Here is a 113,980-nt window from a genome sequence, read left to right on the forward strand (position 1 = left end):
CGCGGACCGGTCCCGGAGTTCGTCGAGCCGGTACGTGCCCTGCACGAGCGGATGCACCGGAGCTGACCGCGTCGGCGCGGACCGCCGGGAGCGCGGTGTCGCGGGAACGGTGTGGTCAGGGGCGCGGTCTGGGGCGCTGGCGGGCCTCGTCCCAGGCGGGGTGGGCGGCGAAGTGGTTGTCGTAGCGTTGCTGGACCTCCAGGAGGCTCTCGGGCGGCAGTTCGCCCTTGCGGACGCGGTCGAGGTGGCGGAAGTAGTCGAAGCGCTCGACGCCCGGGGTGATGACGACGAGCAGGTCCGCCCGCTCCCCGGGGGCGGCCGCGAAGGCGTGGCGAGTGCCCGGGGGCACGACGACCAGGTCGCCCCGCTCGGCGGCGACCACGTCGTCGCCGGAGAGCAACAGCGCCGTGCCGTCGAGGACGTAGAACATCTCCGCCGAATTGTCGTGGTGGTGGGGGCGGGCCCCGTCGGCCCCCTCACCGAGCGTGATGCGCATGCCGGACAGCGCCCCGCCCGTGGCATCGCTGTCGGCGAGGAGACGCATGACGGCCGAGCCTCCCTCCCCGATGACCTCGGCACCGGCCTCACGAATGACGACGGTCTCGTCGAAACGCGGCACGAACAGTGACACGGGATTCCCCCTTCTCGTGGTGGTCGTTCATCCAGAACTCCCGGGCCTCCTCTCCGCATTCCACGAAAGCGCTCACTCGTTCGAGCGACAGGCTTTCCGGTCAACCTCACCCACCGTACGGAACCTGCCCACCCTTGATCACTCTGGGTCATCACCCTCTCGCGGTGCACGATCCGGCCGGCCCCCGGCCGTGCGCCCACGACCGGACCCTTGTCCCGCCCCGGATCCGCGCCGCACGATGCGGGAACACACCCGTCGCCACCTCAGGAGACCCCCGTGAGCACCACCCCCACGCCCGCACCCCGTTCCCCGAGCCCCACGACTCCCACGGCCGGAGTTCCGAGATGCTGCCGGCCCTCCGCCACCACCGCGTCACCGTCCGCCTGCGCACCGCCTGCCTGCTCGGCGCGATCGGCCCGGGGCAGAGCCCCGAAGTGGTTCCGGCCCTGCGGGCGCCGGCGACCCGCGAGCAGGACCCCGAATGCCTGGCCGTCGCCGTGCGCGCGCTCGATCCGGAGCCCGCGCCCGGCCACGGCCCTGGCTCGCGCTCCGGCGTCCGGCACGGTCACGGTCCGGGGGTGCTCAGGTGTGGAGGGCGCTCTTGGTCTGCCACTGTTCCCACGTCAGGTTCCAGTCGGCGAGGCCGTTGCCGGGGCCGCCGAGGGGGGTGGTGGCCTCCGCGCCCTTCACGGTGAGGAGGTCTCCCAGGAGGCTGTTGTCGAAGAGCCACTTGGCGTTCTCGTCGGCCATGCCCACGCAGCCGGCGGTACCGTTGCGGACGCCGAAGTCGGCCGAGGCCCAGGGCGCGGCGTGCACGTAGCCGCCGGTGTCGGTGAAGCGCATGGCCCAGTGCACGGTCTTGTCGTACTGCTTCGGGCCGCCCACGGAGGCAGAGGTCATACGGACCGTCTCCTCCCGGGTTTCGAGGGCGAACACCCCCGGCCGCGAGGCCCGACCGCTGACGGGTTCGCCGCCCGTCATCGGGAACTCCTTCAGTTGTTTGCCGTCGCGGGTGACGGTCAGGGTGTGGGTGTCGAGGTCGGCGACGAGGCGTTGGTCGCGGCCGATGGTGAAGGTGCGGTCCACGGTGCGGGTGAAGTGCCCGTCGCCGGGGTCGACGATGGTGAGGTCGCCCTTCACGGTGACCTTGGTGCCGGGCTTCCAGTACTCCTTGGGGCGCCAGTCCAGGCGGTCCGCGCCGCCGGGCACGGTGGTCAGCCAACCCCAGGAGCCCTCGGTGCCGTTGTCGGTGGTCACCTTGAGCGCCTTCTCGACGGCCGCCTTGTTCTTGACGGGGTGGTCGAAGAGGAGCGAGACGGGGTGGCCCACCCCGACCGTCTTGCCGGCCCCGGGGGTCAGGTCGAAGTCCAGCACCGGACCGGTCGTGATCTTGGCGGGCGGGGGCGGGGAGGCGGGGGCGGCGGCCGCCTTGGCGTCGGAGCCGCCGGGGGCCTCGGCCCCGTCCCCCGTCGTCCCCCCACCGCCGCAGGCGGACAGGGCGCCGCCGACGACGAACGCGAGGCCGGCGGCCAGGACGGCGCGACGGCGGGGCGTGGCCGGTCGGACGTGCGGGGGGTGTGCGGTCATCGTCGTTCTCTTCTCGTCTCTGCGCGGCGGCCGGGAGATGCCGGCCGCCTGGGAAGAGCCGAGGAAGAGATCGAGGGTTTCGCCCGTTTCATGACCGTTTGGCAATGGGTTGGTATATAAGCTGCCCGTCAGCCGCGCGCGGGCGCGGGCTTCGCGAGCCGGTCAGCAGCGGGCGGTCCAGGTGTGCGAGCCGCCTTGGTCGTTGGCGCCCGCGAGGTAGCCGACCTCCTGACCGGGGGCCAGGCACAGGGTGACCCGGCCCAGCAACTTGCGGCCCTCGTACACCTTGACGTGGTCCTTGACCCCCGGGCCGGAGATCCCGTGGTTGGCCCAGGAGGAGTCCGCCTTGAACATGTCGCCCTCCCACCAGTGGTCGTCGCCCAGGTGCTCGATCTTCATGCCGTTGAAGTTCGCGTCGCTCCAGACGCAGAAGGCGCCGCTGCGGCAGTCGGCGGCCTCGGCGGAGGTGGTGCCGGTGAGGATCGTGCCCAGGGAGAGGACGACGGCGGTCAGGAGGCTGGTGACGCGCTTCACGGTGGGGGCCTTTCTGCGGCGGGAAGGAGAGAGGAGGATGGACGGGCGGCGGGTGGTCAGGAGGGGCCGACGGCGGCCGACGGGGTCGACAGCAGGTCTCGGGCCTCGCGGTACGCGCGGGCGCGCAGCGCGGCGTGGGCCTCGATCTCGGGCCGGTGGCGGGCGACGGCCTCGGCGTGTGCCGCGGCCGGGTCCCGGCCGGTCCCGGTCACGGCCTGCGCGTCGAGGTTGTTGACGACGACCGAGGCTCGGAACCAGGCGGCCTCGTCGCCGTAGAGCCGGCGTTGGGCGCCCGCCAGGCAGCCGTCGGTGTGGGCGCGGACGGTCTGTCCGCCGGCCAGGGTGAGGGAGAGTTCGGCGGGTCCGGCGCCGAACAGGGCCCAGGTGACCCGCGCGTCCTCGGGCGGGGCGGCGGCGGCGGCGGAGGGGCGGGCGACGGGTGGGGTGAGGCCGCGTTCGCGCAGGCAGGCGTCGGTGAGGCGGACGGTGGCGGCGCGGATGGTCGCGTCGACCGGGTCCGGGCCGCTCGGTCCGGCCGGTCCGGCCGCCGGCGCACAGCCGAGGAGGCCGGCCGCGAGCACCATCAGGGCCGTGAGCGGTGCCGTGCGCCGGAGCGCGCGGGAAACGGGACGTGGGGTCACGGGACCTGTTGTGTAGTCCATCCGGTGGGCTCGCGGCCGGCCGGGGACACGGGTGTTCACCCGACCGGCCGCACGGATTCACCGCATGAACGTTCCCGCACGCCCTGCCCCGGTCACAGGTCGAGGCGGGGGAGCCGGCGGGCCAGGCCGGCCGGCAGCCACCAATTGGCGCGGCCCATCAGGAACATCGAGGCCGGCACGAGCACGAGGCGCACCACGGTCGCGTCGAGGACCACGCTCACCGCCAGTCCCAGGGCGAGCATCTTCACCACCGGGGTCGGGGAGGTGGTGAAGGCGAGGAAGACGGCGGTCATGACGACGGCCGCGCTCGTGATGACCCGTCCGGTCAGGGCCAGGCCGGTGCTGACGGCGCGGACCGTGTCGGCGCCCGCGTGCCGGGCCTCGGCGATCCGGGACAGCAGGAAGATCTCGTAGTCCATGGAGAGCCCGAAGACGATCGCGAACATCATCATCGGCACCCACGACTCGATCGGCACCGGCCCGTCGAGCCCGAGGAGTCCGCTCCCCCACCCCCACGAGAAGACGGCCACGAGCACCCCGTACGAGGCGGCCGTGGTCAGCAGGTTGAGGGCGACGGCCTTGAGCGGTATCACCAGGCTGCGGAAGACGACCGTGAGGAGGAGGAACGCGGCGAGGAGCACGACGCCGATGAGGACGGGCAGTCGGGCGGTGACGGTGTCGCGGAATTCGAGCTGTCCGGCGGTGCTGCCGGTCAGGTGGGCGACGGCCCCGGTGCCGGCGAGGGCCTCGGGCAGGGTGTGCTCGGTCAGGGTGTCACGGAGGGCAGCGGTCGCGGCGTCCGCGGGGCCGGTGGTGGGGAGCACCGTCGTGACGAGGGCGAGGCCGTCGGGGGTGGTGGTGGGCGGGGCGACGTGCGCCACGTGGGGCGCGCCGGCCAGGGCCGCGGCCAGGTCGTGGGCGACGCGGTCGGTGGGGGTGCGGGCGTGGGCGAGGTCGACGACCACGGTCAGGGGACCGTTGGCGCCGGGGCCGAAGCCGGGCCCGGGGGCGGCGGCGATCCGGTCGTGGGCGGTGCGGCCGGGGCTGCCGAGCGGGTCGGCGCCGGCGTCGACGTGCCCGAGCCGCAGGGAGAGGACGGGGACGGCGCACACCGCGAGGAGGGCGAGGCCGGCGAGCAGGTGGACGAGCGGGCGGCGGGCGACGCGGGCCGCGTGCCGGTGCCATCCGTCGTGGTCGCCGGAGCTCTCGGCGACCAGCCGGCGGCGCACTCGCGCCCCGTCCACCCGACGCCCGACCAGCGCGAGCGCGGCGGGCACGAGGGTGAGGGCGGACGCGGCCGTCACGAGCAGGGCCAGCGCGGCGGCGAGGCCGATGCGACCGATCAGGGTCAGGCCGGAGACGTAGAGGGCGAGCAGGGCGACGGCGACCGTGACGGCGGCCACGAGCACGGCCCTGCCACCGGTCCCGACGGTGCGGGCGACGGCCTCGCGCGGCTCGTGGCCGTCGATGAGGTCCTGGCGGAAGCGGGTGACGAGGAAGAGGGCGTAGTCCACGCCGACGCCGAGGCCGATCATCGTGGCGAGGGTGGGCGCGGAGGTCGCGAGCGTGATCACCCCGGCGGTGATGCCGACGACTCCCATGCCCACGCCCACCGCGATCAGGGCCGTGACCAGCGGCAGGAGGGCCCCGAGGACGCTGCCGAAGGCGAGCAGGAGGACGAGGAGGGCGGCGGCGAGGCCGACGGCCTCGGCGGTGTGCCCGGCGGGTGGGGTGCGGACCACGTCCTGGAGGTCGCCGCCGTAGCCGACCTCCAGGCCGGCGGCGCGGGCGGGCGCGGTGGCCCGGTCGAGGTCGGCGGTGTAGCCGTGGCCCAGGGCCCGGGTGCTCCGGTCGAAGGAGAGGGCGACGAGGCCGGTGGCGCCGTCGGCGGCGGTCCGGAGGGGGGCGACGGCGGTGACGTGGGGGAGGTCGGCGAGGCGGTCGCGGGTCTCGGCGAGGGCCCGGTCCCGGTCGTGCGCGTCGAGCCGGCCGCGCGGGGCGTGCAGGACGACGGTGCCGCCGGGGGCCGCGAGCTCGGGGGCGGACCTGGCGAGGAGGGCGGCGCCGGCGGCGGTGTCGCCGCCGGGCAGGGAGACCTCGTCGCTGTAGTCGGCGCCGAGGGCGATTCGGCCCGCGCCGGCGGCGAGGAGCACGAGCAGCCAGACGAGGACCACGGTGCCGGCGCGGCGGGCGCAGAGCGCGCCGAGCCGGTGCAGGACCCCGGGCGGACGGGGTGGAGCCCCGATCGGCGCGGAGGCGGGCGGCACGGGGGCGGGCGGCACGGGGGCGGGCGGCGGGGGGACGGGCGGCGGGGGGACGGGCTGCGGGGCGGGCATGGGGAACCTCCGGGGGCGGGCGGGTCGGGGGTGTCGGGGAGGGGTCGGGGGTGTGGCCGCCACATTCTGCGCCGAAACTGTCACTCATGACAATTGGCATCTATGACAGAATCGGGCGAAGCTGTCAGCGGTGTCAATTGACAGCGGTGACAGTCGGGGGTGAGGGTGATCCCCATGGCAACGACCAGCGACCCCGCCCCCGGGCTGCGCGAACGCAAGAAGGACGCCACCCGGCGCGCGCTGCGCGCGGCCGGCGCGCGCCTCTTCGCCGAGCGCGGATTCACCGGCACCACCATCGGTGACATCGCCGCCGAGGCCGAGGTCTCCGAACGCACCTTCTTCCGCTACTTCGACTCCAAGGAGGACCTCCTCCTCCCCGACGGGCGCGAGCTGTACGCCCGCATCGAGGAGTCCTTCCTCGCCCGGCCCGCCGACGAACACCCCCTCGACGCGGCCTGCGCCGCCCTCCTCGACGCCGCCGCCCACTTCGCCGGCGGCAGCCTCACCGCCCTCACCCACCCCCTCGGCGAGGTCCGGGACCTGGCGCGGGCGGCGCTGGTGCGCCAGTTCCAGGAGTTCGAGGAGCGGCTCGGCGACCTCGTCCTCGACCGGCTCCCGGCGGACGAGCCCGACCGCGACCTGCGCGCCGTGCTCATCGCCAACTGCGCGCTGTCGGCGGCGCGCGCCGTCCTGCGCACCCTGCGCGCCCGGCGCGAGGCCGGCGTGGAACCCGAGCCGGGCGTGCTCCTGCCGCGCGCCTTCGAGATGCTCGGCACGCTGGCCGGGGAGGGCCGATGAGGCTCCCGCGCGGTCGGCGCGCGGCGGTGGCGGGCGGCTGCGCCCTGGTGCTCCTCGCGGGCACGGCGGTGGTGGTGGACACCCTGGTCGGGGATCGGATCGAGGAACGGGTCACGGCGGCCGCCGACTGCCGGCTCGACGCCCGACGGGTCACGGTCGACCTCGGGCGGGCCGCCGGGCTGCGGGCCCTGACCGGGGACCTCGGCGAGGTCCGGGTGCGCGCGGAGGGCGTGCGCCGGGGCGGAACGCCGGTGGACGTGGACGCGACCCTGCGCGGGGTCACCTCCGACGGGCGCACGAGCGGCGGCACGGGACGCGCCACGGTCGGCTACGCGGCCCTCGCCGACCGGCTGCCGCCGGAGGCCCGGGGGATGCGCCTGGGCGGTGACGGCGAACGCCTGACTCTGACGGGGACCACGGGCGCCCTGGGGCTGCCGGTCACGGTGACGGCGGCCGTGAGCACCGCCCCGCACGCCGTCACCGTGACCCCGGAACAGGTCACGGTGCTGGGCCGGACCCTGTCCGTGTCCGCCGTCTCCGCGCTGCGCGACCTGCCCGGCGTCGGCGACCTCGCCGCCCGCCTGGCCCCGCACACCACCGACCTCACGGACCTGCCCGCCGGGGTCGAGATGGCGGGGGCGCACGCGGGAGCGAACGGACTGACCCTGGACCTGCGTCTCACCCCGGAACTCGGCGGGCCCGCGCACACCGGCCCGGGCGGGAAGGACGAGGACGCGGCCGACCCCGGCTCCGACTGCCGCCGCACCGCCTGACGCACCCGCTCACCCCCGACCGGGGCCGACGGGAGCCGGTCGGGGGTTCAGCGGGCCGCGCGCCACTCCCGCGTCACCTCGCGCAGCACGTGCCGCGCGTTCTCCGACATCCCCCGGTTGCGCCCCCGGTACCAGGGCAACGCGACCGCCGCCTGCGCCAGGGTCCGGGCCCGACCGCGCCGCCACGTCGCCCCGTCCACGCCGAGCGCGCCCCGGAACACGCCGCGCGCGGACGCCGGCAGCAGGTTCCACGCGGGGAACAGGTCGCAGGCCGGATCGCCGACGCCCGCGCACCCGAAGTCGATCACGGAGGTCAGCCGGCCGTCCTCCGACACCAGCAGGTTCCCCGGCATCAGGTCGGCGTGCAGCCACACCGGCGCGAAACCCCCGGCCGCCGCCTCCAATCCGTCCTCCCACACCTCCGTCAGGAGTTCGACGTCCACGTTCTCCTCGGGCAGCCCGGCGAGCGCGGCCAGCGCCTCCCGCACCTCCGCGTCCTGGTCCGCCAAGGGCCCGCCCCGGTGCGCGCGGGGCCCGTCGACGGGGGTCACGGCGCGCATCGCGGCGACGAATCCCGCCAGGTCACGCGCCAGGTCCTCGGGCCGCTCCAACGCGCCCGCGACGGGATGGACCCCCTCGCGCCAGCGGTAGACGCCCCACGTGGCGGGGTGTTCCGCCGAGGGCGCGACGACGGCCAAGGGCTCCGGCACGGGCACCGGCAGCAGGGGCGCCAGGCGCGGCAGCAGCAGTTCGTCCCGTGCCACGTCCGAGGTGCCCTCCACCGTGAACGGGATCCGGATGGAGAGGGCGTCGCCGAGCCGGTACACGGCGTTGACGGTGCCGTCGGAACGCAGTCGGCGCACCGGCAGCCCGGCCCAGGCCGGGAGGGCGGCGGCCACCAGCTCGCGCACGCGCTCCTCTGCGGGGCCGTCCGGCAGCCCGGATCCGCGGTCCGGCGCGGCGGGCGCGGGGACGGGAACGGGGGCGGGGTCGAGGTCGGGGAGGGGTGCGGGGACGGTCGGGCGCGGCTGCTCGGACGTGGTCACGAGGAGTCATTCGACCGACCGCCCGGTATCGCGTCAACCCGTTTTCCCCCTCGTCGCACCCCTCCCCCGCATCCCCTCGTCCGCGCCCCTCGTCCGCGTCCCTCGCCCCACCTCCGCCGGCGCTCGCCACGGGCGCACCGCTCCGGGGGCGCGCGCTCGCCGGCGGTGTTCTGCTGTAACCCGGCGGCGCCCGGCCGGCGCCCGCCGTGCGCGAGCGACCGAAAGGACCCACCCATGAGCAAGCCCCTCGTCGTCGTCACCGGTGCGGGCTCCGGCATCGGTGCCGAGACCGCCCGCGTGCTGTCCGGGCGCGGGCACCCGCTGCTGCTGCTCGGCCGCCGCGAGGACCGCCTGACCGCCCTGGACCTGCCCGACGCGCTGTGCCGCGCCGTGGACGTGACCGACCGCGACGCGTTCACGGCGGCCGTGCGCGCCGGCGAGGACCGGTTCGGGCCGGTGGACTGCCTGGTCAACAACGCGGGCGCGATGCTCCTGGGGCGGGTCGTGGACCAGGACCCGGCCGAGTGGGACCGGATGATCGACCTCAACGTGAAGGGCGTCCTGTACGGGATCAAGGCCGTGCTGCCGGGCATGGTGGAGCGCGGCGGCGGCACCATCGTCAACATCAGCTCCATCGCCGGCCGCAAGACCTTCCCCGACCACGTGGCGTACGTGGGCACGAAGTTCGCGGTGCACGCCCTCTCGGAGAACCTGCGCGAGGAGGTGGCCGGCGCCGGTGTGCGCGTGGTGACGATCGCGCCGGGGGCGACGGAGACGGAACTGCTGTCGCACACCACCGACGAGGGCATCAAGGCCGGGTACGAGGAGTGGAAGAAGTCGGCGGGCGGCGCCCTCGATCCGCGGGTGGTGGCCGAGGCCGTCGCGTACGCGTACGGGCAGCCCGCGAACGTCACGATCCGCGAGATCGTACTCGCCGCGACCGGCCAGGAAGGCTGACCCTGCCCCGTCCGTGACCTGCGGGAACAGGCCAACGCGCCCCGCGCACGCCCCCGTGGGCCGGCGCGGGTACCACCCCTCCGGGTCGTTTGCGGGGGTTCGCGGGGTGTGCCAGCGTGGAGGAGGCCCAAGGGGATGGGCGGGGTGGGGAACTCCCGAGTACTCCCGAAGAAGGGCATCTCATGAGGCGCTGTGCGAGGGTGGCCGCCGTGGCGGCCGCCGGACTGATCCTGACGGCGGGCGGCACGTCCGCGGCCTTCGCGGACCCGAGCGACGACCCGTCCTCGGCCGCGGCCGAGTTGTGCACGGACCTGAGCGAACTCGGTTCGGACTCGGCGGCGTTGCGCGCGCTGAACCCGGCGAGCGCCACGAAGGACCAGGTCAAGGAGGCGTACAAGGACGTCCAGGACAGCTGGAAGAACGTCGCGGAGTCCACGGCGACCTGGGACACGGCCAAGAAGGACGCCGTCAAGAAGGCCGCCGACGCGCTGGTCAAGGCGTACAAGGACCTCCCCGGCGACACCACCGGCACGGACGCCCTGCGGCAGCTCAGCCCGCACACCGCCGGCCTGGAGTCCGCCGTCACCACCGCCCGGACCGGCCTGACCTGCCCCTCCTGACCCGCCCGCGCCGACCGGCGCCCGGCTCTCGCGCGTGCCCCACGCCCCTCGCGTGGGGCACGCGCCACGCGTGACACCCCACGGCATCGCGCCCGACCGCGACTCTGGAGCCGGCCCTGGAGCCGGCGCCGGCCCCGGCTTCGGGGTCAGCGGCCGTCGGCCGTCCAGTCCAGCCGGGTCGGATCCCCCGGCCGGACCGTGTACACGCTGTGCCCGCCCGGGCCGAAGCGGCCCAGATCCGTGCGGAGCCCGACCTCGGCGGGCGCGGTGCCCGCCGGACGGTCGGTGACGTCGAGCAGCAGCCCGTCCAACGGCCCGCCGACCAGTTCGAGATAGCGGCGGCCCGGTCTCGGACCGGGGTCGGGATCGTCGTGGTCGCGTCCGTAGACCCTGCCGCGCAACAGGCGTTCGTCGTCAGCGTTCATGCGCCCCAGGTTCCCACCCACCACCGACAACGCCCCGAAACGGTCCCGGCACCGGCGCCCCCGCGCGCGTCGAACGCTGCACGGGCGGGATCCCGGAGGCGTTCTCCGCCGCGTACGGCGAGGCGCTGCCGCCGGAACCCGGATGGCGGGAGCGGGCCCCGCCGCTCGACCCGCGCTAGCACCTGAGCGCCCTCGCCCGCTTCGGCCCCTGCCGGACCACGTCACCGCGATCCGCGCGGTACCGGACCGCCACGCCACCCGCCGTACCCCCGCCCCACCCCGTTTGCCTAAAGGGTGTAGGCAAACGCATACTGGTCGAAGGAAACAGGTCCAGGTGTGAGGAGCGGGATTCGTGGTGCGGGTGGGGTTGACCCCTGAGCGGCTCGTGCGGGCCGCGGGCGAGATGGCCGACGAGATCGGGTTCGAGCACGTGACCCTGTCCGCCCTCGCCCGGCGCTTCGGGGTGAAACCCGCGAGCCTGTACGCGCACGTCCGCAACTCCGAGGACCTCAAGGTCCGCGTCGCCCTCGCCGCCCTGGAGGAGCTGGCCGACGAGGCCGCCGAGGCGGTGGCCGGGCGGGCCGGGCGGGACGCCCTGGTCGCGTTCGCCGAGGCGTACCGCACCTACGCCCGCCGCCGGCCCGGCTGCTTCACCGCCGCCCGCCACCCGCTGCCGCCGGAGGTCGCGGCGGCGAGCGCCGGGGTTCGGCACTCCCGGATGAGCCGGGCCCTGCTGCGGGCCTACGGCCTCGGCGAACCGGACGAGACGCACGCGGTCCGACTCCTCGGCGCCTTCTTCAACGGGTTCGTCACCCTGGAGGCCGCCGGCGGGTTCGCGCACAGCGCACCCTCCGGCGAGGAGAGTTGGCAGGCGATCCTCACCGCCCTCGACCACCTGCTGCGCACCTGGCCCGAGACCACCCCGGACTGAGACACCCCCACACCCCCACGCCCCCGCGACGCCAAGCGACACGACACGACACGAGACGAGCGCACCGCCATGCCCCTCCCTCCCCTCACCGAGGTCCCCCTCACCCCCGAACTCGTGCGCGGCGCGGCCGAGTTGGAGCGCACCCCGCGCGGCCTGCTGCCGCACCGACTGCCGGCCGCGGCCCGCGCCCGCTGCACGGACGGGCAGCTCGCGATGGCCGAGGCCCAGCCCTCGGGCGTCCGACTCGCCCTGCGCACCACCGCCCGCGTCCTCGAACTCGACGTGGTCGCGGGCAAGCGGGTCTACGTCGGCGCCCCGCCGCGCCCGGACGGGGTGTACGAGCTGGTCCTGGACGGGCGGGTGATCGACTCCGGCGGGGTGCCGGACGGCGACGCCCTCGTGATCGACATGGGCCGGGGCACGACCGAGACCCGGCCCGGACCCGTGCGCACCCTGCGGTTCGCGGGCCTGCCCGCCGGCCCCAAGGACCTCGAACTGTGGCTGCCGCACGACGAGACCACCCACCTGGTGGCCCTGCGCGCCGACGCCCCCGTCACCCCGACCCCGACGGACGGGCGTCGGGTCTGGGCGCACCACGGCAGTTCGATCAGCCACGGTTCGAACGCCGACCGGCCGACCGGCACCTGGCCGGCGGTCGCGGCGGCGCGCGGCGGGGTGGAGCTGGTTAACCTGGGCTTCGGCGGCGGGGCGCTGCTCGACCCGTTCACGGCGCGGGCCCTGCGGGACACCCCGGCGGACCTGATCAGCGTCAAGATCGGGATTAACGTGGTCAACGCGGACCTGATGCGGGCGCGGGCCTTCGGGCCGGCGGTCGAGGGCTTCCTCGACACGATCCGCGAGGGCCGTCCGACGACGCCGCTGCTCGTCGTCACCCCGGTGCTGTGCCCGATGCACGAGGAGGTGCCGGGGCCGAGCCTGCCGGACTTCGCGGCGATGGCCGAGGGCCGGGTGCGGTTCGTGGCGGGCGGCGACCGGGCCGAGGTCGCGAGCGGGAAGCTGAGCCTCGGGGTGATCCGGGCCGAGTTGGCGCGGATCGTGGCGCGTCGGGCGGCGGAGGACCCGTACCTGTGGCTGCTCGACGGGCGGGAGTTGTTCGGCGAGGCCGATCACGAGGAGTTCCCGCTGCCGGACGGGCTGCACCCGACGCCGGCCGCGCACCTGCGCATGGGCGAGCGCTTCGCCGCACACGCCTTCGCCCCGGGCGGCCCCTTCGCACCGTCACCGGCCCCGGCCCCGACTGCACCCGCGTCCTGACGGGAACGGGCCGAAGCCGGGGCCGGTCGCGCGTGGTTCAGCGGGTGCCGGTGGGTACGGCGGCGGGTTCGTCCCCCGACCTGCCGGACCTGCCGGGCCTGCCCGACCCGTCCCGGTCGGTGTCACCGCCCGGCCGGTTGAGGTCGAGATCGCGGGTCTCGCGCATGCCGACGTACACGACCAGCGAGACGGCCGCGCAGCCCGCGACGTACCAGGAGTAGCCCGCCTCGACGCCCGCGTTCTTGAACCACAGGGCCACGTACTCGGCGGTCCCGCCGAACAGCGCGTTGGCGATCGCGTACGGCAGGGCGACGCCGAGGGCCCGGATCCCGGTCGGGAACAGTTCGGCCTTCACGCACGCGTTGATCGAGGTGTAGCCGGTGACGACGAACAGGGCGATCAGGGTCAGTGCGAGCGCCGGCCAGAAGGATCCGGCGTGCCGCAGCAGGGCCATCAACGGCACCGTCAGCAGGGTGGAACCGACGGCGAAACCGATCAGCAGCGGTCGCCGCCCGATCCGGTCCGAGAGGTGGCCGGCCAAGGGCTGGATCGCGGCGAAGACGATCAGGGCGCAGAAGGAGACGAGGGTCGCGGTCTGTTTGTCCAGGCCGGCGCTGTTCGACAGGTAGCGGGTGAGGTACGAGGTGTACGTGTAGTAGGCGACCGTGCCGCCCATGGTGAGGGCGATGACGAGGAACGCCTCCCGCTTGTACGCCCACAGCGCCTTCAGGGTGCCCTTGGCCTCGCCGGCGGCGGCCGGGGCGGTGTCGGCGGACTCCTCGTACACGGCGGTCTCGGTCATGGAGCGGCGCAGCCAGAAGACGACGGCCGCGCCAAGCGCGCCGAGCGCGAACGGGATCCGCCAGCCCCAGGCGTGCAGGTCGGCCTCGGAGAGGGTGAGCTGGAGGAGGATCAACAGGCCCAGACCGAGGATCTGGCCGGCCGTCATCGACACGTACTGGAAGCTGGAGGCGAAGCCCCGGCGGCGCGGGTCGGAGACCTCGGTGAGGTAGGTGGCGCCGGCCGCGTACTCGCCGCCGACCGACAGCCCTTGGAGGAGGCGGGCGACGAGGAGGACGGCCGCGCCGCCGTAGCCGGCCACGGCGTGGGTGGGGGCGACGGCGATGAGCAGGGCGGAGGCCGACATCAGGGTGACCGAGAGGGTCAGGGCCGTCTTGCGGCCGCGCCGGTCGGCGACCCGGCCGAGAAGCCAGCCGCCGACCGGGCGCATGAAGAAGCCGACGGCGAAGATGCCGGCGGTGTTCATGAGCTGGGCCGTGGGGTCGCCTTGGGGGAAGAAGGCGCCGGCGAAGTAGACGGCGAAGCTCGCGTAGACGAACCAGTCGAACCACTCGACGAGGTTCCCGGCCGAGCCGAGGAGGATTCTCTTCCACTGCTGTCGTTCCATGGGATCGCACCTTGCGCCCTCGCCCTCGAAGGGGACAAGAGAGCCGCTGGTAACGATCACGGGTACTTGCGGTCTTTGCGTTCACGCACGCGGGCGCACGCCGGCCGGATCCGATCGGTCCCGCACGCCGGCGCGGGGAGGGGCACGGGAAGGGCACGGGGAGTGCGCGCGCCGCGCGGCGCATCGTGTGCGCTCCGCCGTGCGCTCGACCGCTCGGGGGACTCCGGCGGCCCGGACGGGCGGGTCTCTGCTGGGATCGGGGCGCGTCCGGCGGTCCGTCCGGGCGCTGAGGACGAAAGGCGGCGACGGCCTTGACGCACGGTCAGCACGAGTACGAGCGGGTGATCTGCCCACCCGCGGCGGCGACCCTCGGCACCGATCGACACCGCTCCGGGGACGCCCCGATCCTGGAGCTGCGACCGGACCAGGTGTTCATGATGGGTGACAATCGGACTCTTCCGCCGATGCCCGACGAGCCCACCCTCGCCGACTACTTCCGGCTGCGGCTCGCCCTCGACCCGTACTCCTCCCAGCACATGCTGCACAGCGCGCAGCGCGCCCGAGAGCAGGGCATGGGGGACGCCGTGATCCTGGCCTGCCTGCTCCACGACATCTCCGTCGCGGGCCTGATCCGCAGCCAACACGGCCACTGGGGCGCGCAGTTGGTGGCCCCGTACGTGGACGAGGAGGTGGCCTGGGCGATCCGGCAGCACGAGGTGCTGCGGTTCTTCCCCGACGAATCCGTCGGCTACGGCTACCCCCAGGCATACGCCGGCTTCTTCGGCAGCGAGTACGTGCCCCCGCGACACACCCGCCGCGCCTACGAGGAGGCCCGCCGACACCGCTGGTACATGTCGGCCCGGATGGTCACGATCAACGACACCTACGCGTTCGACCAGGAGGACGAGATCAAGTTCGAGGAGTTCGAGGACGTGGTGGGGCGCGGCTTCCGGCAGCCCGCCCAGGGCCTCGGTTTCGACGGGTCCCCCGTGGCGCACATGTGGCGGACCATGATCTGGCCCAACAACTTCCTGTGACGGGCCTCGACACCCTGCCGACCTGATGGTTTCACGCCGGTTCGACAGGGACGATCGGGCCAGGGAACCCCGGCACCGGCCGACATGACACAGCAGGCCGATACGGCACCTCCCGCCGATCCGCCCCGCGAATCAACCCTCTTCGCACCCACCCGGCCGGCCTCCCCGGACCGCGTCCACCGGCTGCCGACGGCCCCACCGACCCGCACCCGGGCGGACGCCGATGCCGATGCCGATGCCGACGGCGCCGAAGCCGAAGGCGGCGGCGGCGTCACGGGCGAGCCGACGGCCCGGCACTGTGCGCAGCACGCGGACGGCGCGGGGCTCGTCGTGGTCGGCGTGGTCGAGGCGACCACACCCGCCCTCATCACCCACGCCCACGCCCACGCCCACGGCAAGGGTCCGGGCCCAATCACGGCAAACGGCGGACGGGCCTTCGTGCAGAGCCAGCGCAGTGGCCGAATCGGACACCCCGAGACCTCCGGCGGCCCGTCCACCATGCGCTACCCAAACGTGGTCGACACCCCGGGGCAGGCGGACCCGTCGACGACATAGCCCCCCCGGGAGCCGACGCGGGAGGAGACCACGCGCACGATCGCCGAGCGACCCCGGATCGCAACGCGGTGGGCACGGACTTCGCGGGCCTGGAGGTGCACGCGGCCGACGGCCGCCGCCCATTGCACCGGTTCCCCTTCCCCGACACCGACTTGCGCACCGACGCGAGGGGCGGGACGGTCGACAACCGGGTCCGGCTCACCGTCACGGTGATGCGAGCCGTGGCCCGGGAGATCGGCCCGGAACGGGTCGGGGCGCGGATCGCGCCCGGGGCGACGCCAACGGCATCGACGAGGGCGAGACGACGGCCCCGATCCGCCGTGCGCCACCGCCGGCACTCGCCGAACTCGGCAACGAGGCCGCCCACGCCTCCCTGCGCCCCTCTACCTGCACATGGTCCACACCGACGCCCGCCCGACCCCGTTCGCCGTGCTGCGCGAACCGTGGCCGGCGACATTCATCGCGAACCCGCAGCCCACCCGCGAGGACCACGCCCCGGACGGGGACGCGGACCTGGCCCGGGACGAGAGGCCGGCCCGGCCGGTGCCGACCCGATCTCGTCGGCGCGCGGGTTCCCGGCCGACCTCGATCGCGTGGGGCGGCTGCGCGCGCGGGAGGCGCCGCTGAATCCGATCCGTCCGGAGCTGCCGCTCTGCACGCGCGGCGCCGAGGGCTGCACCGACCACCCGGACCGGCCCGGCCGGATCCCGGAACCGGAAAACTGCCCGTCGCCTGTGCCACGCCGGCGCGAGCCGTCGCCCGCGCGGGACAGGACGTCACAGGTCAGAGGTCAGGGGTCAGGGGTCAGAGGTCGAACTCGTGCGGCGGCAGGTCGAGCGCGAAGCACGCCTCCCGGACCACCGCCTGCTCCGTCTTGTCGAAGTCCCCGTCGGCGCCGCCGATGACGATGCCGATCTGCACGACGGCGCGGGCCTCGGCGGGCTTCTTGCGGGCCTTGCCGATCTCCTGCATCACGACGACCTTGCCGAACTCGAAGTCGGCGACGAGACGGTCGAGGTTCTCGTCGAACCGGCGCTGGAGGTCGGCCGCGTCGAAGTTGCGCAGCACCTCGTTGCTCGCGATGAGCTGCGCGACACGCCGTCGTTCGGAGGGGTCCACGGTCCCGTCGGCCGCTGCGACCAGCGCGCACATCGCCATCGAGGCGTCCCGGAAAGCGCCCGAGGTGAGCTCGTTCTTCTTCGCCACCAACTGCGTCTGGAAGGTCGACGCGGAATCCTTGATGCGGTCCCAGAAGGCCATGTCCGTCTCCATCTCCCATCAACTTCTACAACACTGTAGAAACTAGCAGACGGAGCGAGACCGCCACGGAACGGGGACGAGGCGAGGACGAGAGCCCAGGATTGGGACGGGGCGGCAGGGCGGGCACTCGGGCGGAGCCCGGGTCGGAGAGGAGTTGCGCGTCGGATCGCGTGAACGGGCCACGCGAACCGACTGTGTGAACCGACCGCCCGAACCGGCCGTGTGAACGGGCTGTTGCGGGCGTGCGAAACCCTCTCCGCCCACCCCGACGTCCCCCGCGCCCCATGGGGTACGTTGGCCGGCGTGCCCCGACCCGAACCCAGCCCCGAGGCCATCGAGGTCGGCCGAACGATCCGCGCCTGCCGCCGCCGCGCCGGCGTGTCCATGCAGACGTTGGCCGCCCGCGCCGGACTCTCCCAGCCCTTCCTGAGCCAGTTGGAACGCGGCCTGACCACGCCCAGCCTCAGCTCCGTGTACCGGATCGCGGAGGCCCTCGGGGTCACGCCCGGCACCTTCCTGCGCCCTCCGTCCACGGCCGGCGACACCATCGCGCACGCGACCGACCCCCAGGTGATCCGGGTCACCGAGACCGCCGGCCAGTCGGCCCGGGTGCTGATCCCGGGCGGGCGCAGCTCGCTGATGGAGGCATACGAGCACCACTTCGAGCCGGGGCTCGGCGAACGCGGCTGGTTCCGGCACCCGGGCGAGGACTTCGTGTACGTGCTCGAAGGCGCGGTGTGGCTGGAGGTGGAGGGCGAGGAACCCCTGTTGCTGCGGGCCGGCCAGAGCGCACACCACCAAGGGGACCTGCCGCACCGCTGCCGATCGGCCGACGAGACGGTCACGGCCCGCACCCTGCTGGTCACGGCCGCACCCTGACCCCTCAGGCCGGTGGGGCCTCCCGTCCCAAGGTGTCCGGGAAGGCGGGTTCCGGACGGTAGGGGGCGGCGGGGTGGGCGGTCGGGGCCTCGTGCAAACGGCCCGCCCGGTGGAGGGCCGGGCGGCGGTCCGGTCGGCGAAGACGAACCGCCCGGCCGCGATCGGCGGCGCGGTAGGGCTGCACTGTCCGCGCTCGCGCGCCGAACCCGTCCTGCGCCAAGCGACCCCGTACACCTCGGCCTTGCCCTCCGGCACCCGCAGGACGGTCGTGGCGTGTGTCGCCACCGTCCGCATCAGCTCCGGGGTCGGTTCCAGGCAGCCGCGGCGCCGCGTGAGAAGGAGGTCGAGCCCCCCACCATGGCGAGCGGGGGCACGACGATCCCCGCGAGGAGCCCCGGATCGCTCTGCCCGAACAGTGAGACGTCCGACGAGGACCGGTACAACCCGATCGCGATCGCGCCGCACAGCAGGAGCACGCCCTCGGGGTGCGTGCTCTCCAGGCGGAAGCGGACCACCTCGGTGTCCGGGAGCGCGAGGGCGGTTTCCGCCGCGGTCGCCGCGTCCGCCGCGGGTAGCCGTCTCCGCCGTGCTCGTCGTGTCCGCTGCGGTCGTCGTGTCCGCCGCCGTCGCCGTGCCCGCCGTGGTCCCCGCGCCCGCACCCCCTGCCGCTCCCGCGCCGGCCGCCGGGTCCCCGTCGGGGGCGGTGGGCACGTCGGCCGCCGCGGGCCGGGCCCCGGCGTCCTCGGCCGGGCACCAGCGCAACAACGGGACGAGGGCGAGCGGCACCCCCGTCGAATCGGGCTCTTCGCGCACCACCCGGTAGAACGGCACCGGCGCCGATCCGATCCCGAACGGAGCGCGCGCGGTGGCCGCGTACGCCAAGACCGCGCCAAGGGCGAACGAAGCGGCGGCGGTTCCGGCCTCACGTCCCGGGGCCTGTTCGGGGGCCGTGAACCCGGCCGTGCCGAGCACGGTGCCGGTGTGCGTGAGCGAGGTCCCGCCGTGTTCGAGGGCCTTGGCGAGGCCGAAGTCGATGACGCGGGGGCCGTCGGTCGGCGGGCATGAGGACGTTGGACGGCTTCAGGTCCCGGTGGGCGAGGCCCAGCGCGTGCACGTCGGCCGGGGTCGCGGCGAGGTGGGCCGCGGGGATCCGCAGCTCACGCTCGTTCAGGGGGCAGCGTTCGGCGATGAGCCGGCCGAGGTCGGGGGCGGGCACGTGGTCGCTCGCGTCCCAGGGGCGGGTCGCGGCGGGATCGGCGGTCACGACGGCCACGGTGTGGAACCGTCCGACCCGTCGCGCCGCGTCGACCTCGCGGGCGAAGCGCACCCGAAAGACCGGGTCCGCACTCGACTCGGCCGCACCACCTCGATCGCGCCCCTGCGCCCGGCCCGGGACCGCCCGAGATACACCCGCCCCGTGCCGCCCTCGCCCAGGACACCGAGAAGGGCGAACGGGCTTACGGCCTACGGATCCTCCGGGCCGAGGGGTGTGAGTGGGGCGGGTGGGACCGACGGGATCAGCCGGACCGACGGGATCGGCGAGATCGACGGGGCCGACGGATCCCGGTCCGGTAATCCGCCCGGTGCCCGGTCCCGTAACCCGCCCGATACCCGTCCGGCGTCTCGTCCGCCCCATGCCACTCGTGCGGCTCGCGCGCCCCTCGTGTGCCTCGTGCGTCATGCCGTCACCTCGCCGGTCTCGGCCGCCGCCTCGGTGCCGGCCACCTTCGCTCGTGCCGGTCTCCTCGCCCCCCTCCACGGGCGCCGCTCATTCCTCCCTGCGGGCCCGCATCGCCGTGCGGATCGCGAGCGCCTTTCGGCTGCCCAGCAGGTCCAGCACCGCTTCCACCCGGGTCGCGGACTCCGCCTCCAGCACCTCGGCGGCCTCCGCCGGGGGAAGTCGGTCCACGCGCTCCGCCAGTTCCTCGGCCGCCGACTCCGCGCGGGGCGCGGGCAGTTCGGGTCGGGGCGGGGACGCGTCGAGTTCGGGGCGGGCCGGGGCCCGCTCCACGGCCGGGACGGGTGGGGCCTCCGGGACGGGCGTGGCCACCGGGGCGGGTGCGAGGGCCGGGGGGAAGGTGCGGCCCGGGGGCCATACCGTGCCGTGCCGGAGCACGGAGAGCATCACGCACAGGAAGGGGGCCCAGGGGCCCGAGAACCACAGCGGCGCCGCTCCCGACACGGCCAGGCCGAAGGCCGACCCGTCCTCGGCGACGGGCATCGCCACCACGTTCGCCAGCGGGTACTGCTCGATGCCGGAGCCGTAGAAGCCGACCAGCCGGAGGTCGGACAGGATCAACCGCACCTCGCCCTCGTACCGCCACTGGGCCGCCGCCTCGCGTTCGGCCTCCTTGCGGCGCTTGCGCTCGTACTGCGTCCCCAGCACCATGCCGGCCGCGATGAAGATCTTGCTGCCCTGGAAGGTGTACTCGGTGGCGTCGTAGGCGACGGTGGTGCCGTAGTGCGCCTGCACGTGCACCCGCACGTCCGCGTACACCTGCTCGCCCGGGTACGGGCTCAGGTCCGAGGGGATCGGGATCGGGCGCTCGCCGGCCAGCACGTGCGCGATCAGTCGCCTGGTGACCGCCTCCGGTCCCTGGCCCTCGTTCGGGTCCCGCTTCTTGCGCCACGGCATGGTGTCCCCGCCCCTCCCGCACGTGTCCGCGTGGTGCCGGAGCGTCATCGTAGCGGCGGCGGGGCGGGCCGGCACAGACCGCCGGATCAGGGGGTGAGGCGGTCCGGGAAGGCGAAGGTGTAGCCGTGGTCGGCGAACCAGGGCAGGGCCTCGTTGAGGGCGGCCACGGTCTCGGAACGGTCCCCGCCGCCGTCGTGGAAGAGGACGGTGGGGTGGGCGCGGAGCTGTTCCACCGTGTCCAGCACGGACCGGGTGCCCGGACGGCTCCAGTCGCGGGGGTCCACGCTCCAGCCGAGGGGACGCATGCCGGCCGCGGCGGCGATCCGGCGGCTGTCGGGGGTGAAGGCGCCGCCGGGCGCACGGTAGTAGTCGACGGGTGCGCCGGGCGCGGCGTTCTCGATCATGGCCTTGCCGTCGAGGATCTCGCGGCGCTGGTAGTCCACGGGCTTGTGGTCCATGGTCTCGTCGTGGCTGACGGTGTGGTCGCACAGCCGGTGCCCGTCGGCGACGACGGCGCGCACGAGGTCGGGGTACTTGGCGGCGTTGGTGCCGATCATGCAGAAGGTGGCGTGCACGTGGTCGCGACGGAGCACGTCCAGGACGCGCGGGGTCCACACGGGGTCGGGGCCGTCGTCGATGGTGATCGCCACGGCCCGGTCCCCGCCCTGCGCGGCGCGGGCGATGCCCTCGGGCACCCCGGTGATCCCCTGCCCGGGCGGCCCGGCGGGGGCGACACCGGTCACGGGGCCGGCGGCGGGGCCGGACACGGCGGCGGAACCGGACACGGGGCCGGGGTCGGCGGCGAGCGCGATGCCCGTGCCGCCGAGCGCGAGCAGCGGCGCGAGCACGGCCGTCGCCACGACGGCACGGCTACGGGTACGGGGGTGGGGGCGGGGGCGGGGGCGGCGGGGGGTGTGCGCGGGCATGGGTCTGCTGTCCTTCGGGTGGACGGGGCCTCGTCGCGACGACGGGCGGGGCAGGGTCGCGGCGCGCCCGCCGGTCCCCGTTCGCCGGTGCGGACGGCGGAGGGGGCGGGCGGGCAGCGCACGCGCCGGGACGACGTCGGCCCGACGCACCGCGACCCTTCGAGGGTGCGCCCGCCCGACCCGACGCCACCTCCCCCGAAAGCACGAGCCACACGGTGCGCCTCCTCACACCACACGGAGCGACACCGCGAAGCCCGGCGGGTGCCGGGTGGGGCGGGACGGGTGCGGGGCGGGGCGGGTGCCGGGCGAGGCCAGGTAGGTGCCGGGGGGAACGGGGCTGGGCCGGGCTGGACCAGGCGGAGCCGGGATGGGCCGGGCGGGTACCGGGTGGGGCGGGCGGGTGCCGGGTGGGGCGGGCGGGTGCCGGGTGGGGCGGGCGGGTGCCGGGTGGGGCGGGCGGGTGCCGGGTGGGGCGGGATGTGGGACCGGGCGGAACCGGGCCGGGCCGGGCGTGTGAGGCCGGGTGGGGCCTGGTGGGCGGGGGGCGGGCGCCCGGCGGGGGCTGGCGAGTGCCCGGCGGACCCTGGCGAGTAGCGGGCGGGCCTTGGCGAGTGCCCGGGGCGGGGCCTGGCGGGTGCCGGGCGGGCCCTCGCAGGTGCCGACGATGACCCCGACGGGCAGCAATGAGGGCGTGGGCGCAAGTGAGGGCGCGGGGAGGACCGGGGCAGCGCGAGGGGCGTGTCACCGCTGCCGGCAGGGCCCCGAGAGGGTACGGCGGGCGGTGAAGGCGCGGACCGGATCGCGGGTGATCGAGGTGACCACGCAACGCGGCGGACCCTCGCCGGGGTCACGGCGCGGATGCGGCTCGCGGAGGCGGCTCGCGGACGGGCGACGGCTGTTCGTGAAAGCGGGGCGCCGTACACACCGCACCGCGTCCGACGACGCCCGTCGCCCTGCGCTGTTCGCCCCGTCGCCAGAGGAACGACGCCGGGCGCCGAACCGTATCCGATGGCACCCTCCCTGCACCGGATGGCGCTGCGGACCACGGCGTCCACGCCGGCCGGCGGACTGCCGGTACGCGAGCCGGCGCCCGCGTCGGAATCAACGGGCCAGGCGGCATTGACACCGCCGGACGTGAACAGCCGCTCGCCGTCACTCCCCTGGCCGCTGGGGAAGCCGCGCCGGGTGTTGGCGGCGTCTGTGGAACTGTCGGCGGCGTCGAGCCCCTCACCGGCGGCAACGCCGAGCCTGCCCACACCGACTCGCCCCCGGGGTTGGAAACCACATCGGAGCGGACCCGGGACCGGAAGCGAGGTAGGGCGCGGGATCGGGGTGAGGGCCGAGGTCGGGGTCAGGGCCGGGGCAGACTCGGGGTTGGGGTCTCGGGCTCGGGGTTCCGGATCACAGCCGGGCGCGGGCTCGAAATCGCGATGAGGTCTCGGGCTCGGGTGCGAGCTCGGGCTCGGGCTCGGGCTCGGGGGGTCAGGGCTCGGGCTCGGGGGTCGGGCTCGGGGTCGGGGGTCGGGCTCGGGGTCGGCCCTGGCGGCACCGTGGACGGTGGGCGGAGCGGGAGACACCGGGGCAGCCGTGGCCGGTCGGGAGCGCGCCGGTCCACGGGGACTTGCGGGGGGGGCGACGTACTCCTGACGGACGACCGGGTCCTGTTCGTGGTCCGGCCGTGGCGTGGGTCGGGACGATGTGGTGCGACGGGCCGTCGTGGCGGTGGCGGAGCGGGAACGGCGGAACGGGGGCGGGCGGGCGGCCACTCGGGGTGGGAGTTCGTGGTGGCGTGGCGGGTGGTGGACGCTGTCGAATCGGGGCGCGCGCTCGATCTGACGGCTCTGTGGGCAAGTGGCAGGCGGGTTCGCGCGGGTCGCCGCTGCCGGGACTGTGGCGGAGTGGTCGGTGCGTGAGGTGCGTCGGTTGTATGTGTTGCCGCCCCGGCCTCGGGCTCGGGGGACGGCTCCGGCCGTGGCCGGATCTCGCCCCTTGCCGTCCTCGTGGACGGGTGTTTCCCTGGCCGGCATACGACGGAACAACGCATGAACCGAGGAGCACGTATGGAACCGGAACCCGTGGAGTGGCGGAAGTCCTCGTTCTCCGGGGCCGACGAGGGGCGGACCTCGCTGGAGGCGGGGCTGTCGGGTGACAAGGTCGTGTTGCGGGAGGGTGAGGAGCCGGAGGTGGTCATGACGACCAGCCGCGCCAAGTTCGCCGCGTTCGTGCAGGGCGTCAAGGCGGGGGAGTTCGACCACCTCGTGCAGTGACCCGCGCGCGAACCGGACCGCACGAGGGACCCGCCGGAGACTGTCAAAGGGATGCCCGGCGGCGGCCGGGGGCCTTGGGTCGGGTGAGCGCCCGAGTGCGGGTGGGTACGTGGTCGGAGTGGCCGCCTGACGGCAGCGGGCAGGTCAACAGCGTTTCCCGGCGGCGGCCAGGAGGGAGACCCGGGCCGGGGCCGTCGCCGCCTGCGGGCTCGTTCCTGGTCGGAGTGGCCGCCTGACGGCAGCGGGCAGGTCAACAGCGTTTCCCGGCGGCGGCCAGGAGGGAGACCCGGGCCGGGGCCGTCGCCGTCTGCGGGCTCGTTCGTGGTCGGAGTGGGGGCTTGGTGATGGCGGGTAGGTGAAAGGGGTTTTCCGGTGGTGTTGCGGGACCAGCCTGGGGTGCGGGCCGGAGCGGGTGGGGGGCGGGGTGGTTTCTGTGGTCGGCGGGGCCGCCGGCGTCATCGGGGTTCCCGGGGCTTGGGGCCACCCAACAGGCGCAAGGGGTAGGGGCGTTGTGGGGCCGTCGGGGTGCGTCGCGTGTGGGGTGTGTGCCGACGTGAGGGGTGGGATGGGTGCGGTTTGATGCACGGGGCTGCGCCGCCCGGTGTCGGTCCTCGGGGCATCCGGTCCGTCACGGCGGCGGGGCGTGTCGGCGGAATGGGGCGGTGGCGCGAGGGGCCTTGTGGGCATCGCCGCGTCGTGCTCTGCTGCTGAGAGGGGGACCGAGCGCACGGGGGGGTACTGTGGCGCAATTCCGGAGAGCATGCGGCGAGTGCGGCTTCACCACGGGATGGACCACCGAGTCGTCCTCCGCGAGCCAACTGCTACGCCATTACGCCGAACACCACCGCTACGTCGATCCGGGTGGGCTCGTGCAGGTCCGACAAGGGGATTCGCACGAGGACGGGAACCCGTTCACCGGCGCGAAGCCGCGAGGGAGTGGGGCCGGAGGGTGTTGTGCCGGTGCCGCCGTTCTCGTCGTGCTGTTCTTCCTGTTCGTCATCGTCTCGTTGGTGAACGAACAGGGCGGAGGCTGACCGTCGTGAACGGCCGGGCAGTCGGCGGCGCACGCGTGCGCCTGCTCGGTGACGGCGGGGGCGAGGCCGGGCGTCGTGGCGGGCGTCGCGCCGGTCCGGTGTACGCGCGGTCTTCGCCGGTGCGGGTCGGGGCAGCGCGGTCTTCGTCGGCTTGAGGGCTGGGGGTCAGGGACGGCGGGGGTTTCGCGGGATGCGTCGCCGGCCCTGTTTATGATCGGCTCCATGGCACTCGAATGGGAACAGATCATCGTCGACTCCGCCGATCCCGTCGCCCTCGGGCGCTGGTGGGTCGAGGCTCTCGGCTGGGTCGTGGTCGACGAAATCGACGGGACCATCGAGATCCGGCCCGAGCCGGACCGGATGCCGGGCCTGCTGTTCGTGCCCGTCCCCGAGGGGAAGACGGCGAAGAACCGGCTCCACCCCGACTTCCGCCCCGACGACCAGGAGGCCGAGGTGGCCCGGCTGCTGGCCCTCGGTGCTCGGCGCACCGAGGGTTTCGACGAGGACCAGCACTGGGTGACCCTCCTCGACCCCGAGGGCAACGAGTTCTGCGTCCTGGGAGAGCGGAAGAGCTGAGCTGGACGTCACGGCGGCCCTGCGTCGCCGGCGGCGCCCCGCATCCGACCGCGCTGCGGGGCCGGTTGATCGTGTGGAGGGGTGGCCCGGGCACCACGTCCTCTCTCTGTTCAACGGTCCGTCCGGTGGGGCGGGGGGTGCCTCTATGGGGTTCGTCAAGAGAATCGGGCTGTGTGCGGGAGGTGTCGGCGGGCAGTAGGGCGGGGTGCCGGTTCTGCTGTGGGGCAGTGTCAGGAGCCTGTTCGCCCCTGACCTGATGGGTGCTCTGCCGGACGTGTCCGTGGAAGGCGCCTCGGTCGAGGACTGGCAGGCCGTGTTCGACCTGGTCAGGTCGAGCGGATGGACGTGGGAGTACCTGGAGGGCGGCGTCGCGGCTCCGCTGCTTTTTGCGGAGGAAGTGGCGGCGCGGGCCGCTGATGCGGAGACGGTCGATCCTCGGGTCTCGCCGGTCCCGGACGTGTTGGCGATTCTTCGTCCGATGTCTGCCGTCGAGATCGACTTCGACGTCGGCCTCCGTGAACGGCAGGGCCAAGAGGGAGCGGACGTCCTGTGTCGGCCCTGGCCGCGGTGGGGCGTCGGCTCGGCAAGCGGGTGGTCATGACGACCGAAGGCGACTACGGAACCCGGTGCTCGGGGTTGGATCCCGCGGCCGACCGTGTGGTGCTGGTGGCGGACTCGCAGCTCAGCTGACCGCCTCGGCCGGGCGGGACTCGGGGAAGGTCCCGTCGCTGGGCACGGCGAACAGCACGTCGGTCCGGCGTCCGGCCAGGCGGAGGAGCGCATGGGTGGGCCGTTTGCCCTGGCCGGTCTTCTTCTCGTGGTAGGCGCAGGATGGTTGCTCGCCGAGCGAGGCGAACGCGGCCGGGAGGAGCGGCCGTTTCAGCTGCTTGTGCCCGGCAAGAGGGTTGCTCGCCCCGTATGGAGGACGCGGAACTGCGGGTCACGGGGGCCAAGGCCGGTGTAGGAGGCGAGGGGGCGGCGGTCGGGAACGTGCTCGCGTTGCCGACGTCGATCGGTGTCCGGGCGCCGGTCCGCGTTCCGATGCCGGGCATGGGCGTGAGGATCTTGGACAGCGGGTGCTCTTCCAGCGGTTCCTGGATCCGCTTCTCCGAGAGCCTTCGCCGGTCGAGGACGGCCCGTGGCGAGCCGGCCGGGCTCGGCGCGGCCGCCTTGGTGCCCGGGACGACCGCGGTCTGTTCGTCGAGCGAGTTGAGGACGTCCGCGACGAGGCGCTCGACCATGCGCGGGGTCAGGGGCCGGGCCGCGCCGAGAGGACGACGGCGTGCGGTCCTGCGCAGGCCGGCCGGAGAATCGAACCGTTCCGGCAGGGCCCGCGTCGCTGGATGGTCCGGGCGCGGCCCGAGCACGCGTTCCGGGTGCGGGTGGATCCGGGTGAGCAGGGCGCGCGGGCGGTTGGCGATGCGGGTTGCCTCGCCGGCGCGCCGTCGTCGAAGCCGACCGTCATCTCCGGCTCGGCGACGGTCTCGTCGGTGGGCTCGATGCCGCGCAGGGTGTGCGGCATGGTGCGGGCGGTGTACGCGATGACGAAGGTGTCGCGGACATCGGTCCTGGCCTCGCCGGGGTGGATCGGCGGTCCGGCGCATCGTCGGACCGGGCGGGTAGGCGACGCGGCATCCGGCGTTCCGCGCGACCGCCGGCGGCGGGGCGCCGATGGAGGGGGGACGGTCAACCACGACCGGGGCGGTGCCGTGCCGTGCTGTGCTGTGCTGTGCTGTGCTGTGCTGTGAGCTTGTCCGGCACGGCCCGCGGCTTGGGCTCGCCGTTCGGCGGCCGCTTGTCGAGGACCCGCTTGCCGGACCGGCTCACGGCGGTTCCGCGGCGCTCGCCCTTGCCGACGTCCAGGCCCGGGAAGGCGTCCACATCGCCGGTGTCGATCACGCCGATCCCGCACGAGGCCGCGCTGTCCCGGTCTCGTTGGCGTGGCAGCAGTCGCCGGCATCCACGTTGCGAAGAGCCTCCCAGCACGCCGGTGGTCCTGCCGGCCCGGTGACACCCCCCCCGGATCACGCGCACCGCAGGGGGGGAACGGTCATGCCGGGCCCGGATGTCGGGAGCCCTGTTGTGGAGCCGCGAAAGAGGCAACGGGGGTGGGTGGCCGGGGTGATCGTGGGCTCGGGGGCGGGCGGGCTTCCGGCGGGAGCGGGCTTTCCTTCGTGGGCTTGGGATCGGTCGTGGTCGCCGGGGTGAGTGCCACGGACAGGGGCGAGCCCCTTGGCGGCGGCTCGCCCAGGGCGGTTTGTGGCCGGTGGCGTTCCCGGCCTCGGCGTCGCCGCGTGAGTCCCCGGGCGAGCGAAGGTTCCGGCGGCCGGACGCCGACCGGGCGCCCGTCACCTCGGTGGCGACCGGTCCCGGGGACCTGGCCGGCTCGTGGCGGGTGCGTGCGCGCGGGTCGTCGCGGATCCCCTCCCGATGATGCGGCGAGCCGCGCGGGAAGGCCCGGTCACGACGAGGGCTCCTCTTGCCGGATCGAGCCGGCGCCGGTGCCCGATTCCCGGGGCGGGGTGATGTGTCGGCGGGTCGGGGACCGGGTCGGGGCGCGTGTTCGGGGGACTGGTCGGGTCCCGGGTCGGGCCTCCGGAGCCCGTGGGTCCGAACCCGGCGTGCCCCGGTGGGCGTTCGCGCCGGGGCGATGGTTTTCTTCTCAACTTCCCTCGTCGGGGCCGGCCGTGGGCCGTTCGGGGGGCGTGCGGGGCCCCGACCCGCGGGGATCCGGGTCTCGTCGTCCGGCGCCTCCGTGGGCCGCCCCGGAGCGGGTGTTCACGCCGGTCACGGCCCGGTGCCGCCCCCGTGACCCGCGCCGGCCCGACCCGTGCCCGATGCGCCCCTTCGATCCTCTCCCGCACTCCCCGTCCGCCCTGTCTCCGGTCGCACGAACTCCCCTACTCACAGGACTTGTTGACGTCTCGTCCGGAACCGCGTCCGCAAGGCCGAACGGGGGGCGCGCGGCGGAGACGTACGCAGCTCACGCGCCCCGCCCCGGATGCGCCGGGGCACTTCCATCGGCCCGTTATCCCCGATCGCCCCGCTGGTACACACAGCTCACATCGACCATCGAGGCTCGGAGGGCTCGTGGATCTGGGGTTGGACGGACGGGTGGCGCTGGTGACCGGCGCGACCTCGGGCATCGGCCGGGCGGTCGCCCTGCTGCTGGCGGCCGAGGGGGCACGGGTCGCCGTGACCCACCACACCCGCAAGGGAGCGGGCGAGGGGCTGGTGGCCGAGATCGAGGCCGCCGGCGGCCGGGCCCTGTCCCTGCCCTTCGACCTGCTCGACCCCGTGTCCGCCGAAGCCGCCGTCGAGCAGGTCACGGACCTGTGGGGCGGGGTGGACGTGCTCGTCAACAACGCCGTCCCCTGGCCCGATTCCGCTCCCGGCCCCGGTGTCGACCGTTTCGAGACCCTCGATCCGGCCGACTGGCGGCGCATGGTGCGCGGGGTCGTCGAGGGCACGTTCCACCTCACCCAGCAGGTCGTCCCGCACATGCGGCGCTCCGGGTGGGGACGGATCGTGAGCGTGTCCAGCGTGCAGGCCGAGGGCGCGTTCGTGCGCACCACGCTGGAGGAGGACGGCATCGCGCTCGTCCACGCCTACGCCGCCGCGAAGGCCGCGCTGCACGGGCTGACCCGCAGCCTGTCCTGGGAACTGGGCCCGTACGGGGTGCTGATCAACGCCGTGCTGCCGGGGCCCGTGCCCGGGGAGCGGGCGGCGTCCCTGCCCCCGGGTGAACTGGAGCGGATCGTGGCCCCGGTGGCCACCCGTCGTGCCTCGGAGCCGGTGGACGTGGCCGCCGCCGTCGCCTGGCTGGTGTCGGCGCGCAACGCCAACACCACCGGGGAGCTCGTGCGTGTGGCGGGTGGCCTGTGAGCGCCCCCGAGCGAGCCCGCGACCGCGCCGCCGGCGACGGCGGTCTCGACCGTGCGACCGGCGCACCCCGGTGCGCGGGCTGCGGCGGGCACACCGGCGCGGGCCCCGGCGCGGACCGGCTCGTCGTGGACCTCGGCGGTCGCGCCCTCTCCCTCGGCGTGCTGCCCGCCGCCGGCGGCGGCGAAGGCGCCGGGCCCGGCCCCGAGGCCGCGCTCGCCCTGCTCGACCAGGCCCGCGACACCTTCGTCACGGCCGGTCTGGCCGCCCTGCGCGAACGCGAGGACCGCGACGGGGACTGGGTGCAGGTCGGCCTGGAGCGCGCCCCCGACCCGGCCGGTCGCGCCCTGCGCGCCGCCGAACTGGCCGCGTTCGCCCGCACCCTGCTCGCCGAGGGCACGGCCGCGGACTTCTTCTTCATGCACAAGCCCCCCGGCCTGCGCGTGCGGTTCCAGGCCCCGCCCGGGGAACGCAGGGCCCTGCTGGCCGCCGTCGCGGCCTGGGCCGCCCCGCGCCCCGCCCTGTTCACGGTGTACGAGCCGGAGGCGCACCTGTTCGGCGGGCCGGTGTCCATGACCTACGTGCACGAGGTGTTCCGCGCCGACTGCCTGGCCTGGCTCGACGTGCACGCCCACCGCACCGGCCCCGAGCCCGTCGCGCCGTGGGCGGTGTCCCTGCTGATGCTGCGGGACCTGCTCGACGCGCTCGAAATCGTCGGCTGGGAGGACCGCGACGTCTTCGACCGGGTCCGGCACGAGACCGGGCGCCGCCTGCCCGCCGAGGCGCGGGCCCTGGAGCCGCACGCCCGGGCGGCGGCCGGCGCGGCCGGCTGGTGGGCCCGGCCGCAGGAACTGCTCGACCGGATGCCGCCGTGGGCGGTGCGCGTGGTGGAGGACCACCGGAGCGCGGTGCGGGACATCGGCGCGCGCTGGCGCGCCGGCTACTTCGAGACCGCCGAGGCACGCATCGGGCCCCGCCGGGCCGCGGCCCTGTGCACCGTCTTCCACTGGAACCGGGCCGCCCTGCCGCCCACCACCCAGGCCCTGCTGGCGGAGGCGCTGGCCGACGCGCACGACGCGGCCGACGGCACCCCCGTCTCGGGCCGGCGCCGCACAACCGCACCGGCGGCGGCACCGGCGACCGCACCGGCGGCGACGGCGGTGACGGCCGCGCGCGCGGCGGTCCCGGCCGACGGCGGACGGGGGTCGGCGTGAGCACCGGCGAACAGGCACTCGTCCGGCTCGCGGGCCTGCCCGTCGGCCTGTGGACGGCCGGCGGCGCCCCCGAACTGTTCGCGACGGCGCACGCCCTGGGCCTGCGGCGCGCGGCGCACACCACCCGCGCACGGGCCCTGGCCGCGCTGATCAGCGACACCCTCGTGCCCCATCCCGCGTTCTCCGGGGCCGAACGCCGCACCCTGATCGAGCTGCGCCGGGCCCTGGCCGCCGGCCGTCCCCCGACCCCGCCGGTCCTGGCGGCGGCCCGGACGCTGCTGGCCGCGCCCACCACCCGGATCACCCTGGTCGACGCCCTGGCCCGGGCCCGGCGGGAACTGGCCGAGACCCTGGCCGAGGGCGCGGCGATCGCCGAGGCCGAGGCCGCGTACGAACGCGCCGTCACGGCGGAGGCCGCCCGCACCGCCGACCTGGGCTGGCGCACCCTGCGCACCGCCGGACCCGGCGCGGCGGAACTCCTCGCCGAGGACCCCGACCTCGTCGCCGACGTGCTCGCACGCCTGGCCCGGGGCGAACGGTGGACGGACAAACGCCTGCGGACCCGCGCCGACCACCTGTGGCGCCTGCTGGGCCGGGCGTGCGTGAAGACCACCCCGCGCTCCTGGCTCGGGCACCTCGCGGTACTGCCCGTCGCCGAGGGGGCCGGGGACGGCGGCGCCGACAGCGTCGGAGGGCTGCTCTCCGTCGACGTGCGCGCCGGGGCGCACGCGGTGCACCGGATGCAGAACGTGCACGCGACCGCCGGCGCCGATGCCGGCGCCGATACCGACGGCACGGTCCGGCTCTCCACGACCGGGCTCTGCCGGCGCGGGCCCGACCGCGTCGCCTGCTGGACGGTGCACCCCACCGACCCGAGCCGGCTGCACGCCGTCGGCCTGCGCGCCACCCCGCTGCTGAACGCCGTCCTCGACCTGCTCGACACCGGTCCGCGCACCCGTGCCGAGGTGCTCGACACCCTGCTGCCGGCCGGCACGGCCGCGAACCGGCGCGCCGTCCTCGCCGAGTTCCTGACCCACCTGGTGGGCCTGGGCCTGCTCCAGGAACGTTCGGTGCCCCGCCAGACCCTCACCGCCTGGCCCCCGCCCGCGGACGCGTTCACGGACACGTTCACGGACGGGTTCACCGACGTGTACCGGCACGCCCGCGGCCGGATCGACGCGGTCGCCGCCCAGCGGATCCGCGCCGCCCTCGGCACGGCCCGCCGCCTGGCCGCGCTGCGCCCCGCCACGCCCCCGGCCCCACACCCCGTGCTGGCCCTCGTGGACGAGGTGCCCCGGCCCGTGCCCGAACTCCTCGCCGCGTTCCTCGACGCCCGGCCCGACTGGACCCCGCCGCCCGCGGCCGCGCCCCGCTGGCCGCTGCCCGCGCCGGGCGCAGCCGGGGGCGCGTACGGCAGGCTCCTCGACCTGGTACGCGCCCACGCGCTCCGCAGGCCCGAGGAACCCTTCCGGGTCGACGCCGAACTCCTCGACGCCCTCGGCGCCGACCCCGGCACCGGCACCGGCGCGGGCCCCGTCGACTGTCTGCTGCACCCGCTGCCCGTGCGCGCCCCCGGCGACCCGGCGGCCGTCCTGGAGGGCACCGGGCCCGCCGCCCGCCTCGACGCGCGCTTCGCGCCCGCGCTGCGCCGTCTGCACGGGCACGCGCCCGGCGTGGACGCGCACCGCGCGCTCCTCGCCCGCACCGAACCGCACGCCGACGGCCGGTTCGTGGAGGTGCTCGTGCCCCCGCTGCGGGACCGCGCCGCCAACGCCGTGCGCCGCCCCCGCTACACGGGCCTGTGGACCGGCGACGGGGACCCCGCCGCCTACCACGACGAGGACGACGCGCTGCCCGGCGGCTCGGAGCGGATCCCACTGCACCGGATCACGGTCCGCCGCGACGCCGACGACCGGATCGTGGTCGAGGGCCCCGACGGACGCACCCTGTGGCCGGTGCACCACGCGACCCGCGCCGCGCTCCCCCCGTGGGACGTGGTGCTGGCCCTGCTGACCTCCTCCCCCAACCCGCTGCCCGTGCGCGGACTCGGCTTCGGCGGACTCGCGAACGCCCTGCCCGAACTCGACCGGCTGCCGCGGATCGTCGCCGACGACACCCTCGTGCTCGGCCGCGCCGGCTGGCGGGTCCCGCAGGACGAGACCCCGGATCCGCTCGCGCCCTGGCCCGAGAAGCTGCGGGCGGTGGCCGCGTGGACGCGCCGCCGGGGCCTGCCCCGGTTCGTGTTCGCCACCGCCGTCGGCGGGCGCCGGCCCGTGCCCGTGGACCTCGCGAGCCTGCCCGGGGTACGCCAACTGGAGCGGCTGGCCCGCGCCGTCGCCCCCGACCCCCTCTACCTGGAGGAGATGCTCCCGGCACCGGACGACGCCCTCGTCCGGGACACCGCGCCGGGCACGCCCACCGCCGCCGGAGCGGCCCCCGACCGGCTGATCGCGCAACTCCTGCTGCGCTTCACCGGCTCCGAACCGGTCGCGCGCCCCGGCGCGCAACGGTCCGCGCACGCCTCCTCCACCCCGCCGCGCCCCGACGCGACCTCGCGCGGCCCCCGAGACCCCGTCGACAGCCGTCAGGCGCCGACGGTCTGAGGGAGACCCTCCCTCGTCCTTTCAGTCACCACAGGTGCGAACAGAAGGAGAAAACATGCCCCCCATTGTCGAACTCGACGACCTCGACGCCCTCATCGAGGACCTGGGCACCCAGGTCGCCGAACTCGACCTCCCCGAGGCGCCGGAAAACGCCCAGACGCTCTCGGTGGTGTTCTGCACCTACACGCAGTGTCTGACGAAGGACTGCGGCTGATCACGCCGCCCGTCCGCGACACTCACTGAGGCGGACAGGGCGGCACGGCCGGACCGGGAACTGCGCCCCGGTCCGGCCGGACCACCCCCGCCCCCGCCCCCGTGCCCCGTGCCCCCGTGCCTCCGTGCCCCCGGTGCCCCCGATGCCCCCGATGCCCCGGCGGCCGGCCGGGCCGAACCGCCCACCCGCCCGCCCCCGTCCGTGCGGAGGACCGTCGCCGTGTCCCGAACCCCCACCGCGTCGCCCCCGCTCCCCCACCGGCCGCACGCGGACACCGAGGCCCGCACGCGGGTCGAGGCCGCCGTCCGGACCGTCCTCACCCACTGGCTCGACGCTCCCCCGCCGACGACCGGCACGCCCGCCGACGCCGCCGACCCCACCGACCGGCCCGCGGCGCCCGGCGCCGGCCCGGCCCCCGTCGTACTCGCGCTGCTGCTGCCCGAGTCCGACCGCGACCTGGTCGCGGAGAGCCTGCGCACCTGGCTGCGCCGGCTGCCCGCCCCACCACCCCGGCACGCCGGGGCGCTCACCGACGGCCTCGCCGCCCGCCTGGCCGGCCTGCGCCTCGCCGCGCGCCGCGCCCCCGCCCTCGGCCCCCTCGCCGACCGGCTCGACGCGGCCCTCGACACGGCCGCCCGCGCCGGCCACTGGTCGGGGTCCAGGCGCGTGTTCACCGACTACGACCTGATCGGCGGACCCGCCGGCGTGCTCCTCGCCCGCGCCGTGGCCCCGCCCGCGAGGCCCGCGACGCCCGACCCGCCCCGTGATCCCGTCACCGCGCACCTGCTGCGGCTGTGCGCCCGCCCCGACCTCGCCGACCTGCGGCTCACCGGGCACGCCGACCACCCCCTCAACGGATGGTGCCACGGGCGGATCAACACCGGCCTCGGGCACGGGGTCGCGGGCGTGGTCGCCGCGCTGGCGAGCGTGGTCCACCGGACCCCCGACGACACCGAGGCCGCGGGGGCGCTGGCCCGGGCCGCCGGCTGGTTGGCCGCCCGGGCCGAACCCGGGCCCGACGGGGCAGGACCCGACGGGGCCGGGCCGATCACGTGGCCCATCGCCGACGGCACGCCGCCGGCCCGCTCCGGACGCCGGGCGTGGTGCTACGGGACCCCCGGCATCGCGTGGGCCCTGCGCGACGCGGCGGACGCCCTCGCGCACGCGGGCCTGCCCGTCCCCGGTCTGCGCGAGCTCGCGGACACGGCGTTCGCCTCCGTGGCCCGTGACCCGGACCCCGCCAGCCGCTTCCCGGTGATCGAAGACGGCGCCGACGGCGCGCACCTGACCGTGTGCCACGGCGCGGCCGGAGTCCTCGGCCTGGCCGACGCCTTCACGCGCGCCGCCCCCGCCCCCGACACCCCGCCGGGGCCCGCGTCCGCCCTGCGCGACCGGCTGCGGGCCCACCTCCTCGACCACCTCGACGCGCTCGTGACCCTCGGCCGCCGCGACCTCACCCTCCCCACGGGCGCCGCCGGCGCCCTGACCGTCCTGGCCACCTCCCTGAACGCCGACCGCACCCCCCTCCCCCTCCTCGCCCTGCGCTGAACACCCGCGTCGAAGGGATCGTCTCGCCGGCGGCGGAGTTGACGTCCGGGGAACACTCGGGTTTTCTGCCGGCATGTCCGATCTTCGCTTCCTCCGGCCTGCCTGCGACGCCGCTCTCGCGGACTGGCAGCACGTCCACAACGTGATCATCCCCACCCACGTCCTGTCCCTGGACGAGGTACGGGAACGTGCCGAGCGCCACCACCTGGAGATCGCGTATCTCGACGACGCCCTCGTCGGCTGCAGCACGGTGCGGCCACCGACGGACGCCACCATCACGGCGACAGTGATCGCCCGCGTGCTCGCCGCTCACCGCGGACAGGGATTCGGCGAATCCCTCTACTCGCGCGGGCTCCACCGGGCGCGGGAGCTGGGTGCCGATGTGATCGAGACCGTTGTCCTGGCGTCGAACGAGGACGGTCTGCGGTTCGCGCGGAGGCACGGGTTCGTCGAGACCGAGCGGTACCTGCTGCCGGGGGACACCATCCCGTGGATCGACCTGCGGCTTTCCTGACCTCCGGTCCGAACCGGTGATCCACCGCGTACCTCCGGCCCCTCATCGGGGTGGTCGGTGTTCGGCGCGTGGGGTGTGGCGGCGGCGGTGTGGGAGGCGGTGGTGTCGGCCAGGTCGGTGGGGGTTCCGGTGATGAGGAGCCGGCCACCGTGGCGGCCGCCGTCGGGGCCCATGTCGACGACGTGGTCGGCGGCGGCGATCACGTCACGGTCGTGTTCGACGACGAGGACGGTGTTGCCCCGGTCGCGGGGCTCCCTCAGGAGGGCGGTCATGCGGCCGACGTCGCGGGGGTGCAGGCCGGTGGAGGGCTCGTCGAAGACGTACGTCATGCCGGAGAGGGCGGAGCCGAGGAAGCGGACCGTCTTGAGGCGTTGTGCCTCACCGCCGGAGAGGCGAGCGCCGCCTCGTTCAGGCGCGCGCCGGCGCAGGTGGGGCAGGCGCCCTGGACGGTGAACTCCTCGACCGCCCTGCGGGTGCGAGCCGAGAGCGCGGAGAGGTCCCGGCCCAGGTAGAGGCGGGTGAACCGGTCGATCAGGCCCTCGTCGGAGGCGCCGGCGGCCTCGGCCTCGGCCTCACCGTGCAGGAGCCGGTGCCACGCGGACTCGGTCTAGTCCTTGAGGGGAGTGTCGAGGTCGAAGCGGCCGGTGCGGGTGATCAGGTTCCACTGGACCAGGTTGTTCTCGCGGACGCCCTCGATGACGATCTCGCCGTTGGCGTCCTGCACGGTGGCTCCTGCCGGGTGGGTGGCAAACGGTGGGCTGTGGGCTGTGTCGGGGTGCCGGTGACCGGCCGCCCCCGCCGGGGAGGCGGGGTCGTCACGCCGGGGCGGCGCCGGTGGTGGGCATGGAGAAGAGGCCGAAGCGGTTGCCCCGCGGGTCGATCACGCGGCTGTAGACCAGACCGTCCGGGTTGCCGTCGGGGCCGTGCTCGATGGTCGCGCCCAGCTCGGCGGCGCGCGCGGTGACGGCCGGCACGTCCTCGACGAGGAAGTCGGGCATCAGGTAGTCGACCCCGTCCGGGCCGAGGTCGTACATGCCGCCCGAGGGCCACCGGTTCCCGGTGAACACGTTGCTGTACGGCTTGCCGCCCGCGCTCTCGTCGGGTTCGATCCGCCACCCGAACGCCTTCGACCAGAACTCCGTCGTGGCCCGCGCGTCGGTGGTGCCGATCTCGAACCAGGCGTACGCGCCGGGCTTCGGCGCCATCGCGACCTCGGCCATCTGCTCCCGCCCGGCCGCCGCGAACTCCTCCAACCGCTCCGGGGCCGCGCCGTGGCGGAAGATCGAGAAGACGTTGCCGCGCGGGTCGGCGAGCCGCGCGAACACGGTCACGTCGGACACCGCGGTCGCCGGCACGATCACGCGCGCCCCCAGCGCCTCCAGACCGGCCTGGTCACCGGGGACGTCGGCCGAGACGATCGAGACGTTCATCGCCTCCTCCCGCGCTCCGGCCCGCTCGTGGACGGCGCCCATGGGGTACGGCATCCCCGGCGCCATGATCCGCGTGTACGTGGACCCGTCCACCGACGAGTCGGGATCGACGGCGAAGGTCCAGCCCAGCAGTTGCCCGTAGAACGCGCGGACGGCCGGCCCGTCGGCGGTGGCGATCTCGAACCAGACGACGTTCCCGGGATCCATGTGACCCATGACAGCTCTCTCCCAGCGCACAGTGAGGGGGGGTGTCCGGACCCGGGGCCAGAAGAAGCCGCTCGCCTCCGGACGACACCGACCATAGAGAGCCAACAGGTCACCGAACGTCCTGTTGGTCCCGCATGCTGGTGGACATGCGCGACCCCTCCGCCCGCCTCCTGCGGCTGCTGTCCCTCCTCCAGGCACCCCGCGAGTGGCCCGGCCCCGAACTCGCCGAACGCCTCGACGTCACCCCCCGCACCATCCGCCGCGACATCGACCGCCTCCGCGACCTCGGCTACCCCGTCCAGGCCACGCAGGGAAACCTCGGCGGCTACCGCCTGGTCGCCGGCGCCGCCATGCCCCCGCTCCTCCTCGACGACGACGAGGCCCTCGCCATCGCCGTCGGCCTGCGCGCCGCCACCACCGCCCCCATCACCGGCATCGCCGACAGCTCGCTGCGCGCCCAGGCCAAACTCGAACAGGTCCTTCCCGACCGGCTCCGCCGCCGCCTCACCGCCTTCGCCCACGGCGCCGCCACACCCGCGCTCCCCGACGGCCCCACCACCGACCCCGAGGTCCTCGCCGGCCTCGCCGCCGCCTGCCGCAACGGGGAGAAGACCCGCTTCGTCCACCGCCGCGCGGACGGCACCGACAGCCGCCGCCTGGTCGAGCCGAGGCAACTGGTCGCCATGGGCCGCCGCTGGTACCTCCTCGCGTGGGACGAGGACCGGGCCGACTGGCGCGCCTTCCGCCTCGACCGCGTCCGCTCCCCCACGCCCACCGGGACCCGCGTCCCACCGCGGCCGCTGCCCGAGGGGATCACGGACGCCGCCGAGCTCGTGGCCCGCGCCGTCACCGGACCCGCCACCACCCACGCGGAGCTGCTGCTGCGTCTCCCGGCCGACCGCGCCCGGGACCTCCTCCCCGCCGGCGAGGGCCCGCCCGTCCCCGTCGACGCGGACACCTGCCGCCTGACCATCGGCCCCGACTCCCCGCGCTACCTCGCCCTCCGCGTCATCAGTCTCCCCCTCCCCTGCACCCTCCTCGGCCCCGACGAGGTCGTCCGCGAACTCCGCGCGCTCACCACCCGCGCCACCGCCGCCGTCGCCTCCCCCGAAGCCGCGGGAGGATCGTGAGGACGCTCGGCCGAAATGGGCCAACGGCACATGCACCTGTCACAGTCCGGCAACATCCGTGTCAACACGCTGCCCGAACATCGATCATGACCCGATGCGTACACACACGATCACGGTCGGCATCGCCGCGTTAGGCATGCTCGCGCTCACCGGCTGCACGGCTGCCGACACCGCTGCCGACGTCCCCACCCGCTCCTCGGCCTCCACCCCCGCCTCGGTCCCCACCCCCTCCTCGGACCCCGACGACGCCGCAGCCGCGCCGGCTCCGGCCGCGCCCGAGGCGGCCGCCGACAAGGCCACCGTGCCCAACGCGGTCGGCCAAGTGCTCCAGACCGCTCAGGACCAGGCCCAGGCCGGCGGGTTCTTCCTGCTCGGGTCGACCGACGCGCTGGGCCGGGGACGGATGCAGGTCCTCGACCGCAACTGGAAGGTGTGCGCGCAGACCCCGGCCGCCGGCACCGCGGTCGACACCACCACGAAGCTCGTCTTCGCCACCGTCAAGCTGGAGGAATCCTGCCCGTAGCAGGCGCCCCGCCGGTCAGGCCGGTATCTCGTGGTCCGGGAGGTGGAGGGTCATGCGGGTGGGGTCTTCGGGGGTCGCGTGGACCGGGCGGTTCCAGTGGGTCGCCAGGCGGGCCGCGACCGTGAGGAGGCGGCGGCGGTCCTCCGGGGTGTGGGCGGGCCAGCTCACCCTTCCGCGGTCGGCGATCGCGTCGCCGAGTTCCTTGAACAGCACGGCCTGGTAGCGGCGTTCCTCGTCCTCCGTGAGGGGGGTCGGGTCGGGCGGGGTGCCGGGCTCGGGGACGAGGCGGACGTTGTGGAGGTCTCGGTACACCGGGGCCGTCCCTTCGGTGTCGGTGGTCGCGACGGGTGCGTCGACCCTACGCGCCGCCACCGACAACCGGCCGACCGGGCGGGAGAATGGCCCGTGTGCCGATCCTGAGTTTTCCCGAGACCGAGACCCCGCCCGAGCTGCGCGCCCAGGTGTTGGCGTTGCAGGACGACGCCTGGCCTTCGAGTGGGCCGCGGCCGGTGGATCCCTCGCCCGGTTCGCCGGTGCACGATCCGGCGTTGCGGCCGGTGTCGGTGCTGTCGGTGGCGGCGGACGGCACGGTCCGGGCGGCCCTCGACGTGCTGCGCACGGAGCTGTGGCACGCGGGGGCCCGGTGGGCGGTCGGCGGGTTGAGCACGGTGGTGACGCGGCGTGCGGAGCGGGGGCGGGGGCACGGCGGGCGGTTGGCGGCGGCGGGTCGGGCATTGATGGTCGACGAGGGCCTGGACCTGGGCCTGTTCACGTGTGACCGGCCGTTGCGCGGGTTCTACGAGGGCGCCGGGTGGGTGATGCTGCCGGGCACGGTGTTGGTCGGCGGGACGGTCTCGGATCCGTTCCCCAGTGACGCGCCCGGGTTCGCCAAGGTGACGATGAGTGCCTTCTTCACGCCGGCGGCGCGGGCGGCCGCGTCGGGGTTCCGGCACGCCCGTGTCGGGTTGTACCCGGGGGCGATCGACCGCCTCTGGTGAGGGTTCGACCCGACGCGCGCGACGGGCCGTCAGGGTCGGTGCGCACGGGTGTTCGTGGGGCGTTGTCAGTGGTCGCGTCTACGTTCGGTGTTGTCCCCGCCGGGTCTCGGCGAGGGTCCCCATCGACGTTCACGGAGACGGCATGAGTGTGTCCACTGGCAGGGAGCGGGCCTCCCTCGCACGGGTCTCGCGACCGGCGCGGGCCCGCAAGCTCGCGAAGGTCCCGTTCGTGGAGCCGGCCGACGGCCGGTTGCAGGGCGTGGTGTCGAGCGGTTCGGACGTGGCGCGGGTGTACGTGTCCTCGATCGAGGCCGGCACGCACACGTTCGCGTGCAGCACCAACAACAACCGGCCGTGTGGCGGGGCCCGTTCGGGTCCCTGCAACCATCTGCGCGCCTTGGTGACGGAGGCGGTGTTGCAGTACGGGGCGGAGCGGATCGCGCGCTATCTGCGGGTGGATCCGGGTGCCGGTCCGGCGGACGCCGCCTCGATCCTGGCGGCGACGGCCGGGAAGGGGCTCACGGCGGGCGGGGGCGCGGCGGTGGCGGCGCCGGTGTTCAGCCGGTTCCTGCGGCACCTGGCCTATCTGGAGCAGCCGGCGACGACGCTGCCGGTGCCGGAGATGCAGTGGTTCCCGACGACGCGGGCGGTGGCGTGATGCGCGTGGAGGTGTTGCGGGAGGAGGTCGACGGGCTGGCGGAGCTGTTGGCGGTGGTCGACGGGTTCGACGGGGCGTTGACGGAGGGGCTGTTGCGGCCGGGGCCCGAGCAGGGCGAGGCCCTGGCGGGTCTGGCGCGGGCCGTGGCGGGCAGTCCGCTGGGCGCGCGGGTGGCCGAGGCGGCGCGGGAGGCGGCGGCGGGGACGGCCGGCGAGGAGCACCTGGTGGTGTTGGCGGCGGCGCGGGCCGCGCTGTTGGGTTCGGCGCACGACGCGTTGGCCGGGCTGGTCGCGGAGGCGACGGGGCGGCGGACGGAGCCGTTCGAGCCGGGGCCGGCGGAGGGTGACGCGCCCGCGACCGGGCCCGGCGGGTCGGGGTCGAACGTGTCGGCGGCGGCCCGGTCGTGGCTGGCGGAGTTGGCGCGGGTCGGGTGGCGGGGGTTGGGTCACGAGGTGGTGGCGGGGGCGGCTCCGGTGGTGTCGGCGCTGTTGCCGGATCCGGCGGCGCGGCGGGCGGCGGTGTTGTTGGACGGGTTCGCCGGGGAGTTGGCGGCGTGCTGTCCGGGGGCGTCGATCGAGGAGGTGCCGGAGCGGCGGTGGGCCGATCTGTGGTCGCGGGGGCTGTTGTTGACGGTGCCGGGGGTGCTCGGCGGGTCGGCGGTCGCGGTGGGCACGGTCTCGGGCCGGTTGCTGCCGTTGGGCGTGGATCTGCGGGAGCATCCGACGGCGGTGTCGGCGCAGGTGCACGCGGTGTTGGAGCCGGCGGACGGCGGGCCGGGGCGGTTGGTGCGGGCGTCGGTGTCGGCGCCGAAGCCGGACACGGTGGTCGGGGCGGGTCTGTGGCAGGTGTTGCGGCCGCACGCGACGCTGCCGGCGGCCGTGGCCGAGGGCCGCTCGGTGGAGCTGGTGGAGATGCCGGTGACCGCCGAGGGCGAGTTGTTGTGGGACGAGGCGCGGGCCCGGCCGGGTGAGCCGGTGGACGCGTTCACGGCGGCCCGGATGGCGTTGGCCTCGGCGACGGACACGGCGCTCGCGCCGCACGAGCGGCACCCGGCCCGGCTGGCGGTGCCGGTGTTGTTGGAGGGGTACACGGTGCACACGGGGGACGGGGACCGGGACGGGGACGGGGACGGGGACGGGGATGTGACGGAGTTCGCGTTCGCGGGCGGCGGTCGGCTGCTCGTGGACACCGACCTGGTGCCGCAGGCCGGGCCGCTGACCCCGGAGGTGGTGGCCGCCTCGACGGCGTGCCTGGGGCTGCTGCGCTGGGACGCGGGCGTGTTCACCGTGCAGCCGTTGGCGGTGGAGCGGCTCGTGCGCAAGAGGCCCGTGGTCGTGCACGCGGCCGGATGGGCCGGCGGGCCGGGTACGGACAAGGCCGCCGCGAAGGCGGAGAAGACGGCGGCGGACGCGATGGGCGTGCTGCGGGAGCGGGCCGGAAGGTTGCTGCGGGCATGACCGAGGAGATCACGGGCCCCGACCCGGACGCGAACCGTCGCATGGCCCTGTACTGGCGGCTGCTGGCCCGCCTCTTCGACCCGGAGGAGCACGCCTCGCTGGAGTCGGCGGGCCTGGCCGTCGTCACCGAGCTGGGGCTGCCGGCGGGCCTGCTCGATCCGCGCGAGTCGGTGTCCTCGCTGCTGCAACGGCATCCGGAGCTGGCCCCCGAGTTCGACGGGCTGATGGTGCCCGAGCCGCCTGAGCCGGGCGCCGCGCGCGACGGGGCGGCCGAGGTGCGGCGGGCCGCGCTCGCCTCGAAGGTGCTGCTCAACGTGTTCGCCGACCCGCCGGGCTCGGTGGACGCCGGACACCTGGCGCGCTGGCAGTCGGACGCCGACCACTTCGAACGGGCCCTGGGCCGGGCCCCCGGCGCGCTGCGCTCGGGCCGGGGCGGCGCCGGCGGGGTGGCCGGCACCGGGACGGGTGTCGGGCACCCGACCCCGGACCTGGAGCGGTTGTCCCCGGCGATCGGGGCCGCGCTGGGTTCCATCGAGGGCGAGCTGGTGGCGCGGATGCGGTTGCGGGAGGTGTTGGCGGATCCGGCGCTGGCCGCGCGGCTCACGCCGAGCATGTCGCTGATCGAGCAGTTGTTGCGGGACAAGGAGAACCTGTCGGGGCCGGCGTTGGAGCGGGCGAAGGAGCTGATCCGTCGGTTCGTCGACGAGGTCGCCGAGGTGTTGCGCACGCAGGTCGCGAAGGCGTCGGTGGGCGCCCTGGACCGTTCGGTGCCGCCCAAGCGGGTCTTCCGCAACCTCGACATGGACCGCACGATCCACAAGAACCTCGTCAACTGGGACCCCGAGAACGAGCGGCTGCTCGTGGACCGCCTGTACTACCGACACACGGTGCGCCGAACCACCCCGCAGCGGCTGATCGTCGTGGTGGACCAGTCGGGTTCGATGGTCGACTCGATGGTCAACTGCACCATCCTCGCCTCGATCTTCGCGGGTCTGCCGAAGGTCGACGTGAAGCTGATCGCGTACGACACGCGGGCCCTGGACCTGACCCCGTGGGTGCGCGACCCGTTCGAGACCCTGCTGCGCACCCGTCTGGGCGGCGGCACGGACGGCACCGCGGCCATGGACCTGGCGCAGCCGCTGATCGCCGAGCCCCGCAACACGGTGGTGGTGTGGATCTCGGACTTCTACGAGTGGCGGTCGGAGGAGCTGTACGCGCGGATGGCCGCCGTGCACCGCTCGGGCGCCCGGTTCATTCCCGTCGGATCCGTGACCAGCTCCGGGCGCGGCAGCGTCAACCCGTGGTTCCGGGAGCGGTTCAAGGACCTGGGCACCCCCGTGATCTCCGGTCACGTCAAGAAGCTCGTGCACGAACTGAAGAACTTCCTCACCTGATCACCCCCCTTTTTCGAAGAAAGGCCGTCGACATGACCGACCTGCTGCGCGCCCCCGCCGAGATCGAGTACGCCGAGGAACTGGACTGGCTGGAGTCGGTGGACACCGCGCCGAAGCCGTTCACCTGGCGGCTCTCCCCGCGCATGGTCCGCCTGTTCATCCTGGGCTCGGAGCCCTCCGACGGGCTGGAGCGCCCGATCACGCAGAAGTGGTTCGGCGACCGCTCGCTGGTGGAACGCGCCCTGGTGACCCTGGCCTCGGACCGGGGGCTGCTGCTGATCGGCGACCCCGGCACCGGCAAGAGCCTGCTGGCCGAGCTGCTGGCGGCGGCCGTCTCCCGCAATTCCACCCTGGTGGTGCAGGGCACGGCCGGCACCACCGAGGACCACATCAAGTACGCGTGGAACGTGTCCTCGGTGATCGCCAAGGGACAGTCCCGGGAGACCATGATCCCCTCGCCGATCATGACGGCGATGGAGACGGGGGCGATCGGCCGGTTCGAGGAGCTGACCCGCGCCACCAGCGACGTGCAGGACGCGCTGATCTCCATCCTGTCGGAGAAGTACGTGTCCGTTCCGGAGCTCGACGAGGACAACATCGTCTTCGCCAAGCCCGGGTTCTCGATCATCGCGACCGCCAACAGCCGGGACCGGGGTGTCAACGACCTGTCCTCGGCGCTGAAGCGACGGTTCAACTTCGTGCGGATCCCGGTGGTCACCGACCGGGCCGGCGAGGCGGAGATCGTGCGCAGCCGCACCGAGAAGCTGCTGGCCCGACACCGGATCGAGCTGGAGGTGCCGCCGACCCTGCTGGACGTGCTGCTCAGCAGCTTCGCCGACCTGCGGGCCGCCGCCGCGGCGGCCGGCGGCGAGGACGAGAAGCTGGAGTCGGCGCTGTCCACCGCCGAGCAGATCGGCGTCCTGGAGGACGCGGTGCTGCACGGGGACTTCTTCGGGGAGGGCGTGCTGACCGCCCGCACCCTGGCGGCCTCCCTCGTCGGCTCGCTGGCGCGCCGCGCGCCGGAGGACCTGGCCATCCTCAACAAGTACCTGCACGGGGTGGTCGAACCGCGCGGGCAGGCCGAGGGCGGGCACTGGCCCGAGTTCCTCGAAGGCGGCCGGGACGCGATCGGGGCCCTGTCGTGACCGCCCCCGCCCCGCTCGCCGGCCCCGCCGGGGCGGAGTTCGCGGAGGGCGGTGTCTTCGGGGAGCTGCGCACGCGGCTCACCGACGCGGCCGCCGCGTTCACCGACGGCCCCGACGCCCTGGCGGAGATCATGCTGGGACTCGTGGACGACGTAGACCGGGCCGTCCGCGAACCGCTGGAGATCTTCCCGGTCTGCCACCACTCCCCCGCCTCCGCCCTCGCGATGGCCCGCCGGCTGCGCGAGAAGCGGCCCCGGGTGATCTACCTGGAACTGTGCGAGGACCTGGCCCCACTCCTGGCCGAACTGCGCAACTGCCGCCTCCCGGTGGCCCTCCAGGCATTCGCGGGCGAGGTGGACGGGTTCCCCGCCGCGACGGCCCCGCTGTCGGTGATCGCCCCGATCACCGAAGCCTCCGCCGAGTACCAGGCCATCGCGTACGCGCTGGGCACCCCGGGGGTGGAGCTGGTCCTCGTGGACCGGTCCGCGGACCACGTGTACCAGTGGGACGCCCCCGCCGACGCCGCCCCCGCAGACGAGACCCCGGAGCCCGGGGACGCGGCGCACGGGGACGCGGTCGGCGTGGGCATCGGCGACCTGCGCCCCCGCTTCGCCGACCTGGAGCGGCACCTGCTGCGCCACGGCCGGGTCCGGCACTGGTCGGAGTGGTGGCACCAGTACGTGGAACTGCCCCTGGCCGCCGCCGACCACGACTCCTACCGGCAGGCCATGTTCCTGATCGGCGGCCTGTTCCGGCGGCTCGCCCCCGGCGACTCCCACCGGCTGCGGGTGGACGAAGACCGCGAGCGGTACATGTGGACGCGGATCCGCGAGCACCAGGGCGCCGGGGACCACGACCCCGCCGAGGCCCTGTACGTGTGCGGCGCGTTCCACGCCGCGAGCCGGGTAGCCGAGTTCGGCCTCGCGGGCCGCGCCGGGGAGTTCACGATCCCGCCGCGCACCGCGACCCGCTGGCAGTACGGGCTGATCCCGTCCAGCCACGCGGCCATCGAGGCGCAGTTCGCGCTGGCCCCCGGGTCGGTGTCCATCGCCGCCGCGACCTGGGCCAAGGCCCTCAAGCGCACCCCGGTACGCCCCTTCCGCCTCGGCACCAAACCGGCCAAGACCGCGAAGGCCGCCAAGGCCGGGGGCTCGCCCCGCCCGAACGCGCGGTCCGGACCGCCCGCCGAGGCCCCGGACCGGCTGACCGGGTTCCTCGTGCGGCCCGGGGCCCCGGACCGACTCGACGAGGAGGAACTCGTCGAGTGGTCGGTGGAGATCGTGCGCACGGCCCGCCGACACGGCTACCTGGCCTCCACCGCCGACACCATCGCCATCTTCGAGACCTCGATCCTGCTCGCCGGGATGCGCGACCGGGCCCGGCCCACCCCGTACGACTTCCAGGACGCGGCCGTGACCTGCCTGGAGAAGGACACGGTGCCCGGCCGGCTCGACGTGCGCTCCCTGGTCGAGCGGATGCTCGGCGGGGACCGCAACGGACGCGTGGGCTACGAGTCGCTGCCCCCGCTCGCCCGCGACGTGCACGACCGGCTGGCCCCGCTCGGCCTGCCCCTGGAGCGGCGCGGGGTGCACCGGGCGCTGCTCGACATCACGGGCCGGCCGGAACTCGCGGCCTGTTCCGACGTGCTGTGGATGCTGCGCCGGCTGCTGCCGGAGCGGGCCGCCCGCCCGATCATGGGCGAACGCGGGCTCGGGGAACGCTCCCCGCAGGAGTCCTGGGACCTGTCCCTGGGCACGCACCAGCGCGAGCTGATCGAGCTGGGCTACGAGGGCGTGGGCCTGGAGCAGGTGCTGGAGCAGCGGCTGCGGCGGGCCGCGCACGATCCGAAGGCCCGGGCCGCCGACGTGCTGGCGGCGGTGGAGGACGCCGAGCTGTACCTGCCGGGCCGCCGGCTCGCGCCCGAGCTGGGCGGCCGGGCGCTGACGGTGCTGGCCGCCGAGCGCGGGGTGGAGGGCGCGCCCGAGGTGCTGCGTCGGGTGCGACGCCTGTTGACGTACTACCGGACCACGCTGCCGGAGCTGCCCGCGTGGATCGGGGCCTTCGCCACCACCGGGTTCGCGCACTACTGCACCCTGCTGCCGACCGCGTTCGGCGACGAGGACGCGCACGTGCGCGAGGTCGGCGCGATGCTCGGGTTCCTGTTCTCCATGGAGGGCCTGGCGGTGTCGATGGGCTGTGACCGGCGGCAGTTGGAGCTGGCGCTGGCCCAGTCGCGGCCGACGACACCGGAGAAGACGGCGCTGCTGTGGGCGGCGCGCACGGGGCTGGGGCAGATGGACCGCGCCGAGCTGCGGGCGGCCTGCGCCGATCTCCTCGACAACCCGCTGACCCTGCCCGCGTACCCGCGCTGGCTGGGCGGGTTCCTCCAGGCGCTGGTGCCGGTGCCGCAGTTGGTGGACTTCGTGGTGGAGGCGGTCTCGGCGGCCTTCGACCGGCTCCCGGACCACGTGCTGCTGCCCTGGCTGCCCACCCTGGTGCTGTCGCTGCGGGACGAGGGCGCGGGACTGGCGCCGCTGCTGACCCGGGAGGCGGCGCGGATCGTGCCCGGGCGCCTGACGGCGCTGGACGCGTGGGTGCCGCCGTGGCGGGCCGCCCCGCCCGCGCCCCTGGACCTCGGGCCGGTCGGCGCGGCCCCGGTGGGCCCCCTGCCGTTGCTGCGCGCCCGTCCCGAGAGCTGCGACGCGCTCGCTGCCCTGCTGGGCGTGACGGACCCCTGGGCCCCGACCGGCGCGGCCGGCCCGGGCGCCGGCCGCGCCGGCGTCCCGGCCCTGTTCGCGGCCCATCCGGAGCCGGCCCGGGCCTGGGAGGCGCTGCTGGCGGGCCGTTGACGGCAAACCGCTCCCGGCCGGGGGCCGGGGCGGTCAGGGGCTGCGGAGCCAGGCCGCCGTGTCCGGGGGGAGGGTGCCCGGGTCGGGCAGGGGGCCGGAGGAGAGGACGGGGGTGCCCGCGGGGAGGGGGACGGGGTGGGGGGCGAGGTTGACCACGCAGACCAGGCCGTCCTCTCGGGCGAAGGCCAGCACCCGCTCGGGCGCGGGCAGCCAGGTCAGGCCCGGGCCGCCGAAGCCGCCGGCCTCGCGGCGCAGCCGCAGCGCGGCGCGGTAGAGGGAGAGCATCGAGTCCGGATCGCGTTCCTGCGCGTCGGCCGCGTACTCGGCCCAGTCCTCGGGCTGCGGCAGCCAGGGCTCGGTCCAGGGCCGGGAGGTCCACGGGAGGGGGACGCGGCAGCCGTCGCGGCCGGGGTCGCGGCCTCCGGAGCGGAAGTGCATGGGGTCCTGGATCCGGTCGCGGGGGACCTCGGCCTCGGGCAGGCCCAGCTCCTCGCCCTGGTAGAGGTAGACGGAGCCGGGGAGGGCGAGGGTGAGGAGGGCGGCGGCGCGGGCCCGGCGGGTGCCCAGGGCGAGGTCGGTGGGGGTGCCGAACTCCTTGAGGGCGAAGTCGAAGCGGGTGTCGGCGCGGCCGTAGCGGGTGACGGTGCGGGTCACGTCGTGGTTGCACAGCACCCAGGTGGCGGGGGCGCCGACGGGGGCGTGGGCGGCGAGGGTCTCGTCGATGCCGGCGCGCAGCCGTTCGGCGTCCCAGGGGCAGCTCATGAAGGAGAAGTTGAAGGCGGTGTGGAGCTCGTCGGGGCGGAGGTAGCGGGCGAAGCGTTCGGCGTCGGGCAGCCAGACCTCGCCGACGAACACGGCCCCGTGCTCGTCGGCGACGGCCCGCCAGGAGCGGTAGATCTCGTGGAGTTCGTCGCGGTCGATGTAGGGGTGGACCTCACCGGGCCAGGGTTCGCCCGGGCGGCCGTCGAGGTCGGGGAGGGCGGGGTCCTTGGCGCAGAGGGCGGCGGAGTCGATGCGGACGCCGGCGACGCCGCGTTCGAACCAGAAGCGGAGCACGTCCTCGTGTTCGCGGCGGACCACGGGGTGGGCCCAGTTGAGGTCGGGCTGGTGCGGGGTGAACAGGTGCAGGTACCACTCCCCGTCGGGGACGCGGGTCCAGGTGGCGCCGGCGAACTGGGAGGGCCAGTCGTTGGGCGGCAGGGAGCCGTCGGGGCCGCGGCCGGGCCGGAAGTGGAAGAGTTCGCGTTCGGGGCTGCCGGGGCCGGCGGCGAGGGCGGCCCGGAACCACGGGTGCTCGTCGGACACGTGGTTGGGCACGATGTCGACGATGGTGCGGATGCCGAGGGCGGCGGCCTCGGCGATCAGCTTCTCGGCCTCGGCGAGGGTGCCGAACGCGGGGTCGATGGTGCGGTAGTCCGCCACGTCGTAGCCGCCGTCGGCGAGCGGGGACAGGTACCAGGGGGTGAACCAGACGGCGTCGACGCCGAGGGCCGCGAGGTAGGGCAGGCGGGCGCGGACGCCGGCGAGGTCGCCGGTGCCGTCGTCGTCGGCGTCGGCGAAGCTGCGGGGGTAGACCTGGTAGATGGCGGCGGTGCGCCACCAGGCGGTTTCGGCCACGGGAGGTGGTCCTTTCGCGGGTCTGGGGCGGGCCGGGTGCGGGGGCCTGGTACGGGGGGTCAGCCCTTGAGGGAGCCCGCGGTCAGCCCGCTCATGATGTGCCGCTGCCCGATCAGGAAGACGATCAGGGTGGGCGCGGAGGCGATGGCGAGGGCGGCGATCAACTGGTTCTCGGGGACCCCGGAGGCCAGGGAGTAGATGCCCACGTTGAGGGTCTGGGTGGTGGGGTCCGGGAGGGTGAGCATGGGCCAGAGGAAGTCCTTCCAGACCCCGACGATCGCGAAGATGGAGACCACGCCGAGGATCGGTCGGGACAGCGGGAGGACCACGGAGCGCAGGATCCGCAGGGGGCTCGCGCCGTCGAGGGCGGCGGCGTCGAGGAGGTCCTGGGGGATCGAGTCGAAGAACCGTTTGAGCAGGAAGATGTTGAAGGCGTTGGCGGCGGCCGGCAGCCAGATCACCCAGGGGGTGCCGAGCAGGTTGCGGCGGATGATCGGCATGTCGAGCACGGTGAGGTACTGGGGGACGATGAGCACGGCGGCGGGGATCATCAGGGTCGCGAGCATCGCGCCGAGGACGACCTTGCCGAGCACGGGGCGGAGTTTGGACAGGGAGTAGGCGGCGGCCACGTCGAGGACGAGTTGGAAGACGAGGGCGCCGAAGGCGTAGAAGAGGGTGTTGCCGAGCAGTCGGGCGAGGTCCATCACGCGCCAGGCGTCGGCGTAGTTGCCGGCGTCGACGGTCTCGGGCACGAGGGTCGGGGGCACGCGGGCGAACTCCTCGGTGCCCTTGAGCCCGTTGGCGACCATCCAGTACAGGGGGCCGAGGAAGACGAGGGTGAAGCCGAGGACGGTGAGGGTCCACAGGGTCCAGTAGGCGGCCTTGCCCCGGGGCCGGGCCAGTCGGGCCGGCGGGATCAGCGTGCGCTCTGCCATGGGTCGCTCCCCGGGCGGGTCGTGGTGGGTCGGGTGTGGTGCTGTGTCGGGTGTGGTGGTCGGTCGGGTGTGGTGGTGGGCGGGTTCCGGGTCGGGCCCGGGGCCGGTCAGGCGTCGCGGTCGCGGCTGAGGCGGACGTAGACGGCGGAGAGCGCGGCGAGCAGGACCAGCAGGCACAGGCCGAGGGCGGCGGCGGGCCCGTACTGGTTGAAGCCGAAGGCGTACTGGTAGATGAGGACGACGACGGTGGTGGTCGCGCCCTCGGGGCCGGCCCCGCCGGTGAGGAGGAAGGGTTCGACGAACACCTGCATGGTCGCGATGACCTGCATGAGGAGCATCAGCAGCAGGATGGTGCGGGTCTGCGGGACGGTGACGTGCCAGATCTTGCGCCACACGCCCGCGCCGTCGAGTTCGGCGGCCTCGTACAGCTCGCCCGGGATGCCCTGGAGGGCGGCGAGGTAGATGAGGGTGGCGCCGCCCATGTTCATCCAGGTCGCGGCGAGGACCACGGAGAGCATGGCGGTGTCGGTGGACTGGAGCCAGTCCTGGGCGGGCAGCCCGACGCCGGTCAGCAGTCGGTTGAACAGGCCGTAGCCGGGGTCGTAGAAGTACTTGAAGAGGAGGACGGAGGCCACCGGCGGCATCATCACGGGCAGGTAGACCAGCAGTCGCAGGTAGCCCTTGGCGTGGCGGAACTCGTTGAGGACGACGGCGACCACGAAGGGCACCGCGAAGCCGAGGACGAGGGCCATGCCGGTGAACAGGAGGGTGTTGCGCCACGCCTGCCAGAAGCCGGGGTCCCCGAAGACGTAGGCGAAGTTGGCGCCGCCGACCCAGCGGGTGACCCCGTCCTCCGTGGTCTGGAACGCGAGGAGGAACTCGCGGACCATCGGGTACCAGGAGAAGAAGGAGAAGCAGAGGACCGCGCCGATGAGGAAGCCGTGGGCGGTGAGGTTGCGGCGGAGCGCGAGACGGAATCCGGCGGCGGTGCGGCGGCCGCGCGGGGGCGGGAGCGGGGTGCCGGGGCGGTCGGGGGTCGGGGTCCGGGAGAGGGCGGGTGCCGACATCGGGGGCTCCTCGGGCCGGCTCGGCGCGCGGGGCGGTGCCGAGGTGCGGGACGGACGGACGGGCCCGCGGGCGGGCGTGCGGGCGGGGTGGGGACGCCGTCCGGCCCCCGGGGTCGGGGGCCGGACGCGTACCGGGGCGGTACGGGGGCCGGGCGGGCCCGGCCGGCGGGGTGGGGGCCGGCCCGCCCGGGTTCGGGGGCGGTGCGGGTGACGCGGTCGGCGCGGTGCCGGGCGGCGGGGTTCGGCTCAGCCGTTGGCGAGGACCTTGTTCACGTCGCGCGCGGCGTCGGAGATCAGCTTCGCGGGGTCGGCGTCCTTGTTGGTGAGCACCCCGGACATCACCTTGTCGAGCACCTTGTAGACCTCCTGGGCCTTGTCGGGCTCGGCCTTCGGCGGCACCGGGTGGTCCAGGAACGGCTTGAAGTTCTCGACCGGCATCGTGGCCGAGGCGGCCTTCAGCTCGTCGTCCTTGGCCTTGGAGGCGCCGGTGAAGAAGGCGGGCTGGGGCAGGCCCACGGGCAGGCCGTCGGCCTTCTTGCGGTCGTACTGGAACTGGCCCTTGCCGGGGGTGAGGGTCTGGAAGTTCAGCCAGGCGATCGCGGCCTTGATCTTCTCGGGCGAGGAGCCCTTCTTGATCATGTAGTCGTTGCCGCCGAACAGGGTGGCGCCGCCGCCGGGCAGCGGGCCCATCCCGAAGTCCTCGTACTTGGCGCCGAGTTGCTGGACCATGTACGTGATGTCGTCGGGGGCGGCGAGGAACATGCCGAGCTTGTCGGAGGCCATCTGCTTCTGGAGGTCGCCCCACTTGAGCAGCTGGGTCTTGCCCATGCTCTCGTCCTCCCAGCGCATCGCCTTGAGGTTCTCGACGATCTTGCGGCCGGTCTCGTTGTCGAAGGCGGCCTTGCCGTCGGGGCCCACGATGTCGCCGCCCATGCCGTACATGGTGGCCGTGTAGTGCCAGCCGCCGGTGTTCTCCACCGAGTACTCGCCGAAGCCGGCCGTGCCGTTGCCCAGGCCGGCGATCTTCTTGGCCGCCGCGCGGACCTCGTCCCAGGTGCGGGGCGGGGTGTTGGGGTCGAGGCCCGCCTGCTTGAACAGCTTGCGGTTGATCAGCAGGCCCATCGTGTAGTTGCTGGTGGGCAGCCCGTACAGCTTGTTGTCCTTCTTGAGGACGGCGAGCACGTTGGGGTCGATGTCGGGGAGCGCGGGGACGGTCTTGGGGGTGACGTACGCGCTGATGTCCTCGGCGCCGTCGTTGTCGAGCACCTGCGGGAGGTCGGTGAAGTAGGTGTAGAACACGTCCGGCTGGGACTTGGCCTTGAGCATGGCCGTGAACCGCGGCGGCTCCAGGCACTGGCCGGGGGTGGAGCGGCCCTCGATGCGGATGTTCGGGTAGATCTTGTTGAAGTTCGCCACGTCCTCCTTCCACTCCTTGAGCTCGGCGGCCTTGGCGGCCGGCGGCATGCAGTCGATGGTCAGGGTGACCTTGGCCTTCGGGTCCAGCGGGGCGGTCGGGTCGGCGGCCGCGCCCGTCGTGGGCTTGGCGTCGCCACCGTCGTCGGTGGTGCTGGTGCCGCAGCCGGCGAGGACGGTGACGGCGAGGGCCGAGACCACGGCACAGGCGGCGGTGGAACGGAGGCTGGTTCTCATCGGTGGTTCCCCTTCGAGCGTGGAGCAACGGGGCGGTGCGACTGAGGACGCCGGCGCGGGAGGAGGAGGCGCCGGACGGGGGGCGGGACGGCGGTCCCGGCGGTGCGGGACGGAGGGTGCGGGGCCGTGCGGGGCCGTGCGGGGAGGCGCGGTGCCCGATCCCTCCGTGGCCGGAAGGGCGAGCGGGCCACACTCAACCACCCTCGCCAGATGAACGCAATATCTCGCGCTGATTTCGCAAAAGTTCAACAGCCAACCGCCGCAGCCCGCCGCGCGGTTGTCGGGAGCACGACGAAGGCCCCGGGGACGACCTGCCGTCCCCGGGGCCTCCCCGGTGCCTCGCGCGCCCCGCGCGCACCCCCGCTCAGGCCGTGCGCGGGGCCTGCCCGGTGGAGCCGCGCACCACCAACTCGGGTTCGAACAACAGCTCTCCGGGCTGCACGGCGGCGCCCTGGATCTGCGCCGTCAACAGGTCCACCGCGGCCCGGCCCATGGCCTCGATGGGCTGGCGCACGGTGGTCAGCGGGGGCTCGGTGCAGTTCATGAACGCCGAGTCGTCGTACCCCACCACCGAGACCTCCCCGGGCACCGCCAGGCCCTTGCGGCGCGCGGCCCGCACCGCGCCCAGGGCGAGCGGGTCGGAGGCGCAGATGAAGCCCGTGACCCCGCGTTCCAGCAGCCGGGCCGCCGCCGCGTGCCCGCCCTCCAGCGAGAACAGGGCGCGTTCCACGTGGGCTTCGGGGAGTTCGGTGCCGGCGGCGCGGGCCACGGCGCGGGCCGCGTCCAGCTTGCGCCGGGAGGGGATGTGGTCGGGCGGGCCGAGCACGAGGCCGATCCGCTCGTGCCCGAGGGAGGCCAGGTGCCGCCATGCCTGCTCCACGGCCACCGCGTCGTCACAGGCCACGCAGGGGAAGCCGAGGTCGGCGATGGAGGCGTTGACGAGGACCACCGGCACCTTGCGCTCGGAGAGCAGCCGGTAGTGCTCGTGCGGGGCGTCGGCCTGCGCGAACAGACCGCCCGCGAACACCACGCCGGAGACCTGCTGTTGGAGCAGCAGCTCCACGTAGTCGGCCTCGGAGACCCCGCCGGTGGTCTGGGTGCACAGCACCGGGGTCAGGCCCTGTTGGGCGAGGGCGCCGCCGATCACCTCGGCGAAGGCGGGGAAGATCGGGTTCTGCAGCTCGGGCAGGACGAGGCCGACCAACCGGGCGCGTTCGCCGCGCAGTTGGGTGGGGCGTTCGTAGCCGAGCACGTCGAGGGCGGTGAGCACGGCCTGGCGGGTCTGATCCGAGACGCCCGGCTTGCCGTTGAGCACCCGGCTGACCGTCGCCTCGCTGACCCCCACCTTCTTCGCCACTTGAGCAAGTCGTCGCGTCATGGGCGCAACAGTAGCGCAAGTGACGCAAGCCGCTTGCAGACGAATTTCGGCCGGCCCGCCCACCTGCGCCGACCTCCCGACGAGACTCCGACGGGGGGGGCGGGCGCGGGCAGGCCGCGGTGCCGCCCGGCACGAGGGCCGGACGGCACCGCGGCGTCACGCGCGCCGACGGGTCAGGGTTGTTGCACGATCCGGAACGTGGTCGTGGTGTTGCGGATGTCCTGGGCGTTGTCCGAGGTCCGCAGGTTCTTCACGGTGACCTCGCCGACCGCCGGGCCCTGCCCCGGTTCGGGCAGTTCGTTGGCCCAGAGGCCGAAGCCGGACTTGGCGTCGAAGGCGTCACCGCTCTTGCGGGCGCCGGTGATCGTGACGTTGGTCAGGATGGTGTCCTTGATCGGGTTGACGGGTTGGCCGCCGATGTACTGGGTCTGGAACATCACCCCGCTGTAGGTGGGGTCGACGATGTCCACGTCGGTGATCCGGATGCCCTGGAAGACCTTCGAGGCCGAGAACAGCCAGATGCCGGGGAAGGTCTGACCGCCCCAGAAGTGGCCGCCCGCGCGGACGATCGAGATGTTCTCGAAGGTGGTGGGTCCGGTGCCGAAGCCGTTCATCGGGTACCCGAAGTCCAGCGAGCTGATGGTGATGCCCGAGTAGACCAGGGTGTCGGCGATGCGGATGTTGCGGAAGGTGTTGTCGTAGCCGCCGTAGACGGCGACGCCGGCCGCCCGCCAGGTCAGCAGGGTGGTGAGGTTCTCGTACACGTTGTTCTTCATGTCCGCCCCGCCGGCGTCGATGGCGGAGAAGAGGGCGAAGCTGTCGTCGCCGGTGGCGCGGGCCTCGTTGTTGGTCACGAGGTTGTCGGTGCTGCCGTTGGTCATGTTGATTCCGTCGGCGAACAGGTTCCGGATCCGCGAGTTGCGAATCGTCATCCGGTCCGTGTTGGCGCCCCAGTACAGGCAGACCTGGTGCTCGGCCCAGACGTCGTCGATGACGATGTCGGAGACGTTGGAGAAGTCGAAGACCTTGCCGGGACCGTCGATGCGGGAGGTGTAGTTGCCGAAGTAGGCGAACCCGGTGAACGAGGAGCCCTTGGCGCTCGCCTCGGCGCGGAAGCCGATGTCGGTGTTCTCCTGGGTCGAGGGGGCCTGGAAGCGGGTGAACCAGGGGCCGGCGCCGACCACCTTGACGGCCTTGCCGTAGACCTGGAACTTGCTCGCGGTCTCGTAGGTGCCGGCCGGCAGGTACACGCCGACGAGCTTGCCGGTGGTGTCCATGCGGACCCGGTCGAGGGCGTTCTGCACGTCCTGGTGGGTGAACCCGGTGGGCACGGTGTAGGCGGCCGGGTCCGGGTTGGCCTTGGCCGCGGCCTGCTCCAGGTCGACGAAGTCGATGGCGTAGTAGGCGGCGGTGTTCGCGGTGTCCTTCTGGAGCCGGATCGTGCTGCCGGCGGGCACGGTGCGCCCGAGCAGCAGGTTGGCCTCGTCGTAGACGTGGCGCGGGGCACCGGCGCTCGGGGAGTTGCCGGGTCCGGCCTCGGCCCCGTACAGCCAGGCGTACTTGGAGGTGAGCGGCAGGGACTTCAGGAAGGTGCCGTCCACGTAGACGTTGATCGTGGAGTCGATGCCGCCGCCGCCCGGGGCGTCCGGGATGGCGAAGCGGGTGACGAGGGTGTTGGTGGCGGCGCGGGTGGTGAACTCGACGTACTCGCCGGTGGCGTCGAGGGTGACGGCCTTGCGGCCACTGGCCTCGCCGCCGAGGTCGCCGATGGTGCGGTTGGGGCCGACGACGCTCGCGCCGCCGCCCGTGCGGCCGTCCTCCGCCTCGTAGGTGTCGTAGGGCATGTTCGCGCCGCGGCCCACGAACAGCGGCCGGCTGCTGGTGTTGTTGGCGCGTTTGACGGGCAGCTCGTTGGCGTCGTCGGCGAGGACCACCTTGACCGCGTACCGGCCGTTGGCGGCCGGCCAGGAGCCCAGGGCCACGGCCGAGGAGGAGGCCCCGGGGGCCAGGGCGCCGCTGAACGAGCCGGTGAGGGTGCGCAGGGTGGTGCCGTCGGCGTTCTGGAGGGTGAGGGTGATGCCGTGGGCGCCGGCGGCGGCCGCGACCGTGCCCTCGTTGCGGACCGTGACGGAGAAGGCGACGTCCTGGCCGGCCGAGGGGGAGCTCGGGCTCCAGGTGACGGCCGAGGCCACCAGGTCGGAGCTGTCCACGGGCTTGACCACGAGCGGACCGGCGGTGCGCGTGTTGTCGGTCTCGTTGCGCTCGGGGATCAGACCGGCCTCGTCGACGACGGCGCTCAGCGGGTAGCTGCCCGCCTCGCGCGGGTCGATCCGGACGCTGACCTGCTCGCTCGCGCCGACGGCGAGGGCGGGCACGGTCGCGGTGGCCACCGTGGAGCCGCCCAGCTTGAAGGCCACGGTGGTGGCCGGGGCGGGGGCGGTGCCGGAGTTGCGGACGGTGGCGTTCAGGGTGATCGGGTCGGATTCGACGGGGGCGCTCGGGCTCGCGGAGAGCGCCGTGACCTCCAGGTTCGGGTTGGGTCCGGGCACCCCGATCACCTGGAACTCGGCGACCTGCCCGTTGGAGGAGCCGCTGTTGGCGGTGAACCGCAGGCGGACGTCGGCGGCGCGGCCGGTGGCCGGGATCGAGACGGTGTTGGCGCCGGAGGCCGGGTCGAAGGTGTAGGTCTTCTCGGCGACGAGGGTGGTGAACCCGCTCGCGGACTGCTCGCGGCCCTCGATCGAGAAGGTCTGGGTGCGACGGGACCAGGCGTTGTCGGGGTTGAGCTTGACGAGGACCCGGTCGAGGTCGGCGTTGGCGCCGAGCTTCACCGTGAGGGTGCTCGGGTAGGCGCCGGGCGCGCCCTCCCAGTAGGTGGCGGTGTCGTTGTCGACGGCGTTGGCGGCCACGAAGGTGTGCACGGTGGAGGAGCCCTCGACGGGGCGGCCGACGGCGAGGTTGGAGCCACCGGGGCCGGAGCCGACGCGGGTGACGGCGTTGCTGTCGGCGGAGCGGTTGCCGGCGGCGTCCTTGGCGCGGACCGTGTAGGTGACGGTGGCCGTGGCCGGTTGGGTGTCGGTGTACGTCGTGACGTTGCCGGCGACGGTGGCGCGCACGGCGTTGTCGGCGAGGACCTCGTAGCCGCTGACGCCCACGTTGTCGGTGGAGGCGCCCCAGGCCAGGCGTATCTGGCCGGCGGCCGGTTCGGTCAGGCTCAGCGCGGTGGGCGCGGTGGGCGCCTGGGTGTCGCCGGTGTCGCCGCGCCGGGTGACGGCGTTGCTGTCGCCGGAGACGTTGCCGGCGGCGTCCTTGGCGCGGACCGTGTAGGTGACGGTGTCGGAGGCGGGCCGGTTGTCGGTGTAGGTGGTGACGGTGCCGGCGACGCTCGCGAGCAGCCGGTTGTCGGCGTACACGTCGTAGCCGGTGACGCCGACGTTGTCGGTCGCGGCGGTCCAGGTCAGCCGGATCTGGCCGCCGGCCGGCTCGGTGTAGGCGAGGCCGGTGGGGGCGGCGGGGGCCTGGGTGTCGCCGGTGGTGGGTCCGTAGACCTCGAACTCGGAGAGCTGGCCGGCGTTCTGCACGCTGTTGGCGGTGAACCAGGCGCGCACGTAGCGGGTGGTGGTGGCGTCGAAGGAGAGGGTGACGGTGTTGCCGCTGCCGGGGGCGAAGTTCTGGGCCGCGGCGGCGGTCAGGTCGGTGAAGTCGGTGCCGTTGGCGCTGCCCTGGAGCTTGAGGGTCTGGGAGCGGGCCTCCCAGTTCTCGGGCAGGCGCAGCACGACGCGGTCCACGCGGACGGAGGCGCCGAGGTCGACGCGGATCCACTGCGGGAGGGCGTTGTTCGGGGACTCCCAGTAGGTGGCGCGGTTGCCGTCGGCGGCGTTGCCCGGCCCGTAGTTCTGGGTCTGGCCGGAGGCCGTCAGGGTGCGGCCGAGCGCGAGGTTGGTGCCGGACTCGCCGGCGGCGCGCACCTCCAGGCCGGAGAGCTGGGCGGCCTGCCATCCGGAGTTCGCGGTGATCTGCACGCGCACGTAACGGGTGAGGGCGGCCGGGAAGCGCAGGGTCACGGCGTTGCCGGTGCCGGGGGCGAAGGTCTGCGGGGCGGCGGCGAGCAGGGTGTTGAAGGAGGTGCCGTCGGCGCTGCCCTGGAGGGCGAGGGTCTGGGACCGGGTCTCCCAGGCGACCGGCAGGCGGAGCACGACCTCGTCGACGCGGGTCTGGGCGCCGAGGTCGACCTGCACCCATTGCGGGAAGGCGCCGTTCGGGCCCTCCCAGTAGGTGTTGGGGTCGCCGTCGACGACGTTGCCGGCGGGGTAGGTGGGGTTCGCGGCGCTCGCGGCGGTGGGCCGGCCGGCGGCGAGATCGGGTCCGCCGGCGGCTCCGGCGGTCAGGGCGGGCCACCCCAGCAACAGCAGGGCGACGCTGAGCAGGAGGGCCGGCAGGCGAAGTCGGTGGGAATGACGGGGCCGGCGGGAATGACGGGGCCGGTCGGAATGGCGGGTCCGGTGCAGGCTCGGCCCGTCGGGCCCTCTGCCGCGTGTGCTTCTCATGTGTCCTCGTCCCTCGACTCGACATGGTTTCTGAAGCGACTGGATCGGTATTTTGCAGCGTGCGGTGCGAGAATTGCAGAGCGGAGCTGTGTAGTCCACCGTTGTGACCAGGGGAATCAACCGAAATCTCTTGCGCAACCAGCGCCGGAATCCCGCAAGTTTTTTGCGTGCACGGGCCACTCCCGCAGGTGGCACGGGGTCCGGTGCGAGGGGCGCGGTGTGACGGTCGCGGTGTGATGGAATGCCGGGACGTACCGCCCCACGAAGGAGACCGCCCATGGACCGGCACGGGCCGAGCGCCCCGGACCCCACCCGTGACGCGGCGGAGGCCGCGCTGACGGCCCGCCTGGACGAACTGGGCATCCCGTGGGAGACGGTCCGGCACGAGGCGGTGTACACCGTCGCCGAGGCCCGCCGACTGCGCGGGGCGCACACCACCGGCGGTCACGCCAAGAACCTCTTCCTCAAGGACCGCCGCAAACGCCTGCACCTGGCCGTGATCGAACAGACCACCCCCGTGGACCTCAAGGCCCTGGGTCGGGCCGTCGGCGCCCCCGGCCTCTCCTTCGCCTCCCCCGCGACCCTCGCCGAGGTCCTCGACGTCACCCCCGGCTCGGTCACCCCCTTCGCCGCGATGAACGCCGCCCCCGGCACCCTCGGCGTGATCCTCGACGCGGCCCTGCTCACCCACGACCCGCTGCACTTCCACCCCTTGCGCAACGACGCGACCACCACGATCTCCCCCAAGGGCCTCCTCGCCTTCCTGGAGTCCTGCGGCCACACCCCCACGGTCCTCGACCTCACCACCCTCGCCCCGACACCCCCCGCCGGGGCACACTGACGGGGGTGACCGAGGGGGCCGGGGGCCCGGGAGGGCGGCGCGGATGCGCGAGGACGCGGCCGGGGACCGGCCGATCCCGATCGGGCCGATCCTGATCCGGGCGGCCCGGAGCGGGGAGGCCGCGGCGCTCAGCGCGCTCGTGGCCCGCTCGAAGGCCGCGCACCACGGCCCGGCCATCACGGAAATCCTCGCCCAAGCGCCCGAGTTGACCCTCCACGAGGCCGAGCTCGCACCCCGCCGCGTCGTCCTCGCCCGGGCGGGCGACGAGGGCCCGCCACTCGGGGTCGCGACCCTGGAGGACGAACCGGCCGGGCACCGACACGGGCTGCCCGAGGCCCCGTTCACGCTCCGGCTCGGCCTGCTCTTCGTGGCCCCCGAGGTCTTCGGCCGGGGCCTGGGGCGCCGGCTGCTGCGCGACGCCGTCCACCGCGCCCACGCCCTCGGCGCCGACCGGCTCGTGCTCGACGCGGACCCGCACGCGGCCGGCTTCTACCGGGCCGTCGGCGCCCTGCCCGCGCCCGCCCGCACACCCGGCCTGATCGGGTTCACCGTGCCCCTCGCCCCCGAACCCGGCTGGGTCCGCGCCCTGACCGGCGGGGCCCCGACCGTGCACGTCGGGAACGTCGCCGAGTTCCACGCCGCGTTCACCGACCCCTCCCTGTCCCCGCCCTCGCGCCGCCGGCCCGACCGCACCGCCCACCACTACGCCGCGCTCGCCGCGTTCCTCGGCCCCCGGCCGGCGGCCCTCGTACTGCCCCTGACGATGCCCCCGGGATGGGTGGAACGGGTGGGGCGGGTGTTGGAGTGGGAGGAACCGCCGGAGGTGTACGACGGGCTGCTGGAGGGGGCGCCGGCGGCCCGGGGCCTGTCCGATCTCGTGCGCTCACGGCCGGCGCTCGCCGCGCGCGTCACCGGGCGCGGACTGCCGGTGCTGGGGTGGGGGCACACCCCGGGGTGGGGCCGGCTGACGGGGCGTGCGCCCGGCGCGGACTTCCTGCGGTACGAGGCGAAACCGGAGGCGCACGCGCTGTTCACGCGGCTCGCGCGGCTCGCGCGGACGGACGGAGCGCCGGGCGCGGAGGCGGGCGCGCCCGGCGTGCGGGTGGAGGTGCCCGCGCAGTGGGGGCCGCTGTCGGCGCGGGCGGCGCTGCGCCTGGCGGGCCGGCGGCTGCGGGCCGGGGCGGGCAGCGTGCTGCGGACCGCGTACGGGGTGGGCGGTTCGGGCACGGTGCCGGTGGTGGACGCGGCCGGGCTGCGGCGGGCCCGGCGGGTGGTGCGGGGCGGCCCGTGGTGGGTGGCCGCGTGGGTGCCGGCCGGGGACGACGGGGCGGAGCGCGGGGGTGTGCGGGATCTGACCTACGACGGGCTGGTGGACGGGGCCGGGCGGGCGCACACGGTGGGGACGGCCCGCATGGAGGTGGTGGGGGGCGCGTACCGGGGCGCGACGGTGGGTCCGGGGGCGGTGCCGGAGCGCTGGGCGGCGCCGGCGCGCCGGTTCGGGGCCGCAGTGGGACGGGAGTTGGCGGCGCGGGGCTACCGCGGCTGGTTCGACGTGGACTTCGTGACCGGCCGCGGGGAGGTGCTCGCGCCGACGGAGGTGAACCTGCGGGCCGGCGGGCCGACCCCGGCGTTCGTGATCGCGGCCCGGTTGGACGCGCTGCGCGGGGCGGGGCACCGGGTGCGGACGCTGGACCGGCTGGAGTTGGGCGCGCGGCTGCCGGTGGGGCGGGCGGCGGAGGTCTTCGAGGAGGCCGCGCGGGAGTGCGCGCGGGCGGGCGCGCTGTTCGTGCCGACGATCCCGACCGCCGTCGCGGACCCCGGCCCGTGGCTGGGCGTGGCCGTGGCCGCGCGGGACGAGCGGGCGCTGGACGCGGGGGTGGCGGCGCTGCGGGCGTGGGCGGCCGGCCTCGGCACCGGCTTCGCCCACTGAGCCCCTCGGCACACCCGCGTCGGGCCGGTGACGGGCACGGGCGCGGCTCAGTCGGCGCTCGGGCTCTCGGCGGATGGCGGACGCAGCAGGAACGCGACGAGGACGCCCGCCGCGATCATCAGCGGGATGTTGAACGCGTAGACGAGCGCGGCCTGGAGCGGCCAGTCGCGTTTGCCGGCGAGCCGGTACAGGTTGTCCTGCGGCCACCAGGCGACGAGCAGCCAGACCAGCGCGAGGTGCGCGGCGGTGGTCGCCCCGGGCCCGCGCCCGAAGCGGGCGATCCGGGAACGGCCGAAGAGGAGCACGAGCAGTCCGGCGGCGCAGGCGAGGAGTTCGGCGGCGTACAGGCCCCGGAACAGCCAGGACCAGGGGGCGGGCACCCCGGTCAGGTCGGTGGATCCGGGCCACAGCACGCCGGTCAGTGGCAGCAGCACGAACAGGACCAGCGGCAGTCCGCAGCCGAGCCCGACGGCGGCGGCCGTGCGGCCCGGGCTCATCGGCGGGCCCGTCTTGGCGGACCGTCCGGCCCCCTTGGCGCCGATCGGGGCGTTCGGGTCGAAGGGGGCGAGGAGTCGGGGGCGGGCGAGGGCGGCGCGGTCCTCGCGGCCGGCGCGGGTGCGGGGCAGGACGCGCAGGTGCACGAGGCGGTCCGGGAGGTGCTCGGTGGGGACCCGGCGGTCGCCGAGGTGCCGGCGCAGGGCGTCGAGATGGGGACGGGGGTCCTCGGCGGCGGCGCCGGCGGGCGGGGCGACGTGTGCGACGAGGGAGGCGCCGCCGGGCAGCAGCTCGGTGATCAGCAGGGCGCCGACCCCGGGCGCGCCGGCGGCCTCGATCTCCACGAGGTGCGGGTCGAGGTGTCCGCCGCGCGGGCGGGGCAGCCGGTCGCGCAACCGGCCGCGGAATTCGAGGAGCCCGTCGGGCCGGGTGCGCACGAGGTCCCCGGTGGGGGCGGGGTCGCCGCCCTCGGCGGGGGCCACGTGCAGGATCCCGTCCCGTTCGGCGGCCCGGACCCCGGGGAAGGGGCGGCCGAGCAGGCAGACGCCGGCGGGTACGGGCCCGCCGGCGTCGGGGCGCGGGAGGTCGGCGGCGTCGAGGACGGTGCCCACGCCGCCCGCCTCGGTGACGGGCAGCACCGCCAGGACCCGGGTCTCGGGCCCGACCCGTGCGGCGAGGGAGAGATGGGCGGCGGCGGGGAAGCGGTCGCCGGAGACGAGGACCAGGCGCGGCGGCCGGGCGCCGGTCGCGGGGAGTTCGGGGCCGGTGGTCGCGGCGCCGGGATCGGTGTGCAGCACGGTCGGGGAGGCGCCGGGACGGCCCGGTCCGGGCAGCAGGAGGGCGCCGCCGGAGCACAGCGCGTGCAGTCGTCCGAGCACGGCGGTGGGGGCGGCGGGGCCGGCGGTGAACAGGTGCAGGTCCCCGGGTTCGAACGCGCCGAGCGCGGCCCAGGACTCGCCGGCGGCCCGCAGCCGGGCCTGCGACAGCGGGACGGGCCGGGGTTCGGGGCCGGCGCTGAGCACGACGACCGCCTCGGCGGCGGGCGAGACCGTCGGCGGGGCGGGTTCGAGGCAGCCCTCGGGGCCGGCTCCGGGCGGGGGCGGCGCGTCGTGCCGGTCCGGGTCCCGGGTGCGGAGCACGGGTGGTCCGGTCGGGCCCGGATCGAGCCGGGCGTGGGCGACGGGGCCGGTGACGAGGAGGGCGACGGGGCGGCACGCGGCGAGGGCCCGACGGACCCCGGCCGGGTCCTCGGGATCGAGGACCACGGGCACGGCCCCGGCCTTCGCGACCGCCAACACGGCGACGGGCAACTCGGGCCCGTCCGGCACGGCGACGGCGACGCGCGCGGCGGCGGGCGGGGCGATCTCGGCCCGCAGCCTGCGCGCGAGCCGCGCGGCGCGGGCGTCGAGTTCGGCGTAGTCGACGACCTCGGCGCCGCGCCGCAGGGCGGGCGCGTCGGGGCGGGCGAGGACCTGTCGGGCGAAGCGGTCGAGGAGACCGAGGGGCGGACGGGCGGAGACTTCGGCGGAGAGCGAGGGTTCCGACGTCATCCCCCGATGATGCCGGCGCCCACCCGCCCGCACGAGACGTGCGACGGGGTCCGCGAGCAGGGCCCGTTGAGGACGGCGGCCCCGCCCGATTCGACCGACGCCCGAGCACGTACCGCACGACCTCTACCGGGAAACCCTGTCGACCTGCCCGCCACCGACAGACAGCCACCCGGACCACGAACCCGTCCACCGACGGCGACGCACCCCGCCCCGGCCACCGCCGAAACACGCCGTCAACCGGCCCGCCACCGGCAGGCGGCCACCCCGGCCACAAACCCGACCGCAGACAGCGACGCACCCCACCCCCGGCCACCGCCGGAACACGCCGTCAACCGGCCCGCCGCCGCCGGGCGGCCGCCCCGGGCCACGAACCCAACCGCAGACGGCGACGCACCCCACCCCGAACCTCCTCCCGGCCGCCGCCGGGAAACGCTGTTGACCTGCCCGCCGCCGGCAGGCGGCCACCCCGGCCACAAACCCGACCGCAGACGGCGACGTACCCCACCCCCACCCCCGCCCGGCCACCGCCGGAACACGCCGTCGACCGGCCCGCCACCGCCGGGCGACCACCCCGGGCCACAAACCCATCCGCAGACGGCGACGCACCCCACCCCGAACCCCCTCCCGGCCGCCGCCGGGAAACGCTGTTGACCTGCCCGCCGCCGGCAGGCGGCCACCCCGGCCACGAACCCGACCGCAGACGGCGACGCACCCCGGCCCCCTCCCGGCCACCGCCGGAACACGCCGTCGACCGGCCCGCCGCCGGCAGGCGGCCGGGTCGGCCGCGGGCCCGGTCGGATCAGGTGCCGGGGGTGGTCAGGGTGTGGTGTTCGTCGAGTTCCAGGGTGATGAACGCGTCGATCATCGCGCGCCAGACGGCCTCGGCCACCTGCGGGGCGAGGCCCGCTTCGGCGGCTCGGGCGCGGGCGGCGGTGACCACGCGTTCGACCCGGTCGGGGGCGCGGACGGCGGCCTCGTCGGTCTTGAACCCGGCGGCGGCCCGCACGAGTCGTTGCCGCTGGGCGAGGAGCCCGGTCAGTTCGGTGTCGAGGGCGTCGATGCGGGCGCGGACCTCGGCCAGGGAGGTCGGGGCGGCGGGCGGCGAAGTGTCGGTCATGGCCGCAGTCTGACGCGCGGGCCGGCGCGCCGCCGGCCCCCGTCCGGTCCGTGGACGGGGACCGGCGGGGCCGAACGGGGCGCCGGCGTACGGGGGTTCAGGGGAGGTCGGAGGCCGGCCTGCGGTGGCGGTCCAGGCGGAGCAGGGCGTCCTTCTCGGTCAGCCCGAGGCCCTTGGCCACCTCCTCGATGCCCAGGGTCTCGTCCGCGCGCAGCGCCGCGGAGTAGGCGGTGTGGGAGGCGATGCTCTCCAGCCGGTTGACGATCTTGAGGACGGCGATCGGCTCCGTGTGGGCCAGTTCCTCCAGCTCCCGGTGCAGGTCGGCGAGCCGGCCTTCCAGGGCGGGCGGGACGGGCACCGTGGTGCGGCCCACCTCGAAGACGTGCCGGTCCCAGTCGGACTGGCAGTGGTCCGCGTCGCGCGCGCCGCCCACGCGCAGCGGCTCGTCCCCCATCGCCGTCCAGTCCACGGGGTACTGCGTGCCCCGCCACCCGCAGGTGCACGCGGCCCGCAGGGCGTGCGCCCGGGGGCCGGTCAGGGCGCCGTCGTAGACCGACCAGTGGGTGGTCTGCACGAAGCCGGGCCCGCTGCCGGGGTCGAGGTAGACCGGCGGCGGTTCGGTGCCGTCGGCCAGCACCACGCCGACCTGCCCCTGGTGTGACGGGCCGTACTCGTCGACCTGCCAGAACTCCATCGTGTCGCACCCACCCCTTCTCGCGCACAGGCGCCGCCGGAAACCCTCGCGGGCGGCAGGACGACCATGCCCGACGCGGGGGCGCGGATGTGGGGGAAACCGGCGAATTCGAGGCGGCGGGGGCCGCGCCGGCCGTGATCGGCCGGATCCGCGCGCCGGCCGGCGCGTTCTGTGCGTTCCGGGTACGGAGGGGCAGCCTCCGGTGGGCCGGAAGGGCAGGGTGGGCGGCCATCTGTCGCGGAAACCGACGGGTGACGGATCATGTGGGGGTCGGCGCAGGTGGGGAGGGGTTTTGACGATGTCGCGGGAAGCGGTGGAAGCACTGGGTTCGCTGGGGGTTCCGGCGGTGCCCGCGGCGCGGGCGCCGTGGTCGGGCCCGGATCCCGAGCCGGGCCCGCCCCCGGGGCCCGTGCCGCCCGCCGGCCCCGCGCCCGCTCCGGCCCTCTCCCCCACCCTCTCCCCCACCCTCGGCCCCGGCCCCGGCCCCGGCGGGGAGCGGATCGGCGTCGCGGTGCACACCTCGGACGAGTTGAGCCGGGCCGGGGTGCTCAGCCACCTCTCCCGGCACCCCGCGATCGACGCGGTCGCGGCCGGCCCGGGGCCGGTGGAGGGCGTGGCGGTGGCGGTGGTGCTCGTGGAGCGGCTCGGCGGGGAGGAGGTGGCCCTGCTGCGGCGGGTGGTGCGGGGCGCGCGCCAGGGCGTGGTGCTGGTGGTCCGCGAGTTGCGCGAGGTGGACGTGCTGACGCTGGCGGAGTGCGGGGTGCGGGCCGTGCTGTGGCGGCGGGAGGTGACGGCGGGCGCGCTGTCGCGGGCCGTGTGCCGGGTCGCGGCCGGGGACGGGGACCTGCCGCCGGACCTGATCGGGCGGGTGCTGGAACAGATGGGCCGGCTGGGCCGGTTCTCCCGTCCGGAGGGGGCCGACGCGAGCGTACCGGGCGCGGCGGTGCCGCCGGCGGTGGTGGGCATGGCCGAACGCGAGGTGGACGTGTTGCGGCTGATCGCGGACGGGTTCGACACCCGGCAGATCGCGGAGAAGCTGGCGTACTCCGAGCGCACCGTGAAGAACGTGCTGCACGGCCTGATGACCCGGCTGCGGCTGACCAACCGGGCGCACGCCGTGGCCTACGCCCTGCGCGAGGGCTTCATCTGACCCGTCCGACCCGTCCAACCCGCACCGGCCCGTCCGACCCGCACCGGCCCGCGCCGGTCACCTCGCGTACGCCCCTCTCCGCCCCGCCCCGCGCCGTGTGCCCCGGGCGGGGTTCGGCGTGTGACCGGCCGGCCCGCAGCGCCGACCCGGCCGGGGGGCGGGCGGGTCGGCGTGCGTTCCGGTACGGGGTGCGGCCCTGCATCCGCCCCCGCCCGTGTCGTCACCTTCCGAACGAGAACCGTCCGCACGCCCTCTTCGTCCCGTCGAGGTACGAAGGGAGCGGGAAGGCGCACGGTCGGGACCGGGCAGCCCGACGGCGTCGCCCGGGGTGCTCGACGGACTGATTCCAGCGCGCCGGGGGATTTTCGTCAACACTTTTCACAAGACTTGAAGAAACCACGAGTTCACAGCCCTGGAAGGGATTTGACACCTCGTCGGGCCTTCGACTTCCGAACGTGAGAACCCTTGACGCGCCTGCCGGCGGCCAGTTCACTCACGGTTCGATCCCTCCGGATCCGATCGGACCACCGATCGAAACCGACCTCATGCGACCGCAGGAGACCGTATGCGCTCCCTGTCCGATCGTCCGCCCCGGGCGTCCGGCCCCCGCCCCCTCCACCCCACCCGCCGGACCCACCGGACCCACCGGACCCTCCGCCCCACCGCCCTCGCCGCCACGCTCGCCGCGACCCTCGTGGCCACGCTGCTCGCGCTGCTGCCGGCCCCGATCGCGACCGCCGCCGCTCCCGTGCTGCTCTCCCAGGGCAAGGCCGCGACCTCCTCCAGCCAGGAGAACGGCGGCACCCCGGCGAGCGCCGCCGTGGACGGCGACAACGGCACCCGCTGGTCCAGCGCCTTCGCCGACCCGCAGTGGCTGCGCGTGGACCTCGGGGCCACCGCCCAGGTCAGCCAGGTCGTGCTGCGCTGGGAGACCGCCGCCGCCAAGGCGTACAAGATCGAGTTCAGCACCGACGGCAACGCCTGGACCACCGCCTGGTCCACCGCCAACGGCGCCGGCGGCAACGTCACCCTCGACGTGGCCGGCAGCGCCCGCTACGTCCGGATGACCGGCACCGAGCGCACCACCGGCTACGGCTACTCGCTGTGGGAGTTCCAGGTGTACGGCACCACCGGCTCCGGCCCCACCCTGCCCGGCGGCGGCGACCTCGGCCCCAACGTCACCGTCTTCGACCCGAGCACCCCGAACATCCAGGCCAAGCTGGACCAGGTCTTCCAGCAGCAGGAGTCGGCGCAGTTCGGCACCGGCCGGCACCAGTTCCTCTTCAAGCCCGGCACCTACAACGGGCTCAACGCGCAGATCGGCTTCTACACCTCGATCTCCGGCCTCGGCCTGAACCCCGACGACACCCACATCAACGGGGACGTCACCGTGGACGCCGGCTGGTTCGGCGGCAACGCCACCCAGAACTTCTGGCGCTCCGCCGAGAACCTCTCCCTCTCCCCCGTCAACGGCACCGACCGCTGGGCCGTCTCCCAGGCCGCCCCGTTCCGTCGTATGCACGTCCGCGGCGGCCTCAACCTCGCCCCCAACGGCTACGGCTGGGCCTCCGGCGGCTACATCGCCGACTCCAAGATCGACGGCCAGGTCGGCAACTACAGCCAGCAGCAGTGGTACACCCGTGACAGCTCCATCGGCGGCTGGTCGAACGCGGTGTGGAACCAGGTGTTCTCCGGGGTCCAGGGCGCGCCCGCGCAGTCCTACCCGAACCCCCCGTACACCACCCTCGACACCACCCCGATCTCCCGTGAGAAGCCCTTCCTCTACCTCGACGGCGCGAACTACAAGGTGTTCGCCCCGGCGAAGCGGGTGAACGCGCGCGGCGTGTCCTGGGGCAACGGCACCCCGCAGGGCACCTCGATCCCGCTGGAGCAGTTCTACGTGGTCAAGCCCGGCACCACCGCCGCGACCATGAACCAGGCCCTCGCCCAGGGCCTGAACCTGCTGATCACCCCCGGCGTCTACCACGTGGACCAGCCGATCAACGTGACCCGCCCGGACACCGTCGTGCTCGGCCTGGGCCTGGCCACCCTGATACCGGACAACGGTGTCACGGCCATGAAGGTCGCCGACGTGGACGGCGTCCGCCTCGCCGGCTTCCTGATCGACGCCGGTCCCGTCAACTCCCCCGTCCTGCTGGAGGTGGGCCCGGCCGGCTCCTCGGCCGACCACGCCGTCAACCCGACCACCGTGCAGGACGTGTTCGTCCGCGTCGGCGGCGCGGGCGCCGGCAAGGCCACCCTCGGCATGGCGATCAACAGCGACGACGCGATCATCGACCACACCTGGATCTGGCGCGCCGACCACGGCGAGGGCGTCGGCTGGGAGACCAACCGCTCCGACTACGGCCTGCGCGTCACCGGTGACGACGTGCTCGCCACCGGCCTGTTCGTCGAGCACTTCAACAAGTACGACGTGGAGTGGTACGGCGAGCGGGGCCGCACGATCTTCTTCCAGAACGAGAAGGCGTACGACGCCCCCAACCAGGCCGCGATCCAGAACGGCTCGACCAAGGGCTACGCCGCCTACCGGGTCGACGACTCCGTCACCACCCACGAGGGCTGGGGCCTGGGCAGCTACTGCTACTACAACGTCGACCCGACGATCCGCCAGGACCACGGCTTCAAGGCCCCGGTCAAGCCGGGCGTGAAGTTCCACGACCTGCTGGTGGTCTCGCTGGGCGGCAACGGCCAGTACGAGCACGTGATCAACTCGATCGGCGGGCCCACCTCGGGCACCTCCACCGTCCCGTCCACCGTCACCTCCTTCCCGTAGGAGGGATCCCGGCGGCCCGTCAGGGCTCGATGACGATCTTCCCGGCGGTGTGACCGCCCTGGTTGAGGGTGAAGGCCGCGGCCAGGGCGGCCAGCGGGAAGGTCCGCGCGACCGGCACGCTCAGCGCGCCGGATTCCGCGAGGGCGCCGAGGGCCGTCAGGTCCTCGGCGCTCGGGCGCACCCAGATCCACCGCCCGCCCGCGCCGAGCACCGTGTGGTCCGCGATCGAGGCGTGCCGGCCCTCGGGGCCCAGCACGGCGAGGGTGGTGTCCAGGACCCCGCCCACGAAGTCCGCGACCACGTCCACCCCCTCGGGCGCCAGCGCCCGCACCCGATCGGCCAGCCCCTCCCCGTACTCCACCGGCTCCGCGCCCCACGCGCGGAGCCGTTCGTGGTTGCGGGCGGAGGCGGTGGCGATGACGCGGGCGCCGAGCGCGCGGGCGATCTGCACGCCGAGCGAGCCGACCCCGCCGGCCGCGCCGTGCACGAGGACGGTGTCCCCGGGACCGGTGCCGAGCCGGGTGAGGACCTGGTACGCGGTGAGGCCCGCCAGCGGCAGCCCGGCGGCCTCGGCCCAGCTCAGGCCGGGGGGCTTGGGGGCGGCGCAGCGCACGGGCACGCTGACGTACTCGGCGAAGGTGCCGCCGTGCACCACGTCCTTGCGGGCGTAGGCCATCAGCTCGTCGCCGACGGAGAACTCGGGGGCGTCGATGCCGACGCGGACCACCGTGCCGGCCACGTCCCAGCCGGGCACCACGGGGAAGACGGGGTCCATCAGGGCGTCGAGCCCGCCCGCCATGATCTTCCAGTCCACCGGGTTGACGGCCGCGGCCCGGACCCGCACGAGGACCTCGCCGGGGGCGACCTTCGGCAGCGGCAGCCGGCGTTCCTCCAGCACCTCGGGGCCGCCGTAGCGGTCGTAGACCACGGCGCGCATCTCCTCGGGGAGCGCCGGGGGCTGGGTGTCGGACGGGTTCGCTGCCAAGGGGACCTCCGCGGCCGGGACGCCTTCCGGGGCGGGCCCGGGAGGCTTCGGGTGGACGCAGGGCGCGGCGCGCCGTGCGCACGCGGGCGCGCGAGAACGCCCGCACGCCCCATCCCATCACGGGAGGGGCGGCGGGCGGGGGGCCGGCGCGCGGGGCGGGGCCGGGTGCTCGGGCCTTCTCTTCGGGTCAGCTCTCGCGCAGGGCCCGGTGGGCGGCGACGATCTCGGCGTAGGCGCGGCCGCTGGTCTTCACGGTGCGGCGCTGGGTCGCGTAGTCCACGTGGACGAGGCCGAAGCGCTTGTCGTAGCCGTAGGCCCACTCGAAGTTGTCCATCAGGGACCAGGCGTAGTAGCCGGCGACGGGGGCGCCCCGGCGGGCGGCGCGGGCGCAGGCGGCGAGGTGGTCGGTGAGGTAGGCGACGCGGTCGGGGTCGTGGACGGTGCCGTCGGGGCCGACCACGTCGTGCTGCGCGGAGCCGTTCTCGGTGACGTGGATCTCGCGGGCGCCGTACTCCTCGCCCATCCGCACCAGCAGGTCCTCCAGCCCGCTCGCGTCGACCTCCCAGTCCATGGCGGTGCGCGGGACGCCGGGTCGGCGGACCTCGCGGGCGAAGGGGGCGGGGCCGGTGGGGTCGTCGGTGACGGTCTGCGGGAAGTAGTAGTTCAGGCCGCTCCAGTCGGTCGGGGCGGCGATGGTGGCGAGGTCGCCGGGGCGTTCGGGCAGGTCGACGCCGTACACCTCGCGCATGTCGGCGGGGAAGCCGCGGCCGTGCACGGGGTCGAGCCACCAGCGGTTGACGTGCCCGTCCATGCGGTGGGCGGCGGCGCGGTCGACGTCGGAGTCGGAGGCCGCGTGGATGGTGGAGAGGTTGGTGACGAGGCCGACGCGGGCGCCGGGGGCGGCGGCGCGGACGGCCTCGACGGCCAGGCCGTGGCCGAGCAGCAGGTGGTAGGAGGCGCGGACGGCGGCGGTGAGGTCGCGCAGGCCGGGGGCCATGGTGCCGTCGAGGTGGCCGATCCAGGCCGAGCAGAGGGGTTCGTTGAGGGTGCACCAGCGGGTGACGCGGTCGCCGAGGCGTTCGGCGACGATGCCGGCGTAGCGGGCGAAGTGTTCGGCGGTGTCGCGGGCGGGCCAGCCGCCGCGGTCCTGGAGGACCTGGGGGAGGTCCCAGTGGTAGAGGGTGACGTTGGGGGTGATGCCGGCGGCGAGCAGGTCGTCGACGAGACGATCGTAGAAGTCCAGGCCCTTGACGTTGACGGGTCCGTCGCCGCCGGGCACGACGCGGGGCCAGGCCACCGAGAAGCGGTAGTGCTCGGCGCCGACCTGTCCGATCAGCGCGATGTCCTCGGCGCCGCGGTGGTAGTGGTCGCAGGCGGTGTCGCCGTGGTCGCCGCCGGCGGTGCGGCCGGGGGTGTGGGAGAAGGTGTCCCAGATGGAGGGGGAACGGCCGTCCTCGGCGACGGCGCCCTCGATCTGGTAGGCGGAGGTGGCGGTGCCCCAGGCGAAGTCGGGGCGCAGCGCGGCGAGGTCGAGGGCGTGGGCGAGGTCGGGTCGGGGGGCGCGGTCGGTGGCGTCCGCCGGGATGGCTGCCGGGGCGGCGGCGGTGTCGGTCACGGGGTTCCTTCCGGGGTGCGGGGGCCGGGGACGGGGCGGGCCGCCGTCGTCATTTGACGGCGCCGGCGGTGAGGCCGGCCACGAGGTGTCGCTGGAGCAGCAGGAAGCCGGCGACCACGGGGACGCTGACCACGAGGGAGGCGGCCATGATCTGGTTCCAGTACACGTCGTTGAGGGTGGAGTAGCCCTGGAGTCCGACGGCGAGGGTGCGGGTGGTGTCGTTGGTCATGACGGAGGCGAAGAGGACTTCTCCCCATGCCGTCATGAAGGAGTACACGGCGACGGCGATGATTCCGGGCATCGCGGCCGGGATGACCACTCGGAAGAGGGCCCCGACGGGTCCGCAGCCGTCCACGGTGGCGGCCTCGTCGAGTTCGCGGGGGACGGAGGCGAAGTAGCCGATCAGCATCCACACCGAGAACGGCAGCGAGAAGGTGAGGTAGGTGAGGATGAGGCCGCCGCGCGAGCCGTAGAGGGCGATGCCGGTGCTGTTGCCGATGTTGACGAAGATGAGGAACAGCGGCAGCAGGAACAGGATGCCGGGGAACATCTGGGTGGACAGCACGGTGACGGTGAACAGGCGCTTGCCGCGGAACTCGTAGCGGCTGACGGCGTAGGCCGCGAGGATCGCGATGACCACGGAGCAGACGGTGGCGGTGCCGGCGACGATCAGCGAGTTCACGAAGTAGCGGGCGAGCGGGATGGTGTGCCAGATGTCCACGTAGGGGCGCAGGGTGAGCCCCTCGGGGATCCAGCGGAAGCGGCCGGAGACGTCCTGGAGCGGCTTGAGGGAGCTGGTGACCATGACGTAGACGGGCAGCAGCACGAAACCGGTGAGCAGCGTCAGGAACGTGCCGCGGACGATCCGGAAGGAGCGGGGCGGGGCGAGCGGGGAGCGGCGCGGCCGGGTGCCGGCGCGGGGGCGGGCGATGGGGCGGGTGGGGGTGTCGGGGCCGCCGGCCGGGGCGACGGCGGTGGCCTCAGGCATCGGTCCTCTTCCTCAGGCGTCCCGTGATCAGCAGGTAGACGGCGGTGACCAGCAGCAGGAACAGCAGCAGCAGGACGGACATGGCCGAGCCGGTGCCGAAGTTCCAGGTCACGAAGCTGGATTGGTAGATGTGCAGGGAGATCAGGTCGGCGGCCTCGGGGGCGGCCTTGCCGAAGAGCACGAAGGGGGTGTTGAAGTCGTTGAAGGTCCACAGGAAGAGGACCAGCAGGAGCACCTGGTTGACGGCGCCGAGCTGCGGGAGGGTGATCCGGCGGATCTGCTGCCAGACGCCGGCTCCGTCGAGGGCGGCGGCCTCGTACAGGTCGCGGGGGATGTTCTGGAGGGCGGCGGTGACGATGAGGAACGCGAACGGCCAGCCCTTCCAGACCGAGACCACGAGCAGGGCCCAGAAGCTGTTGTCGCCGAGCAGCCAGAAGGTGCGGTCGCCGCCGAGGCCGAGCTGGTCGTGCAGGACGTGGTTCACCAGGCCGTTGTCGCGCTGGAACATGAAGGCCCAGGTGATGACGGCGGCGTAGACGGGCAGGGCGTAGGGCACGAGGAAGATCGCGCGCAGCACGCCCCGGCCGCGGAAGCTCTCCTGGGTGAGGACGGCGGCGGCGGTGCCGACGAACCAGCACAGGCCCACCGACAGCAGGGTGAACACGCAGGTGGTGAGGAAGGAGTCGAGGAGGGCGGCGCCGACGGGGCCGTTGACGTCGACGGCGAGTTCGAAGTTGCCCAGGCCCTTCCAGGGCGCGGCGGTCCAGTCGCGCAGGAAGAACTGGGTGAGTTCGCGGAAGCTCATCACGATGCCCATGACCATGGGCACGAGGTGGATGAGCAGTTCGAGCAGGAGGGCGGGCAGGAGCAGCAGGTAGGGCAGGGCGGCCCGGTGCCGCGCGCCCGGCGGGCGGGGGCGGCGGCCGAGCCGGCGGCGGCCCGCCCCGGCGGGGCCGGGGTCCCGGGGAGCGCGGTCGGCGCGCCAGGTCCGGCCCGTGAGGGTGGCGGTCATGGCTGGGTGCTCACTTCCCCATCTGGGCCTGGGCCTTGACCAGCTTGTCCCGGACCGTGGCGTCGGTGACGGGGCGGCCGGCGGCGGCGTCGGCGAAGAGTTCCTTGACGGCGGTGCCGACGGCCGTCTCGAACTGGGACTCGGTGGGGACCTGCGGGAGGGCGGCGGCGCTGGTGGCGAGGGTGGTGCGCAGGACGGTGGCGTCGGGGCCGGTGAAGGCGGGGTCGTTCTGGGCGCCGGTGACGGCGGGTATGGAGCCGTATGCCTTGTTGAGGAGGGCCTGTTCCTCGTCGCTCGTCATGAACTTGACGAACTCCAGGGCGCCCTTCTTGTTGTCGGTGTTGCCGAAGACGGCGAGGTTGATGCCGGCGGCCATGGAGTTGACCTGCTTGCCGGTGCCGGGGGCGCCGGAGGGCACGGGGACGGGGGCCACGCCCCAGTCGCCCTCCTTCATGCCGTGGGCGGTGAAGGTGCTGGCGGCGGCCTGCCACAGGACCATGGCGGTCTTGCCGGTGGCGAAGTCGCGCAGGGACTGGTTCTGGGCGTACTCGGCGTTGCCGGGGGCGATGATCTTGTCGGCGGCCATCAGGTCCACGTACTGCTTGACGGCCGCGACGTTGCCGGGGGTGTCGAAGGTGGGCTTGCCGGCCGCGTCGAAGAACTCCGAGCCGTGCTGCTTGGCGAGCACGAACACCTGGTGGATGTTGTTGGAGAGGTTGCCGCCCTCGGCGCCCAGCGCCCACTTGCCGTCCTTGGACAGCTTCTTGCCGATCTCGGTCATCTCGGCCCAGGTGGCCGGGGGCTTGTCGACGCCGGCCTCGGCGAACATCTTCTTGTTCCAGTACAGGGCGTAGGACATGGAGTAGAGGGGAACGGCGGCCGGGTCCTTGCCGGCGGCGCCGGTGGAGGCCAGCGAGGAGCCGACGAAGCGGTCCTTGCCGCCGATGGCCTTGAGGTTCTCCTCGTTCCACGGGAGCAGGGCGCCGGTGGCCTGGAGGGAGGAGGACCAGGTGTTGCCGATGTTGAGCACGTCGGGTCCCTGGCCGGAGGCGGTGGCGGCGAGGATCCGGTTGAGCAGGTCGGACCAGGGCACGACCTCCAGCTTGACCTTGATGCCGGTGCGCTCCTCGAACTTCTTGAGCTCGGGGGTCAGGACCGCCTGGTCCGCCGTGATGTCGGGGCCCTGGTTGGAGGCCCAGTAGGTGAGTTCCTTGGGGGCGTCGTCCGATCCGCCCCCGGCGCCGGTGGGGGTGCCGCCCCCGCAGGCGGTGGCGAGGGTGGACAGGAGGGCGACGGAGATCGCGGCGGCGGCTGCGGCCCGGGTTCTGCGCATGGCGGATCGGCCCCTTTCGACAGGGTCGGGTGATGGCGCGAGCGGTGTCGGGGAAGTGCGGCTCCACCGCCGTCACGCCTTAATTCAGGACGTGAGTTAAGCCGTGGGAAAGGGTCGCGTCAAGGGTTCGCGCGGGGTATGTTGCGAACGGCCAACACCCCTGGGAAAGGAGCCACATGACCGGTCACAACGGCCGCACCGTACGGGACCTGCGGCGTGGCAACCGCGGCGCCGTGCTGCGCCGGCTGTACTTCGACGGACCCCTCAGCCGGCAGGAACTCGGCCCCGCCACCGGTCTCAGCTCGGGCTCGGTCAGCAACGTGGTCGGCGAACTCGTCGCCGAGGGGCTGGTGGAGGAGGCCGGGATCGTCGACTCCGACGGCGGCCGGCCCCGCACCCTGCTGCGCGTCGCCCCCGCCGGTGGCCTGCTCGTCGGCGTGGACGTGGGCGAGACCCGGGTCCGGGTGGAGCTCTTCGACCTCACCCTCACCGAACTCGCCCGCACCGAAATGCCCCTGGTGCCGCGCGGGGACTACGACGTGGCCCGGGTCGTCGACCACGTGCGCACCGGCATCGCCCGGGTCCTCGCCGAGGCCGGCACCGGACCCGGGGACGAGCGCCTGATCGGCGTCGGCCTCGGCGTCCCCGGCATCGTCGAACACCGCCCGGAGCAGGGCGCGGTGATCCACGGCCAGACCATCGGCTGGGACGCCGTCCCGCTGGAGGAACTGCTGCGCGCGGCCGACGCCGTGCCCGCGCACGTACCGGTGCACATCGACAACGGCGCCCGCACCCTCGGGCAGGCCGAGATGTGGTTCGGCGCGGGGCGGGGCGCGCGCCGGGCGGTGGTCGTGCTGTTCGGCTCGGGCGTGGGCGCGGCCCTGTTCACCGAGGACGGGGTGCGCGGCGGCGGCACGGTGGGCACGGCCCTGGAGTGGGGGCACGTCACGGTGCACGTGCGCGGGCGGCGCTGCCGCTGCGGGGCGCGCGGCTGCCTGGAGGCGTACGCGGGCGCGGAATCGGTCCTGGCCCGCTGGACGGAACGGGTCACGGGCATCGAGGCCGGGGCCGGGGTCGCCGAGCGGGCCTGGGAGCGGTCGGGGGACCAGGAGGAGGCGCTCGCGGAGCTCCTGCGGCGCGCGGAGGCGGGCGATCGGGCGGCCGGGGAGGTGCTGGAGGAGACGGCGGAGTACCTGGGCGCCGGACTCTCGGACGTGATCAACCTGTTCCGGCCCGAGCGGATCCTCATCGGCGGCTGGGCCGGCCTGCTGCTGGCGCCGCGCATCCTGGCGCCCGTGCGCGAACACGCCCGCGCCTACGCCCTGCGGCATCCGGCCGGGCGGGTGGAGATCGAACGCGGGGCCCTGGGCCCGGACGCGGTGACGGTCGGCGCGGCGGCCCTGCCCCTGGCGGCCTTCTTCGCGGGCGGCGGCCGGCGCACCCCGCCCCCGCCGCCGGCCCGCGAACCGCTGACGGCCCCCCGCCTGCGGACGGGGGGCTGAGGGCGGGCCGGGTCGGTCCCGTGCGGTCGGGTCGGGTCGGTCGGGTCGGTCGGGGTCAGGCGGTGGGGACGCGGTCCAGGAAGCCCTTGACGGAGCGGACGCGACCGTCCTCCGTCAGCGTGACCACGTCGAAACCGGCGATCGGGGCCGATCCGTCGGCCGTCGAGACCAGTTCCCAGCCGAAGCGGACGAGGTCGTGGTGGCCGTCGACCCGGCCCAGGGGCCGGTACTCGAAGCCGGGGAACCGCGCGTGGGCCGCCGCGATGAACTCGGCGATCTCCCGAGGTCCGCGGGCCTCGACCATCGGGTCGGTGTAGGTGCCGTCCTCGGTCCACACGTCGGAGACGGCCTTGGCGAGGGCCTCGGGGTCGGTGGTGTTCCAGACCTCGAAGTAGCGGTCCACGGCGTTCTGGTACTGGTCGGCGTTCATGGGATGTCCCCTCCCGGGTGGCGGTGCGCCGGGTGCTCCCGGCGACGAACACCACTGTGCCGTCGGCGCGGCGCGGGCACGATTACCCGCGAGGTCATGCTGGGGGGGGATGCGTGGGGATGGGGATGGGGGTGGGGATGCGTGGGGGTGGCGCACGGCGGCCGGGCGGACGGGCCCGGACGCGCGGGGTGGGGCGGGGTGGGGCGGGAGGGGTCAGCCCGCGGCGCGGAGGCGGTCCGCGGCGAGTTCGGCGTCGCGGACCACCCGTTCGGTGTCCACGCCGACCAGCCGGCCGCCGGACTTGCGCAGGTACCCGTCCACGAACACCTCGGACACGTTCCCGGGCTGTCCGTTGAGGACGATCTGCGGGATCCAGTCGAAGCGTGGCGCGAAGTTCAGCGTGCCCGGGTCCAGGACCAGCAGGTCGGCCCGTTTGCCGGGGGTGAGCGAGCCGATCCGGTCGGCCATGCCGAGGATCTCGGCGCCGCCCAGGGTGGCCATCCGCAGCACGGCGGGGAGGGTGGGGGCGATGCCCGGGTCCTCGTGCCGGGCGCGTTGGAGGCCGACGGCGGTCTTCATCACGGCGAACATGTCGCTGGTGTCGTTCGTGCCCCCGTCGTGCCCGAGGCCGACCGGGACCCCGCGCGCGGCGTACTCGGGGACGGGACATATCCCGGAGGCCAGGCGCATGTTGGAGAGCGGGTTGTGCGCGATCCGCACCCCGCGTTCGGCCACGAGGTCGATCTCCTCCGGGGTGAGGTGGATCGCGTGGTTCATCAGCAGGTCCGGGCCGAGGATCCCGGACTCGACCAGGGACCTGACGGGTTCCTGCGCCCGGTCCGTGCGGTGTTCCAGGACGTGGGAGTTGAGGGTGACGCCGAGTTCGTCGGCCAGCGCCCGGAAGGCCCGCATCCGGGGCAGCGCCGACATGCCCGGGTGCAGGGAAACCTGGAGGGAGGCGAGCGGCAGCGGGTCGATGAGCTCGCGTTTGGCGCGGGTGATCAGGCCGAGGGTGTCGGGGTTCTGGGTGCAGGCGTAGACGAAGCGCATGCCGGAGCCGGCGAGGGCGTCGACGTAGCGCCGGGTGGTCTCCCAGGGGATCGCGTGCACCCAGTCCACGACGGTGGTCACGCCGGCCTGGAGGGCGTCGAGGGCGGCGAGGCGCACGAAGGAGTGGATGCCCGTCGCGTCGATCTTGGGGAGGGTGGCCCGGTTGCAGGCGCCGAGCCAGCCGTTGAGGTCCTGGTCGGAGCAGCCGCCCCGGATGGAGGACTGCCACAGGTGGTTGTGGAGGTCGACGAACCCGGGGAGCACGATCCGGCCGCGCGCGTCCATCACGCGGGTGCCGCGGGGCGCGGTCAGTCGCCGGCCGACGGCGGCGATCTTCCCGTCGCGCAGCAGGAGGTCGACGTCGCCGTCGAGTTGGCCGAGGGGGCCGGAGCCGAGGGAGGGGTCCATGGTCAGGACGAGGGAGGCGCCGCGCAGCAGGGTGGTGCGACGGACGCCGGGCTCGTCGTGGCCGGCGGCCACCGGGTTGGAGGAACGTTCCTGCGCTCCGGCCGGGAACCCTGCCGCGACCACCGGAGCCGTCGCCAGCATCCCTGCCAGAACACCGCGTCTGCTTGCTTTCGGAAGATTCATTCCATTCTTATAGCGCCGCGATAGAGCTGTTCGTACTACCTGATTCCAGCCATTCGACATTCCGTCAACAATGCCCCGGCGCAGGTCAGAGCCCTCGATCCGCGACGCATTCCGCACCGGGCCGGCGGGTTCGCGCCGGCCGGCGGCCCGCGCCCATCCCCGTGACCGGCCCCGATCTCCCCCGGCCGGGCGAAAACGGGACTCGGCCGACGGCCGGCCGGTACGCGTCTGGCGCCCACCGGCCGGCCCGTGCCACCCGCGCCCGCCACGCGCGCGACCCGTGCCACCGGCCCCCCGATACTGGTCCGATGAACGCAACACCCCTGCGCGTGGTCCTCGCCGAGGACTCCGTGGTCCTGCGCGACGGCATGATCGAACTGCTCGGCGCGCGCGGCTGCGAGGTCCTCGCCGCCGTCGGCACCGCCCCCGCGCTGATCGCCGCCGTGACCGAGCACCGCCCCGACGTGGCCGTCGTCGACATCCGCATGCCGCCCACCCACACCGACGAGGGCATCCGAGCCGCCGTCGAGATCCGCGAGACCCTGCCCGGCACCGGCATCCTGGTCTTCTCCCAGCACGTGGAGACCACCTGGGCCTCCCGCCTGCTCGCCGGCGGGGCGACCGGCGTCGGCTACCTGCTCAAGGAACGCGTGGCCCGCACCTCCGAGTTCACCGACGCCCTGCACCGCGTCGCCGCCGGCGGCACCGCCCTGGACCCCGAGGTGGTCACCCGACTGCTGCGCGGGCCCCGCCGGGGCCCGGTGGACACCCTCACCCCCCGCGAGCGCGAGGTGCTGGACCTGATGGCGCAGGGGCATTCCAACCGCTCGATCGCCGGGCTGCTGGTGGTCTCGGAACGCGCGGTGGAGAAGCACGTCGCCGCCGTGTTCGCGAAATTCGGCCTGCACGCCTCGGAGAGCGACAACCGGCGGGTGAAGGCCGTGCTCGCCTACCTCACCGACACCACACCCGGCCCCTGACCCCGCCCCCCGGCCCGGCCCCGAGCCGGGGGGCGGGGCTCACAGGCGGGCCGGCAGGTCGACCCGGATCACGGTGGGCCCGCCGGGCGGGCTGTGCACCCGCAACTTCCCGTCCACGGCCGCGACCCGCTCGGCCAACCCGACCAGCCCCGTGCCCCCGACCCCGTCCGCACGCCCGCCCGCGCCCGGGTCGAGGGTCGCGCCGCCGTGCCCGTCGTCGCGGACCGTCAGCCGCACCCGCCCGTCCCCGACCGTCACGGCGAGGCCGGCCGTGCGGGCCCCGCTGTGCCGGGAGACGTTGGTGAGCAGTTCGGCCGCGCAGTGGTACACCGCGTGCTCGATCGCCGGATCGGCCCGTTCCCGCAGGTCGAGCCGGAGCTCCACCGGCACCCCGGCCCCGTCGGCCAGCCCCGGCAGGGCCTCGCCCAGACCGGCGTCGAGGGCCGCCGGGTGGATGCCCCGGGTCAGCCGGCGCAGTTCGGTGATCGTGTCCTCGGTCTGCCCGCGCGCCCGGTCCACCAGCGTGCGCAGGCGCCCCGCGTCGGGCCCGGCGCCGTCACCGGGTGTGGCGTCGGCGAGGGCGTCCTCGGCGAGCGAGAGGGTGATGGCCAGGGCCACGAGCCGGGCCTGGGTGCCGTCGTGCAGGTCCCGTTCCAGCCGGCGCAGCCGGTCGGTGTTCTCCGCGAGCAGCACCGACCGGGCCGACTCCAGCGCCCGCACCCGTCCCTCGTCCCCGATCGGCCCCAACAACCCCCGGGCCAAGGCCCGGTTCACCCGTGCGAAGAGCCGCACGGCGGCCGGCACACAGGCCCACACCGCGATCCCGAGCGGCACCCCCACCAGATCCAGCCCGCCGACGGGCCGGGGTCCCGGCTCCAGCAGCCTCACCCACACCGGGTACCCCACCAGCCACAGGCCGGCGGGCGGGAGCAGCACGGCGGCCACGAACCCGAGCACCCCCAACGGCAGCCGCGCCCCCAGGTAGAGCAGCGCCCGCCAGGCCACGGCGTCCCCCAGCACCGCCCGTCCCCGCGCCCACATCCCGACCGGCCGGACCGGGGCGGCCGGGTCCGCCGGCCCCTCCCCCAGCAGCCGGCCCACCCACCGGCGGTGCACGGCGCCCAGGGCACGCGCCCCCGACAGCCCGAGCACCAGGAACGGCAACCCGAGCACCGTCAAGGACAACAGGGCGCCCGCGTACCCCACCGCCAGCGCGTACACCCCGCCGAGCAGCGCGAACGGCAGGCCCGCGACGGCGAACAGCCACTCCCCCGCCGAGACGCGAAACCACCCGTGCCGAGCGCGACCGGCCCCGCTCCCGCCCGCGCCGCCTTCCTCCCCCGGCGTCCGGGGCCGCTCAGTCACGGCCACCGGCCACGAGCTCCGCCGCCGGCCCCCGGACCGCGCGCACCCCCGTGAGCAACACCGCCGGCACGGTGAGCAGCGCCGCGCCCGCGACGATCCACCCGCACGTGCCCGCCGACACCACCGGCAGCGCCGACCCCGTCACCGCGCGGGCGAACGCGCCGGCGCACGCCGACGCGACCAGCCCGCCGAGCAGCACGCCCACCACCGTCGTGACCACCGACTCCACCGCCAACATCCGCAGCAGCCGCCCCCGGGTCGCGCCGATCAGACGCAGCAGGGCGAATTCGCGGCGCCGGTCGGCGGTCACCGCCACCAGGGTGTTCACGGTGGACACGGCCGCGAAGCAGACCAGCAGGCCCAGTTCCGCCTGCCGGAGCCAGACGTCGGTGGCGGAGGCCGCGCCGGTCGCGGCGCCCGCCGCCCGTTCCGCTGTGGTCGTCATGATCGTCATCGTGCCGGCCAGGCCCACGAGCAGCGCGGGCGGCACCACCGCCGAGGCCAACCGGCGCGCGTACCCCCGCAGGTTCGCGTCCGCGAGCCATCCCGTGCCCGGCGACAGCAGCCGCACCGGCCCCGCCACGACCCACGACAACGCCCGCGCGAGAAACGGGCCGGCGAGGGCCACCGCGACCAACAGCACCAGCGCCCCCAACAGGGCCGCCTGCCCCGCCTTGTCGGCCTCCGCCGCCGGCCGCGTCGCCGCCACCCGCAGCAACAGCCCGCCCCCGACCGCCACCGCGAGCCCCGCGAGCAGCCGCCACGCGCCTGTCCGCGCGTGCTCACCGGAGGCCGCCGACAGCGCGGCGGCGGGCGCGATCCGGGTGATCCGCCGCGCCGCCGGCGCCGCCGCGACCACCCCGACGAGCAGCGCCGCGCCCCAGGCCGCCGACGCCGGCACCACAGTCCACGGGATCCGCGCCTGCCCGGCCGCCATCCCCCGGTCCCGCAACGCGTCCAGGAACCACCGGGCCGCGCCCGTCCCGGCCGCCGCCCCCGGCAGCGCCACCACCGCCACCACCGCCAGGACCTGCCGGCGCACCAGCCGCCGGGCCTGCCGGGGCGTGGCCGCGATCGTGCGCAACAGGGCCAGTTCCCCGTGCTGCCGGCGCACGGCGAAGCCCAGCGCGCCCGCCACCGTGAAGAACGCGACGAGCACCGCGAGCTCGCCGAAGACCCCCGCGATCACCGTCAGTCCCGGCCCCGCCACTGCCGCGCGGACCTCCGCCGGGGTCGCCAGGTCGGCCGCGAGCAGGGAACCGAACAGGGTCACCGAGGCCACCGCCAGGAACAGCGCGGCGGCCGAGCCCACGAAGGCGGCCGGCCGCCGCCCCATCTGCCCCAGGGCCACGGACCACACCGCGCTCACCCGCCCCACCGGGCGAGCCGTTCGGCGACCCCGGCGGCCGTGGGCCGCTCCACCTCGTCCACGAGCAGGCCGTCGGCGAGCACCAGCACCCGGTCCGCGTACCCGGCGGCCACCGGATCGTGGGTCACCATGACGCAGGTCCCGCCGTCCCGGTCCACGCCCTCCCGCAACAGGGCCAGGACCTCGTGGCCGGTCGTCCGGTCCAGGGCCCCGGTCGGCTCGTCCGCGAACAGCACGCGGGGCCGCGAGACCAACGCACGGGCGATCGCGACCCGCTGCTGCTGTCCGCCGGACAACTGCCCCGGGCGGTGCCGCTCCCGGCCCGCCAACCCGACCCGGGCCAGGGCGTCGAGGACCGCCGCCCGCTCCGGCCGGCGGCCCGCGAGCCGACCCGGCAGCTCCACGTTCTGCGCCGCCGTCATCGCCGGCATCAGGTTGAACGCCTGGAACACGAAGCCCACCCGCTCGCGGCGCAACGCGGCCAACCGCCGCTCGGGCAGCCGCGAGACCTCCGTGTCCCCCCACCACACCGAGCCCCGGCCCGGCCGGTCCATGCCCGCCAAGCAGTGCAGCAACGTGGTCTTGCCCGAGCCCGAGGGCCCCATCACCGCGGTGAACGTGCCCGGCGCGAACGCCACCGACACCCCGCGCAGGGCCCGGACCGCCGCCGCGCCCCGCCCGTACGCGCGGTACAGGCCCTCCGCGCGGGCGGCGGGCTCCCGCGGCTCCATCGTTCCCGTTCCCGTGCCCGGGTCCGTACGGGTCCACCCCGTCGTATCGCTGTCCATGGCCCCATCCTGGGCGGGCCCGGCGGGTCGCACGATGGTGCGGCCACCCGGACCGGGGTGCGGAAAACCGAACCCCCGGCGACCGGGGCCCACCGGAAAACCAGTGGGGCGGGCGACGCCGCTTCGCGATCATGCGGGGCATGGACTCCCGATTCCTCGGCATCCCCGAGCTGACCGACACCCCGTCCACCGCCGTCGTCGTCGACGTCATGCGCGCGTTCACCACGGCCGCGTGGGCCTTCCACCGCGGCGCGGAACGGATCCTCCTGGCCGAGTCCCGCGAGGAGGCCCTGGCCCTCAAGGCCGCCGGGCCGGACCGGCTCGCCCTCAAGGACGGCCCGCCTGCCCCCGGCTTCGACCTCGTCAACTCACCCGGCCTGCTGCGGGGTTCGCGGGTGCGGGGGCGCACGATCGTGCAGAAGACCACCGCCGGCACCGTCGGGGCCCTCGCCGTCAAGGACGCCTCCCTCGTGCTGTGCGCGAGCTTCACGGTGGCCCGCGCCACGGCCGACCTGCTGCGGGCCCGCGCCGCCGACCGCGTCACCTACGTCGTGACCGGCGAGGACGGCCGGGCCGCCGAGGACCTGGCCTGCGCCCGACACATCGCGGCCCTCGCCGCCGGCCACGACCCCGACCCGGCCGGCGCCCTCGGCGAGGCCGCCCGGTCCCGCGCCGCCGACGAACTCGCCCGGGGCGTGCGCGAGGGCGCGCACCCCGAGGACATCGCCCTCTGCCTCGAACTCGACCGCTTCCCCTTCGCGATGGTCGCGCGGATGGAGGACGGCCGTATGACCCTGCGTCCCCATCCGCTCCCCGCCCCCGACCCGCACGGATCAGGTCAAGACGCCGATCGGTTTCGGTCAGACGCGGACGGGTGATCCGCGACGGGCCCGCGTGAGCACCGCCGAGGCGCCCCGACCCGACACGCCGTCAGCACGGCACCGGAACGGCCCGGTTCACCCGTTCCGGCGCTCCCCCGATCGCCGGGGTGACGCCGCCGACCTGCGGAAACGCGGTCCGGGAGCGAGCCGGACGGGCACCGGGCGCGGTGGGACGCATGGGACCATGTGGGACGAGAGATGCCAGGGGGGCATTTCCGTTCCGGATGGCCCGTGTTCCGGACATCCCGCACCTCATCCCGCTTCGGACCATTCGCGCACCCACTCACGCCCACCGGCGGACGCCGCGCCCCCACGCCCGTCCGCACCGGTGACTCGGCGCGCCCCGGCAGACCCCGGGCGCTCGGGGGAGGAACCACCATGAACAGCCGCACCACCCACCGCACCACCGGCCGCGCCCGCGCCCGGGTTCCCGCCGTCACCCTCGGCGCGCTCGTGCTCGCCGTCCCGCTGCTCGCCGCCGGCCCGGCGCACGCGACCGGCACCGGCACCGGCACCGACGCCGGAGCCGCCTCGGCCCTCGCGAGCGCGGGCGCCGTGCGGCAGGTCGGCGCCGCCGACCGGGCCGCGATCGTCGACACCGCCCTCACCGACCGCGCCGGCCGCCCGGGCACAGCGCTCCGCGCCGGCGCCCTGACCCTGACCGGCCGGCCCTTCACCTCCGTCGGACTGAGCTGGGCCAAGGGCGCGCCCGAGGCCGACGCGTTGGCCGTGGAGGTCCGGGTCCGGCGGGCGGGGGCCTGGGGCCCGTGGCGCCCGGTGGCCCTGGAACGCGAGGAGGGCCTGTCCGAGGAGGCCCGACGCGACGGCGCGCCCGCCCTGCACACCGGGGCGGCGGACGGCATCGGCCTGCGGATCGCGTCGGGCGACGCGCCGCTCCCGGCCGACCTGCGGCTCTCCCTGATCGACGTCTCCGCCCTCACCCCGACCGCGCCCCTCACCCCCGCGCGCACGCTCGGCGCACGGGCCACCGGCGTCCGCGCCGCCGCCCCGGCCCGCACGACCGCCGTGCCGCTGCCCGCCGTGCACCCGCGCGCCGACTGGGGCGCCGACGAGACCCTCGCCGACCCCGGGCACAAGCTCCAGGCCGGCGTGAAGTCCCTGTTCGTGCACCACACCGTGGTCGGCAACAACGACTACACGCCCGAGCAGGTCCCGGAGATCGTCAACGGGATGTACGTGCACCACATCCGCAACCTCGGCTACGGCGACTTCCCGTACCACTTCGTCGTGGACCGCTTCGGCGGCATCTGGGAAGGCCGCCGGGGCTCGACCGTCGCCGCGCCCGGCACCGCCGTGCCGGCCGTCCTCGGCGGACACGTGCAGGGCTTCAACACCAACTCGGTGGGCATCGCGATGCTCGGCAACTTCGAACCAAACAACGCGGAGGGCGGCGCGGACACCGGCCCGGACCCGCGCCCGACCCCGGCCGCCGTGGCGGCGCTCACGGACCTGGCCGCGTACGAGGCCGCGACGTACGGCCTGGATCCGCTGGGCACGACCACCCTGGTGTCGGCCGGCGGGGGCGGCACGAACCCGCACCCCAAGGGCACGGTGCTGAGCGTGCCCGTGCTCACCGACCACCGGGAGGTCAACGCGACCGCGTGCCCGGGCGCCGGGATGCACGAGCTGCTGCCGGTGGTCCGCGCGGCGGTCGCCCAACGCCTCGCGCACCCGGGCCCCGCGGACCCGGACACCCCCCGGTCCTGAGCACGGGACGACCCTGAACGGCTGCCCGTGCTCCCGGCCCGCCCCGGCCGGGAGCACGGGGCCGTGACGGCATCGTGGCGCGCGCGAGCGCCGGGGGGGGGCTCAGCCCTTGCGCGTGAGCGGCTCCCCGTCGAACTTCACGCCCGCCAGACCGTGGACGACGAGGTTGCGGATGTTGCCGTGGTCGGTGTCCTGCGGCGTCGCCACCACCTTGCGGTAGTGCTCGCCGAAGGCCAGCAGGGCCTCCTGGTCGCTCAGACCCTCCAGCACGGCCAGGCCCAGCGTCTTGCAGGAGCCCTCGTTCTCGCCGGCCGCGTTCTCCGCCTCGCCGTTGCGGAAGGCCGTCGGCCGGTACTCGTAGTGCTCGGCGACGAAGGCCAGCGTGGCGGCGAACTCGTGCGCGCCCGAGGCGAGGCTCGTGCGCAGCGCGTCCAGATCGGTCATGGTGTGTCCCTCGGTTCGGACGGACGATCCCCTTGCCGTCCGTGACCGCACGACGATACCCGCCGCCGCCCGGCGGCCGAGCGCGGGGCCGCGCCGCCCGGGAACGCCCAGGAGGGCACGGGCCCCGGCCAAACACTGGCCGGAACCGACCGAACGTTCGAACGTGCGCTGACATCTCGCGCCCCGCGTGCGACCCTGCTCCCGTTCCGCACCGACAGCACTTCACCCCCACCCTGCCCGAGGGCCGCGCCGATCCGGCCGCGCCCGGGCACGGCAGAAGGAGTCCTGCGTGAATCGACAGCAGACGGCATCGGTCCTCCTCGCGGCCGGCGCCCTCGTCACCGGCGCGCTCGCCGCCGCCGGCCCCGCCGCCGCGAGCCCGGCCGACGGGCCCGCCGCCGCCCCCGCCACGTCCTTCCGGCAACAACACGACCCGGGGTTCTGGACCGCCGAACGGATGCGCGGCGCCACCCCGTTGGACGCCCCGGCAGCCGCCTCCACCCGCACCCCCGTCGCCGCGACGGGCCGCACCACCACCATCGCCCCGACCACCCCCGCGGCCCCCGCGCCCGGCCCGGCCGGCGCTCTGGCCCCGACCGCGTTCCCGCAGGCCGGCGGGGCCTGGACGGGCGGCGGCGCGGTCGTGAAGACCTCCGGCCGGGTGTTCTTCACGATGGGCGACCGCACCGCGTCCTGCTCCGGCGACTCGATCACGAGCGCCAACGGCAGCACCGTCGTCACCGCCGGGCACTGCGTGAAGTACCAGGGCGCCTGGCACACCAACTGGGTGTTCGTCCCCGCCTACGCCAACGGCCAGGCCCCGTACGGGCAGTGGTCGGCGACGAAGACCCTGGCCACGGACCAGTGGGCCGCGAGCGAGGACATGAACCACGACGTGGGCCTCGCCGTCGTCGCCCCGCTGAACGGGCGCAAGCTCGCCGAGGTCGTCGGCGCCCAGGGCATCCGCTTCAACGGCGGCTACAACAAGCGCATGTACTCCTTCGGCTTCCCCGCCGCCGCCCCCTACGACGGCACCAAGCTCGTGTACTGCTCGGGCAACAGCTCCAAGGACTTCCTGCTCACCAAGGACCACGGCCTCGGCTGCGACATGACGGGCGGCTCCAGCGGCGGCCCCTGGTTCCAGGACTTCGACGAGGCCACGGGCCTGGGCACCCAGGTCTCGGTGAACAGCTTCGGCTACAACTTCCTGCCCAACCGCATGTTCGGCCCCTACTTCGGCGACGAGGCGAAGGCGGCGTACGACAAGGCCCAAACCCCCTGACCCACCCCAACCCCCCGACCCGGAGGGGCGGACCCCGTGCGACGGGCCCGCCCCTCCGGGTCGGGGCCGGTCAGGGTTGGCGCAGGCAGAGGGTGCCCCAGTGGAAGCCGGCGCCGATGCCGCACAGGGCGTAGGTGTCGCCCGGGCGGAGGGCGCCGGCGCGGGCCGTGTGGTGGAGGGCCGTGAAGAGGCCGGCCGCGCCCGTGTTGCCGAGGCGGTCCAGGGTGAGGGGGGCGCGGTCGGCCGGGATGTCCAGGCGGCGCAGCGTTTCGGCGAGGATGTTGGCGTTGGCCTGGTGGAAGAACCAGTGGTCGACGTCGGTGGGGGTCAGGCCCGCGCGGCGGGTGGCGTGGGTGATGCTCTGCGGGAGTCTGGTGGTGGCCGTGTCCCAGACGGCGGGGCCGTCCATGGAGACGTAGTGGGCGCCGGCGGCGAGGGTGTCGGCGGTGGTGGGCAGGCGGGAGCCGCCGCCGGGGATGGTGACCGCGTGCGAGAGGCGGGAGCCGATGTCGTGGGCGAGGAGTCCGGCGCCCTCGGTGTCGGCGCGGGTGAGGACGACGGCCGCGGCGGCGTCGCCGAAGAAGACGCCGCCGGTGCGGTCGGTGGGGCGGATGACGCGGGAGGCACAGTCGGCGCCGATGACGAGGACACCTGATCCGTTCCGAAGCCGTCTACGGCGTGGAGCAGGCCAGCGGCCGCGCCGGGCCCGGCGGAGCCGCGCTCCTCGAACTCACCCTCCGTCCGCTGCCCGCGCTGGAGCGCGAGAACTACCCCATCGAACGCGTCCGACTTGTTGTCCGGCCCGACCAGACGGTGCGCGCCTTTCCCGCTCGGCTCGGTCGCCCGTCTCTTCAAGCATCGAAACCTGGCACCCCTGAAGAACTTGTGCCTGCAGTACCCCGGCGACGACCCGGCCCTGCGGTGGATCCCCGAGGGCGGACTCGAACCGTTGATCACGCTCGTCCACCGACATCTGCTGCACGAAGAGGCATGGCGCCGCACCGGCACCTGGCCGACCGCAGACGCTCCGCACGGTGAGCCCTCCCACGGCATCCACCTGATGGCCGAGGCACCGTCCTCTCGGACAGCCGGGACGCACACACGGCAGCCCAGCACGGCACCCCGCCGTGCGAGAACGTCAAGTGAGGACGCTTCTGAGGTGAGTGTGCAGGCAGGGGAGGACGAGCTCGTGTAGGCCCTCCTGTTCGCAGCGGTAGCCTTTGTTGTCGGCGATGGCGCGGGCCAGTGGGCGAAACGCTTCCGGTGCCGTGACGGTCAGTGTCTCTGCCTGTTCGCGCCAGGCGGCGAGTGCCTCGTCCTCCTCCTCCAACATGTATCCAGCTGCGTACAGTTCGGGGGTCATGCCGATGGGGGTGATGGTGCGGCCGCTCTTGGCGCTGAGTTTCGCGATGATGTCGATGCCGGGTGGATCGAGGTCGCCCCAGGCTGTCACCGGGATGTCTGGCAGACGCGTGAGGAACATGACGAGCGCCTCTGAGGCGTAGCCCTCCATCCAGATGCAGAGCCATTCTTCGGGAACGCTGGTGCGGCTGAGTGCCTGAAACGTCTCCTGGTTCTCGATCAGCAGCACGCCGACGGCGGCAACGTCGAGGGCGCCCTGGGTGGCGGCAGCTTTGCCGGGGACGTCGACGAACGGCCGCGCGGCGGCAGCGTCCGCGACCAGGCTGTCGAGCCGCCAGCTGGCCGGGCCGAGCATCCGGATTCCGGTGTCGGCGGTGTAGACCGCCTGGTCGAAAGGCAGGCCGATCACGTTACTGAAGGCGTTCTTGGCCGGTTGCGTCCACCTCTTGCTTCCGCCCAGCGCGCGCACGGCGAGCTCACGTTCGGCGAACTTCCACTGGCGGGACTGTCCTTGGAACCATTCGGCGGCCGCGCTGAGCGCGGCATTGTAGGTCGCCCAAGTGCGTGTCGCTGCCGTGGAGTTCTCGGGCGGTAGCCAGGACGAGGGATCGGTCAAGGCCGTGAGCAGTGCGAGTTCCCTCTCCAGCTCGGGGACCCCGGTGAGGCGCTCGGCCAGAGTGGTCCGCGCATGGTGGATGCGGTGCTTTTTTACGATTCTGCGGTATCGGGCCTGGCCTCGTTTGGTCAGAAGAGGGCCGTCCACGCCGATCAGCAGCTGGCGCAGCGGGAGTGCGTATGCGCCCTCCAAGAGGGCCTTGTTCATCTGGTCAAGGAGCACGTAGGGGCCGCTCAGGCTCTTCGTGCCGAACAAGTCCACCAGGTCGGCCCGTTCCCGTGATGTCAGGGGCAGTCTCATCTTGCGGTCGAGCCCGCCTCCGTTGGCGATCCGGCGGCGCAGGGCCGCGCAGAACGCCTCTCCACCCGGTGTACCGGCCCAGTGCTCCAGCCCCGGGGGGAGTTCACCCCTTCTCGTCATCGGCCGCATCCTCGTCGTCGAAGGTGTAGTCGCCGTTGTCGGCCTCAGTCACCTCGTCCTCCGCGAACTCCTCGTCGAGAAGGTCCTCTTCGTCATCCCAGTCGAGGCCCATGTCCAAGGAGGTGTCCTGGCGCAGGGCAGGGTCCGGCAGGGCGTGCCGCTCGGCGCCATCCCACAGGATCGGGGTGGTCAGCACGCCGGGCAGGCCCGAGTGCCGAAAGAGCTGGTACGTGGCCACTTTGGGGACCTCTTGGTGGAAACCCCATTCGTCATGGCTGGCCAGGACCACATCCAGGTCGAGCTGTGTGAGCAGCCCCATGCACCGCCCCCGCATTTTGGTGTCGATGCCGGCGAATGCCTCATCGAGGTAGATGGGGCGGGGCGCGGTCGCTGCTGCACCCTGGTAGTGAGCAGCTGCAGCGACGAACAAGGGCAGTTGGAGTGCGACGGCCTGTTCGCCGCCGGACCCTCGTTGCTGCTTCTGGTCGGTGAGATTGGTCCAGCTTTGGTCGGGGCCGGCCTTGTGACGGATACGGATGCGGCTCCAGGCCCGGTAATCGAGGGCTTCGCGCAGGTGCGTACGCCAGTCCGCACCGCTCTCGTTGTCCCGGGCGGTCTCCACTCGCTCGACGAGAAAGCGGATGAGCCGCTCACGCGCGCCCTCGGACAGGTGCTCGCTCGACTGCCCGTCCAGGGAATCCAGGGCGTCCAGCACGTCCTGGTCCTGGTTCGGGTCGGGTTCCCAGATGAGCTTCATGAGGTGTCCGGAGGACGTGGGCACCTGTTGCAGCAAGGTGTTCATGTGCTCGATGAGACTCTTCGCTCGGGCACGTCGGCGCCGGAGGTGATCACCGAGCCGCCCCAGCAGAACCTCAGTGAACAGTCCGTGCTCCTCGTCGCTCAAGTAGCTGCGACGGGTGTGGATCTCGTTGGCCATGATGTCCTGCGCCTCGGGGACGCTGCGGTTCTCGCCGTTGTGCAGGAGAGTGACCAGGAACAACGTGCCGTCGTATGTGGCGCGAGGCCGCCAGTCCGGTCCGTCGAGTTCGGACTGCAAGAGTCTGAACTGGGTGTCGGTGTCGGTGCGTGCCTCGTTGAGTGCTGCTTCACTCCAGGGTTCGTCGGCCAGTTGGGACACTGCGGTCCGGGCCTGCGCCTCGATCTCCGTGAGACCGTCGGTGCCGGCGGTGTTCACGCCCGCCAGCTCGAGATAGCCGTGGTCACCCAGTCGGCGATAGTTCTTCACCGCGTTTTCGTATTGCTCGTCGAGTGCTGTGCACTCCTTCGTTGCAGTGTCGACGGCGCCGATCAGGATGCCGACCTGTTCGGACGTCTGTGTGGACTTGATGTGATTGTCCTCCAGTGCGTCCTTTGCCGCGGAGAGTTCCTTGGTGGCTGCGGCGAGGTCGGCGAGGACCTTCTCCACGTCGGCGCCGACCAGGTCCGTCCTCACCTTGAGCTGTTCCTTTCTGTCTCCGAGATCGGTGTGGGCTTCGACGAGTTCCTGTACGCGCTTCTGGAGCTGAGCGGAGATCTCGATGAGGCGGCGTCCGGAGCGGTGTGCGCTCTGGCTCCGCGCGAGGTGTTCCTTGGCGGCGTGGAAGAGGCCGGTGACGCTGTTGGTGTAGCGGGTCAGGGACTGCTGTTCCTCAAGAATGTAGGCGTGGTCGGGGCGTACGCCTCGGGGGCGGGCATAGTCGCCGAGTTGACGCTCGGCGTCCTGGCACTCCTCCCACAGCCCGTGTTTGTACGTCTGCGCCTGCTGTGTCTCCCGTTCGAGCTCGCTCAGCAACGCGCGTGCTCCGTCGAGTGCGCGCCATGCCTCTCGCACCGGGCGGTCCTTTTCCCGGGTCTCGGCGCACTCGGTGTCCAACTGGTCCAGTCGCCCGCGGGTGCCGGCGATCTGAGCGTCGAGTTCGGTGATGCTCGCGTCCAGCGCGTGCAGTTGCAGGTCCAGGGCTTCCAGCCGCCGCTTGCGTTCCGCGGCCCTCGCCGTTGCACCGATGTAGGCGGCGGGAGGGCCTGTCGTTCGGCCATGGACGGCGCCGATGCGCCAGGTGCCGTCCGCTCCGACGCGCATGGAGTGGGGGTGTGTGGTGTCCTGGTCGTCCAGAGCGATCGAGCTGAGGATGCGCTGGGTTACGGCCGCCGGGACCAGCGGGTGTTCGATGGGCTGGATGACGTCGAGTATGGAGCGTGCCGGTGCCTCCCGCTCGTCCAACGCGATGAGCACGGTCTCCAGTGTGTCGCGGGAGAGAGCCCTGCCGTCACTGGTGACCCAGGCATCGAGCAGACCGGCTCCGAGTAGCGCGGCTTCGAGTTGTGCCGCCTGGTGATCCGTCACCCTCGGTGCGAACTCCAACAGCTTCCACAGGGGCGCGCCGTCGCCGAGCTCAGCCTTCCGCGCGCGGCGCGGGGTGAAGGGGGCCGGAGGCGGGGGGTCCTTCTCGGCGGCGACGCCGGCGCGCTCCGCAGTGAGCTCCCGATGCTTCGCTTGGAGCTCCTTTCGGGACCCCTTCTGCTCGGCAAGTGTGGCGTTCAGCGCCCCTTCGACGTGCCGGGCCTCGGCTGCGATCAACTCGGCCAAATTTCGGGCGGCGTCCTTGCCCAAGACAGGTACGGCCGCAAGTAGGTCACTCAACTGCTTTTCCGTCAGTCGGAGTTGTCGGCACTTTTCAGACCATTCGACGAGGAAGGCGCACAGCTCACGGGTGCTCTGTGCCAGGCTCTCCTCGTACCCGGCACAGGTTTGTTTGGCCGTGTCGAGACGTTCGACCAGGCGGGAGCACAGTTCACCCGCTGAATCATGTTTTCGATGCGCCTCTTTCACGCCCTCGGCGAGCTTGGCCGCTCGGGAAAGGATCTTCGTGCGTGAGCTCACATGGCCCATGAGGGTGTCCCGGGCCGTCTCGGGGGTGCGGCGGACGGCCTCCCGCTGATCGCGGTGTACGACTTCCAGGGTGGTGACGGCCGCACACTGGTCGGCCCACTGATCCGCGGCGTTCAGCTGCTGGAGAGCCGTCTCCAGCTCGCCCTGTTCCCTCTCGTCTTCGTCCGCGGCCTTGTCACGGCCCTCGACCGCCTCCTCATGCCGTTCCTTGGCCTTGCGCAGCAGTTCCTCGGCCGCGGTCACCTGCTTCTGCAGTGCGCCGATCAGCCCATGCTGCTCCATCTCTGGACTGTTTTTCAGTTCGTTGACACGGGTCTGCAGGGTGTTGCTGTGCAGCTGGAGACGATGACGCTCAGTCCCAAGTTGATGCACCCGGTCGCGCGCCCCGGCGAGTTCGTCGGCCTTCGCACGCTGAGTCCGGTGCGCGGCACTGCGCCGTGTTCCGGTGGCGACCAGACCCCCGGCTTCACTGCGCACAATCCGCCGGGCCAGTTGACCGTAGAAGGACAAGAACGTGTCCACATGGCCCTTGTTGCGGACCAGGGCCTGCAATTCCTCACGCTCGCGCGCGAGTTCATCGAACTTTCCGGCGAGGTCTTCCAGAACCAGGCTGCTGACGGGTGGCAGGCCATCTCTGAGTAGCTGACTCAGCTTGGCCACCGTCAGGTCCTCGCTCAACTTGGGCCGGCGCAGTGTCAGTAGAAGATCGACGAGCGCGAGGAGCCTGGACGAGGAGAATCCGAAGAGGCGTGCGGCGAGCGCCTCACGGTAGTGCTTGGCCCTTTCGTGAACGTCCTCCTTGCCTAGGACCTCTTCCAACTGGACGCGGTTACGAGGCCGCCGGTCGTCGTCGTAGAGGGAGAAGTCGTCCCCCACGCGCTGGGACGTGGTGAAGAACCACTTGTCCCGCAGCGCCTGTTTGCCTGACGCCAGCGCGTGCACGCCGATACCGACCGTCAGATACTCGAACTCGCCGGACTCGGTGACGCGGCCGTATTCCGTCCACACATAGCTGATCCGCTGCGCGTGCCCTCGGTACAGGACGTTGTCGCGCATGGAACGTGCCGCGTTGCCGAAGGGGTCCATGCGGCGAGCGCTCAGAATGCCGTCGAGCAGGAGCGGGCTGGTGACCTCCAGCGCCTTGGTCTTACCGCTTCCGTTGTGGCCACGCAGGATCAGCTTCCCGCCGTAGAAGAAGAACACCTGCTCGTCGTACTCCCAGATGCCGAGAAGTCCCATGCGCAGGGGCTGGAAGCGCTCGCGCTCGGGTATCGGCAGACCGCCGTCGAGGAGCTGTTGCAGGGCGGGGTCGGGCACCGGACTCTCAGAGGGTGTCATCGCAGTCGTCTTCGCTGGGGAGGATGGGGGAGCTGGGAAGGTCGTGTGCGCCGAAGAGCATCAGGTTCTCGCTGGCCTTGCGGGCGCCGAGACCGGGCTGGGCGCGGTAGCGGGCCAGACCCGGGCGGATGCGGATTCCTCCGGAGACGTGTTCGGCAAGGCCCAGTTGGATGAGGATGGGCAGCGCTGCTTCCTTGACGCGGATCGCGTCGATTGGATGGCCGTTGATGCTGGTGATCACCTTGAGCAGATCAGCGGCGACCTCGGCGGTGAGTTCGAGGAGCCGTGGATGCGGTACGAACGTTCGGCGCGGGGATCTGCTGTCCACCTCGCCGCAGAGTCTGTCGGCCAAGACCAAGGCGGCGAACGAGGGAGCGCTTGCCTTGGGAAATTCCAGGTCGGTGAGTTCCTCGTCGATGATGGCCGCGCCCTCGGCGCGCACCTCTACACGAGTGTCGAGGCCGAGGCTCAGGGCAGCCAGCAACTCATCGGTGTGAGCGAGAAAGTAGTCACGTTGCTCGCCGGGAAGGTCGTCGAGGTAAACGACAGGTTCGTCAACAAGTCGGCGCATCAATGCCTGACGGGTCATCTCGTCGGCCGTCCTGCCCTGTCCCGCCCCAAGCGTGTCGAGCAGTTCGTCCGGCCCTCCCGCTTGAGCAGGGGCCATCGGGGCGGCCAGCATCAGAGACGCCGTGCGGTGGTCGACGTCGTACAGCGCGTCGCCGCTGCCCGCGACGTACTCCTTCTCATGCTCGCGGGCAGTCCCCGCGTCACCAGTGGGGGTGAGTACCCCATGCCGGCACAGCAACCGCACCATGGCCACCAGGTCGAAGCGTTCACGATGCACAGTGGTGTCGAAGCGACGCAGCGCGGTGTGGGTGGCGGTCACGGCAGCGACTTTTTCGGCGAGTTCGCTGATCACGGTCTGCCGTCCGCAGTCCTCCAGGACCGCCAGAAGCAGGCAGTACAAGGCCGACTGCCGAGCCGTCGGCGCCTCGATGTCCCGTCGGCCAGGTGCCTCGGGGATCTTGAACAGACGGAGGCGGTCGCGCTCCGCATGTAGTTGCCAACCGAGGTGGTGGTCAAACCAGCGCCTCAGCTCGGCCTGGTGTCTGCGCGCCAGGTCCAATGTGCGAATGTGGCGCCCCCGCCGGTGCAGCAGAGGGTGGACCAGTAGTGCTCGGATGATCTGGCTGCGCTCGAATGCGGCTTCGCGGCTCCGGGCGGTCACGCGGATCCCCCCGAGGTGAGGCGGATCGTCAGTTCCATATCGGCGATCCGCAGCCGCCCGCCACGCATCGCGACGGACGCCGCTTGTGTGGACGGTGGTTCCGCCGGGGCAAGGGTGATCGCGAGCCGTCCGTCGCTGGTCCGGGCCCTGCGTACGCCGGAACCGTCTTCTGGCGCGGAGAGCACGCAGTCCAGACAGCGCAGCAGGACGTCCGCCTCCGCGTCGTTCAACTGCCCCAGTACTGATAGCCGGACGGGGCCGCGGGCGGCCATCGATTCCTCTGCAGAGGTCTCCTCGTGCTGCTGCTTGCCGAGTTCCGCAGCAAGCATGCTCTTGGCACGGCGCGGACTGTGCACCCGGGGCGGCGGCCCGGGCCGCATTCGGGGCCCGGAAGCCCGGTATGCCGCAGAGACCGGTGCGGGCGAGCTGTCCCACCAGCTGGCCAGGGGAAGGGCGTCCTCGTCGTCATCCGGTGGGCGTGGTGTGCCGAGATGGCGAGCGGAGTACATCCCGAACGCCGTGTGCCACAGCGCCGACACCTTCTGCTGGGGGCTGTCGCCCATCGCGTCGAACCACGTGGCCAGCGTCACCAGGTCGGCTGCTCGGTCGACCCTGCGGAAACGTTGCTCGTTGATCTGCCGGATGGTCAGCAGAATGTGGTTGACCGCGTCGGACGCCCGGTCTTGCAGGGTCTGCGCGACAGGCAGACGGTCGGGCCCCTCGAAGAACCAGCTGCGCACGCCCACCCACTGTCCCACCAGCCGGTCGGTGTCCCGCGCGACGATGTCCTCCTTCGCGACGCCCAGTTGCGGAGCCGCCTCCAGGGCCGCGATGTCGCCGAGCCGCAACGTGATGTCGGCCTCCTCAGCCTGCTCGATCAGCCCGGAGATGAGTGGCCCGGTGCGGCTCAAGGCGAGAATGAAGGTCTGCAAGTACCCGACGACGACGTCCTTGTAGGCGAGGAACGCCTCCACGTCCAGTTGGTCGTCCACAGCGAGGGAACGGTTGAGTCCCTGCACGAAGAGCTTCGCGTTCTCCGTCAGCTGCGTGAATCCGCCGGCCAGGCGCTGGAAGGCGCGACCGGCACCGGCCAGGTCCGGCGGAGACTTCTCAACGGCCTTCACCAACACGCTCAGCGCCTCAAGGACCTCCGGCAGCATCGAAGCCTGAAGGGCGCCGGTGGCCCCCAGCTCCTGGTCGATCAGAGTCAGCGTGCGGTGGACCTGTGCGCCCGCTGGCGTCAGCTGATACAGGAAGTCCTTGCGTATGAACTCCTGCACAGTGCCACTGCGCCGCAGGTTGTAGATGCGGGTGACGTTGCCCCAAGTATTCAGCGAGTCCAGAAGTCCGTCGATCGGGGGCATCTCGGACAGCAACTCGGGGGCGCCGCTCAGCCGCTTGGTCACTTCTTGGCCGATCTCGCCAGTCGGGAGGTGGATGCCGAGCCGCGACTCCTCCTCCAGAAGAACGTCCAAGGCGATTCGAAAGTAAACAGCCTGCTGGGACGTCAAATAGTTGACGAGGGGCATGCGATGGCCGAAGCCGTACACAGTGGTCATGAATCCTGGGAAACGTGAGATTGGGTCTGTTCGCCGCTGTCACAATTCGTGTGCGCATCTACATGGACCGGAGAAGGCGGATGTTGCGTGTAGTCGCTCCAAGTAGACCGGTGAACACGGTGGTGCCGCAGATAATATTCGATGCAGATCACCTATGTGGCGCATATCCTGAAGACCCTTGCCAGACCGGCCCGAACCTTGTCTTTTAATAGGGCTGGAGCAGGGGCTCTGTGCGCTTGCGTCAGCTCAGGGGTTCGGCAACGTGCTGTTGCGTAAGGCGGCTCGGCGTGCCCCCCGAGCAGGCTGCCGGGCGCGTTGACTTCATCCGCGATCAGTAAGGTGACGGCATGGCTCCGCTCCCGAACCCCGAGTCCCTGGACACCGCCGTCGTCCCCGGGGGACATGGTGGGTCAACTCGGGTTGATGCCGCACCGGCACCAGCGGCGCTTGGAGCATGCCGTCGAAGGGCTGCCAGGAGGCCTGCGCGGCTACCTGATTCTCGCCGTGGTCCCACCGGGACCTGCCTGACCAGCAGGCCATCGGCATCCAACCGGCCATCGACCGAACAGTCCTCACCTACCAGACCGATGCTCCGGCCGAGGCCGGTCTAGTCGAGCGCATACCCGATCCGGCTGATCGCAGAGCGCACAAGGTGATGGTCACCTCGAAGGGAGCCGGAACCTTGCCGCGGTTCGCCCGGCGCGTTGCCGAGGCCGAGGCCGAACTGCTCTCCGGCCTGACCTCTCATGGAGCCGATTCCCGCAGGGGCTTCTTAGAGGTCATCTCATTTGGGCTGTTCGGTAGGCTGTGCAGGTGGGGATCGTTGAGCGGCTTGTGCCGGATGAGTTGTGGGTGTTGTTCCAGCGTGTGGTGCCGGCGGCGCCGACGAGGCCGCAGGGTGGCGGGCGGCGTCGGCACGGGGACCGGGAGGTCCTTGCCGCGATCGTGTTCGTCGCCACGTCGGGGTGTACGTGGCAGCAGTTGCCGACCGCTTCCTTCGGGCCGTCGGGGGCGACCGCGCATCGCCGGTTCACCGAGTGGACCCAGGCTCGGGTGTGGGCCAAGCTCCACCGCCTGGTCCTGGACGAGCTCGGCGCTCGCGGCGAGCTGGACTGGTCGAGGTGCGCGATCGACTCGGTGAACATGCGGGCCGTGAAAAAGGGGACCTGACAGGCCCGAATCCTGTGGATCGGGGCAAGTACGGCTCGAAGAGCCACCTGATCACCGAAGGAACCGGTCTGCCCCTGTCGATCGGGATCTCCGGCGCGAACCTCCACGACAGCCAGGCCCTGGAGCCCCTGGTCCGGGGCATCCCGCCCATACGATCCCGACGCGGACCACGCCGCCGGCGGCCCGCCAAGCTCCACGCCGACAAAGCCTACGAATCCCGGGCCATCCGCCGGTGGCTGCGCTCCCGCGGCATCGCCCACCGCATCGCCCGACGCGGCATCGACTCCTCGACCAGACTCGGACGACACCGCTGGAAAATCGAACGCACCATGGCCTGGCTCGCCGGCTGCCGCCGACTCCACCGCCGCTACGAACGCAAGGCCGACCACTTCCTCGCCTTCACCAGCATCGCCTGCACCCTCATCTGCTACCGCAGACTCACCAAATGAGACGACCTCTTATGCCGACTGGCGGCGTTCAGGGGCCTCGCCAGCGACTGTCCCGCAAATGACATTTGAGTCGATACAGCCTCACCGAGCTCCCGCGGTGACGCCGCAACGGGTTGAATCACACAGCGTGTGATGCCTATCACCTGGCATGGTCTGCTCACTCCGTCGTGATCACCAACGGAGAGGTGTGACACCGGTAGGCCCGAGGCAGGCAGGCCCGGCTGCCAGGTGGCGAAACCGTCCTTGCGCATACCTGGATGCCGAGGGAGGCGGCGCTGAATCTGTCGGCCCGTGCACAGACAGCCCATGTAGGAATTGTTCATGGGGTCCACAGAAAGGCAGTGTTCACAGGCTTGGACTGGTGACGTGCAACACTGCTCATCGCTGAGACCGTGTTCATCGCCACGCGGCCCCTAAAGGACAGGCTGACCTCCTTGAGGACCGGTTCGCGCGCCTCCCCGGCGTCGGCTCCGCCGCCCCCGCCCCCGCCGCAGCACGCCCAGCACGCCGGCCACGGCGATCAGGGAGATCAGCGCGGCCAGGGTGTTGACGCAGAGGCGGATGGAGCGGCGGGCGGAGTCGGCCCCGTAGCGGGCCGCGTCGAGCAGGCGGTGGAACTCGTCGTCCTCGATCGCCGACAGTTCCACCCGGTGCACGAGGGTGAGGTAGCGCTCGGTGCCCACCCGCTGCACCTTCGGCTCCAGCGTCCCGGTCGCCGTCGTGGACGCCGACCGCAGCAGGGACCCGAGGAGGGCCGCGACCGCCACGACGATCAGCGCGGGCACCGCCCGCGCGAGGCGCTCCTGGGTGGCCCCGGCCGCCATCGCGTGCCCGAGGACGGCGTTCACGGCGACCAGGCCGATCGCCTGGGTGATCCCGCGGCCGATCTCGGCCCCGAGCATGATCCGCAGGGCGCGCGCGTCGGCCTCGCGGGAGAGCCGGAGCGCGGTGCCGACCAGGCGCGGCATGCCCTTGGCCATCTCCCACAGTCCGAGCCGCACCCACGCGCCCTCGTGCTCGGCCCAGCCCGTGTCGTAGGTCAACTCGCCGCCGAACAGGAGCCGTTCGGAGTCGGAGACCCGGGTGTCCGCCCGGGGGTCCTCGGTGTCGGGTGTCGCTTCTGCCATCGTCGTCCCCTCGTGTCGCACGCCAAGCACGGAGAGTGCGGGGAGGCGAGTGAAGCGCACGCGGGGAGCGGGGACGGCGAGAACCGGTCGACCTGTCCGGGCGGGCGGGGCGCGGCCCGTCGGGACGGGCGGGGAGGGGGCCGGCCGCTGCCCCGGGGCGAGCGGGAGGGGACCGGGGGGCGGTCCGAGAGCGAGGGTGGCCGGATCACGTCGGCCGGGAGAATCCGGTCCGGGTCCGGGCCCGCTCGGGTTGACCGGGCCCGAAACCGGACCGACCCCCGACAGGCCCGTCGGGGGTCGGTGCGGTGGGATGGAACGCCGGGGGCGGGGTCGGGTCCGCCCCCGGCGTCCGGTCAGCGGGCCGCGAGCAGCTCCAGGGTGTCGATGACGCGGTTCGAGAAGCCCCACTCGTTGTCGTACCAGGCGACCACCTTGACGTGGCGGCCCTCGACCCGGGTCAGCGCCGAGTCGAAGATCGAGGAGGCGGGGTTGCCGGTGATGTCGGAGGACACGAGCGGGTCCTCCGAGTACTCCAGGACGCCGGCGAGCGGGCCGGCGGCGGCCGCGCGGTACGCGTCCAGCACGTCCTCGCGGGTCACGTCGCGGGCGACCGTCGTGTTGAGCTCCACGATCGAGCCCACCGGCACCGGGACGCGGATCGAGTCGCCCGACAGCTTGCCGTCCAGGTTCGGCAGCACCAGCCCGATCGCCTTGGCGGCGCCGGTCGTGGTCGGCACGATGTTGACGCCGGCGGCGCGCGCCCGGCGCGGGTCGCGGTGCGGGCCGTCCTGCAGGTTCTGCTCCTGCGTGTAGGCGTGCACGGTGGTCATGAACCCGTGCTCGATGCCCGCGAGTTCGTCGAGGACGGCGGCGAGCGGGGCGAGCGCGTTGGTGGTGCAGGACGCGTTCGAGACGATCGTGTGCAGGGCCGGGTCGTAGGCGTCGGTGTTCACCCCGTACGCGAGGGTGACGTCGGCGCCGTCCGAGGGGGCGCTGACGAGCACCTTGCGCGCGCCCGCGTCGAGGTGGGCGCGGGCGTCCTTGGCGGCGGTGAAGCGGCCGGTGGCCTCCAGGACGATGTCCACGCCGAGTTCGGCCCAGGGCAGGCGGGCCGGTTCGCGTTCCGCCGTCACCTTGATGCGGCGGCCGTCGACGACGAGGTGGTCCCCGTCCACGCTCACGGGGCGCCCGAGGCGGCCGGAGGTGCTGTCGAAGGCGAGGAGACGGGCGAGAGCGGTGGGCTCGGTCAGGTCGTTGACGGCGACGACCTCCAGGGAGCTGTCGCGTTCCAGCAGGGCGCGCAGTACGTTGCGGCCGATGCGGCCGAATCCGTTGACGGCGATGCGAGTCATGAGTGATGTCCCTTCTCTCGCCACCAACGATCGCGCGCGGGGCGCGGCGGGGACAGTGGCGCGATCGCCATGGTTCGCAAGGATCTCGCCACCCCTCGCGCGGCTTCTCGCCACGGCCCCCGCCTGTGCTTCCGGCCGGGGGCCGCGCGCGGTCATTCGCCCCGGGTGAAGGTGCGCCGGTACTCGCTGGGGGTGGTGCCGAGGATCCGCTGGAAGTGCAGGCGCAGATTGGCCCCGGTGCCCAGGCCCACGTCGGCGGCGATCTGCTCGACGCCGCGTTCGGAGCGTTCGAGCAGTTCCCGGGCGAGGTCGATGCGGGCGCGCATCACCCACTGCATCGGCGTGTAGCCGGTCTCCTCGACGAACCGCCGGGAGAAGGTGCGCGGAGAGACCTCGGCCCGGCGCGCCAGCATGTCGAGGGTGAGGGGTTCGGCGAGCCGGAACAGGGCCCATTCGCGGGTGGCGGCGAAGCGTTCGCCGAGGGGTTCGGGGACGCTGCGGGGCACGTACTGGGCCTGCCCGCCGCTGCGGTAGGGCGCGGCGACCAGGCGTCGGGCCGCGTGGTTGGACGCGGCGACGCCGAGGTCGGCGCGCAGCACGTGCAGGCACAGGTCGATGCCGGAGGCGGCGCCGGCGGAGGTGAGCACGCTGCCCTCGTCGACGAACAGCACGTTCTCGTCCACGTGGACCAGCGGGTGGCGGGCCGCGAGGGCCCGCGCGTAGTGCCAGTGCGTGGTGGCGCGCCGGCCGTCGAGGAGTCCGGTGGCGGCGAGGGCGAAGGCGCCGGTGGAGATGGCGGCGAGGCGGGCGCCGCGCGCGTGGGCGGCGATCAGGGCGTCGACGACCTCGGCGGGCGGGTCCTCGCGGTCGGGGAAGCGGTAGCCGGGCACGAAGACGATGTCGGCCCAGGCGAGGGCGTCGAGGCCGTGGGCCACGTGGTAGGCGAGGCCGTCGCCGCCGGCGACGAGCCCGGGGGCCGCCCCGCAGACGCGGACCTCGTAGGGCATGCTCGCCCGGGTGGTGAAGACCTGCGCGGGGATGCCGACGTCGAGGGGTTTCGCCCCGTCGAGCACGAGGACGGCGACACGGTGCGGGTGGGAGGCGGAGAACACCCCCCGACCCTACGCGGGCCCGGCCGACGGGCCCTCGTTACCCTCGGGCGCATGGAGCGGACGGATCGGGTCGTGGGGGCGGTGGTCGGGTCGGCGGTGGGCGACGCGTTGGGGGCGCCCTTCGAGTTCGGGCCGGCCGGCGCGTTCTCGGCGCGGTTCCCGTCGCCCGGCCACGGCGGGGAGATGTGCGGGGGCGGCGGCTGGGACCCCGGTGAGGGGACCGACGACACGCAGATGGCGGTGTTGGTCGGGGAGTCGCTGCTGGAGCGGGGCGGGTTGGATCCGGCCGAGTTGTTCGAGCGGTTTCGGCGCTGGGCGGCGGCCGAGCCCAAGGACATCGGGTTGCAGACCGAGGACGTGTTGGGCGGCGGCCGGCCCTGGGACCGCGCGGCGGCCGAGCATTTCGCCACCACCGGACGGGCGGCGGGGAACGGCTCGTTGATGCGGGCCGCGACCTCCGCCGTGCGGTTCGCGGGGGCTGGCCGGGCGGCCACGATGGACGCGGCGCGGCGTGTCGCCGCCCTGACCCACGGGGACCCGGCCGCCTGGGAGGGCACGGCCGTTCTGCACGAGCTCGTGCGCGTGGCCCTCGTCGGGGCCGATCCCCTCGCCGCGCTGCCCGAGGTCCTGGCCCTCGTGCCCGCCGAACAGCGCGCGCGTTACGAGGTCGTGCTCGCGCCGGACTGGCATCCCGACCTGGCCACCGAGTTCAACGGGGCCGTGTGGCCCTGTCTCGGTTCGGCGGTGTGGGCGTTGCGCACGACGGACGGTTTCGAGCCGGCGCTGCGGGCCGCCGTGGACCTGGGCGGGGACACGGACACGGTGGCCGCGGTGACCGGGACGCTCGCCGGGGCCGTGTACGGCCGGCGGGCGATCCCCGAGCGGTGGACCGGGCCCCTGCACGTGCCGCTGCCCGGGTTCGGCGGTCGGGTGCTGCGGGCACCCGAACTCGCCGACCTGGCCCGTCGTCTCGGGGACGCGCCGAACTGACCGCCCCACCCCACCCCGCCCCGGCCCGGCCCGTCGCCGGCGCGGCGGGCTTGGTGACGGAGGTGCTCGTCGCGCGCCCCCGTGCGCCCGTGTGCTCAGGCGCGGCTCGGGCTCGGGTCCGTGCCGGCGGGGGCGGCGTCCGTCGGGGTCGCGGGGGCGGGCGCGCCGGCGGGGGCGGGCCAGGTGATGCGGGTGGCGCACGCCGTGACCAGCAGGGAGGACACGGCCACGGTGGCCATCCCCCAGACCAGTCCGGCGCCGTCCGCGATGAACCCGATCACGGCGGGTCCGGCGAGCAGGCCGGCGGTGCCGGTGGCCGCCACGAGGGAGAGGGCGTCCGAGCCGCTGCGGGCGGCGGCCGCGTACACGCACGGGGTGACGGCGGCCACGCCGAGGCCGACGCACGCGAACCCGATCAGCGTGGGCACCACCCCGCCCGCCAGGAGCGCGGCGGCCAGGCCGACGGCCGCCAGGGCGCTGCCGACGCGCACCACGCGTCCGTCGCCCCAGCGTTCGCGCCAGCCGTCGGCGAAGACCCGGGCCAGGACCATCATGCCCGCGACGGCGGCGATGCCGAGGGGGGCGACGGCGGGCCCGGCCTGCACCACGTCCTTGAGGTAGAGGGCCGACCAGTCGTTCATGGCGCCCTCGGTGACGGTGCCGAAGACCATGGCCGCACCCATCCACAGGGTGGCGAGGGTGGGCAGCGTCCACCGGCGGCCGGCGGGCTTGCCCGTCCCCGCACCGGCCTCGGCGGCCTCGTCGGCGGCCGGCTTCGCGGTGCCGGCGGCGATGACGGGTTCGGGGAGCAGCCCGCCCCGGGTGAGGCCGACGAGAGCGAGGACGAGGACGGCGGCGAGCGCGAAGTGGGTGGTCAGGTCGTCGGTGAGCAGGTGCAGGCCGCCGGCGAGGAGGGCGGCCAGCAGGGAGCCGGCGCTGAACGTGGCGTGGAAACGGGCCATGGCGGTGCGTCCGAAGACGACTTCGGCGGCGGCGCCCTGGGCGTTCATGGCCACGTTGAGGCAGCCGACGAGGACCCCGTCGAGGCAGATGACGACGAGGGCCACCGGGTAGGCGGGGGCGGCGGCGAGGGCCGGCAGGAGCAGGGCCAGGGCGAGGGCGGAGCCGAGGGCGAGGGTGCGCGAGCCCAGGCGGCGCATGAGCCAGGTGACCAGGGGGAAGGAGGCGGCGGCGCCGATCCCGCAGATCATCAGCAGCAGGCCGACCTCGGTCTCGGACAGGTCGAGGCGGGTCTTGAGGGTGGGCAGGCGGGCGGCCCAGGTGGCGTACTGGAAGCCGAGGGCGCAGAACAGGGCCGCGATGGCGACCTGGGCGCGGCGGAAGGTGACGGGCGGCGGGACGGCGGCGGGCGCGGCCGGGGCGGGGGCGGGGGACACGGCGTGGTCAGCTCGCTTCCGGGTGGGGGTGCAGGGGACGGGTCATGGGGACGGCGTCGGGGCCGTAGCCGGTGGGGGCGGGGTCTGCGGGGCGGGGGGTGAACCCGCGGGCGGTCCAGTAGGGGGCGGTGCCGGAGACGGCGACGAGGGAGACGGTGCGGTGCCCGCGGGTGCGGGCGCGGTCGACGAGTTCGTGGAGGAGCAGGTCGGCGAGGCGCCGGCCTCGGGCGGGGGCGGCGACGACGATGTCGTGGAGGTGCAGGTTGTCGGCGTCGGGGTGGGGGGTGGTCTCGGGGCGGGTGAGGTCGGGGTGCCGGCCTTCGGGGTAGGGCAGGGCGAGCAGGTACCCGAGCACGGTCTCGGTCCCGTCCGTGCGCTCGGCGTCCGGGGTGGTGAGGACGAGGCAGGTGTCGGGGGCGTGGCGGGCGCGCGAGCGCAGGGCCTCGGGGCTCTCGGAGAGGTCGTGGGCGCCGTGGGCGGCGGCTTCGAGGGCGAGGACGGCCGTCCAGTCGCCCTCGGCGAGGGTGCGGACGCGCACGTGCGCGGGGGCGGGGGCGGTGGTCATCGGGCGGCTCCGACCGGGAGGGCGGTGAAGTGGACGGGCAGCGGGTCGAAGCCGTTGAAGCCCTCGGTGGCGTAGCTGGTGGCGTAGGCGCCGGTGGAGAGGATCCAGACGGGGTCGCCGGAGGCGAGGGCGGCCGGCACGCGGGTGGGCAGGCCGTCCTGGGCGTAGGCGTCGTCGCTGTCGCAGGTGGGACCGGCGATGACGGCGGGGACGGTGGGGGTGCCGGGGCCGGCGGGGTGGGTGGGGAAGTGCAGGCGGTGGCGGACGGCGTCCATCTCGTACAGCCCGTTGAACTTGCCGCAGCTGAGGTAGAGCCAGTGCCGGTCGCGGCCGTCGGGCCCTTGGCGGGTGGAGAGGCGGGCGACGCGGGCGCGGATGGCCCCGTGGTCGGCGACGAGGTGCCGGCCGGGTTCGAGGACGAGGCGCAGCGGGCGGCCGGCGCGGGTGCGCAGGCGGGCGACGCCGGTGCGGATCTCCTCCAGCATCCCGGTCAGCGGCGGGTCCAGGGGCCGGCCGGCGCGGTCGAGGTAGCCGAGGGCGGGCAGGCCGCCGCCGAGGTTGACGTGGTCGAGGTGGATGCCGCGCCGGTCGAGGGCGAGGAGCACGTCGGTGATCCGGTCGAGGGCCTCGCGCCAGGCGCTGACGGTGAGTTGTTGGGAGCCCACGTGCACGGACAGCCCGGCGGGGACGAGGCCGGCGGCGCGGGCGCGTTCCATGACGGTGACGGCGTCACGGGCCGAGCAGCCGAATTTGCGGCTCAGTCCCCAGAGGGCGCCCTGGCCGCTGGTGGCGAGCCGGCAGAACACGCGGGCGCCGGGGGCGTGCCGGCCGAGGGCGGTGACGTCCTCGACGCTGTCGGTGGCGTATTCGCGGATGCCGAGGCGGTGGGCGGCGGCGATCTGTTCGTCGGACTTGATGGTGTTGCCGTAGTGCACGCGGTCGACGGGGGCCCCGGCGCGCAGGGCGCGGGTGATCTCGGCGGGGCTCGCGGCGTCGAAGCCGGCGCCGTGGGCGGCGAGCCGGTCCAGGACGGGGTCCACGGGGCATGCCTTGACGGCGAAGCGGACGTCGGTGGCGCCGGGCAGGGCCCGCAGGAGGGCGTCGTGGGCGCCGGCGATCCCGTCGAGGTCGAGGACGAGGCGGTCGGTGTCGGCGCGTTCGAGGGCGGCGCGCAGAGCGGGCGAGGGGATGCCGGCGGCGGGGCGGCCGGTGGGCTGCGGCAGTCGGCCGGGCAGGGGTGCCCCCGGTGTGCGGGAGCGGCCGGGGCCGGCCGGCGGGCCGGCGGGGGCGGGGCGGCCGGGGTGGGCGGTGCTCATGCGCGGGCTCCGATCGGCTGCCGGCCCGGGGCGGGGCTCGGGGTCCGGTCCTGGGCGGTGGCGAGGGTGCCGGCGGTGACGAGGGTGTCGGCGGCGGCGCGCGGGGCGGCGGCCACGAGGGCGGCCCAGGCGTCGACCAGGCGCGCGAACTCGTGCGTGTCGGCGCGGGCCCGGGCCAGCAGCTCGGGGGCCTGGGCGGGCAGGGCGGCGGCGAACGCGGCGTACTTGTCGCCGAGTCGGGCGTAGCGGTCGGCGACCAGGTCGAGGACGCGGGCGCCCTGCCGTTCGCCGTCGGGAAGGTCGGCGGCCTCGCGGACGAGGGCGGCGACGGCGTCGGGGCGCAGCCGGCCGGCCGGGTCGAGGAGGGTGTCGCCGGCCTCGGCCAGGGCGGCGTAGGCGGCGTTGAGGTAGGGCATGGAGAGCAGGAACTTCACGAACCGCCGCTGGTAGCCGAGGAAGCCCTGGGGGGTGCGGCGTTCCTCGGTGTGGAAGTTGACGATGTGGCGGTTGTGGAGGACGCCGGGGAGGCCGGCGTCGTGCACGAGGTGGGTGTGGAAGTAGTCGCTGCCGATGGTGTCGACGGCGGGCGGCAGCGGTACCCGGGCGAAGACCTCGTCGGTGAAGGCGATGTTGCACATGTCGACGCGCATCGGGTCGACGGCGCCGAGGGTGGTGCGGTCGGCGCGGAAGGGTTCGGTGCCGGCGCCGCGGAAGGACTCCTCGGCGAGGGCGTCGCGTTCGGCGCGGGTCGCGCCCTCGGGGGCCCACAGGCCGACGACCTCGCGGTACGCCTCGGGGTCGAGGTCCTGGATCTCGGCGATGTCCACGGAGAGGTCGCCGATGAAGGAGGCTCCGACGAGGGCGACGCGACGGTCGTCGTGTCCGGGGCGTCGGGCGTCGTCGGTGACGGCGCCGGCGACCTCGGCGGCGGTGCGGCCGAGGTGGGCGAGTTCGGGCACCAGCGGGTGGGCGGGCCCGCCGCCGGGGACGGTCTGGTAGTGGCTGTCGGAGTCGCGGCGGTGCACGGAGCGGCAGCCGAGGGCGGCGGCGAGGAGGAAGGCCCGGTTGGTGCAGGCGCCGTAGGAGACGGCGTCGGGCAGCATCAGCTCCAGGACGTGCTCGGGGTCGGGCAGGCCGGCGAGGTCGACGGCGCGGCGCAGGAAGCGGCGTTGGGCCTCCTCGTCGAGGTGGTGGACGGGGACCCGGTCGGCGTGCGCGGCCGGCAGGGCGGCCACGGCCTCGGCGAGGACGGCGGCGTGCCGGGCACGGTCGGCGGGGGCGGAGGAGTCCAGGACGAGCAGGTGCACGCGCAGCCCGGGGTCGGCGGCGACGGCCGCGGCGGCCTCGGCGGCGATCTCGGTGAGGGTGGGGGCGCAGGCGCGGTGGGTGGGCAGGGTCAGGGCGACGTCACGCACGCGCGTCCCCTTCCGCGGCGTCGGCCCAGGAGTCGAGGCCGAGCAGGCGGCGGCCGAGCCGGTCGAGGCGGGCGGTCTCGTAGCGCAGGGCCTCGGGGCGGTCGGCGTCGCCGAGGAGGGTGCGGTTCCACGTCGGCGTGGACAGGGTGCGCCAGGACTCGACGCGGGAGCGACGCAGTTCCTCGTGCTCCTCCAGCGCGGGCATCATCGACAGGTACTGCACGGCGCGGACCCCGTCGGCGGAGGTGTTGGGGGCGACACCGTGGGCGAGGAGCCCGTTCCAGATCAGCAGGTCGCCGGCGCGCAGGGCGGGGCGGACCACGGGGAACTCGGCGCGGTCCACGTCGGGGCGGATCGGGTCGCGGTCGGCGGGCTGGTCGACCTTCCAGCGTTCGAAACGGTGGAAGAGCTCGGGGGAGCACTGGAAGCCGCCGAGCTCGTGGTGGGTGTCGTTGAGGGCGATGAGGCCCTGCACGCGCTGCGGAAGGACGGCGAGGGTGGTGTCCACGTCCCAGTGCAGGTCGATGTCGAAGCCGCGGTCCGTGGCCTCGATGAGGTCGCGGGAGCGGGTGCGGACGTTGGGCGGGTTGAGGTTGAGCCGGTCGAGGGTGACCCACAGCGCTTCGGTGTCCCACACGTCGGCGAATGCCTCGTACACCCGGCGGTTCTGCCGGCTGTCCCACAGGAGCTGGTGGTGGTACGCCTCGACGAACCCGTACACGTGCAGGTGCAGGTCGAGTTCGGAGCGGTGGGCGCGCTCGGCGTACCAGGTCTCGGGGCGGGCCGGGTCGAGGCCGGAGAACTCCCACGTGAAGTCGAGGAGGCGGCGGGCGTCGGCGGCCGGTATCGCCTCGGGGACGATCACGTAGCCGAAGTCCTGCCAGTGCGCGAACTGCTCCTCGGTGAGCACCCGCAGGGGCCGGGTCTTGCGCAGGTCGCGCAGGGGGGTGCCGGCGAGGTAGGTGTCGGCGTCGGCGCTGAAGTAGGGCAGGTCGCCGGCGGCACGGTGCAGGAACGGCGGCGGCTCGGGGGCGGGGACGACGGGGGCGGGGGCCGTGGCGGTGGTGGTGGTCACGGGTGCTGCTCCTTCACGGTCGTGGGTGCGGTCGTCGGTGCGGTCGGCGGTGCGTTCACGGTCGCGGGCCCGGGGTCGGGGCGGCGGCGGGAGCGGGGGCGAGGGGCCGGTGCGGGGCCCTCGACCGGCGGGCGCGCGGCGTCGGCGGCGGGCGCGGGGCGGTCGGGGGTCGGCGGCGGGCTGCCGAAGCGGTGCAGGGGGCCTCGATCACTCTCGGGCATGGGACTCCGGGGTGCGGGACGGGTGGCGCGGTGCCGTGCGGGCCGGTCAGGAGGCCCCCACGGCACGGGAATTGGTGCAGACCATTGCGGATATTGGCCTAAACCAATTTCGGCGTCAAGGAACGAACGACCCGCTCGCCGGTCCGCCCGCACACCCACGACGCAGCCGAAAAACCGCCGCCCACCTGCATGTTCATGAAACGGAGCGATGACCTCCGTTGCCCGATCGGGCAAGCCGAGACTGCCCGATCGGGCAAGCGACCCCCGCACGTTCCACGAACGGCACGTGACACGCACGGACACGGGACGGAACGGAACCCCTCCCTCCGACCGCCCCGCCCACCACACCCCCGACCACACACCGTGACACCGGGCGCCACGAGGGGAAGCCCCGCGACACAGGACACCCCGCCCCGAAGCACGGGACGGGGACGGGGCGGGGACTGGACGGGTCAGGGCAAGGCGAGACGGCCGACCGGGCCCGGGGGTCAGTACTCCCCGGCCTCCTCGGCCTCCGTCAACGCCCGCGAGACCGCCGGCAGCACGGCCCGCAGCGCGGCATCGCCCTGCGCGGCCCCCGCCGGCCGGTTGACCTGGTGCTCGGAGAGGAACGCCACGTCGAACAGGCGCCCCTTGACCGAGATCCGCCCGTAACTGTTGATCACCCACCGGCCGTCCGCGTCACGCGGCAGCCAGCCGTCCTTGGCCGGGTACCTCGTGCCCCGGTCCGCGACCGTGTGCACCCCGCCGACGATGTTGCCCATGTCGAGGGTGCTCATCAGCTCCAGCAGGTAGGCCCGCGAGTCGGCGTCCAGCGGCGAGTCCTCGTCGTACAGGCCGGCGACGAAGCGGACCTGGTCCGTGACGGAGGTCTCGGTGAGCCCCCACGCCCGGTTCGAGGTGGTCTCGGTCAACCCCAGGCGCGCGTACGTCGCGTTCAGCGCGGCCTCTTGGCCCACCGCGTCCCACAGCGCGTCCGTCGCGTCGTTGGCGCTCTTGCGGATCATCGGCGAGGCGTGCCCGCGCTCGACGGCCGTCAGATCCCGGCCCTCCTCCTGCGCCTTCAGCAGCAGCGCGGCGAGGATGTGCGGCTTGACGATGCTCGCGGTCGGGAACCGGTGCCCGATGTCCCCGGCCGTGGCGAACGCGCCGGTCTCCACGTCGCGCACGCCCAACGCGAACTCCCCCGAGGGCCTGGGCAGCGCCTTCGCGAAGGCCGCCGCCATGGTCTCGGTCAGGATCCGCTGAGGACGGGGGTCCGCCAACGGCAGGGTGGGGGTCGGCGTGGGCGTCGCGCTCGGCGCCGGGGTCGGCTCGACAGCACCCTCGGCACCGGCCTTGGCCCCGTCCGGAATCGACGTGGCCGACACCGCCTCGCCCATGCGCGCCTCCTGCGCCCCGTCCACGCCCCCCGAAGTCCACCACACGCCCCCGCCGACCGCCGCCAACACGGCGCCGACCACGGAGAGCAGGGGGGCCTTCGACTTCTTGCGGCGCCGCCGGCGCGAACCCCGGTGGGACCGGGCCCGCTGCGGGGCCTTCCGACGGTGCGAAGGGGCGCGCCGGTGCGAGGGGACGGCACTGGCGTCCCTGCTGGCGGACATGCGGGCGACGGCTCCGACGGGTTTCGATCGATACGGGGCGGCGCCCCGCGGCGCGCCTCCCACCGGAGGCGCCGGAGCGCCTCCGCCAGCAGACCACCCACCCCCACCCGCCGTTCCAGTCCAAAGTCCCGAACTTCCGGGACTTTGGACCCTTCACCGTTCCACGTAGTAAAACGCGAACCCCAGAAATCAGGCCATTTGCGTCTCGAAAGCCCTCACCCGAGCCCCGGGACACCGAAAAGGCACGATCTGTTCGGCCCATGAGAAAGCCCTCCCGCACCCACGGGCCCTACCCCCGGGCGGCGAGCCGGCAGGATGCCCGGATGACGACACCCGACAGCTCCCGCGACCACGCCCGCACCCGCGTCGGCTCCGCCTCGCCGCTGGAACCGCGCATCGGCTTCTCCCGGGCCGTCCGCGTCGGCGACCACGTCGCGGTGGCGGGCACCGCCCCGATCGCGGACGACGGCACGACGGCCGCCCCCGGCGACGTGTACGGCCAGACCCTCCGCTGCCTGGAGATCGCCCGCCGGGCCCTCGCCGGGGCCGACGCCGGGCTCGGCGACGTGGTCCGCACCCGGATCATGCTCACCGACATCGACACCTGGGAGGAGGCCGCGCGGGCGCACGGCGAGTGGTTCGCCGAGGTGCGGCCCGTGACCACCTTCGTGGAGGTGTCCCGGTTCATCGACCCGGCCTGGCTCGTCGAGATCGAGATCGACGCCATCACCCGGCCCGCCGAGGCGACCTGACGGATCGACACCTCCGTACGGACCCGGGGCGCGACGCGGTGATCACGCGTCGTACCCTGCCCCCATGAACGACCCGGATCGCGACGCCCCCGTCCCCTCCCCCGCCGCACACCCGACCGGCGACCCGGCCCACGACCAGGCCGACGCGACGCCCGAACCCGCGGCCGATCCCCTCCACGCGGCCGAACTCGCCCGCCGGGCCCGGGTCCGGGGCGAGATGGCCCGGCACCTCGACGCTGCCCTCGCCCTGCTCGACGGCCTCCCCGACCCGGTGGAACGCGAACACACCGCCCGCATCCTCGCCGACGACCTGCTGCCCGCCGCGACCCGCCGCGTCAAGGCGGTCCGCACGGACGCCGCCGTCGAACTCCGCACCCGCCACCGCCTCAAACTCCGCGAGATCGCCGCCCTCTACGGCCTGTCCGTGCCCCGCGTGGACCAGATCACCAAGGGCCGCTGAGCACCGGGGCAGGTCAGGTCAGCCAGGCTCGTAGGTGGACCGCCGTGTCGAAGGCGTCGGCCCGGCCCAGGTGGATGGCACGGGCCAGGTCGACCAGCCCTCCGTGCGGGATCTCGATCTCCTCGTCCGCCGCGTACAGGTACGCCACCGCCAGCGCCGCCCCGAACAGGGCGTTGCGGGCCGGAAGCGGACGCAGTCGGATCACGGTGTGCATGAGGACGGCGGCCCGCCACGCGTTGTCCACCTCCGCGTCGATGCTCGGCGTCCGCACCCGGTGCCGGCCGACGGCCGCCGCCAGCGCCGAGTAGTCGTGCACGGCCGGCTGCGTCGGCAGCACCTCCACCTGGCGCTCCAGCAGCCAGCGGATGTCGATGTGCAGGTCCACGGCGGCCCGCTCAGCGACCCGGTCGCACGGCGTCCGGGGCGTCCTCCGGGAACGCCTTGTCGAAGGCGTCGGCCTGGTCCGCGAGGAAGGCCCGGAACACCTCCGCCGCCCCGTCCAGCCGCGGATCGCGGGCCACTTCCCGCGCGGCCCGCGCGATCAGCGCGGTGACGGTCGTGCCCTCGCTCTCGGCCCGTTCGCGCAGCCGGGCGTGCAACTCCTCCTCCACCCGGATCGTGACGGTCTTCGACCTGTTCCTCGTGTGCGCGCCCTCGGGCGCCTGCGACTCACCCATGTACGGAACGTACAGCGGCGTGTACAGCGCGTCCACACCCCGGCGGAGATCCTTCCCGCCGGGGCCCGCGTCACGAGGTCAGCAGCAGCCAGGCCAGGGCGAGCAGGGCCAGTTGCACGAGGATCCCGGGGCCCAGCCACCACCACGGCGCACGCCCCCGGCGCGCGGCCCGCAGCCCCAACCACAGCGCCCCGCCGAAGCCGAGCACCCACCCCGCCCACGGCAGGGCCCACACCACGAGCAGGTTGTCGCAGACGAAGTGCTCGTCCGCCCCCGTGCCACAGCTGTCGGTCGCGAAGATCGAGAGGTAGAAGGTCAGGAAGTCGAGGAAGAAGGCGAGACCGGCGGTGACCCCGATCGTCACGAGGTACCCGGTCGTGCCGCGCGCCGTGCTCCGCGTCGTCGTCATGTCCCCACTGTCGCGCCGCCCCCGCCCCGCCCGCCTGAGCCCCCGTACTCACTCGGCCCGAGCATCCGCACCCGAGCGCGGGGACCTTCGGCGGGACACCGGGGGCCTTCGACCCGGCGGAGGTTTCGCGGACCCCCCGGAGACTGGGGGCCCCTCCCCCGACGGAACAGGACCCGCGCCCCCGTGACCGGCTTCTCCGACCGCCTGATCGCCACCGACCTCGACGGGACCCTGCTCCGCAGCGACCACACCGTCTCCGCGCGCACCCGCGCCGCGCTCGCCGCGGCCGTCGACGCGGGCGCGCACCACCTCGTCGTCACCGGGCGGGTCGCCCAGTGGGCGCGTCCGGTGCTGGAGCGGATCGGGTACCAGGGCCTGGCCGTGTGCGGACAGGGCGGGCAGCTCTACCACGCCGGTCGCGACGCGCTCGTCTCCTCCACCCCCCTGGACCGCGAGACGGTGCGCGGCGCGGTCGCCGAGGTGGAGGCGCTGACGGGCCCGCTGACGCTGTGCGTGGAACCCGAACGGCTGGAGGACCCGGTGCTGGTGGGCCCGGGGCACCCGGAGCCGAACGTGGGCCCGGTGCGGGCGCGGCGCGTGGAGCGGGCCGCCGAGCTGTGGCGGCGGCCGGTCGGCAAGGTGATCATCCGGCACCCGCACCTGAGCGACGACGCGTTGGCGGAGGCGGCCGCGCAGGCGGTCGGGGAGCTCGTGGACGTGACCCTGGCCGGCCCGGACTGCGTGGAGCTGCTGCCGCGCGGCCTGTCGAAGGCCACCGGCCTGGCCGCCGCGGCCTCGCTCCTGGGGCTGGAGCGGGAGACGAGCATCGCGTTCGGGGACATGCCCAACGACCTGCCGATGTTCGCGTGGGCCGGGCACGGGGTGGCCATGGGCAACGCGCACCCCCGGTTGAAGGCGGTCGCCGACGAGGTGACGGCCCTCAACGACGAGGACGGCGTGGCCGTGGTCCTGGAACGAGAACTGGCCGCCGCCGGCGCCGCCGCCTGACCCGGCGCGGCCGGACCCGCTCCCCCGCCGGAACCGTCCGCATCGTGAAATCACCGGAGCCGCCCGCCCGCGCGCCGTAGCGTGCGCCGGGCGCGACGACCCGGATCGACGAAACGAGCAGGCACGGCATGGACTTCGACACGCACCTCGCCCTCGGCCCCGCCCTCGGCCTCGGCCCCGGCGCCTTCCTGGGGGTCGCGACCGTCTCCCTCGTCATGGTGCTCACCCCCGGCCCCAACATGATCCACCTGGTGTCGCGTTCCGTGGCCCAGGGCCGGCGGGCCGGGCTGATCTCCCTGGCCGGCATCGGCTTCGGCTTCCTCGTGTACCTCGGCGCGGCCGTCGCGGGGCTCGCGGCCCTGTTCGCGGCGGTGCCCGCCCTCTACGAGGCCGTGAAGATCGCGGGCGCCTGCTACCTGCTGTGGCTCGCGTGGCAGGC

95 protein-coding genes and 4 pseudogenes (2 of these 99 cut by a window edge) are annotated in these 113,980 nt (G+C 74.1%); 43 read left to right on the forward strand and 56 right to left on the reverse strand.

Annotated features, from left to right (window positions below; genetic code table 11):
• Positions 1 to 66, forward strand: partial view of a nucleoside deaminase gene (locus ACN20G_RS30795; protein ID WP_424216523.1) — the final stretch only. 411 nt of this gene lie to the left of the window's left edge; only the last 66 of its 477 coding nucleotides appear in the window; its start codon lies off the left edge, out of view; the stop codon is at positions 64 to 66.
• A 49-nt stretch (positions 67 to 115) separates the two neighbouring features.
• On the opposite strand, the gene ACN20G_RS30800 is transcribed toward ACN20G_RS30795, so the two are convergent.
• From ACN20G_RS30800 to ACN20G_RS30825, 6 genes are all read right to left on the reverse strand, one after another.
• Positions 116 to 631 carry a cupin domain-containing protein gene (locus tag ACN20G_RS30800; RefSeq protein ID WP_424216524.1) on the reverse strand — a complete coding sequence of 172 codons (516 nt, stop codon included), beginning with the start codon at positions 629 to 631 and terminating at the stop codon, positions 116 to 118.
• Between the two features lie 263 nt (positions 632 to 894).
• Entirely contained in the window at positions 895 to 1,200 is a 306-nt protein-coding gene (locus tag ACN20G_RS30805) for a hypothetical protein (protein ID WP_424216525.1), read from the reverse strand.
• A 13-nt stretch (positions 1,201 to 1,213) separates the two neighbouring features.
• A complete protein-coding gene (locus tag ACN20G_RS30810) occupies positions 1,214 to 2,218 on the reverse strand; it encodes a L,D-transpeptidase (protein WP_424216526.1) in 1,005 nt (334 codons plus the stop codon).
• A gap of 162 nt (positions 2,219 to 2,380) precedes the next feature.
• Entirely contained in the window at positions 2,381 to 2,752 is a 372-nt protein-coding gene (locus tag ACN20G_RS30815) for a peptidase inhibitor family I36 protein (RefSeq protein ID WP_424216527.1), read from the reverse strand.
• 56 nt (positions 2,753 to 2,808) lie between these two features.
• A complete protein-coding gene (locus ACN20G_RS30820) occupies positions 2,809 to 3,393 on the reverse strand; it encodes a hypothetical protein (RefSeq protein ID WP_424216528.1) in 585 nt (194 codons plus the stop codon).
• Between the two features lie 113 nt (positions 3,394 to 3,506).
• Entirely contained in the window at positions 3,507 to 5,750 is a 2,244-nt protein-coding gene (locus ACN20G_RS30825) for an MMPL family transporter (protein WP_424216529.1), read from the reverse strand.
• 174 nt (positions 5,751 to 5,924) lie between these two features.
• On the opposite strand from ACN20G_RS30825, the gene ACN20G_RS30830 reads away from it, so the two are divergent.
• Together ACN20G_RS30830 and ACN20G_RS30835 are read left to right on the forward strand one after the other, a co-directional pair.
• Positions 5,925 to 6,548 carry a TetR/AcrR family transcriptional regulator gene (locus ACN20G_RS30830; protein ID WP_424216530.1) on the forward strand — a complete coding sequence of 208 codons (624 nt, stop codon included), beginning with the start codon at positions 5,925 to 5,927 and terminating at the stop codon, positions 6,546 to 6,548.
• The gene (locus ACN20G_RS30835) at positions 6,545 to 7,321 is read left to right on the forward strand and encodes a hypothetical protein (protein ID WP_424216531.1); all 777 of its coding nucleotides are present in this window, start codon (positions 6,545 to 6,547) and stop codon (positions 7,319 to 7,321) included. The genes ACN20G_RS30830 and ACN20G_RS30835 overlap by 4 nt, the downstream gene beginning before the upstream one ends.
• A gap of 47 nt (positions 7,322 to 7,368) precedes the next feature.
• On the opposite strand, the gene ACN20G_RS30840 is transcribed toward ACN20G_RS30835, so the two are convergent.
• On the reverse strand, positions 7,369 to 8,259 hold the full coding sequence (locus tag ACN20G_RS30840; RefSeq protein WP_424217397.1) for an aminoglycoside phosphotransferase family protein: 891 nt from the start codon (positions 8,257 to 8,259) through the stop codon (positions 7,369 to 7,371).
• 342 nt (positions 8,260 to 8,601) lie between these two features.
• Between ACN20G_RS30840 and ACN20G_RS30845 the strand changes: the two genes are divergently transcribed.
• Complete coding sequence (locus ACN20G_RS30845) at positions 8,602 to 9,324, forward strand: SDR family oxidoreductase (protein ID WP_424216532.1); 723 nt, start codon at positions 8,602 to 8,604, stop codon at positions 9,322 to 9,324.
• 182 nt (positions 9,325 to 9,506) lie between these two features.
• Complete coding sequence (locus ACN20G_RS30850) at positions 9,507 to 9,944, forward strand: hypothetical protein (protein WP_424216533.1); 438 nt, start codon at positions 9,507 to 9,509, stop codon at positions 9,942 to 9,944.
• 146 nt (positions 9,945 to 10,090) lie between these two features.
• Here the strand turns inward: ACN20G_RS30850 and ACN20G_RS30855 are convergent, their stop codons facing one another.
• On the reverse strand, positions 10,091 to 10,369 hold the full coding sequence (locus ACN20G_RS30855; RefSeq protein WP_424216534.1) for a hypothetical protein: 279 nt from the start codon (positions 10,367 to 10,369) through the stop codon (positions 10,091 to 10,093).
• Between the two features lie 352 nt (positions 10,370 to 10,721).
• On the opposite strand from ACN20G_RS30855, the gene ACN20G_RS30860 reads away from it, so the two are divergent.
• Complete coding sequence (locus tag ACN20G_RS30860; protein ID WP_424216535.1) at positions 10,722 to 11,300, forward strand: TetR/AcrR family transcriptional regulator; 579 nt, start codon at positions 10,722 to 10,724, stop codon at positions 11,298 to 11,300.
• 69 nt (positions 11,301 to 11,369) lie between these two features.
• Positions 11,370 to 12,575, forward strand: a complete 1,206-nt coding sequence (locus ACN20G_RS30865) for a GDSL-type esterase/lipase family protein (protein ID WP_424216536.1) — start codon at positions 11,370 to 11,372, stop codon at positions 12,573 to 12,575.
• A gap of 37 nt (positions 12,576 to 12,612) precedes the next feature.
• On the opposite strand, the gene ACN20G_RS30870 is transcribed toward ACN20G_RS30865, so the two are convergent.
• Entirely contained in the window at positions 12,613 to 13,983 is a 1,371-nt protein-coding gene (locus ACN20G_RS30870; RefSeq protein ID WP_424216537.1) for an MFS transporter, read from the reverse strand.
• Between the two features lie 311 nt (positions 13,984 to 14,294).
• On the opposite strand from ACN20G_RS30870, the gene ACN20G_RS30875 reads away from it, so the two are divergent.
• From ACN20G_RS30875 to ACN20G_RS30885, 3 genes are all read left to right on the forward strand, one after another.
• Positions 14,295 to 15,020, forward strand: coding sequence for a hypothetical protein (locus ACN20G_RS30875; RefSeq protein ID WP_424216538.1), 726 nt, complete (start codon positions 14,295 to 14,297; stop codon positions 15,018 to 15,020).
• Positions 15,021 to 15,104: 84 nt separating this feature from the next.
• Positions 15,105 to 15,575 (forward strand): hypothetical protein, encoded by a 471-nt coding sequence (locus ACN20G_RS30880; protein WP_424216539.1) that lies wholly within the window; start codon positions 15,105 to 15,107, stop codon positions 15,573 to 15,575.
• A gap of 68 nt (positions 15,576 to 15,643) precedes the next feature.
• Positions 15,644 to 16,480, forward strand: coding sequence for a hypothetical protein (locus ACN20G_RS30885; RefSeq protein ID WP_424216540.1), 837 nt, complete (start codon positions 15,644 to 15,646; stop codon positions 16,478 to 16,480).
• Here the strand turns inward: ACN20G_RS30885 and ACN20G_RS30890 are convergent.
• A complete protein-coding gene (locus tag ACN20G_RS30890; RefSeq protein WP_424216541.1) occupies positions 16,380 to 16,835 on the reverse strand; it encodes a tellurite resistance TerB family protein in 456 nt (151 codons plus the stop codon). The genes ACN20G_RS30885 and ACN20G_RS30890 overlap by 101 nt on opposite strands.
• Positions 16,836 to 17,138: 303 nt before the next feature.
• On the opposite strand from ACN20G_RS30890, the gene ACN20G_RS30895 reads away from it, so the two are divergent.
• Positions 17,139 to 17,714, forward strand: coding sequence for a helix-turn-helix domain-containing protein (locus ACN20G_RS30895; protein WP_424216542.1), 576 nt, complete (start codon positions 17,139 to 17,141; stop codon positions 17,712 to 17,714).
• A 293-nt stretch (positions 17,715 to 18,007) separates the two neighbouring features.
• On the opposite strand, the gene ACN20G_RS30900 is transcribed toward ACN20G_RS30895, so the two are convergent.
• The 4 genes from ACN20G_RS30900 to ACN20G_RS30915 form a co-directional block, all read right to left on the reverse strand.
• A complete protein-coding gene (locus ACN20G_RS30900; protein ID WP_424216543.1) occupies positions 18,008 to 18,229 on the reverse strand; it encodes a hypothetical protein in 222 nt (73 codons plus the stop codon).
• A 407-nt stretch (positions 18,230 to 18,636) separates the two neighbouring features.
• Positions 18,637 to 18,978 (reverse strand): hypothetical protein, encoded by a 342-nt coding sequence (locus tag ACN20G_RS30905; protein ID WP_424216544.1) that lies wholly within the window; start codon positions 18,976 to 18,978, stop codon positions 18,637 to 18,639.
• Positions 18,979 to 19,482: 504 nt separating this feature from the next.
• Positions 19,483 to 20,349, reverse strand: coding sequence for a hypothetical protein (locus ACN20G_RS30910; protein ID WP_424216545.1), 867 nt, complete (start codon positions 20,347 to 20,349; stop codon positions 19,483 to 19,485).
• Between the two features lie 86 nt (positions 20,350 to 20,435).
• Positions 20,436 to 21,275 (reverse strand): polysaccharide deacetylase family protein, encoded by an 840-nt coding sequence (locus tag ACN20G_RS30915; protein ID WP_424216546.1) that lies wholly within the window; start codon positions 21,273 to 21,275, stop codon positions 20,436 to 20,438.
• 2,060 nt (positions 21,276 to 23,335) lie between these two features.
• Here ACN20G_RS30915 and ACN20G_RS30920 point away from each other — a divergent pair.
• The 3 genes and pseudogenes from ACN20G_RS30920 (at position 23,336) to ACN20G_RS30930 (ending at position 25,842) form a co-directional block, all read left to right on the forward strand.
• The gene (locus tag ACN20G_RS30920) at positions 23,336 to 23,542 is read left to right on the forward strand and encodes a DUF397 domain-containing protein (protein WP_424216547.1); all 207 of its coding nucleotides are present in this window, start codon (positions 23,336 to 23,338) and stop codon (positions 23,540 to 23,542) included.
• A 1,244-nt stretch (positions 23,543 to 24,786) separates the two neighbouring features.
• The gene (locus ACN20G_RS30925; RefSeq protein ID WP_424216548.1) at positions 24,787 to 25,152 is read left to right on the forward strand and encodes a VOC family protein; all 366 of its coding nucleotides are present in this window, start codon (positions 24,787 to 24,789) and stop codon (positions 25,150 to 25,152) included.
• A 205-nt stretch (positions 25,153 to 25,357) separates the two neighbouring features.
• Positions 25,358 to 25,842: pseudogene (locus ACN20G_RS30930) on the forward strand (hypothetical protein).
• Here the strand turns inward: ACN20G_RS30930 and ACN20G_RS30935 are convergent.
• Positions 25,835 to 27,051 (reverse strand): annotated as a pseudogene (locus ACN20G_RS30935) (IS110 family transposase). The pseudogenes ACN20G_RS30930 and ACN20G_RS30935 sit on opposite strands and share 8 nt — an antisense overlap.
• Positions 27,052 to 28,242: 1,191 nt before the next feature.
• Between ACN20G_RS30935 and ACN20G_RS30940 the strand changes: the two are divergent.
• The 6 genes from ACN20G_RS30940 to ACN20G_RS30965 all read left to right on the forward strand — a co-directional run bounded on the left by ACN20G_RS30940 (position 28,243) and on the right by ACN20G_RS30965 (position 35,127).
• The gene (locus ACN20G_RS30940; RefSeq protein ID WP_424216549.1) at positions 28,243 to 29,037 is read left to right on the forward strand and encodes an SDR family NAD(P)-dependent oxidoreductase; all 795 of its coding nucleotides are present in this window, start codon (positions 28,243 to 28,245) and stop codon (positions 29,035 to 29,037) included.
• Positions 29,034 to 30,248 carry a thiopeptide-type bacteriocin biosynthesis protein gene (locus ACN20G_RS30945; RefSeq protein WP_424216550.1) on the forward strand — a complete coding sequence of 405 codons (1,215 nt, stop codon included), beginning with the start codon at positions 29,034 to 29,036 and terminating at the stop codon, positions 30,246 to 30,248. Before ACN20G_RS30940 ends, ACN20G_RS30945 begins: the two co-directional genes overlap by 4 nt.
• Complete coding sequence (locus ACN20G_RS30950; protein ID WP_424216551.1) at positions 30,245 to 32,851, forward strand: lantibiotic dehydratase; 2,607 nt, start codon at positions 30,245 to 30,247, stop codon at positions 32,849 to 32,851. Before ACN20G_RS30945 ends, ACN20G_RS30950 begins: the two co-directional genes overlap by 4 nt.
• Before the next feature lie 55 nt (positions 32,852 to 32,906).
• Positions 32,907 to 33,065: a hypothetical protein gene (locus tag ACN20G_RS30955; RefSeq protein WP_424216552.1), complete on the forward strand. Its 159-nt coding sequence runs from the start codon at positions 32,907 to 32,909 to the stop codon at positions 33,063 to 33,065.
• Positions 33,066 to 33,284: 219 nt separating this feature from the next.
• Positions 33,285 to 34,613 carry a lanthionine synthetase LanC family protein gene (locus ACN20G_RS30960; protein ID WP_424216553.1) on the forward strand — a complete coding sequence of 443 codons (1,329 nt, stop codon included), beginning with the start codon at positions 33,285 to 33,287 and terminating at the stop codon, positions 34,611 to 34,613.
• A gap of 73 nt (positions 34,614 to 34,686) precedes the next feature.
• Positions 34,687 to 35,127 (forward strand): N-acetyltransferase family protein, encoded by a 441-nt coding sequence (locus tag ACN20G_RS30965; protein WP_424216554.1) that lies wholly within the window; start codon positions 34,687 to 34,689, stop codon positions 35,125 to 35,127.
• A gap of 107 nt (positions 35,128 to 35,234) precedes the next feature.
• Here the strand turns inward: ACN20G_RS30965 and ACN20G_RS30970 are convergent.
• Positions 35,235 to 35,668: pseudogene (locus tag ACN20G_RS30970) on the reverse strand (excinuclease ABC subunit UvrA); the annotation flags it as partial.
• A gap of 274 nt (positions 35,669 to 35,942) precedes the next feature.
• A complete protein-coding gene (locus ACN20G_RS30975) occupies positions 35,943 to 36,764 on the reverse strand; it encodes a VOC family protein (protein WP_424216555.1) in 822 nt (273 codons plus the stop codon).
• 146 nt (positions 36,765 to 36,910) lie between these two features.
• Between ACN20G_RS30975 and ACN20G_RS30980 the strand changes: the two genes are divergently transcribed.
• Complete coding sequence (locus tag ACN20G_RS30980) at positions 36,911 to 37,894, forward strand: helix-turn-helix transcriptional regulator (protein WP_424216556.1); 984 nt, start codon at positions 36,911 to 36,913, stop codon at positions 37,892 to 37,894.
• A gap of 94 nt (positions 37,895 to 37,988) precedes the next feature.
• Positions 37,989 to 38,417 (forward strand): PASTA domain-containing protein, encoded by a 429-nt coding sequence (locus ACN20G_RS30985; RefSeq protein WP_424216557.1) that lies wholly within the window; start codon positions 37,989 to 37,991, stop codon positions 38,415 to 38,417.
• A gap of 15 nt (positions 38,418 to 38,432) precedes the next feature.
• Here the strand turns inward: ACN20G_RS30985 and ACN20G_RS30990 are convergent, their stop codons facing one another.
• The gene (locus ACN20G_RS30990) at positions 38,433 to 38,729 is read right to left on the reverse strand and encodes a hypothetical protein (protein WP_424216558.1); all 297 of its coding nucleotides are present in this window, start codon (positions 38,727 to 38,729) and stop codon (positions 38,433 to 38,435) included.
• A gap of 86 nt (positions 38,730 to 38,815) precedes the next feature.
• On the opposite strand from ACN20G_RS30990, the gene ACN20G_RS30995 reads away from it, so the two are divergent.
• The 6 genes from ACN20G_RS30995 (at position 38,816) to ACN20G_RS31020 (ending at position 46,918) form a co-directional block, all read left to right on the forward strand.
• Positions 38,816 to 39,415 (forward strand): GNAT family N-acetyltransferase, encoded by a 600-nt coding sequence (locus ACN20G_RS30995; RefSeq protein WP_424216559.1) that lies wholly within the window; start codon positions 38,816 to 38,818, stop codon positions 39,413 to 39,415.
• Between the two features lie 142 nt (positions 39,416 to 39,557).
• Positions 39,558 to 40,073, forward strand: a complete 516-nt coding sequence (locus ACN20G_RS31000; RefSeq protein WP_424216560.1) for a hypothetical protein — start codon at positions 39,558 to 39,560, stop codon at positions 40,071 to 40,073.
• On the forward strand, positions 40,043 to 41,530 hold the full coding sequence (locus ACN20G_RS31005; protein WP_424216561.1) for a hypothetical protein: 1,488 nt from the start codon (positions 40,043 to 40,045) through the stop codon (positions 41,528 to 41,530). The genes ACN20G_RS31000 and ACN20G_RS31005 overlap by 31 nt, the downstream gene beginning before the upstream one ends.
• On the forward strand, positions 41,527 to 42,924 hold the full coding sequence (locus ACN20G_RS31010; protein WP_424216562.1) for a vWA domain-containing protein: 1,398 nt from the start codon (positions 41,527 to 41,529) through the stop codon (positions 42,922 to 42,924). The genes ACN20G_RS31005 and ACN20G_RS31010 overlap by 4 nt, the downstream gene beginning before the upstream one ends.
• Before the next feature lie 32 nt (positions 42,925 to 42,956).
• The gene (locus ACN20G_RS31015) at positions 42,957 to 44,069 is read left to right on the forward strand and encodes an ATP-binding protein (RefSeq protein ID WP_424216563.1); all 1,113 of its coding nucleotides are present in this window, start codon (positions 42,957 to 42,959) and stop codon (positions 44,067 to 44,069) included.
• Positions 44,066 to 46,918: a hypothetical protein gene (locus ACN20G_RS31020; RefSeq protein ID WP_424216564.1), complete on the forward strand. Its 2,853-nt coding sequence runs from the start codon at positions 44,066 to 44,068 to the stop codon at positions 46,916 to 46,918. The genes ACN20G_RS31015 and ACN20G_RS31020 overlap by 4 nt, the downstream gene beginning before the upstream one ends.
• A gap of 33 nt (positions 46,919 to 46,951) precedes the next feature.
• On the opposite strand, the gene ACN20G_RS31025 is transcribed toward ACN20G_RS31020, so the two are convergent.
• The 6 genes from ACN20G_RS31025 to ACN20G_RS31050 all read right to left on the reverse strand — a co-directional run bounded on the left by ACN20G_RS31025 (position 46,952) and on the right by ACN20G_RS31050 (position 58,112).
• Entirely contained in the window at positions 46,952 to 48,535 is a 1,584-nt protein-coding gene (locus ACN20G_RS31025) for a glycoside hydrolase family 13 protein (RefSeq protein ID WP_424216565.1), read from the reverse strand.
• Positions 48,536 to 48,594: 59 nt separating this feature from the next.
• The gene (locus ACN20G_RS31030) at positions 48,595 to 49,470 is read right to left on the reverse strand and encodes a carbohydrate ABC transporter permease (RefSeq protein ID WP_424216566.1); all 876 of its coding nucleotides are present in this window, start codon (positions 49,468 to 49,470) and stop codon (positions 48,595 to 48,597) included.
• 107 nt (positions 49,471 to 49,577) lie between these two features.
• Positions 49,578 to 50,537 carry a carbohydrate ABC transporter permease gene (locus ACN20G_RS31035; RefSeq protein WP_424216567.1) on the reverse strand — a complete coding sequence of 320 codons (960 nt, stop codon included), beginning with the start codon at positions 50,535 to 50,537 and terminating at the stop codon, positions 49,578 to 49,580.
• A 246-nt stretch (positions 50,538 to 50,783) separates the two neighbouring features.
• Complete coding sequence (locus ACN20G_RS31040) at positions 50,784 to 52,187, reverse strand: ABC transporter substrate-binding protein (protein ID WP_424216568.1); 1,404 nt, start codon at positions 52,185 to 52,187, stop codon at positions 50,784 to 50,786.
• Between the two features lie 364 nt (positions 52,188 to 52,551).
• Positions 52,552 to 53,565: a LacI family DNA-binding transcriptional regulator gene (locus tag ACN20G_RS31045; RefSeq protein ID WP_424216569.1), complete on the reverse strand. Its 1,014-nt coding sequence runs from the start codon at positions 53,563 to 53,565 to the stop codon at positions 52,552 to 52,554.
• A 173-nt stretch (positions 53,566 to 53,738) separates the two neighbouring features.
• A complete protein-coding gene (locus ACN20G_RS31050) occupies positions 53,739 to 58,112 on the reverse strand; it encodes a discoidin domain-containing protein (protein WP_424216570.1) in 4,374 nt (1,457 codons plus the stop codon).
• 277 nt (positions 58,113 to 58,389) lie between these two features.
• Here ACN20G_RS31050 and ACN20G_RS31055 point away from each other — a divergent pair, with 277 nt between their 5' ends.
• Together ACN20G_RS31055 and ACN20G_RS31060 are read left to right on the forward strand one after the other, a co-directional pair.
• The gene (locus tag ACN20G_RS31055) at positions 58,390 to 58,953 is read left to right on the forward strand and encodes a prolyl-tRNA synthetase associated domain-containing protein (RefSeq protein WP_424216571.1); all 564 of its coding nucleotides are present in this window, start codon (positions 58,390 to 58,392) and stop codon (positions 58,951 to 58,953) included.
• A gap of 43 nt (positions 58,954 to 58,996) precedes the next feature.
• Positions 58,997 to 60,883: a GNAT family N-acetyltransferase gene (locus tag ACN20G_RS31060; protein WP_424216572.1), complete on the forward strand. Its 1,887-nt coding sequence runs from the start codon at positions 58,997 to 58,999 to the stop codon at positions 60,881 to 60,883.
• Positions 60,884 to 60,930: 47 nt separating this feature from the next.
• Here the strand turns inward: ACN20G_RS31060 and ACN20G_RS31065 are convergent, their stop codons facing one another.
• The 3 genes from ACN20G_RS31065 to ACN20G_RS31075 form a co-directional block, all read right to left on the reverse strand.
• Positions 60,931 to 62,928 (reverse strand): AMP-binding protein, encoded by a 1,998-nt coding sequence (locus tag ACN20G_RS31065; RefSeq protein ID WP_424216573.1) that lies wholly within the window; start codon positions 62,926 to 62,928, stop codon positions 60,931 to 60,933.
• A gap of 799 nt (positions 62,929 to 63,727) precedes the next feature.
• Positions 63,728 to 64,045 carry a chorismate mutase gene (locus ACN20G_RS31070; RefSeq protein ID WP_424216574.1) on the reverse strand — a complete coding sequence of 106 codons (318 nt, stop codon included), beginning with the start codon at positions 64,043 to 64,045 and terminating at the stop codon, positions 63,728 to 63,730.
• Between the two features lie 97 nt (positions 64,046 to 64,142).
• Positions 64,143 to 64,739 (reverse strand): hypothetical protein, encoded by a 597-nt coding sequence (locus ACN20G_RS31075; RefSeq protein ID WP_424216575.1) that lies wholly within the window; start codon positions 64,737 to 64,739, stop codon positions 64,143 to 64,145.
• A 298-nt stretch (positions 64,740 to 65,037) separates the two neighbouring features.
• Between ACN20G_RS31075 and ACN20G_RS31080 the strand changes: the two genes are divergently transcribed.
• On the forward strand, positions 65,038 to 65,889 hold the full coding sequence (locus ACN20G_RS31080) for a response regulator transcription factor (RefSeq protein WP_424216576.1): 852 nt from the start codon (positions 65,038 to 65,040) through the stop codon (positions 65,887 to 65,889).
• Positions 65,890 to 66,454: 565 nt separating this feature from the next.
• On the forward strand, positions 66,455 to 68,683 hold the full coding sequence (locus ACN20G_RS31085; protein WP_424216577.1) for a discoidin domain-containing protein: 2,229 nt from the start codon (positions 66,455 to 66,457) through the stop codon (positions 68,681 to 68,683).
• Positions 68,684 to 68,702: 19 nt separating this feature from the next.
• Here the strand turns inward: ACN20G_RS31085 and ACN20G_RS31090 are convergent, their stop codons facing one another.
• The 5 genes from ACN20G_RS31090 to ACN20G_RS31110 all read right to left on the reverse strand — a co-directional run bounded on the left by ACN20G_RS31090 (position 68,703) and on the right by ACN20G_RS31110 (position 74,616).
• Positions 68,703 to 69,620: an NADP-dependent oxidoreductase gene (locus ACN20G_RS31090; protein ID WP_424217398.1), complete on the reverse strand. Its 918-nt coding sequence runs from the start codon at positions 69,618 to 69,620 to the stop codon at positions 68,703 to 68,705.
• 235 nt (positions 69,621 to 69,855) lie between these two features.
• Entirely contained in the window at positions 69,856 to 71,253 is a 1,398-nt protein-coding gene (locus ACN20G_RS31095) for a GH1 family beta-glucosidase (protein WP_424217399.1), read from the reverse strand.
• A 79-nt stretch (positions 71,254 to 71,332) separates the two neighbouring features.
• A complete protein-coding gene (locus ACN20G_RS31100) occupies positions 71,333 to 72,271 on the reverse strand; it encodes a carbohydrate ABC transporter permease (RefSeq protein ID WP_424216578.1) in 939 nt (312 codons plus the stop codon).
• Positions 72,264 to 73,283, reverse strand: a complete 1,020-nt coding sequence (locus tag ACN20G_RS31105) for a carbohydrate ABC transporter permease (protein WP_424216579.1) — start codon at positions 73,281 to 73,283, stop codon at positions 72,264 to 72,266. Before ACN20G_RS31105 ends, ACN20G_RS31100 begins: the two co-directional genes overlap by 8 nt.
• Before the next feature lie 10 nt (positions 73,284 to 73,293).
• Positions 73,294 to 74,616 carry an ABC transporter substrate-binding protein gene (locus tag ACN20G_RS31110; RefSeq protein ID WP_424216580.1) on the reverse strand — a complete coding sequence of 441 codons (1,323 nt, stop codon included), beginning with the start codon at positions 74,614 to 74,616 and terminating at the stop codon, positions 73,294 to 73,296.
• Between the two features lie 176 nt (positions 74,617 to 74,792).
• Here ACN20G_RS31110 and ACN20G_RS31115 point away from each other — a divergent pair, with 176 nt between their 5' ends.
• Positions 74,793 to 76,118 (forward strand): ROK family protein, encoded by a 1,326-nt coding sequence (locus tag ACN20G_RS31115; protein ID WP_424216581.1) that lies wholly within the window; start codon positions 74,793 to 74,795, stop codon positions 76,116 to 76,118.
• A 55-nt stretch (positions 76,119 to 76,173) separates the two neighbouring features.
• Here ACN20G_RS31115 and ACN20G_RS31120 read toward each other — a convergent pair whose 3' ends face one another.
• Together ACN20G_RS31120 and ACN20G_RS31125 are read right to left on the reverse strand one after the other, a co-directional pair.
• Positions 76,174 to 76,548, reverse strand: coding sequence for a nuclear transport factor 2 family protein (locus ACN20G_RS31120; protein WP_424216582.1), 375 nt, complete (start codon positions 76,546 to 76,548; stop codon positions 76,174 to 76,176).
• A gap of 213 nt (positions 76,549 to 76,761) precedes the next feature.
• Positions 76,762 to 78,147 carry an amidohydrolase family protein gene (locus tag ACN20G_RS31125; protein WP_424216583.1) on the reverse strand — a complete coding sequence of 462 codons (1,386 nt, stop codon included), beginning with the start codon at positions 78,145 to 78,147 and terminating at the stop codon, positions 76,762 to 76,764.
• A 350-nt stretch (positions 78,148 to 78,497) separates the two neighbouring features.
• Between ACN20G_RS31125 and ACN20G_RS31130 the strand changes: the two genes are divergently transcribed.
• On the forward strand, positions 78,498 to 79,169 hold the full coding sequence (locus ACN20G_RS31130) for a LuxR C-terminal-related transcriptional regulator (RefSeq protein ID WP_424216584.1): 672 nt from the start codon (positions 78,498 to 78,500) through the stop codon (positions 79,167 to 79,169).
• Positions 79,170 to 79,208: 39 nt separating this feature from the next.
• Here the strand turns inward: ACN20G_RS31130 and ACN20G_RS31135 are convergent, their stop codons facing one another.
• Genes ACN20G_RS31135 through ACN20G_RS31145 form a run of 3 tightly spaced genes read right to left on the reverse strand, consistent with a single transcriptional unit; the run spans position 79,209 to position 82,634 of the window.
• On the reverse strand, positions 79,209 to 80,540 hold the full coding sequence (locus ACN20G_RS31135) for a sensor histidine kinase (RefSeq protein ID WP_424216585.1): 1,332 nt from the start codon (positions 80,538 to 80,540) through the stop codon (positions 79,209 to 79,211).
• The gene (locus ACN20G_RS31140; RefSeq protein WP_424216586.1) at positions 80,527 to 81,903 is read right to left on the reverse strand and encodes an FtsX-like permease family protein; all 1,377 of its coding nucleotides are present in this window, start codon (positions 81,901 to 81,903) and stop codon (positions 80,527 to 80,529) included. The genes ACN20G_RS31135 and ACN20G_RS31140 overlap by 14 nt, the downstream gene beginning before the upstream one ends.
• Positions 81,900 to 82,634, reverse strand: coding sequence for an ABC transporter ATP-binding protein (locus tag ACN20G_RS31145; RefSeq protein ID WP_424217400.1), 735 nt, complete (start codon positions 82,632 to 82,634; stop codon positions 81,900 to 81,902). Before ACN20G_RS31145 ends, ACN20G_RS31140 begins: the two co-directional genes overlap by 4 nt.
• A 197-nt stretch (positions 82,635 to 82,831) precedes the next feature.
• Between ACN20G_RS31145 and ACN20G_RS31150 the strand changes: the two genes are divergently transcribed.
• Both ACN20G_RS31150 and ACN20G_RS31155 read left to right on the forward strand, forming a co-directional pair.
• Entirely contained in the window at positions 82,832 to 83,569 is a 738-nt protein-coding gene (locus ACN20G_RS31150; protein WP_424216587.1) for a 2-phosphosulfolactate phosphatase, read from the forward strand.
• Between the two features lie 381 nt (positions 83,570 to 83,950).
• On the forward strand, positions 83,951 to 85,300 hold the full coding sequence (locus tag ACN20G_RS31155; protein WP_424216588.1) for an N-acetylmuramoyl-L-alanine amidase: 1,350 nt from the start codon (positions 83,951 to 83,953) through the stop codon (positions 85,298 to 85,300).
• 102 nt (positions 85,301 to 85,402) lie between these two features.
• Here ACN20G_RS31155 and ACN20G_RS31160 read toward each other — a convergent pair whose 3' ends face one another.
• Positions 85,403 to 85,744 (reverse strand): HopJ type III effector protein, encoded by a 342-nt coding sequence (locus ACN20G_RS31160; protein WP_424216589.1) that lies wholly within the window; start codon positions 85,742 to 85,744, stop codon positions 85,403 to 85,405.
• Positions 85,745 to 86,033: 289 nt separating this feature from the next.
• On the opposite strand from ACN20G_RS31160, the gene ACN20G_RS31165 reads away from it, so the two are divergent.
• Positions 86,034 to 87,026, forward strand: a complete 993-nt coding sequence (locus ACN20G_RS31165; protein ID WP_424216590.1) for a trypsin-like serine peptidase — start codon at positions 86,034 to 86,036, stop codon at positions 87,024 to 87,026.
• A 70-nt stretch (positions 87,027 to 87,096) separates the two neighbouring features.
• On the opposite strand, the gene ACN20G_RS31170 is transcribed toward ACN20G_RS31165, so the two are convergent.
• The 6 genes and pseudogenes from ACN20G_RS31170 to ACN20G_RS31195 form a co-directional block, all read right to left on the reverse strand.
• Positions 87,097 to 87,435: a 3-oxoacyl-ACP synthase III family protein gene (locus ACN20G_RS31170; protein ID WP_424216591.1), complete on the reverse strand. Its 339-nt coding sequence runs from the start codon at positions 87,433 to 87,435 to the stop codon at positions 87,097 to 87,099.
• Positions 87,436 to 87,585: 150 nt separating this feature from the next.
• Positions 87,586 to 87,666: pseudogene (locus ACN20G_RS31175) on the reverse strand (hypothetical protein); the annotation flags it as partial.
• A 498-nt stretch (positions 87,667 to 88,164) separates the two neighbouring features.
• Entirely contained in the window at positions 88,165 to 89,424 is a 1,260-nt protein-coding gene (locus ACN20G_RS31180; protein ID WP_424216592.1) for a Wadjet anti-phage system protein JetD domain-containing protein, read from the reverse strand.
• The gene (locus tag ACN20G_RS31185) at positions 89,408 to 93,631 is read right to left on the reverse strand and encodes a TIGR02680 family protein (RefSeq protein WP_424216593.1); all 4,224 of its coding nucleotides are present in this window, start codon (positions 93,629 to 93,631) and stop codon (positions 89,408 to 89,410) included. Before ACN20G_RS31185 ends, ACN20G_RS31180 begins: the two co-directional genes overlap by 17 nt.
• A gap of 7 nt (positions 93,632 to 93,638) precedes the next feature.
• Positions 93,639 to 94,883, reverse strand: coding sequence for a TIGR02678 family protein (locus tag ACN20G_RS31190; protein ID WP_424216594.1), 1,245 nt, complete (start codon positions 94,881 to 94,883; stop codon positions 93,639 to 93,641).
• Complete coding sequence (locus tag ACN20G_RS31195; protein WP_424216595.1) at positions 94,880 to 96,442, reverse strand: TIGR02677 family protein; 1,563 nt, start codon at positions 96,440 to 96,442, stop codon at positions 94,880 to 94,882. The genes ACN20G_RS31190 and ACN20G_RS31195 overlap by 4 nt, the downstream gene beginning before the upstream one ends.
• An 819-nt stretch (positions 96,443 to 97,261) precedes the next feature.
• Between ACN20G_RS31195 and ACN20G_RS31200 the strand changes: the two genes are divergently transcribed.
• Positions 97,262 to 98,061 (forward strand): IS5 family transposase gene (locus ACN20G_RS31200; RefSeq protein WP_424217401.1). Its coding sequence is split into 2 segments (ribosomal slippage): positions 97,262 to 97,601 and positions 97,601 to 98,061, totalling 801 coding nucleotides; the frame shifts between segments, so codons are not numbered across the junction.
• A 413-nt stretch (positions 98,062 to 98,474) separates the two neighbouring features.
• Here the strand turns inward: ACN20G_RS31200 and ACN20G_RS31205 are convergent.
• The 3 genes from ACN20G_RS31205 to ACN20G_RS31215 all read right to left on the reverse strand — a co-directional run bounded on the left by ACN20G_RS31205 (position 98,475) and on the right by ACN20G_RS31215 (position 101,652).
• A complete protein-coding gene (locus ACN20G_RS31205) occupies positions 98,475 to 99,188 on the reverse strand; it encodes a hypothetical protein (protein ID WP_424216596.1) in 714 nt (237 codons plus the stop codon).
• A 353-nt stretch (positions 99,189 to 99,541) separates the two neighbouring features.
• Positions 99,542 to 100,540, reverse strand: a complete 999-nt coding sequence (gap, locus tag ACN20G_RS31210) for a type I glyceraldehyde-3-phosphate dehydrogenase (protein ID WP_424216597.1) — start codon at positions 100,538 to 100,540, stop codon at positions 99,542 to 99,544.
• A 152-nt stretch (positions 100,541 to 100,692) separates the two neighbouring features.
• Positions 100,693 to 101,652 (reverse strand): GlxA family transcriptional regulator, encoded by a 960-nt coding sequence (locus tag ACN20G_RS31215; protein ID WP_424216598.1) that lies wholly within the window; start codon positions 101,650 to 101,652, stop codon positions 100,693 to 100,695.
• 51 nt (positions 101,653 to 101,703) lie between these two features.
• Here ACN20G_RS31215 and ACN20G_RS31220 point away from each other — a divergent pair, with 51 nt between their 5' ends.
• Positions 101,704 to 102,642: an ADP-ribosylglycohydrolase family protein gene (locus tag ACN20G_RS31220; RefSeq protein WP_424216599.1), complete on the forward strand. Its 939-nt coding sequence runs from the start codon at positions 101,704 to 101,706 to the stop codon at positions 102,640 to 102,642.
• A 95-nt stretch (positions 102,643 to 102,737) separates the two neighbouring features.
• On the opposite strand, the gene ACN20G_RS31225 is transcribed toward ACN20G_RS31220, so the two are convergent.
• The 6 genes from ACN20G_RS31225 to ACN20G_RS31250 form a co-directional block, all read right to left on the reverse strand.
• Positions 102,738 to 104,039 carry an MFS transporter gene (locus ACN20G_RS31225; RefSeq protein ID WP_424216600.1) on the reverse strand — a complete coding sequence of 434 codons (1,302 nt, stop codon included), beginning with the start codon at positions 104,037 to 104,039 and terminating at the stop codon, positions 102,738 to 102,740.
• Positions 104,040 to 104,046: 7 nt separating this feature from the next.
• Complete coding sequence (locus ACN20G_RS31230; protein ID WP_424216601.1) at positions 104,047 to 104,604, reverse strand: GNAT family N-acetyltransferase; 558 nt, start codon at positions 104,602 to 104,604, stop codon at positions 104,047 to 104,049.
• Positions 104,601 to 105,920 carry a type III PLP-dependent enzyme gene (locus ACN20G_RS31235; RefSeq protein WP_424216602.1) on the reverse strand — a complete coding sequence of 440 codons (1,320 nt, stop codon included), beginning with the start codon at positions 105,918 to 105,920 and terminating at the stop codon, positions 104,601 to 104,603. The genes ACN20G_RS31230 and ACN20G_RS31235 overlap by 4 nt, the downstream gene beginning before the upstream one ends.
• Positions 105,917 to 107,335: a DUF6271 family protein gene (locus ACN20G_RS31240; RefSeq protein ID WP_424216603.1), complete on the reverse strand. Its 1,419-nt coding sequence runs from the start codon at positions 107,333 to 107,335 to the stop codon at positions 105,917 to 105,919. Before ACN20G_RS31240 ends, ACN20G_RS31235 begins: the two co-directional genes overlap by 4 nt.
• Positions 107,328 to 108,410: a phytanoyl-CoA dioxygenase family protein gene (locus ACN20G_RS31245; RefSeq protein WP_424216604.1), complete on the reverse strand. Its 1,083-nt coding sequence runs from the start codon at positions 108,408 to 108,410 to the stop codon at positions 107,328 to 107,330. Before ACN20G_RS31245 ends, ACN20G_RS31240 begins: the two co-directional genes overlap by 8 nt.
• 709 nt (positions 108,411 to 109,119) lie before the next feature.
• On the reverse strand, positions 109,120 to 110,235 hold the full coding sequence (locus ACN20G_RS31250; RefSeq protein ID WP_424216605.1) for a serine hydrolase: 1,116 nt from the start codon (positions 110,233 to 110,235) through the stop codon (positions 109,120 to 109,122).
• Positions 110,236 to 110,558: 323 nt separating this feature from the next.
• Between ACN20G_RS31250 and ACN20G_RS31255 the strand changes: the two genes are divergently transcribed.
• Together ACN20G_RS31255 and ACN20G_RS31260 are read left to right on the forward strand one after the other, a co-directional pair.
• The gene (locus ACN20G_RS31255) at positions 110,559 to 110,987 is read left to right on the forward strand and encodes a RidA family protein (RefSeq protein WP_424216606.1); all 429 of its coding nucleotides are present in this window, start codon (positions 110,559 to 110,561) and stop codon (positions 110,985 to 110,987) included.
• 64 nt (positions 110,988 to 111,051) lie between these two features.
• A complete protein-coding gene (locus ACN20G_RS31260; protein WP_424216607.1) occupies positions 111,052 to 111,447 on the forward strand; it encodes a hypothetical protein in 396 nt (131 codons plus the stop codon).
• Positions 111,448 to 111,460: 13 nt separating this feature from the next.
• Here the strand turns inward: ACN20G_RS31260 and ACN20G_RS31265 are convergent, their stop codons facing one another.
• From ACN20G_RS31265 to ACN20G_RS31275, 3 genes are all read right to left on the reverse strand, one after another.
• On the reverse strand, positions 111,461 to 111,832 hold the full coding sequence (locus tag ACN20G_RS31265) for a toxin Doc (protein WP_424216608.1): 372 nt from the start codon (positions 111,830 to 111,832) through the stop codon (positions 111,461 to 111,463).
• A 10-nt stretch (positions 111,833 to 111,842) separates the two neighbouring features.
• Entirely contained in the window at positions 111,843 to 112,124 is a 282-nt protein-coding gene (locus ACN20G_RS31270) for a toxin-antitoxin system HicB family antitoxin (protein WP_424216609.1), read from the reverse strand.
• 70 nt (positions 112,125 to 112,194) lie between these two features.
• Positions 112,195 to 112,533 carry a hypothetical protein gene (locus ACN20G_RS31275; protein WP_424216610.1) on the reverse strand — a complete coding sequence of 113 codons (339 nt, stop codon included), beginning with the start codon at positions 112,531 to 112,533 and terminating at the stop codon, positions 112,195 to 112,197.
• Between the two features lie 183 nt (positions 112,534 to 112,716).
• Here ACN20G_RS31275 and ACN20G_RS31280 point away from each other — a divergent pair, with 183 nt between their 5' ends.
• Together ACN20G_RS31280 and ACN20G_RS31285 are read left to right on the forward strand one after the other, a co-directional pair.
• A complete protein-coding gene (locus ACN20G_RS31280; protein ID WP_424216611.1) occupies positions 112,717 to 113,541 on the forward strand; it encodes an HAD family hydrolase in 825 nt (274 codons plus the stop codon).
• 128 nt (positions 113,542 to 113,669) lie between these two features.
• Positions 113,670 to 113,980, forward strand: partial view of a LysE family translocator gene (locus tag ACN20G_RS31285; RefSeq protein ID WP_424216612.1) — the beginning only. Its footprint extends 367 nt past the window's final position; only the first 311 of its 678 coding nucleotides appear in the window; its start codon is at positions 113,670 to 113,672; its stop codon lies beyond the right edge, outside the window.

This window comes from Streptomyces dryopteridis, assembly GCF_049606955.1.
Lineage (GTDB): Bacteria > Actinomycetota > Actinomycetes > Streptomycetales > Streptomycetaceae > Streptomyces.

Coding starts and splice junctions, on each gene's coding strand:
- ACN20G_RS30810 (WP_424216526.1), bottom strand. CDS start 2,218: ATGACCGCACACCCCCCGCACGTCCGACCGGCCACGCCCCGCCGTCGC.
- ACN20G_RS30825 (WP_424216529.1), bottom strand. CDS start 5,750: ATGCCCGCCCCGCAGCCCGTCCCCCCGCCGCCCGTCCCCCCGCCGCCC.
- ACN20G_RS30830 (WP_424216530.1), top strand. CDS start 5,925: ATGGCAACGACCAGCGACCCCGCCCCCGGGCTGCGCGAACGCAAGAAG.
- ACN20G_RS30835 (WP_424216531.1), top strand. CDS start 6,545: ATGAGGCTCCCGCGCGGTCGGCGCGCGGCGGTGGCGGGCGGCTGCGCC.
- ACN20G_RS30845 (WP_424216532.1), top strand. CDS start 8,602: ATGAGCAAGCCCCTCGTCGTCGTCACCGGTGCGGGCTCCGGCATCGGT.
- ACN20G_RS30850 (WP_424216533.1), top strand. CDS start 9,507: ATGAGGCGCTGTGCGAGGGTGGCCGCCGTGGCGGCCGCCGGACTGATC.
- ACN20G_RS30855 (WP_424216534.1), bottom strand. CDS start 10,369: ATGAACGCTGACGACGAACGCCTGTTGCGCGGCAGGGTCTACGGACGC.
- ACN20G_RS30865 (WP_424216536.1), top strand. CDS start 11,370: ATGCCCCTCCCTCCCCTCACCGAGGTCCCCCTCACCCCCGAACTCGTG.
- ACN20G_RS30870 (WP_424216537.1), bottom strand. CDS start 13,983: ATGGAACGACAGCAGTGGAAGAGAATCCTCCTCGGCTCGGCCGGGAAC.
- ACN20G_RS30880 (WP_424216539.1), top strand. CDS start 15,105: ATGACACAGCAGGCCGATACGGCACCTCCCGCCGATCCGCCCCGCGAA.
- ACN20G_RS30890 (WP_424216541.1), bottom strand. CDS start 16,835: ATGGCCTTCTGGGACCGCATCAAGGATTCCGCGTCGACCTTCCAGACG.
- ACN20G_RS30910 (WP_424216545.1), bottom strand. CDS start 20,349: ATGCCGTGGCGCAAGAAGCGGGACCCGAACGAGGGCCAGGGACCGGAG.
- ACN20G_RS30915 (WP_424216546.1), bottom strand. CDS start 21,275: ATGCCCGCGCACACCCCCCGCCGCCCCCGCCCCCGCCCCCACCCCCGT.
- ACN20G_RS30920 (WP_424216547.1), top strand. CDS start 23,336: ATGGAACCGGAACCCGTGGAGTGGCGGAAGTCCTCGTTCTCCGGGGCC.
- ACN20G_RS30925 (WP_424216548.1), top strand. CDS start 24,787: ATGATCGGCTCCATGGCACTCGAATGGGAACAGATCATCGTCGACTCC.
- ACN20G_RS30955 (WP_424216552.1), top strand. CDS start 32,907: ATGCCCCCCATTGTCGAACTCGACGACCTCGACGCCCTCATCGAGGAC.
- ACN20G_RS30965 (WP_424216554.1), top strand. CDS start 34,687: ATGTCCGATCTTCGCTTCCTCCGGCCTGCCTGCGACGCCGCTCTCGCG.
- ACN20G_RS30975 (WP_424216555.1), bottom strand. CDS start 36,764: ATGGATCCCGGGAACGTCGTCTGGTTCGAGATCGCCACCGCCGACGGG.
- ACN20G_RS30980 (WP_424216556.1), top strand. CDS start 36,911: ATGCGCGACCCCTCCGCCCGCCTCCTGCGGCTGCTGTCCCTCCTCCAG.
- ACN20G_RS30985 (WP_424216557.1), top strand. CDS start 37,989: ATGCGTACACACACGATCACGGTCGGCATCGCCGCGTTAGGCATGCTC.
- ACN20G_RS30995 (WP_424216559.1), top strand. CDS start 38,816: ATGGCCCGTGTGCCGATCCTGAGTTTTCCCGAGACCGAGACCCCGCCC.
- ACN20G_RS31000 (WP_424216560.1), top strand. CDS start 39,558: ATGAGTGTGTCCACTGGCAGGGAGCGGGCCTCCCTCGCACGGGTCTCG.
- ACN20G_RS31010 (WP_424216562.1), top strand. CDS start 41,527: ATGACCGAGGAGATCACGGGCCCCGACCCGGACGCGAACCGTCGCATG.
- ACN20G_RS31015 (WP_424216563.1), top strand. CDS start 42,957: ATGACCGACCTGCTGCGCGCCCCCGCCGAGATCGAGTACGCCGAGGAA.
- ACN20G_RS31030 (WP_424216566.1), bottom strand. CDS start 49,470: ATGGCAGAGCGCACGCTGATCCCGCCGGCCCGACTGGCCCGGCCCCGG.
- ACN20G_RS31035 (WP_424216567.1), bottom strand. CDS start 50,537: ATGTCGGCACCCGCCCTCTCCCGGACCCCGACCCCCGACCGCCCCGGC.
- ACN20G_RS31040 (WP_424216568.1), bottom strand. CDS start 52,187: ATGAGAACCAGCCTCCGTTCCACCGCCGCCTGTGCCGTGGTCTCGGCC.
- ACN20G_RS31045 (WP_424216569.1), bottom strand. CDS start 53,565: ATGACGCGACGACTTGCTCAAGTGGCGAAGAAGGTGGGGGTCAGCGAG.
- ACN20G_RS31050 (WP_424216570.1), bottom strand. CDS start 58,112: ATGAGAAGCACACGCGGCAGAGGGCCCGACGGGCCGAGCCTGCACCGG.
- ACN20G_RS31055 (WP_424216571.1), top strand. CDS start 58,390: ATGGACCGGCACGGGCCGAGCGCCCCGGACCCCACCCGTGACGCGGCG.
- ACN20G_RS31060 (WP_424216572.1), top strand. CDS start 58,997: ATGCGCGAGGACGCGGCCGGGGACCGGCCGATCCCGATCGGGCCGATC.
- ACN20G_RS31065 (WP_424216573.1), bottom strand. CDS start 62,928: ATGACGTCGGAACCCTCGCTCTCCGCCGAAGTCTCCGCCCGTCCGCCC.
- ACN20G_RS31070 (WP_424216574.1), bottom strand. CDS start 64,045: ATGACCGACACTTCGCCGCCCGCCGCCCCGACCTCCCTGGCCGAGGTC.
- ACN20G_RS31075 (WP_424216575.1), bottom strand. CDS start 64,739: ATGGAGTTCTGGCAGGTCGACGAGTACGGCCCGTCACACCAGGGGCAG.
- ACN20G_RS31080 (WP_424216576.1), top strand. CDS start 65,038: ATGTCGCGGGAAGCGGTGGAAGCACTGGGTTCGCTGGGGGTTCCGGCG.
- ACN20G_RS31085 (WP_424216577.1), top strand. CDS start 66,455: ATGCGCTCCCTGTCCGATCGTCCGCCCCGGGCGTCCGGCCCCCGCCCC.
- ACN20G_RS31090 (WP_424217398.1), bottom strand. CDS start 69,620: ATGCGCGCCGTGGTCTACGACCGCTACGGCGGCCCCGAGGTGCTGGAG.
- ACN20G_RS31100 (WP_424216578.1), bottom strand. CDS start 72,271: ATGCCTGAGGCCACCGCCGTCGCCCCGGCCGGCGGCCCCGACACCCCC.
- ACN20G_RS31105 (WP_424216579.1), bottom strand. CDS start 73,283: ATGACCGCCACCCTCACGGGCCGGACCTGGCGCGCCGACCGCGCTCCC.
- ACN20G_RS31110 (WP_424216580.1), bottom strand. CDS start 74,616: ATGCGCAGAACCCGGGCCGCAGCCGCCGCCGCGATCTCCGTCGCCCTC.
- ACN20G_RS31115 (WP_424216581.1), top strand. CDS start 74,793: ATGACCGGTCACAACGGCCGCACCGTACGGGACCTGCGGCGTGGCAAC.
- ACN20G_RS31120 (WP_424216582.1), bottom strand. CDS start 76,548: ATGAACGCCGACCAGTACCAGAACGCCGTGGACCGCTACTTCGAGGTC.
- ACN20G_RS31125 (WP_424216583.1), bottom strand. CDS start 78,147: ATGCTGGCGACGGCTCCGGTGGTCGCGGCAGGGTTCCCGGCCGGAGCG.
- ACN20G_RS31130 (WP_424216584.1), top strand. CDS start 78,498: ATGAACGCAACACCCCTGCGCGTGGTCCTCGCCGAGGACTCCGTGGTC.
- ACN20G_RS31145 (WP_424217400.1), bottom strand. CDS start 82,634: ATGGAGCCGCGGGAGCCCGCCGCCCGCGCGGAGGGCCTGTACCGCGCG.
- ACN20G_RS31150 (WP_424216587.1), top strand. CDS start 82,832: ATGGACTCCCGATTCCTCGGCATCCCCGAGCTGACCGACACCCCGTCC.
- ACN20G_RS31155 (WP_424216588.1), top strand. CDS start 83,951: ATGAACAGCCGCACCACCCACCGCACCACCGGCCGCGCCCGCGCCCGG.
- ACN20G_RS31160 (WP_424216589.1), bottom strand. CDS start 85,744: ATGACCGATCTGGACGCGCTGCGCACGAGCCTCGCCTCGGGCGCGCAC.
- ACN20G_RS31170 (WP_424216591.1), bottom strand. CDS start 87,435: ATGGACGGCCCCGCCGTCTGGGACACGGCCACCACCAGACTCCCGCAG.
- ACN20G_RS31180 (WP_424216592.1), bottom strand. CDS start 89,424: ATGACGAGAAGGGGTGAACTCCCCCCGGGGCTGGAGCACTGGGCCGGT.
- ACN20G_RS31195 (WP_424216595.1), bottom strand. CDS start 96,442: ATGACCACTGTGTACGGCTTCGGCCATCGCATGCCCCTCGTCAACTAT.
- ACN20G_RS31205 (WP_424216596.1), bottom strand. CDS start 99,188: ATGGCAGAAGCGACACCCGACACCGAGGACCCCCGGGCGGACACCCGG.
- gap (WP_424216597.1), bottom strand. CDS start 100,540: ATGACTCGCATCGCCGTCAACGGATTCGGCCGCATCGGCCGCAACGTA.
- ACN20G_RS31220 (WP_424216599.1), top strand. CDS start 101,704: ATGGAGCGGACGGATCGGGTCGTGGGGGCGGTGGTCGGGTCGGCGGTG.
- ACN20G_RS31230 (WP_424216601.1), bottom strand. CDS start 104,604: ATGACCACCGCCCCCGCCCCCGCGCACGTGCGCGTCCGCACCCTCGCC.
- ACN20G_RS31235 (WP_424216602.1), bottom strand. CDS start 105,920: ATGAGCACCGCCCACCCCGGCCGCCCCGCCCCCGCCGGCCCGCCGGCC.
- ACN20G_RS31250 (WP_424216605.1), bottom strand. CDS start 110,235: ATGTCCGCCAGCAGGGACGCCAGTGCCGTCCCCTCGCACCGGCGCGCC.
- ACN20G_RS31255 (WP_424216606.1), top strand. CDS start 110,559: ATGACGACACCCGACAGCTCCCGCGACCACGCCCGCACCCGCGTCGGC.
- ACN20G_RS31260 (WP_424216607.1), top strand. CDS start 111,052: ATGAACGACCCGGATCGCGACGCCCCCGTCCCCTCCCCCGCCGCACAC.
- ACN20G_RS31270 (WP_424216609.1), bottom strand. CDS start 112,124: ATGGGTGAGTCGCAGGCGCCCGAGGGCGCGCACACGAGGAACAGGTCG.
- ACN20G_RS31275 (WP_424216610.1), bottom strand. CDS start 112,533: ATGACGACGACGCGGAGCACGGCGCGCGGCACGACCGGGTACCTCGTG.